At 41.9% G+C, this 115,343-nt stretch carries 90 protein-coding genes (2 of these 90 cut by a window edge); 61 read left to right on the top strand and 29 right to left on the bottom strand.

The window, feature by feature from the left end; genetic code table 11:
* On the top strand, positions 1 to 2,290 hold the 3' portion of the coding sequence (locus BP74_RS02630; RefSeq protein ID WP_496370789.1) for a TonB-dependent receptor. It extends 179 nt beyond the left edge of the window; the window shows 2,290 of its 2,469 coding nt (coding positions 180-2,469); the start codon falls outside the window, past its left edge; its stop codon occupies positions 2,288 to 2,290.
* 334 nt (positions 2,291 to 2,624) lie between these two features.
* On the top strand, positions 2,625 to 3,107 hold the full coding sequence (locus BP74_RS02625; protein WP_496370787.1) for a nuclear transport factor 2-like protein: 483 nt from the start codon (positions 2,625 to 2,627) through the stop codon (positions 3,105 to 3,107).
* A gap of 253 nt (positions 3,108 to 3,360) precedes the next feature.
* Here BP74_RS02625 and BP74_RS02620 read toward each other — a convergent pair whose 3' ends face one another.
* Positions 3,361 to 3,645, bottom strand: a complete 285-nt coding sequence (locus tag BP74_RS02620) for a hypothetical protein (protein WP_496370785.1) — start codon at positions 3,643 to 3,645, stop codon at positions 3,361 to 3,363.
* Between the two features lie 529 nt (positions 3,646 to 4,174).
* On the opposite strand from BP74_RS02620, the gene BP74_RS02615 reads away from it, so the two are divergent.
* The 5 genes from BP74_RS02615 to BP74_RS02595 all read left to right on the top strand — a co-directional run bounded on the left by BP74_RS02615 (position 4,175) and on the right by BP74_RS02595 (position 9,534).
* Positions 4,175 to 4,936: an alpha/beta hydrolase gene (locus tag BP74_RS02615; protein ID WP_496370783.1), complete on the top strand. Its 762-nt coding sequence runs from the start codon at positions 4,175 to 4,177 to the stop codon at positions 4,934 to 4,936.
* A 117-nt stretch (positions 4,937 to 5,053) separates the two neighbouring features.
* The gene (locus BP74_RS02610) at positions 5,054 to 5,587 is read left to right on the top strand and encodes a hypothetical protein (protein WP_496370781.1); all 534 of its coding nucleotides are present in this window, start codon (positions 5,054 to 5,056) and stop codon (positions 5,585 to 5,587) included.
* Between the two features lie 187 nt (positions 5,588 to 5,774).
* The gene (locus BP74_RS02605) at positions 5,775 to 7,523 is read left to right on the top strand and encodes a tetratricopeptide repeat protein (protein WP_496370779.1); all 1,749 of its coding nucleotides are present in this window, start codon (positions 5,775 to 5,777) and stop codon (positions 7,521 to 7,523) included.
* Between the two features lie 260 nt (positions 7,524 to 7,783).
* Positions 7,784 to 8,011 (top strand): hypothetical protein, encoded by a 228-nt coding sequence (locus BP74_RS02600; RefSeq protein ID WP_496370777.1) that lies wholly within the window; start codon positions 7,784 to 7,786, stop codon positions 8,009 to 8,011.
* A gap of 473 nt (positions 8,012 to 8,484) precedes the next feature.
* Positions 8,485 to 9,534, top strand: a complete 1,050-nt coding sequence (locus BP74_RS02595; protein ID WP_496370775.1) for a glutamine synthetase beta-grasp domain-containing protein — start codon at positions 8,485 to 8,487, stop codon at positions 9,532 to 9,534.
* Positions 9,535 to 9,970: 436 nt separating this feature from the next.
* Here BP74_RS02595 and BP74_RS02590 read toward each other — a convergent pair whose 3' ends face one another.
* The gene (locus BP74_RS02590) at positions 9,971 to 10,405 is read right to left on the bottom strand and encodes a hypothetical protein (RefSeq protein WP_496370773.1); all 435 of its coding nucleotides are present in this window, start codon (positions 10,403 to 10,405) and stop codon (positions 9,971 to 9,973) included.
* A gap of 347 nt (positions 10,406 to 10,752) precedes the next feature.
* Between BP74_RS02590 and BP74_RS02585 the strand changes: the two genes are divergently transcribed.
* Both BP74_RS02585 and BP74_RS02580 read left to right on the top strand, forming a co-directional pair.
* On the top strand, positions 10,753 to 12,108 hold the full coding sequence (locus tag BP74_RS02585; protein ID WP_496370771.1) for a 3-keto-disaccharide hydrolase: 1,356 nt from the start codon (positions 10,753 to 10,755) through the stop codon (positions 12,106 to 12,108).
* Between the two features lie 53 nt (positions 12,109 to 12,161).
* Complete coding sequence (locus BP74_RS02580) at positions 12,162 to 13,520, top strand: Gfo/Idh/MocA family protein (RefSeq protein ID WP_496370769.1); 1,359 nt, start codon at positions 12,162 to 12,164, stop codon at positions 13,518 to 13,520.
* Between the two features lie 75 nt (positions 13,521 to 13,595).
* Here BP74_RS02580 and BP74_RS02575 read toward each other — a convergent pair whose 3' ends face one another.
* The 3 genes from BP74_RS02575 to BP74_RS02565 form a co-directional block, all read right to left on the bottom strand.
* Complete coding sequence (locus BP74_RS02575; protein ID WP_496370767.1) at positions 13,596 to 14,513, bottom strand: PepSY-like domain-containing protein; 918 nt, start codon at positions 14,511 to 14,513, stop codon at positions 13,596 to 13,598.
* Between the two features lie 157 nt (positions 14,514 to 14,670).
* Complete coding sequence (locus BP74_RS02570) at positions 14,671 to 15,378, bottom strand: LytR/AlgR family response regulator transcription factor (RefSeq protein ID WP_496370765.1); 708 nt, start codon at positions 15,376 to 15,378, stop codon at positions 14,671 to 14,673.
* 11 nt (positions 15,379 to 15,389) lie between these two features.
* On the bottom strand, positions 15,390 to 16,451 hold the full coding sequence (locus BP74_RS02565; protein ID WP_496370763.1) for a sensor histidine kinase: 1,062 nt from the start codon (positions 16,449 to 16,451) through the stop codon (positions 15,390 to 15,392).
* Between the two features lie 596 nt (positions 16,452 to 17,047).
* Here BP74_RS02565 and tnpA point away from each other — a divergent pair.
* Positions 17,048 to 17,419, top strand: coding sequence for an IS200/IS605 family transposase (tnpA, locus tag BP74_RS02560; RefSeq protein ID WP_496370761.1), 372 nt, complete (start codon positions 17,048 to 17,050; stop codon positions 17,417 to 17,419).
* Positions 17,420 to 18,316: 897 nt separating this feature from the next.
* The gene (locus BP74_RS02555; protein WP_496370759.1) at positions 18,317 to 18,667 is read left to right on the top strand and encodes a VOC family protein; all 351 of its coding nucleotides are present in this window, start codon (positions 18,317 to 18,319) and stop codon (positions 18,665 to 18,667) included.
* A gap of 55 nt (positions 18,668 to 18,722) precedes the next feature.
* Here the strand turns inward: BP74_RS02555 and BP74_RS02550 are convergent, their stop codons facing one another.
* Positions 18,723 to 19,607: an SdiA-regulated domain-containing protein gene (locus BP74_RS02550; protein WP_496370757.1), complete on the bottom strand. Its 885-nt coding sequence runs from the start codon at positions 19,605 to 19,607 to the stop codon at positions 18,723 to 18,725.
* Positions 19,608 to 19,976: 369 nt separating this feature from the next.
* Between BP74_RS02550 and BP74_RS02545 the strand changes: the two genes are divergently transcribed.
* From BP74_RS02545 to BP74_RS02530, 4 genes are all read left to right on the top strand, one after another.
* A complete protein-coding gene (locus BP74_RS02545; RefSeq protein WP_496370755.1) occupies positions 19,977 to 21,998 on the top strand; it encodes a cache domain-containing sensor histidine kinase in 2,022 nt (673 codons plus the stop codon).
* Positions 21,999 to 22,203: 205 nt separating this feature from the next.
* Positions 22,204 to 24,351 carry a prolyl oligopeptidase family serine peptidase gene (locus BP74_RS02540; protein WP_496370753.1) on the top strand — a complete coding sequence of 716 codons (2,148 nt, stop codon included), beginning with the start codon at positions 22,204 to 22,206 and terminating at the stop codon, positions 24,349 to 24,351.
* A gap of 327 nt (positions 24,352 to 24,678) precedes the next feature.
* Positions 24,679 to 25,776 carry a VIT1/CCC1 transporter family protein gene (locus tag BP74_RS02535; protein WP_496370751.1) on the top strand — a complete coding sequence of 366 codons (1,098 nt, stop codon included), beginning with the start codon at positions 24,679 to 24,681 and terminating at the stop codon, positions 25,774 to 25,776.
* 199 nt (positions 25,777 to 25,975) lie between these two features.
* Positions 25,976 to 27,652: a formate--tetrahydrofolate ligase gene (locus tag BP74_RS02530; protein WP_496370749.1), complete on the top strand. Its 1,677-nt coding sequence runs from the start codon at positions 25,976 to 25,978 to the stop codon at positions 27,650 to 27,652.
* 201 nt (positions 27,653 to 27,853) lie between these two features.
* Here the strand turns inward: BP74_RS02530 and BP74_RS02525 are convergent, their stop codons facing one another.
* Positions 27,854 to 28,144: a hypothetical protein gene (locus tag BP74_RS02525; RefSeq protein ID WP_496370747.1), complete on the bottom strand. Its 291-nt coding sequence runs from the start codon at positions 28,142 to 28,144 to the stop codon at positions 27,854 to 27,856.
* Between the two features lie 11 nt (positions 28,145 to 28,155).
* Positions 28,156 to 29,430, bottom strand: a complete 1,275-nt coding sequence (gene mtaB, locus BP74_RS02520) for a tRNA (N(6)-L-threonylcarbamoyladenosine(37)-C(2))-methylthiotransferase MtaB (RefSeq protein ID WP_496370745.1) — start codon at positions 29,428 to 29,430, stop codon at positions 28,156 to 28,158.
* A gap of 151 nt (positions 29,431 to 29,581) precedes the next feature.
* Between mtaB and BP74_RS02515 the strand changes: the two genes are divergently transcribed.
* Positions 29,582 to 29,974 carry a DUF4258 domain-containing protein gene (locus BP74_RS02515; RefSeq protein ID WP_496370743.1) on the top strand — a complete coding sequence of 131 codons (393 nt, stop codon included), beginning with the start codon at positions 29,582 to 29,584 and terminating at the stop codon, positions 29,972 to 29,974.
* A 27-nt stretch (positions 29,975 to 30,001) separates the two neighbouring features.
* Here the strand turns inward: BP74_RS02515 and BP74_RS02510 are convergent, their stop codons facing one another.
* A complete protein-coding gene (locus BP74_RS02510; RefSeq protein ID WP_496370741.1) occupies positions 30,002 to 32,197 on the bottom strand; it encodes a PAS domain-containing sensor histidine kinase in 2,196 nt (731 codons plus the stop codon).
* Between the two features lie 176 nt (positions 32,198 to 32,373).
* On the opposite strand from BP74_RS02510, the gene BP74_RS02505 reads away from it, so the two are divergent.
* From BP74_RS02505 to cysM, 17 genes are all read left to right on the top strand, one after another.
* Positions 32,374 to 32,832, top strand: coding sequence for a DUF4258 domain-containing protein (locus tag BP74_RS02505; RefSeq protein ID WP_496370739.1), 459 nt, complete (start codon positions 32,374 to 32,376; stop codon positions 32,830 to 32,832).
* Positions 32,832 to 33,614, top strand: a complete 783-nt coding sequence (locus tag BP74_RS02500; protein WP_496370737.1) for a lysophospholipid acyltransferase family protein — start codon at positions 32,832 to 32,834, stop codon at positions 33,612 to 33,614. The genes BP74_RS02505 and BP74_RS02500 overlap by 1 nt, the downstream gene beginning before the upstream one ends.
* A 93-nt stretch (positions 33,615 to 33,707) precedes the next feature.
* Positions 33,708 to 36,149: a replication restart helicase PriA gene (priA, locus tag BP74_RS02495; RefSeq protein WP_496370735.1), complete on the top strand. Its 2,442-nt coding sequence runs from the start codon at positions 33,708 to 33,710 to the stop codon at positions 36,147 to 36,149.
* 29 nt (positions 36,150 to 36,178) lie between these two features.
* Positions 36,179 to 37,198: a UDP-N-acetylmuramate dehydrogenase gene (murB, locus tag BP74_RS02490; RefSeq protein WP_496370734.1), complete on the top strand. Its 1,020-nt coding sequence runs from the start codon at positions 36,179 to 36,181 to the stop codon at positions 37,196 to 37,198.
* 289 nt (positions 37,199 to 37,487) lie between these two features.
* Entirely contained in the window at positions 37,488 to 38,660 is a 1,173-nt protein-coding gene (locus tag BP74_RS02485) for a hypothetical protein (protein WP_496370733.1), read from the top strand.
* Positions 38,661 to 38,682: 22 nt separating this feature from the next.
* The gene (pstS, locus tag BP74_RS02480) at positions 38,683 to 39,792 is read left to right on the top strand and encodes a phosphate ABC transporter substrate-binding protein PstS (RefSeq protein ID WP_496370731.1); all 1,110 of its coding nucleotides are present in this window, start codon (positions 38,683 to 38,685) and stop codon (positions 39,790 to 39,792) included.
* A gap of 63 nt (positions 39,793 to 39,855) precedes the next feature.
* Positions 39,856 to 40,758 (top strand): phosphate ABC transporter permease subunit PstC, encoded by a 903-nt coding sequence (gene pstC / locus BP74_RS02475; protein WP_496370729.1) that lies wholly within the window; start codon positions 39,856 to 39,858, stop codon positions 40,756 to 40,758.
* Entirely contained in the window at positions 40,751 to 41,611 is an 861-nt protein-coding gene (gene pstA / locus BP74_RS02470; protein WP_496370727.1) for a phosphate ABC transporter permease PstA, read from the top strand. Before pstC ends, pstA begins: the two co-directional genes overlap by 8 nt.
* On the top strand, positions 41,593 to 42,351 hold the full coding sequence (gene pstB / locus BP74_RS02465; protein ID WP_496370725.1) for a phosphate ABC transporter ATP-binding protein PstB: 759 nt from the start codon (positions 41,593 to 41,595) through the stop codon (positions 42,349 to 42,351). Before pstA ends, pstB begins: the two co-directional genes overlap by 19 nt.
* A 25-nt stretch (positions 42,352 to 42,376) precedes the next feature.
* Positions 42,377 to 43,051 (top strand): phosphate signaling complex protein PhoU, encoded by a 675-nt coding sequence (gene phoU / locus BP74_RS02460; protein ID WP_496370723.1) that lies wholly within the window; start codon positions 42,377 to 42,379, stop codon positions 43,049 to 43,051.
* A 244-nt stretch (positions 43,052 to 43,295) separates the two neighbouring features.
* The gene (locus tag BP74_RS02455) at positions 43,296 to 44,273 is read left to right on the top strand and encodes a ligand-gated ion channel (protein WP_496370721.1); all 978 of its coding nucleotides are present in this window, start codon (positions 43,296 to 43,298) and stop codon (positions 44,271 to 44,273) included.
* Positions 44,274 to 44,370: 97 nt separating this feature from the next.
* Positions 44,371 to 44,823 (top strand): hypothetical protein, encoded by a 453-nt coding sequence (locus BP74_RS02450; RefSeq protein ID WP_496370719.1) that lies wholly within the window; start codon positions 44,371 to 44,373, stop codon positions 44,821 to 44,823.
* A gap of 138 nt (positions 44,824 to 44,961) precedes the next feature.
* Positions 44,962 to 45,744 (top strand): NIPSNAP family protein, encoded by a 783-nt coding sequence (locus BP74_RS02445; RefSeq protein WP_496370717.1) that lies wholly within the window; start codon positions 44,962 to 44,964, stop codon positions 45,742 to 45,744.
* 200 nt (positions 45,745 to 45,944) lie between these two features.
* Complete coding sequence (locus tag BP74_RS02440) at positions 45,945 to 46,739, top strand: phosphosulfolactate synthase (RefSeq protein WP_496370715.1); 795 nt, start codon at positions 45,945 to 45,947, stop codon at positions 46,737 to 46,739.
* 69 nt (positions 46,740 to 46,808) lie between these two features.
* A complete protein-coding gene (locus BP74_RS02435) occupies positions 46,809 to 47,237 on the top strand; it encodes an OsmC family protein (RefSeq protein ID WP_496370713.1) in 429 nt (142 codons plus the stop codon).
* Between the two features lie 33 nt (positions 47,238 to 47,270).
* Positions 47,271 to 48,086: a serine O-acetyltransferase EpsC gene (gene epsC, locus BP74_RS02430; protein ID WP_496370711.1), complete on the top strand. Its 816-nt coding sequence runs from the start codon at positions 47,271 to 47,273 to the stop codon at positions 48,084 to 48,086.
* Between the two features lie 9 nt (positions 48,087 to 48,095).
* A complete protein-coding gene (gene cysM, locus BP74_RS02425; protein ID WP_496370709.1) occupies positions 48,096 to 48,968 on the top strand; it encodes a cysteine synthase CysM in 873 nt (290 codons plus the stop codon).
* A 92-nt stretch (positions 48,969 to 49,060) separates the two neighbouring features.
* Here the strand turns inward: cysM and BP74_RS02420 are convergent, their stop codons facing one another.
* From BP74_RS02420 to BP74_RS02395, 6 genes are all read right to left on the bottom strand, one after another.
* Positions 49,061 to 50,593: a magnesium chelatase gene (locus BP74_RS02420; protein WP_496370707.1), complete on the bottom strand. Its 1,533-nt coding sequence runs from the start codon at positions 50,591 to 50,593 to the stop codon at positions 49,061 to 49,063.
* 278 nt (positions 50,594 to 50,871) lie between these two features.
* Positions 50,872 to 51,969 carry a vWA domain-containing protein gene (locus tag BP74_RS02415; RefSeq protein ID WP_496370705.1) on the bottom strand — a complete coding sequence of 366 codons (1,098 nt, stop codon included), beginning with the start codon at positions 51,967 to 51,969 and terminating at the stop codon, positions 50,872 to 50,874.
* Positions 51,970 to 52,071: 102 nt separating this feature from the next.
* The gene (locus tag BP74_RS02410) at positions 52,072 to 55,425 is read right to left on the bottom strand and encodes a protein O-mannosyl-transferase family (protein ID WP_496370703.1); all 3,354 of its coding nucleotides are present in this window, start codon (positions 55,423 to 55,425) and stop codon (positions 52,072 to 52,074) included.
* Positions 55,426 to 55,630: 205 nt separating this feature from the next.
* Positions 55,631 to 55,924, bottom strand: coding sequence for a putative quinol monooxygenase (locus BP74_RS02405; protein WP_496370701.1), 294 nt, complete (start codon positions 55,922 to 55,924; stop codon positions 55,631 to 55,633).
* A complete protein-coding gene (locus BP74_RS02400; protein ID WP_496370699.1) occupies positions 55,921 to 56,748 on the bottom strand; it encodes an SAM hydrolase/SAM-dependent halogenase family protein in 828 nt (275 codons plus the stop codon). The genes BP74_RS02405 and BP74_RS02400 overlap by 4 nt, the downstream gene beginning before the upstream one ends.
* Positions 56,749 to 56,814: 66 nt before the next feature.
* Positions 56,815 to 57,624, bottom strand: a complete 810-nt coding sequence (locus BP74_RS02395) for an SDR family oxidoreductase (RefSeq protein WP_496370697.1) — start codon at positions 57,622 to 57,624, stop codon at positions 56,815 to 56,817.
* Between the two features lie 753 nt (positions 57,625 to 58,377).
* Here BP74_RS02395 and metX point away from each other — a divergent pair.
* The 6 genes from metX to BP74_RS02365 all read left to right on the top strand — a co-directional run bounded on the left by metX (position 58,378) and on the right by BP74_RS02365 (position 69,572).
* Positions 58,378 to 59,415, top strand: a complete 1,038-nt coding sequence (metX, locus tag BP74_RS02390) for a homoserine O-acetyltransferase MetX (RefSeq protein WP_496370695.1) — start codon at positions 58,378 to 58,380, stop codon at positions 59,413 to 59,415.
* A 74-nt stretch (positions 59,416 to 59,489) separates the two neighbouring features.
* Complete coding sequence (locus tag BP74_RS02385) at positions 59,490 to 60,653, top strand: trans-sulfuration enzyme family protein (RefSeq protein WP_496370693.1); 1,164 nt, start codon at positions 59,490 to 59,492, stop codon at positions 60,651 to 60,653.
* 430 nt (positions 60,654 to 61,083) lie between these two features.
* On the top strand, positions 61,084 to 64,176 hold the full coding sequence (locus tag BP74_RS02380; protein WP_496370691.1) for a SusC/RagA family TonB-linked outer membrane protein: 3,093 nt from the start codon (positions 61,084 to 61,086) through the stop codon (positions 64,174 to 64,176).
* A gap of 11 nt (positions 64,177 to 64,187) precedes the next feature.
* Entirely contained in the window at positions 64,188 to 65,858 is a 1,671-nt protein-coding gene (locus BP74_RS02375) for a RagB/SusD family nutrient uptake outer membrane protein (protein ID WP_496370689.1), read from the top strand.
* Positions 65,859 to 65,935: 77 nt separating this feature from the next.
* Positions 65,936 to 67,759 carry a DUF4091 domain-containing protein gene (locus tag BP74_RS02370; protein WP_496370687.1) on the top strand — a complete coding sequence of 608 codons (1,824 nt, stop codon included), beginning with the start codon at positions 65,936 to 65,938 and terminating at the stop codon, positions 67,757 to 67,759.
* A gap of 4 nt (positions 67,760 to 67,763) precedes the next feature.
* The gene (locus tag BP74_RS02365) at positions 67,764 to 69,572 is read left to right on the top strand and encodes a DUF5107 domain-containing protein (protein ID WP_496370685.1); all 1,809 of its coding nucleotides are present in this window, start codon (positions 67,764 to 67,766) and stop codon (positions 69,570 to 69,572) included.
* A 16-nt stretch (positions 69,573 to 69,588) separates the two neighbouring features.
* On the opposite strand, the gene BP74_RS02360 is transcribed toward BP74_RS02365, so the two are convergent.
* From BP74_RS02360 to BP74_RS02340, 5 genes are all read right to left on the bottom strand, one after another.
* On the bottom strand, positions 69,589 to 72,459 hold the full coding sequence (locus tag BP74_RS02360; protein ID WP_496370683.1) for a CHAT domain-containing protein: 2,871 nt from the start codon (positions 72,457 to 72,459) through the stop codon (positions 69,589 to 69,591).
* A gap of 40 nt (positions 72,460 to 72,499) precedes the next feature.
* Complete coding sequence (locus BP74_RS02355; RefSeq protein WP_496370681.1) at positions 72,500 to 73,939, bottom strand: S8 family serine peptidase; 1,440 nt, start codon at positions 73,937 to 73,939, stop codon at positions 72,500 to 72,502.
* Between the two features lie 72 nt (positions 73,940 to 74,011).
* Positions 74,012 to 74,413 (bottom strand): hypothetical protein, encoded by a 402-nt coding sequence (locus BP74_RS02350; RefSeq protein WP_496370679.1) that lies wholly within the window; start codon positions 74,411 to 74,413, stop codon positions 74,012 to 74,014.
* Positions 74,414 to 74,442: 29 nt separating this feature from the next.
* A complete protein-coding gene (locus tag BP74_RS02345; RefSeq protein WP_496370677.1) occupies positions 74,443 to 75,183 on the bottom strand; it encodes a tetratricopeptide repeat protein in 741 nt (246 codons plus the stop codon).
* Positions 75,184 to 75,192: 9 nt separating this feature from the next.
* Entirely contained in the window at positions 75,193 to 75,789 is a 597-nt protein-coding gene (locus tag BP74_RS02340) for an RNA polymerase sigma factor (RefSeq protein WP_496370675.1), read from the bottom strand.
* Between the two features lie 176 nt (positions 75,790 to 75,965).
* Here BP74_RS02340 and BP74_RS02335 point away from each other — a divergent pair, with 176 nt between their 5' ends.
* From BP74_RS02335 to BP74_RS02325, 3 genes are all read left to right on the top strand, one after another.
* The gene (locus tag BP74_RS02335; RefSeq protein WP_496370673.1) at positions 75,966 to 76,295 is read left to right on the top strand and encodes a hypothetical protein; all 330 of its coding nucleotides are present in this window, start codon (positions 75,966 to 75,968) and stop codon (positions 76,293 to 76,295) included.
* Positions 76,296 to 76,331: 36 nt separating this feature from the next.
* On the top strand, positions 76,332 to 76,856 hold the full coding sequence (locus tag BP74_RS02330) for a hypothetical protein (protein ID WP_496370671.1): 525 nt from the start codon (positions 76,332 to 76,334) through the stop codon (positions 76,854 to 76,856).
* 135 nt (positions 76,857 to 76,991) lie between these two features.
* Positions 76,992 to 78,971: a glycoside hydrolase family 97 protein gene (locus BP74_RS02325; protein ID WP_496370669.1), complete on the top strand. Its 1,980-nt coding sequence runs from the start codon at positions 76,992 to 76,994 to the stop codon at positions 78,969 to 78,971.
* Between the two features lie 24 nt (positions 78,972 to 78,995).
* Here BP74_RS02325 and BP74_RS02320 read toward each other — a convergent pair whose 3' ends face one another.
* The 3 genes from BP74_RS02320 to BP74_RS02310 are packed head-to-tail and all read right to left on the bottom strand — an operon-like array spanning position 78,996 to position 81,689.
* The gene (locus BP74_RS02320) at positions 78,996 to 79,850 is read right to left on the bottom strand and encodes an ROK family protein (RefSeq protein WP_496370667.1); all 855 of its coding nucleotides are present in this window, start codon (positions 79,848 to 79,850) and stop codon (positions 78,996 to 78,998) included.
* Positions 79,847 to 80,584 (bottom strand): glucosamine-6-phosphate deaminase, encoded by a 738-nt coding sequence (locus BP74_RS02315; protein WP_496370665.1) that lies wholly within the window; start codon positions 80,582 to 80,584, stop codon positions 79,847 to 79,849. Before BP74_RS02315 ends, BP74_RS02320 begins: the two co-directional genes overlap by 4 nt.
* A gap of 13 nt (positions 80,585 to 80,597) precedes the next feature.
* Positions 80,598 to 81,689 (bottom strand): Gfo/Idh/MocA family protein, encoded by a 1,092-nt coding sequence (locus BP74_RS02310; protein ID WP_496370663.1) that lies wholly within the window; start codon positions 81,687 to 81,689, stop codon positions 80,598 to 80,600.
* Between the two features lie 121 nt (positions 81,690 to 81,810).
* Here BP74_RS02310 and BP74_RS02305 point away from each other — a divergent pair, with 121 nt between their 5' ends.
* Genes BP74_RS02305 through BP74_RS02295 form a run of 3 tightly spaced genes read left to right on the top strand, consistent with a single transcriptional unit; the run spans position 81,811 to position 86,548 of the window.
* Positions 81,811 to 83,544 carry a GMC oxidoreductase gene (locus tag BP74_RS02305; protein ID WP_496370661.1) on the top strand — a complete coding sequence of 578 codons (1,734 nt, stop codon included), beginning with the start codon at positions 81,811 to 81,813 and terminating at the stop codon, positions 83,542 to 83,544.
* A 15-nt stretch (positions 83,545 to 83,559) separates the two neighbouring features.
* A complete protein-coding gene (locus BP74_RS02300) occupies positions 83,560 to 84,303 on the top strand; it encodes a 3-keto-disaccharide hydrolase (protein ID WP_496370659.1) in 744 nt (247 codons plus the stop codon).
* The gene (locus tag BP74_RS02295; RefSeq protein WP_496370657.1) at positions 84,218 to 86,548 is read left to right on the top strand and encodes a glycoside hydrolase family 3 N-terminal domain-containing protein; all 2,331 of its coding nucleotides are present in this window, start codon (positions 84,218 to 84,220) and stop codon (positions 86,546 to 86,548) included. The genes BP74_RS02300 and BP74_RS02295 overlap by 86 nt, the downstream gene beginning before the upstream one ends.
* Positions 86,549 to 86,617: 69 nt before the next feature.
* On the opposite strand, the gene BP74_RS02290 is transcribed toward BP74_RS02295, so the two are convergent.
* The 4 genes from BP74_RS02290 to BP74_RS02275 all read right to left on the bottom strand — a co-directional run bounded on the left by BP74_RS02290 (position 86,618) and on the right by BP74_RS02275 (position 89,903).
* Entirely contained in the window at positions 86,618 to 87,031 is a 414-nt protein-coding gene (locus BP74_RS02290; RefSeq protein WP_496370655.1) for an EamA family transporter, read from the bottom strand.
* Positions 87,032 to 87,076: 45 nt separating this feature from the next.
* The gene (locus BP74_RS02285) at positions 87,077 to 87,763 is read right to left on the bottom strand and encodes a phosphatase PAP2 family protein (protein ID WP_496370653.1); all 687 of its coding nucleotides are present in this window, start codon (positions 87,761 to 87,763) and stop codon (positions 87,077 to 87,079) included.
* Position 87,764: 1 nt separating this feature from the next.
* On the bottom strand, positions 87,765 to 88,730 hold the full coding sequence (locus tag BP74_RS02280) for a phosphatase PAP2 family protein (RefSeq protein ID WP_496370651.1): 966 nt from the start codon (positions 88,728 to 88,730) through the stop codon (positions 87,765 to 87,767).
* A gap of 288 nt (positions 88,731 to 89,018) precedes the next feature.
* Positions 89,019 to 89,903: an AraC family transcriptional regulator gene (locus BP74_RS02275; protein WP_496370649.1), complete on the bottom strand. Its 885-nt coding sequence runs from the start codon at positions 89,901 to 89,903 to the stop codon at positions 89,019 to 89,021.
* Positions 89,904 to 90,133: 230 nt separating this feature from the next.
* Here BP74_RS02275 and BP74_RS02270 point away from each other — a divergent pair, with 230 nt between their 5' ends.
* The 11 genes from BP74_RS02270 to BP74_RS02220 all read left to right on the top strand — a co-directional run bounded on the left by BP74_RS02270 (position 90,134) and on the right by BP74_RS02220 (position 109,176).
* Positions 90,134 to 93,292: a SusC/RagA family TonB-linked outer membrane protein gene (locus BP74_RS02270; protein WP_496370647.1), complete on the top strand. Its 3,159-nt coding sequence runs from the start codon at positions 90,134 to 90,136 to the stop codon at positions 93,290 to 93,292.
* Between the two features lie 19 nt (positions 93,293 to 93,311).
* On the top strand, positions 93,312 to 94,910 hold the full coding sequence (locus BP74_RS02265; RefSeq protein ID WP_496370645.1) for a RagB/SusD family nutrient uptake outer membrane protein: 1,599 nt from the start codon (positions 93,312 to 93,314) through the stop codon (positions 94,908 to 94,910).
* Between the two features lie 32 nt (positions 94,911 to 94,942).
* The gene (locus BP74_RS02260; RefSeq protein ID WP_496370643.1) at positions 94,943 to 96,004 is read left to right on the top strand and encodes an IPT/TIG domain-containing protein; all 1,062 of its coding nucleotides are present in this window, start codon (positions 94,943 to 94,945) and stop codon (positions 96,002 to 96,004) included.
* A 179-nt stretch (positions 96,005 to 96,183) separates the two neighbouring features.
* Positions 96,184 to 98,490 (top strand): glycosyl hydrolase, encoded by a 2,307-nt coding sequence (locus BP74_RS02255; protein WP_496370641.1) that lies wholly within the window; start codon positions 96,184 to 96,186, stop codon positions 98,488 to 98,490.
* A 14-nt stretch (positions 98,491 to 98,504) separates the two neighbouring features.
* A complete protein-coding gene (locus BP74_RS02250) occupies positions 98,505 to 99,737 on the top strand; it encodes a glycoside hydrolase family 26 protein (RefSeq protein ID WP_496370639.1) in 1,233 nt (410 codons plus the stop codon).
* 36 nt (positions 99,738 to 99,773) lie between these two features.
* Entirely contained in the window at positions 99,774 to 101,603 is a 1,830-nt protein-coding gene (locus BP74_RS02245) for a sodium:solute symporter family protein (RefSeq protein ID WP_496370637.1), read from the top strand.
* 42 nt (positions 101,604 to 101,645) lie between these two features.
* A complete protein-coding gene (locus BP74_RS02240) occupies positions 101,646 to 102,860 on the top strand; it encodes a glycoside hydrolase family 130 protein (protein ID WP_496370635.1) in 1,215 nt (404 codons plus the stop codon).
* 40 nt (positions 102,861 to 102,900) lie between these two features.
* A complete protein-coding gene (locus BP74_RS02235; protein ID WP_496370633.1) occupies positions 102,901 to 104,100 on the top strand; it encodes an AGE family epimerase/isomerase in 1,200 nt (399 codons plus the stop codon).
* A gap of 119 nt (positions 104,101 to 104,219) precedes the next feature.
* Complete coding sequence (locus BP74_RS02230; protein ID WP_496370631.1) at positions 104,220 to 106,499, top strand: glycoside hydrolase family 3 N-terminal domain-containing protein; 2,280 nt, start codon at positions 104,220 to 104,222, stop codon at positions 106,497 to 106,499.
* A 35-nt stretch (positions 106,500 to 106,534) separates the two neighbouring features.
* Positions 106,535 to 107,740, top strand: coding sequence for a glycoside hydrolase family 27 protein (locus tag BP74_RS02225; protein ID WP_496370629.1), 1,206 nt, complete (start codon positions 106,535 to 106,537; stop codon positions 107,738 to 107,740).
* Between the two features lie 35 nt (positions 107,741 to 107,775).
* Positions 107,776 to 109,176, top strand: coding sequence for a sialate O-acetylesterase (locus BP74_RS02220; RefSeq protein WP_496370627.1), 1,401 nt, complete (start codon positions 107,776 to 107,778; stop codon positions 109,174 to 109,176).
* A gap of 69 nt (positions 109,177 to 109,245) precedes the next feature.
* Here BP74_RS02220 and BP74_RS02215 read toward each other — a convergent pair whose 3' ends face one another.
* Complete coding sequence (locus BP74_RS02215) at positions 109,246 to 110,574, bottom strand: sugar MFS transporter (RefSeq protein WP_496370625.1); 1,329 nt, start codon at positions 110,572 to 110,574, stop codon at positions 109,246 to 109,248.
* Between the two features lie 241 nt (positions 110,575 to 110,815).
* Here BP74_RS02215 and BP74_RS02210 point away from each other — a divergent pair, with 241 nt between their 5' ends.
* The 3 genes from BP74_RS02210 (at position 110,816) to BP74_RS02200 (ending at position 113,744) form a co-directional block, all read left to right on the top strand.
* Positions 110,816 to 111,490, top strand: coding sequence for a carbohydrate-binding family 9-like protein (locus BP74_RS02210; RefSeq protein WP_496370623.1), 675 nt, complete (start codon positions 110,816 to 110,818; stop codon positions 111,488 to 111,490).
* 59 nt (positions 111,491 to 111,549) lie between these two features.
* The gene (locus BP74_RS02205) at positions 111,550 to 112,581 is read left to right on the top strand and encodes a LacI family DNA-binding transcriptional regulator (RefSeq protein ID WP_496370621.1); all 1,032 of its coding nucleotides are present in this window, start codon (positions 111,550 to 111,552) and stop codon (positions 112,579 to 112,581) included.
* Between the two features lie 116 nt (positions 112,582 to 112,697).
* Positions 112,698 to 113,744 carry a phosphotransferase enzyme family protein gene (locus BP74_RS02200; RefSeq protein ID WP_496370619.1) on the top strand — a complete coding sequence of 349 codons (1,047 nt, stop codon included), beginning with the start codon at positions 112,698 to 112,700 and terminating at the stop codon, positions 113,742 to 113,744.
* A 110-nt stretch (positions 113,745 to 113,854) separates the two neighbouring features.
* On the opposite strand, the gene BP74_RS02195 is transcribed toward BP74_RS02200, so the two are convergent.
* Positions 113,855 to 114,292, bottom strand: coding sequence for a hypothetical protein (locus BP74_RS02195; RefSeq protein WP_496370617.1), 438 nt, complete (start codon positions 114,290 to 114,292; stop codon positions 113,855 to 113,857).
* 215 nt (positions 114,293 to 114,507) lie between these two features.
* Between BP74_RS02195 and BP74_RS02190 the strand changes: the two genes are divergently transcribed.
* Together BP74_RS02190 and BP74_RS02185 are read left to right on the top strand one after the other, a co-directional pair.
* The gene (locus BP74_RS02190; RefSeq protein WP_496370615.1) at positions 114,508 to 115,197 is read left to right on the top strand and encodes a Crp/Fnr family transcriptional regulator; all 690 of its coding nucleotides are present in this window, start codon (positions 114,508 to 114,510) and stop codon (positions 115,195 to 115,197) included.
* Between the two features lie 33 nt (positions 115,198 to 115,230).
* Positions 115,231 to 115,343 carry the 5' end (the start) of a chloride channel protein gene (locus tag BP74_RS02185; protein WP_496370613.1) on the top strand. 1,774 nt of this gene lie beyond the right edge of the window, so 113 of the gene's 1,887 nt are visible here — the first part of the coding sequence; the start codon lies at positions 115,231 to 115,233; the stop codon falls past the right edge of the window.

Raw genomic sequence — 115,343 nt, 5'->3', positions numbered from 1 at the left:
AACGGATACGGCAGGTAGTTTTCGATTTACAGACCTGGATATGAAAACCTATAACCTGTTGTTTACAGGAGTTGGTTACAAGCCGCAAACCTATTACAACCTGGTTATCAGCGCAGGTAACGAAATATCCCTGGCTATCGAAATGGAACCTGATGTTACATCACTTTCTGAAGTGGTGATCCGTTCCACCCGGCGCACAGCGGTTTCAGCTACTATTGAGTCGCCTTTAATCGTGCAACGGCTAACTACAGAAGAGATCAGGAGCAACCCTGGTGGCAACTTCGATATAAGTAAGGTCATACAAACATTGCCGGGAGTGGGAGGCGGAATAGGTGGGGGTGGCTTTCGCAACGATATTATTATCAGGGGTGGTGCACCCAATGAAAATGTATTTTATCTGGATGGTATCGAGATCCCAGTGATCAACCATTTTCAAACGCAGGGAAGTTCAGGTGGACCGCAAGGCATATTGAACGTATCATTCATCGAAGATGTAAAACTCAGTTCTTCTGCTTTTGAAGCACGTTATGATAATGCACTGAGTTCGGTATTCCAGTTTCGGCAACGCACGGGTAATCCAAATAGGGTACAAGGCAATGTGCGCCTGAGTGCTACTGATCTTTCGGCTACACTGGAAGGCCCCTTGTCACACAATAAAAAAACAACCTTCCTGGCATCTGCAAGACGCTCTTACCTACAGTTGTTATTTTCCGTTATTGACCTGCCCATCCGGCCCAACTATTGGGATTTCCAAACCAAGGTAACGCACCAGCTAAACGACAAAACCACGCTTTCGTTTATCGGCCTTGGAGCTATTGATGAATTTAGTTTTGCCAAAATAAAGGATGCCACGCCTGAAAAATTATATGTACTGAATTCTAATCCTTTTATCAACCAGTGGAACTATACGGCAGGCTTTAATTTGAGAAGATTATTGAAAGATGGATTTCTGAATATAGCCCTGAGCCGTAATACATTCAACAACGATATACAGCAATACCAGGACAATGAAACCAGGTTGGCGGACGAACAAACCCTGGCTTACCTGTCGCAGGAAACAGAAAATAAGTTGCGCATTGATGTCAACAAATACCGCAATGGATGGAAGTGGGCCTATGGGGCATCGGCGCAATTGGCGGAATATAGCAACAACACCTTTAATGTGATCCGTCGTGAACTGAAAGACCAGAATGGCACCGTCATACAACCTGGGGAAAGTTTGATCTTTGATAGCCCACTTAAAAGTTTCTGGCGCCTTGGTGGCTTTGCGCAGGTCAGCCGCCGTTTTTTTGACTCACGGATGGGCATAAGCGCAGGTATTCGTACTGATATGAATACCTTCACATCCGGTGGCGACAATCCTTTTCAGACACTATCACCCCGTGTGGCTTTTAGTTATGTGCTGGCTGAAAAATGGACCGCCAATGCCTCCATAGGCCGCTATTATAAATTACCGCCCTATACGATCTTAGGTTTTGCTGATAACAATGGTGTACTGGTTAATAAATCCAGCAATTACCTGCGCAGTGAACACTATGTTGCGGGTTTGGAGTTTTTGCCTTCCAGTGCTCTTCGCTTTACAGCAGAAGCTTTTTATAAGAAATACGACCATGTGCCGGTATCCGTTCGCAACGGGATTTCGCTTTCCAACCTGGGATCTGATTTTGATGTGCTAGGCAATGAAGCAGTTACCACCAATGGCAGGGGACGTGCCTACGGCTTTGAATTGTTTGCCCAACAAAAGCTAACCAGCCGGTTTTTTGGTATTCTTTCCTATACTTTTTACCGCTCGGAATACAGTGGCAGCAGTCATAGTTTTATTCCCAGCAGTTGGGATAACCGGCATCTCCTGAGTGCCACTATGGGATACAAGCTGCCGCGCAATTGGGAATTAGGGTTAAAGTTCCGTTACCAGGGTGGTGCGCCCTATACGCCTTTTGATGAACAGGTATCGAAGCTAAATTACCTATCACGCGGGCAGGGTATTTTGGATTATTCCAAACTGAATACTTTGAGACTCACCAGCTTCAATTCAAGTGATATCCGCATAGATAAGAAATGGAACTTTAGCCGGGCAACCATCGACCTGTTTTTAGATGTGACCAACTGGTACCTGGCCAAAAGCCCGCAACCAGATAGTTATACATTTAAGCGCAATGAAGATAACACGGCTTTTGTAACCACCGATGGCCAGGCTATTAAGGTCGATGGCAGTAATGCTATACCAGTACGCCTGGATAACAGCGATGCATCTGTTACACCTTCCATTGGCTTTATTATTGAATTCTAAAAAGAAAGGGTATTTGTAACTGACGCCAGGATAAAGAAAAAAGAGCTGCAAAATTCTTTTTGTAGGCATGTATCATAAAAACTTATTCCCGATTGCTGGAGAAACAGTTAAAATTGATTTTCCACTTTACAGTTTAATTGCGTATTTTCAATAAGACACAATTTTTATTGTTTGCTTTCTTGCTTTGAACCTGATACCCTTCTATTTTTTTATTGACAGCTATTATAGTTTTTAAGGAGAAATCAACGCCGTTTATTACTCTTTACCCACTCATGTTTTCCGTCCTACTGGAGCGTATATTAAAGTAATTATCACCTACTAAATACTAACAATTATGAGAAAGCTTAGCTTAATGATCATTCTTTCCATTATCGGGACGGTGGGGTTTTCACAATCACCGAAAGAAAATGGAATCATTTACATTACACATCCCTACATTGACGTTGTCAATAAATCAGTAAAAGCTTACCTGGTCAAAGATGTTACCACCATTACAGGCCTTTATTCAGATACGGCTAAATTTTGGGTATCAGGAATGGAAAAGCCTATTCCAATAGCTGAGGCTTTTAAAGAATGGATGACTGATTTTGATTACTATTCAGACATTAAGTTAACGACGGTTGGCTACCCGGATTATTTGCATTATAAAGATAAGGATCAAAAATATGTTCAATCATGGTGGCAGTGGTCTGGAACTTCAAAGAAAACCGGAGCTGTTGTAAAGATTGATTTTGTTCAGTTCGATAGCTTTAACAGTGCAGGAAAAATTATCGATGAAGGTCTTTATGGAGATTTTTCCAAGATGGTAAAAAATTAGCCACTGAAGGCTGCTAAGTTTGAATAATAGCAGTTGAATAAATACTTAGAATCTAAAGGCGCCGATTAATGGCGCCTTTTTTTCAACAGAGCAAATTAAAAGAGCCAGTATTCCATACTGGTCAAAGGCAATTCGTTATAAAAATATTCACAGTGGGAAAATGCCGGGAATAAAATGGTTCAGCGGTTTGATAGCATAATAAAAAAGCAGGCATAATAGGTACAATGCCTGCTACTTCAGAAGCTTCAAGGTTTTAACTGGTATGAACTTCTTCTAATTGAATCTTGGGCAGGCCCATTGATTTCTCCACATCCAATTCATAACAGAAGTTTGTAGCATATTGACCTGCATACTCATCAAGAAATTGTTGCACTTCCTGGGCATTATCGGCTTCCCAGAGGCAGGTACCCGTTTTGGCATCCTTAGAAGGAAAAACTCCAACCACTTTTAAGTTTGCAGGCAAATTTTTTGTTACTTCCTGAGCTTTGGACCAGAAACCTTCAGGGTCGCTGATGTTGTGATGTGCAATGACTAACATCGGTTTAAATTTTTAGATGAAAAAATAAATTGCTCTAAGTAAAGCGGGTAAGTTTAAACGAAATTGCTTCAGGAAAGGGTAAGACTGTAGGAGGGTAGATAGAATCAGGAAGCTACATTAAAGCCAATGACTTTCCAAATCTTTCTTTCCAGGGATGCGAGTATATAGGGGCCATTTTTAAAGCCAATAGCTGCTTAAACAGTATGATCATTAAAGTTAGAATATATGAAGTGCCGGAAAGAGATGCTTCTTGTGAAATGACTTATCCTTTTAACAATAATTCCCTATTTTGTTGAATTCACTTCCTGTTAATTTTGGAAAAAAGCATGGTTGTATCAGTAAACTACTGGAAGAGGTTAATAGTAGGATATAATTTATGCTGGTAACACCAACAACAAAAAACACAATGAAGACCCTGACATTTATTTTCTTAACTTTTTTCACAATCCAGCTTTTTGCCCAGGATAAAAAACCTGCCCAAAATAAACACACTGTACCACAAGATGGCCTCAAACCATTTGTTCTCGGCATGATTGACAAACTCCAATCGCAGATTCTGGGGGAGGAGAGAATCATAAACATTTATCTGCCACCAGGGTTTAATAAAAACGATACAACTACATACGCAGTCACCTATTTACTGGATGGATCTGCAGACGAAGACTTTATTCATATAGCAGGCCTCTACCAGTTCAATAGTTTTGAATGGATCAACAGGGTGCCTAAATCGATTATTGTAGGTATTGCCACAGTGGACAGGAGGAGGGATTTCACGTATCCCACAACTATTGAAAAGGATCAAAAGAAATATCCAACCACGGGACATTCAGATAAGTTCATTGCTTTCATTGAAAAGGAATTGCAGCCTTATATAGAGAGCCGGTATAAGGTTAACTCGTCCAAAACCATTATTGGGCAATCACTGGGTGGCTTGCTGGCAACGGAAATTTTATTGAAGAAGCCGGCCCTGTTCAGTAAATACATTATTGTAAGCCCCAGCTTATGGTGGGACAATGGCTCCTTATTGAACCTGCAGTCTGCAGTATTGCAGGAAGCATATTCCCATACTACTGATGTTTATATAGGCGTAGGAAAAGAGGGATTAACGTATACAGACCCGCCCCGCGTGATGGAAGTAGATGCCAATCTCCTGGCTGAAAAAATAAGGGCCTCAAAAAGTAAATCTATAAATGTTTATTTCGATTATTTACCTCAGGAAGATCATGCAACGATCATGCACCAGGCTGTATATAATGCCTTAAGAATGTTATACCCGGCAAAAGGCAAATAATGAATCTAATAATAAAAGAACAGGAATAGTATATTCTGTAAACTTTTAATCACTGTCATTTATTATAAAGGTGAATAAGCTATTAGGATTCATATTAGCTTTTAATTATTTTATTACATGACTGAAGATACAATTGACTACATAACTCTTAATCATAAATGGCCTTTCTCCTGGGCTGACTTTTGGGATCGTTACTTTATCATGGCAGCTCCATTATTCTTTATTCTGGTTCCTATAATTGTAGTTGCTAAAGGAATGATACATCCATATGAATTATATGCAAAGGATATATTTAGCGCAATTCCTCTGTTTATTATAATGTTGATCTTCGGCTTATTTTTGGGTTACTATAGCATTAAAAGAATTGAAAAAGAAAAGCTATTCTATAGTATTCCTTTTCATGACAAACAAAAAGAAAAGCTATTATATTATTTGGAAAACCTGGGGTGGGCAGTTAAGGAAACAGGTGAGCATTTTATTACTGCTAATACAAGCTTATCCTTAACATCATGGGGAGAAATAATTACAATTGTTTTTTCAGACCATGAAATTTTATTCAATTCGCGAACTGATGGAAATGCGAATCAACCATTTAGTTTCAACCGGGATAAGGTAAACCTTAAAAAGTTTTTATCCATAATTTACAATTAGCAAGGAGGTAATTCTTTGATGTCTAATCATTAGTTATGCTCAATATCGTAGCCTTTACTAATGCCCACAATTAATCTTTCTTTACAATATAGATAATCGATTAACTTTAGTTATCATTCTGCAGTACAGGCTAATTTTTGTGAGCCTGTTTTAATTCTCCCCTTGGAATAGACATCAAATTTTTATCATGAAGGTCATCTTTCTATTTATTCTAGGCATATCCATTGCGGCCGGCTACGCATATTTATATAATAACACATCTCAGAAATTGAGTGATGAAACACAAAATAGGCTGTTGGCTTATAAGAAACAGTTTTCGATAGGCTGCAGTGTCAACCGGGATGGGATAGATCTCCAGGATAGCGCTAACACCATACCATTATTGGATGGCTGGGGCAAGTATTACATGCCTGTTACAACTTCAAATGATAGTTCAGGAATTTACTTTGAACAGGGCATTAATATGTACTATGGTTTTCACATCATAGAAGCTTTGGCATCCTTTGAAAAATCAACCCGGTTCGACAGCAATTTTGCCATGGGTTATTGGGGAAAGGCTTTGGCATATGGACCCAACATTAATGATTTTGGTTATAGTGCGTCTCCTGGTGCCATATCTGCCATACAGAATGCAAAAAACCTTAGCACTGCCTGTACGGATGTAGAAAAGGCATTAATCAATGCCATGCTGGTACGTTATTCTTTGGACTCTACTGATACCAGGGAACATTTAAACCAATTATACGCCAATGCAATGAAAGAGGTATACCAAAGCTTTCCGAAAAGTGCAGATGCAGCTGCCCTATATGTGGATGCTTTGATGGTCCAGCATCCCTGGGATCTTTACGGAAAAGACTATCAACCAAAACCCTGGACGCCGGAAATTGTAAATGCTCTCGAAAAGCTCTTAAGAAAATACCCCAACCATCCCGGGGCTTCGCATTACTATATTCATGCTATTGAAGCTTCTGCACATCCCCAAAAGGGTATTGCTATAGCCAGGAAACTGCCTGGTCTAATGCCTGGAGTTTCGCATGTAGTACATATGCCTTCGCATATTTATATACGTTCAGGTTATTATAGCCAGGGTGAAAATGTGAACAAACAAGCAGTAAAAAGCTATTACGATTACGCGGGCAAATTTGCGTTGGTTACCAATAACGCCGCCCTATACCTGGTGCATAACCTTCATATGCAGGCTACATGTTCCAACATGAGCGGGAAATATAAGGAAGCCCTAACCGCTTCTATTGACTGCAGAAATAGTTTTGATAGCAGTTGGCAGGGATTGCCTGATTTTACAGGGATCTACATGCAATATATTTATATGACACCCTACTTAACGCTCATTCGTTTTGGAAAATGGAATGAAATATTGAACACTGCCAGGGTACCTTCAACTCATGTTTATGCCAGCTTGCTCTGGCATTATGGTAGAGGATTGGCTTATGCCCGGAAGCACGATTTTGTCAATGCAAGAAAGGAAATGTCAGCTATGGAAACATATATAAAGAATGACCAAATGAAGGCACCTGCTCCTTCCTATTCCAATTCCGGGATTGTCGGGGGTTCATTAGCTTTAAGCATTTTACAGGGCGTAATAGCAGAAGAGCAACATAGTTATCCGGAAGCAGTTAGGTTTTTAAGGAATGCAGTGGTGCAGGAAGATAGTATGCAATACAATGAGCCAAAAGATTGGGTGCATCCGGCAAGGCAATACCTGGGTAATGTGCTTTTAAAAGCGGGAAGGTATGCCGAGGCAGAAAAAGAATATACAGAAGATCTGAAAATAAATCCAAAAAATGGATGGTCACTTACGGGGTTGGCTACTGCTTTGTCAAAACAAGGGAAATCTAAAGTCAAGCTTCTTGTGCAACAACAAAGATCAAAAGCATTCGCAGATTCCGATGTTCAAATAATCACTTCTGTGTTTTAAAATTTGATATTGTTTTTTGCTTATTTGTAAAACTCAAGTACAAAAAAATAATGCAGTAAGTTCCAGATCAATACCCGATTTTTTTATCTTGAATGTTCCGATCCTATACTGTTCAACCTGACGAAGATGGAAGGATAGGAGGGTTCGACTCTACAGTTAACGTAGATAATGGCTTTACAATTTTCTTCCCACAGCCCGGTGTTTCCGTTTACCTTTAGAGTGCCAGGATCAATACAAAAAAATAAGCAACCTTTATATTTATGGCGATTTTGATCGGGGTTTTTGCCCTGGTACATTCGATCGGCTATATAAAAAAGAACACAGAAAAAAGAATTACTCCTGCCGCGCTTGCTGCCCTGGCCCTGATAACCTTAGGAATTTTTTTGGGTGATATCAAAATGATCGGATACAGTATGATAGGTGCTGGAATGATCCTATTCATTTTTGAAATGATCAGGGAATATAAAAAGAAGCACCCCCTGCATTAATCTCGTTTTTTAAAACCTTTCTTTTTTTCCTCCTCGTATTGTAAAAATTATAGTTTACACCGGTGAGATTTTCATAATACGGTATTAGGATTTTGGCCCTATTAAAACGTATAATAACAATTATAATATGTTATATATAGAATGATTAATTATTTACAATCGTATTTCTAATGATTAAACTGGATTTCGAGTCCGCATTTATTTAAAAACATTGCATTTATCACCACAATACACACATATTATTTAAAAATATGTTTGCATTAGTTCTGAATTTACCTATTTTTAATCCTGAAGTGACATTCAAAAAAGGTATTGCTTGCTTTTCTTGTCAAAGGGAAATTTATGGCAATACCTTTTTTATGAATGGGTAAGAAGCATTGGCAATCAGCTTAGTCCCAATGTGTATAGATAGGGCAAGAGGTACGGCACTTCATTCCGTCCAAAATTCATTTTTTAATATAAAATCATAGAAAATGGCAACTGCTAAATTAGAGTACATATGGCTGGATGGCTACAAACCTGTTCAAAGCCTTCGCAGCAAAACTAAGATTGAAAAAGATTTTTCAGGTAAGCTGGAAGATTGTCCGCTCTGGTGTTTTGATGGTTCTTCCACAGAGCAGGCGCCTGGTGGCTCATCTGATTGTTTACTACAACCTGTATTTATAGCTAAGGATCCCCAGCGAAAAAATGGATACCTGGTCATGTGCGAGGTATTGAATCCTGATGGAACGGCACATATCAGTAATGGCAGGGCTTTGATCAACGATGATGATAATGATTTCTGGTTTGGTTTTGAGCAGGAATATTTTCTCTGGAATGTGAACACAGATAAGCCTGTTGGTTTCCCTGAAGGTGGTTTCCCTCGTCCCCAGGGCCCTTATTATTGTTCAGTAGGTGCACAAAATGCCTATGGACGTCCCATGGTAGAGGAGCACCTGGATGCCTGCCTGGAAGCAGGATTGAATGTGGAAGGTATCAATGCCGAAGTTGCAACCGGTCAGTGGGAGTTCCAGATCTTCGCAAAGGGAGCAAAAGAGGCAGGAGACCAGGTTTGGGTGGCTCGGTATTTACTGGAAAGGATTGGTGAAAAATATGGCATTGCCATCAACTGGCATTGTAAGCCATTGGGCAACCTGGACTGGAATGGTAGCGGCATGCATGCCAACTTTTCTAATTCTGTGCTTAGAACCTGTGGCAAACGCGAAGTGTTTGAACAGATCTGTGAAGCCTTCCGCCCGGTGGTGGAAGAACATATTGCTGTGTATGGCCATGACAACCATTTGCGACTGACGGGTAAACATGAAACTGCCGCCATCAATGAATTTAAATATGGTATCTCCGACAGGGGAGCCTCTATCCGTATTCCTATTGGCTCTGTTGAGCGGGGATGGAAGGGATGGCTGGAAGACCGCCGCCCTAATAGTTCGGCAGATCCTTATAAAGTGGCTGCACAAATAGTGAAAACGGTGAAATCGGCACAGGTGGAAATGCCCGCAACTGCCCAGGAGATGAAAGTAGCTTAAATTAATACGATAGGGTAGGTCAATGGCTTACCCTTTTTTTATCTATCTCCCACAATGATAATTCGGTCATGCCGGACCGCTAGTTCGGCGCTTCATTGATTACTTGCCTATTTTCCTGGTAATAAATCCGCGCTATAGTAATACCACTGGCAGGTCAAACGTAACATTTATATTCCGGGTGTAAACTTAACTCTGTAATCTTTTTGCATTAAGTAACATCGGAACGACAGATCATTATTCGTTGTACCTGCATGCCTGCCCTGGCGTAAGCAGTATTTTTTGTTCAGTTATCAATTTCCGTTCAGTATAAGTGAAACTTTGTTTAGGTGAAATAAAGCAGCCAGTGATCAATGATCACCGGCTACTTGTTCTCTCATGTGCGTGTAATAATTTTTAAGAGGGCATTTAGCAGAAATTCATACAACTGTAAAACTGGTTACAGTTTAGAAATAAATACGTCTTCTTTTACATAGTTCTTTTTACTGATCTCTATTACCTGGGCATGTTTTATTTTACCACTTGAGAAGGTAAAGGTCAGTTTCATATCACCGGGTTCTTCCTGTGCTACCTGGAATAATCTGGTAAAATTCCGGTTACTGAACCTGTCTGAATAAATCACCGTTCCTTCCGGGTCTTTAATGTCAAGGTCGTAAGATTGCCCCTGCTGGTTCTCAAACATTACTTTCAAAACAGGTTGACCGTTTATCTTACCCAGGTAATGGACAACAGGTTCGTTGGCCAAACTGGTTTGGGTTTGAGCTTTAACGCCTTGTGTACCTATTAATAAAAGAACTGCAACAGCCAAAGGGCGCAAGCGAAAGCGTGAAAAGTTGAAGGCTTTCGTGGTTAGAGGCATCGATTGCTTTTTCATATTGAATAGTTATTAGTGAAAAAATACTGATCAATAAAGCAAGCAATGCTTGCAAGCAATGATGTCAAAATGAGCAGGTGCTGATCATTTTCTTTGTATAGTAAAACTAATCCATCAAAATTCCTCCTTCCATACATGTTTACCTGTTTTTTACCATGGCAAAAAAGGTTTTATGCTTTAAAATCCTTTGCTGTAGCGCATTCTGGGCTGTTGGCTGGTTTATTTCCAAGTTCTTTTTTTAAGCCTTCTTTTTTTCCCATGCCTATTATTTTTCCGCTGAAACAAAATGGTTTACCTTAAAATGCTGATCCTGATCTTTTTTAATGACTATCAACTCCGGTAACCGTATGTATAAAAACTTATTACTTATTGCTGCTTTATATGCAAGCTTACAAGGCACAGCACAATCTCCATCATTATGGAAAAATTTATTCAATGGTAAAGATCTGTCCGGATGGAGACAGTTAAATGGTAAAGCAAAGTATGCTGTTCAAAATGGTGAGATCATAGGAACCACCGTTATGAATGAACCCAATTCATTCCTGGCCACTGAAAAGGAATATGGTGATTTTATTCTGGAGTTTGAATTCCTTGTCGATAGCAGTATGAATTCAGGCGTACAATTCAGAAGCGCCAGCAAGGCAGACTATAAAGAGGGAAGGGTGTATGGTTACCAGTATGAGATCGATCCTTCCCAACGAAGTTGGACGGGTGGTATCTATGATGAATCTGGTAGAGATTGGTTGTATCCCCTTGATCTGAATCCTTCCGCAAAAACAGCTTTCAAGCAAGGACACTGGAATAAGGCGCGTATAGAATGTAATGGGACATCAATACGCACGTGGATCAACGGTGTACCTGCAGCCTACGTCATTGATGATCTGAGACCCAAAGGTTTTATTGCATTGCAGGTTCATGCCATCAACAAGAAAGAAGAAAAAGGAAAACAGATCCGGTGGCGCAACTTGCGCATCCAGGAAGCCGTTGCAAAAGTTGTGGCCAACCCCCATCAATTTATAGTCAACCTTATACCCAACAATGTATCTGCGGCTGAGAAAAAAAATGGCGTGTCCCTGTTATGGGATGGGCAAACCACCCATGGTTGGAGAGGAGCGTACAAAGACAGGTTCCCGGAAAAGGGATGGCAAATAAAAGATGGCATATTAAGTGTCCTTCCTTCGGGGGGCGCTGAGTCTTCGAATGGAGGTGATATAGTTACAGAAAAGGAGTATAGTGCCTTCATTTTGCAATTCGATTTTAAACTAACTGAAGGTGCCAACAGTGGTATTAAATATTTTGTAACGGAGAAAGAAAATAATGCAGGATCAGCCATAGGGTTAGAGTACCAGATCCTGGATGATGCCAGGCATCCTGATGCCAAACTGGGTGTGGTAGGTAACAGGACACTGGCTTCTTTATATGACCTGATCCCTTCTTTAAAGGAACCCAGGGCGCGACGCCCCATAGGTGAGTGGAACCGGGGGATGATCGTGGTGTATCCGGACAACAGGGTAGAGCATTGGCTGAATGGATGGAAAGTATTGGAATACCAGCGCGGTGCTCCCTATTATTATGCATTGGTGGCCAGGAGCAAGTATGAAAAATGGCCGGAGTTTGGTATGGCGCCAAAAGGACATATTCTTATCCAGGATCATGGCGATGCCGTTTCTTACAGGAGTATCAGGATACAGGAATTGAAATAACAACACTTAGATCATAATTACCCAAATGATCTGTAATCATTAAACTTCATTGTATGTCAGTCAACAGGCGAAAATTTATTGTCCATTCTTCTAAGGCTGCTGCTGGAATGTATTTAGGGACCATGGGTCTTAGTGCGAAGAGCTATGCCCGCATTATTGGTGCGAATGACAGGGTAAATGTGGGGGTAATAGGATTTTCCGACCGCTTCAGGTTTTCGCATTTACCCTGCTTTTTAAATCACTACAAAGAATTGAATTTCGATATAATGGCTGTTTCCGATATATGGAAATTTCGAAGGGAAGAAGGCTGTGACCTTTTACAACAAAAATTCGGGCATGAGGTGAAAGCTCATAACAATAATGAATCCTTATATGAAAATAAAGACATTGATGCAGTGATTATCAGCACTGCCGATTTTCAACATGCACTTCATACCATTGAAGCAGTGAAAGCAGGTCGGGATGTGTATGTGGAAAAGCCATTTGCCGAAACAATGGATGATGCCAATGCAGCATTGAAAGCGGTAAAAGCATCCGGGAAAATAGTACAGGTGGGCTCGCAAAGAAGAAGTGGCGCCAATTATATGGCCGCAGCAGATTTTATCCGTGAAGGGAAATTTGGGCCCATCACCATGGTCGAATTAAGCTGGAATGTCAATCAGCCGGGACGTTGGCGCCGACCGGCACTGGTGGCTAAAATAAAACAGCAGGATACTGACTGGAAGCGTTTTTTGATGAACAGGCCCTATGAGGCATGGGATCCAAGGAAGTATTTGGAATACCGCTTGTTCTGGCCTTATTCTTCCGGTATGCCTGGTCAATGGATGTCGCACCAGATAGATACAGTGCATTGGTTTTCTGGTTTGTCACACCCAAGAACGGTGGTGGCCAATGGCGGCATTTATATGTGGAAAGATGGGCGTCGCAATTGGGATACCATGACAGCGGTATTTGATTATGGCCCAAAGGAAGATCTTACAACGGGGTTCCAGGTGGTGTTTTCATCGCGCATGCATAATGGGGATGAACATCCCTCGGAGATCTATTATTCCAACGGGGGAGAGCTGAACCTGATCACCAATAAAATATCACCTGCGGGAGGGCTGCAAAAGAATTTCGCTGATGAAATGAAGATGGTACCGAACCTGCTGCCAGAAATGGAGCTGGTGAACAAGAATATGCCAGTTATTGCCTCTGCCAATACAGGCGGTGATGCCCTGACTAATGCGCATATGCGAAACTGGATGGAATGCATCCGCAGTCGCAAACAGCCCAATGCACCTGTTGAAGCAGGGTACAATCATTCTATAGCCTGCATCATGACCAATGCGGCAGTGCATACAGGACAAAAAGCAAGCTTTGATGAGAAAACCAGGCAGGTGATGGCAGGCGGCAAAGTATTTAAATATTGATAGCATGTAGCAAACTATGCAACAAGTCAAACACAAAAGCCCCGGAATAACACGGGGCTTTTGTGTTTTAATAAATTAATGAATGGTGATGGCCCGGACAAAAGTTCCTGATGCATCAAATTCCACGGCATACTTAGTATTGTTGGCGTCAATAATAACCACATAGCCTTTGACGGTACCATTTTCTGTCAGTGAAAAGGCCTTATCAAAAACATAGTTAGGATAGGTTTGCGCAAGATAGGCAGCAGCTGCTGAGGGAAGTTGAGACAATTCTATGGATTGACATTTGCCTCTTGTATGTTCGACCGTGCTTCTTTGAACAAAGCCGCCAGTTGCATTGAAAACGGTGACATAAATACCATTGTTCCGGGATAATACCACTATGCTGCTATCCCGGTTGCGAAATGCTTTTACCAGTGTGTCAGCAGGATAGTTGGCAGAAAAATAGGAAGTAATGGAAGCATCGAGGGCAACCAGTGCAATAGTATCTCTTTGCTGGCCATCTCTATGTTCGAAGCGACCGCCCCTGTGGTGGCCATCTCCTTCAAGGTCTCCTTTTTCACGCTGTTCCAATACCCGCACAAAGTTACCTGCGCTGTCAAATTCCACGCCTACCGGTTTGTCATTGAAATAAATAATAGTGACATAACCTGTAAGCGTACCTGTACTGTTTTTAATGGCAAAGGCCTTATTAAATGTATAGCCAGCATAGTTAGCAGAAAGGTATGTTTCAATAGTGGCAGGAAGTGTTGTTGCTGCCACTGAGTCACGGTGTCCGCCGCGTCCACAGTTTTGCATCACATACACGCTGTCTGTTACGCCGGAACCGGAAGCAGCACCCGAAATAGATGATAAACTGGCAGGTACTGCAATGGCGGTGGAAGTAGTGTCCTGCTGGCTGTTGCCCAGGTCATTTTTCTGGCAGGATGATAAAATCAATAGGGCAGTTGCAATAACGGGTAATGTCCTTAAAGGGATAATAGTCTTCTTCATAAATAATTGTTTTTGTAAATAATAGAGCAGGTAAAACTTTATTATAGGCAAACATTGGTTGGTTCAACGGGTGTAGATGCTTCTGAAGTATTTTGGTTTAATGATCAGGAAAAGTCTATCGATGAAGAGGAAGAATGTACCGGAGTTCGCGATTTACTTATTTGCGCATCCATTCCTGAAGCAGGCTGATATAGCTGTCACCCACAGGTAATTCGGTTTTGGTTAGCCTTACTTTTCTGTTCACAACAGATTGAATTCTCGAAAGTGGTATTATATAGCTCCGGTGTATGCGTTTGAACTGATCGGAGGGTAATTTCTCGAGTATGGATTTCAGGGTCATAAGGGTCATAACAGGTCTTCCTTCGCGTAGGTGGATCTTGAGATAATCATCCACACTTTCGATAAATTCAATGGCATCAAAATAGATCTTTACCAGCTGGTATTCCGACCGGACAAAAAAGGATTCAGTTTCTTTTTTATTAATGCTGTTTCTGTACCTGTACTGTTCAATGGCTTTTTGAACCGCCCTGGTAAATCGTTCGGGCTCAATTGGTTTTAGCAGGTAATCTATTGCGTCCAGATCATAACTGTCAACGGCAAATTTTTTATAAGCCGTTGTGAAAATAACCATAGGCTTCACGGGCAGGGCCTGAACCAGTTCAAGTCCATTGAGATCCGGCATATTGATATCGATGAATAACAGATCAGGTATATGGCTTCGCAAAAATTCCAGCCCCGCAACAGCGTCTGTAAAACTTTGCACCCACTCAAGTTCGGGGTATTTACTTACGTAGGTTTTAAGCAACTCCAGGGCCAGTGGCTCGTCATCGATTGCAATACATTTTATGGAATTTTTAGGAGCCAAAAGATGATATATTATAAATGCATTTCTAAGTGAACGATGTATTGATCATGATCCGTTTGTATCTGCAAAGTATGCATACCGGGATATAAATATTGTAAACGTTTTTTAGTATTTTCAATACCTATTCCAGGCCGCCCAGTTGAGTTGCCAGTCTGAAATATCCTGTTCTGGCAAAAAAAATCAAGCAGGTGATCCTTTACGGATATCCTGATTGTAATAACGGAAGTTTCATGGCTGCTGATGCCATACTTAAAAATATTTTCTACAAAGGTCATTAAGACCAGTGGCGCTATTTGCAATTGCTCCATTGAGCCTTCTACGGCATAATCAACGGTCACTTTTTCATTCAACCGGAGTTGTTGCAGGTCTATATAATTCCTGACGCATTCCACTTCCAGGGAAAGAGGCATTTTATCCTGCGCCACTTCATCTGTTACATAGCGCATGATACCCGATAGTTTCAATATAGCCTGGGGTGTAGCTTCTGCCTTCATAACGGCAAGTGAATAAATATTATTGAGTGTATTGAACAAAAAATGGGGATTGATCTGTGCTTTCAGGAAAGAAAGTTCTGCCTGTGTTTTATCAGCTTCCGCCTGTGCGGCTCTCTTTTCAGTTTGCCGCCATTGATTGATGATAACAAGGGAAGTGCTTACGGCCCACACCATCAGGAACAGTATGACGCTTATAATATCAATGCGCGGGTGTGGGTGATGTTCAGGGGGCCTGTTAAAAGGAGCACCAGGTGGGAAACGCAGATCACGGTGATGGGAATGGGGGCCGTTAAAATGGTCAAAAGGCTTCAGTAAGAACACAAGAAATAACAGGAAGAGCAATACGGCAAAATAAGCCAGGTGGCGCTTTGACAAATAGAGTCGAGGAACCAATACCTGTCCATTGAGGTAATACAAGGCCATATAGCTGGCACTGAAAATTAAAAAAGGTAGAGAGAATAACTGGTGAAACAGGCTATTGTTTCCTTCAAAAGAGGCTGTAAATCCCAATATAAGGCTGAAAAACAATATCCAACTCCCAATATGGGTAAGTATGATCATGAACCTGGAGGAAGGCATCAGTAAAGAAAGTAAAAAATGAGAGAATTATAAACAGGAATCGGTTATCCCTTAAAATGTATAGATCAATATTGTCCTGGGAGCACTATTGGTTTCCGCAACTGGTGACCTTTTATTCCGGCAGGCTTCATTTTTAGCAGAACCTGTTTCCCTGGATTATAAAAAAAGTCCACTGTAGAAACAGCGGACGCTAACGATTGCTTGCTATACGAAAGAGTTATAAGAAGTTGTAACGGGTATTAAACTATTGAACAAAGCTATGCCGCAAGTAAAGGAGGTTGGGAACATGTTTGTATGATAAACAGCATGTCAAAGGAAGGGGTAGTGCCATGAAAGTTAATAGGAGTAAGGCCTGGAACAAATTTTTGGGTTGACAGCCAAAGTATTTCTCCCTGTAAAATTCTTTGTAAGCAGTGGCAGATTATGAGTTAAATCCTGCAGGTCTGCATTAAAATAATAGTATTCTTATTTATTGAGTTTTTAACTGTTAAGTTGGCAAGGAGCATTTGGAAAATAATCTTTATTGATTAAACTTGTAATTGTTAGGCAAGAATTGTATACGTTTTTGGAAATAATAAGTATCAAATAATCTTACGATGGCAGGTAGTTTTTCCCAGATTTACATTCAGGTTATATTCGCTGTTAAAAGTAGGGAAAGCCAGGTGCAATCTTTATGGGAAGAAGAATTATATAGGTATATCACAGGCATTGTTCAAAATAAGGAACAAAAGATGCTAGCTATTAATGGGATGCCTGATCACATACATTTTCTAATAGGTATGCGTCCTTCTTGTTGTTTAGCAGATTTGGTAAGAGAAGTAAAAAAGGCATCAAATATTTTTATAAATGACAAGCGTTTAGTTCCGGGTCATTTTCAATGGCAGGAAGGATATGGTGCGTTTTCTTACAGTCATTCATCATTGGATCATGTTATCGCCTATATCGGGCGACAAAAAGAGCATCATTGAAAGAAAACATTCAGGGAAGAATATATAGAGTTTCTAGACAAATTTGCTATTGAGCATAAGCCAGAATATTTATTTGATTGGTTAGAACAATAATCATCCAGGTGTTGACGGCATATGTTGTTCATAGAATGCGACCCCGATGGGGTCGAGTTCCTATAGGTACAATTAAACTATAAACATTTAATCCCTTCGGGATTGAAAAGGTAAAAGACTGGAGCTGAAGTCATCAATTGTTTTTTATCCAATTAAGAAGTTAATGTGCGACACTGACTGTGTCGGGATTCATGTATTCAACTAAAACTATAAACATATAATCCCCTTAGGAATAAAAAACAAAGAGCTGATGCTGAAAGCATCACATGTTTATAGCTCATATATTAAAACATCATACGACCCCGATGGGGTCGAATATCCTAGATGCATATATTGCTATAAACATATATCCTTTCGGGATAATAAAGAGAGAGAAATGATGTTGAAGACATCAAATCTTATGGTACCAAAAGCTAAATTAGAAGGCGACCCCGATGGAGTCGAATGAATACATTTGACACGGGTCTATAAATTTAATCTATTACGGATAGTCTTATTTTTTATAAGCTTATTTACCTACATCCATTTTTTAATTACGATAAGACACAACCTGCCTATGGTCAGTTATCAACGCATAGATATTTAAATTCCAATTTTTATAAGTATTCATTACAACACCCTAAAAGCCAGGTTTGTAAACCTGGCTTTTTTCTGACTGCAAGGACGGAAACTGGTACGTTGAGGAGAGTCCAAAGAAACAACGATTCGCCATAAATACGGCAGGATCTATTTTTACTTATTGTTACATAATTGTTACCGTAAGGTTACTGCTTATTAACTAACTTGAAATTTAAAATAGACCTCATGAAGCTTCTGTCCTTAGAGCCATTTATTCCCTCCGGGAAGGAACACGGATCATCCAAACAACTGTTCCAGGAATTGGGATTTACGATCAATTGGGATGCCGGTGATTATGTAGGGTTTGAGAGGGATGGATGTAAATTTATTTTGCAGCATTACGATAACAAGGAATTTGCAGAAAATCTTATGATCAATGTAAGGGTGGATAACGTAGAGCAATTCCGGCAAATGGTCATTGAAAAGCAACTGGCTGAAAGATTTGGAATCAGGGTTGGTGCAGTAACAATGCAACCCTATGGAAAGGAAGTAAACATTATTGACCTGGCAGGCGTATGCTGGCACTTTGTTGAATAATTTGTAAGTAATTACAAACTCACTGATTTTCCAGGTGGCATTAAGCCCGGAACAGTTATTTTGAAGTTTTATTGCCTGGTGTTTTATAAGGGAAAAATAGCAGGGTGGGACTTCCAAATTTACCTTCATTTGAAATATACATATCTCCATTAGGTGCGAACGCAATTCCTTCTGCCTGGGGAAAGAGGTCTGGGTTAAGTTTATAAGCTTCCATGATCTTTCCCCTGGTGTCAGCGATCACCAGCAAATGACTGGCAGCTGAAAGAATATATAATCGTTTATTGATAGGGTGAATAGCAGCAGCAGATGGGTCGAATTGTACATCATCATCTTTCAATATGCGTTGAACTTCATCTTTACTGAAAGTAAAAAAAGCTAAACTGTCGAATGTCCTTGTTTGTAGATCGAAGCGAAACGCTGTACGGATATTTTTACCTTTCTCATGAGCACAGGTCTTACAAATTAAAATCAAACCATTTGCTGTTGGATCAAAATACAAGGTTTCAAAATCATTTTGACCTGGTAAATTGAGATCAAAAGTTCGATTGGTAGTACTGTCTGTAGCTTTTACCGGAACTTCAACGATCTCGCCCCAACTGGATAAAAGGTAGTAAGCAGTATCTGATGCTACAATATCTTCTATATCACTATCCGGACCAACAATATGTTCTTTCAGATCCTTAAGTTTTTTCGTTTTAAGTCCAATCTGGATGATCTTGTCCTTGCTATCTGAAATGGCTATTAATGAGGGTCCCACAGGATCGTATGCAAGTCCCGAGATTTCATTCATTACTTTTCCTAATTGCTGCACCTGGGGTTTTTTGAGATCATATCCTACGGGGAAATCATAATTTATATTGCTGCAACCAGAGAAAAGCCAACAGGTTGAAATGGTGATTATTAAGGGTACGAGGTTTGAAGCAAAAAGTTTCTTCTTCATTAGTGGTTGTGTAATAGTGTTAATGCTATAAAAATTATACCCTTATTTGCTGATTAGGATATAAATGCTGTTTGTGTAAATTACTTAAAAGGAAGTTTCTTCTAATTATAACTCATCATTTCTATGATTAGCCACCAATAAACTATTATAAAAATTTATTCATTAAGCAAAGGCAAACCAATTTTCAATTGGGTATACGATTTTTTATAAGGGAATACGCTTACAGGGTATGATTTTTCTCATAAGTATAAAAAAATATGTATTTTTTTGCTATGCATTAAGAACCAATACTATGAACCATCTCAAATCCCTGGCAACCTGCCGTTTTTATGAAGTGTTTATTATCTGCTCCGGGGTTTACTGCCAGCCATGAATAAACTATATGTTAAGACCAGGATGTTGATTCTCATCCTGGCTGCCTTTTGCGTGCTTCTCGTTTTTCTTATCTGGAACCAGATACTGCAACAAATAGAACGGGACAGAAACCATACTGTAACAACAGCGATACAGCGTAATGCTAACCTTGTTGTTTCTTTAGAGCAGTATGCCATCCGTACCATAAAAAATGCAGATGCCGTTTTGCTGCTGGTGAAAATGGAATATGAAAAGAGTGGCGGACGAATAGATTTCAATTCCCTTTTTAAGCATGGAGTGATTGACAATAAATATTTTAAAGGAATTGCCATAATAAATGAAAAGGGAAACCTTGTATTGAATGATTTTAATTTCTATCCTAATGCTCAAACCAACCTGGCAGACAGGGAGCATTTTAAATACCATATAACACACCAGAATGATCTGTATATAAGCAGGCCCCTGTTGTCAAGGACTATCAATAAAACCGTGGTAGTTTTTAGCAGGAGGATCAATAAGCCTGATGGAAGCTTTGGTGGCACAGTCGCTGTTCAAATAGAGCCTTCTGCATTTACCCAATTTTATTCCAACGCTAATCTTAAAGATCATGATATACTTTCATTGATTGCTACAGATGGGATTACTTACGCCAGGAGAAAAGGGAAAAAGGAAAGCTCAGGTGAAAATATCCGTAAAAGTCCATTGTTTCAACATGTTGCCCAACAGCCAGTAGGAAATTATTTTGCCAGGGATGCCATATATGGTATCCCAAGTTTTTTTAGTTACAGGAAACTGGAAGGCTACCCGGTAATTGCAACCGTTGGCAGTGCCAGGGAAGATGTGCTTTCCAATTTCTATGAACGGGCAAAAAGAGATTACCTGTATGCGGCGATTGTAACCATAATGCTCGTTCTTTTTACGGTATTGATCAGCGCAGTATTGATTTGGCAAAGGAAAAGCGACAAGAAGATCAAGGATAGTGAGGCCCGATATCGCTCTATATTTGAGAATAGCCATGATGGCATTATTCTTTTAGCACCTTGCGGACATATTGAAGCTATCAACGAAGCAGCCTTCCATCTATTTAAAGTAGGGGTAGCTGATAGTGGACAGGTATTATTCAGGCAATTATTTCTTCATTCAACGCCTGAAATTGACCTGGGAAAATTTACCTGTTCGGATAAAACAGAATTGGAAAAAGAGGTATGTTTTACCTGCCTTGATGAAACCAGCTTTATCGGTGAAATTGCCTGCAGCATATTCCGTGACTCTACAAATAAAGATCACCTGGTGATCAACATTCGTGATATCACACTGCGTAAGGAAATGGAGCAACATTTATTGAAGGAGCAAAAGCGTTTTCAGCGGAAGCTGACAAAGCAGATCATTTTAGCGCAGGAAAGGGAAAGAGAATCAATTGGTCATGAACTGCATGATAATGTAAGCCAGATTTTGACAACTGTTAAACTATACCTGGATATGGCTATTGGAAATCCTGATATGCGGGACCAGTTATTGCCAAAATCCATTCACCACATCATGAACTGCATTACTGAAATAAGAAATCTGTCTCATGCCTTATCTGCTCCCACATTGGGAACACATTCGCTGGTAGATTCCCTTAAGGTGTTAATAGAAACAGTAGCGAGTTCATCCAGGATCTTTATACATTTTGAATATGAGCGTTATAAAATATCCCTGGTAAAAGATCAGAAGCTGGCTATTTACCGGATTATGCAGGAACAATTGAATAATATTGTGAAACACGCCGGAGCTACAGAAGTTTTCATTAGCCTATCCCAGGAAGAACATAAAACAACATTACAAATAAAGGATAATGGAAAGGGTTTTGATGTACACGCTCAAAGAAGTGGCATTGGTCTCAATAATATTTTAAGCCGTACAAAAGTTTTGGGTGGTGAATTAAAAATTGAATCCTCAGAAGGCAAAGGTTGTTTATTGACCGTCAGGCTGCCCATCCGATCATCGGAAGAAAATACTGAAAAGGCCCTTCAATCCCATGGACATAATTCCTGAAAGCAAAGGATGTAATTTCCTCCTGCTTATTCCTGGACATTTACAATATATCCCGGTTAATTCTTCCCGGTAATTTGGTTGTTTGTAAATCGGGAAGATTAAAAGTATTTAAAATTATATATTAGCCATCAATAAAAGTTTAGGGTTCAACAATATGGCCATTAGCCACCTTAAGCTTGAATATTTTAACTGAAAATGATCGCACATGAAAGGAATGCTTTTGATTTGCAGCTTTTTTAGCCTCACCACTATGGCCCAGCAAGGAATTACAAAAGATCAGTACCCCAAACCCAGGATGAGCGACCAGGAAGATGTGTTTTTCGGGACAACTGTAAAGGATCCCTATCGCTGGATGGAAAATGACAGGAGTGAAGAAACAGCGGCATGGGTAAAAGAGGAAAATAGAGTAACCGATAATTACCTCACAAAGATTCCCTTTCGTAATGCCATCAAAGACCGTCTGACGGAGTTATGGAATTATGAAAAGTATTCTGTTCCATTCAGGGAGGGTGGCTACACTTATTTCTATAAAAATGATGGTTTGCAAAACCAGTTCATATTGTATCGGCAGAAGCAAGGTGGCAAGGCTGAAATTTTCCTGGATCCAAACAAGTTTTCAGTGGATGGAACCACTTCTCTATCCAGCACTCATTTTACAAGGGATGGGTCCTTATGCGCTTATATCATCTCTGAAGGGGGATCGGACTGGGGTAAAATCATAGTAATTAATGCTGCATCCAAAGAGCGGGTAGGCGATACGCTACAGAATATTAAGTTCAGCAACATTTCATGGAAAGGAAATGAGGGATTTTTTTACAGCACATATGATGTGCCGAAGGATGGCAGCCAGTTATCTGCTAAAACCGATCAGCACAAATTATATTTTCATAAGCTTAACACGCCACAAAGCAATGACGTGTTGGTCTTTGGGGGTGCGCAGACCCCAAGGCGATATGTGCAGGCCTATGTTACCGAAGATCAGAATTTCCTTGTTATCCAGGCTGCTGTTGCTACTACAGGTAATGAATTGTATATCCAGGACCTGACAAAGAAGGAAGCTTCTATTGTTCCTGTAGTAACAGGGTTTGAAACAACCCAGAATGTGGTCTATGCCAACAGGGGCAAGCTCTATATACTAACCAATAAAAACGCTCCCAACAATCGTTTGATAGTAACAGATGCAATCACGCCTACAGCGGAGCACTGGAAGGACATTATTCCTGAAACAAAATTTCCATTGAATGTTTCCACTGGTGGACAAAAGTTCTTTGCTGCGTATGTAAAGGATGCAGTTTCGCAGGTAGTTCAATATGATCTGTCAGGCAAAAAAGAAAAAGAGATCCAACTTCCCGGACTGGGCAGCGCAAGAGGGTTTGGGGCAAAAAAGGATGAGCAGGATGTATATTATTCTTTTAGCTCCTATATATATCCGGCTATCATTTTTAAATATAGCCTGGCTACAGGCAAATCAACTGTTTTTAAAAAATCCAATGTATCATTTGATCCGTCTCAATATGAAAGCAGGCAGGTGTTTTATCCTTCTAAGGATGGTACCAGGATCCCAATGATCATTACCCATAAGAAAGGCATTGCTTTAAATGGGAAGAATCCCACGCTTTTGTATGGTTATGGTGGTTTCAATGTGAATGTTATGCCTGCATTTAGCGTTTCCAATATTGTATTTATGGAAAATGGCGGAGTGTACGCTGTCCCTAATTTAAGAGGAGGCGGTGAATATGGAGATCAATGGCATCTGGCTGGTACTAAAATGAATAAGCAAAATGTTTTTGATGATTATATAGCTGCTGCTGAATACCTGGTAAAAGAGAAGATCACCAGTCCTCAATTCCTGGCCATCAGCGGCGCTTCCAACGGAGGCTTATTAGTAGGGGCCTGCATGACACAGCGACCAGAGCTTTTCCGGGTGGCATTGCCTGCCGTTGGGGTTATGGATATGCTGCGCTATCATAAATTTACAGCCGGCGCGGGATGGGCCTATGATTATGGCACTGCTGATGATAATGCAGAAATGTTTGGCTACCTGCTAAAGTATTCACCTGTTCATAATGTAAGGAAGGGAGTATGTTATCCATCAACCCTGATCACTACGGGAGACCATGATGATCGCGTGGTGCCTGCACATTCTTTCAAGTTTGCAGCTGAATTACAGGCTGCGCAACAATGCACCAACCCTGTTGTTATAAGAATTGAGACAAAGGCGGGGCATGGTTCAGGAAAACCTACCTCCATGGTCATAGATGAAATTGCAGACCGTTTTGCTTTCCTTTTTAATGAGATGGGCGTATCTTATAAAAATTCCCATGCAGCATCCCAAAAGGTGAAAGCCTTTTGATAACAACTTATATATTGAAGAGCCCTGGCACTGCCGGGGCTTTTTTTGTCATATTATTTATACATAGAATCGTATATAGGGCCGATTTGTCCCTTTTATATCCTTTCTCTTATAGGATTATAATTGATAGTGCATCTTACAATGAATGCATCCACAATATATTTATAGATCATTACCGGGCATGACTACCGTTATTGTTGCGGAAGTTTAATTACTCTACATTTAAGGATCCACCCCCTGTTTATAGTTTGACAGCATGCTAATACAATGAAAAATGGTGGATGTTGATCCAGTCAATAATCAAAAAGTAGATTAAAAAGCATCGAAGTGAAAAATAATAAAGCTATCCAAACAGAAATTGATGCCCATTACCTGTATGAGCAGTTGGCAACGCACGAAGAAGATCCTACGATCGCCTATGTATACCGTCAAATGAGTGGTATAGAAAAAGGTCATGCGGAAGCATTTGCTGTAAAGCAAAACCTAGACCTGGGTCAATTACTAAAACCCTCCTGGCGGGCAAAGACCCTTAATATCATTGGAAAAGTTTTTGGCTATGACTATGTTTTGGGCTCATTGATGGATACAGAAAAAAGCATTTCCAATGCAGTGGTCACTAGTATGGAAAAGAACAGGCAGAAACTAAAAGGAACAGAAGCTACTCATGTTAATATTCTACGTTCCATATTGGAGAAACAACAAAAGGTAACGGGGACACAGCTATCTAAATTTGAAAGCAGGCACCGCTCGGTAGGTGGGAATGCGATCCGCGCTGCTGTGCTGGGCGGGAATGATGGATTGGTGTCAAACTTTAGCCTGGTTATGGGAGTAGCAGGTGCTACTGCTGGCGGAAGTGAAGTGTTGCTGGCAGGAGTGGCCGGGCTATTGGCCGGTGCCTTGTCTATGGCTTTGGGAGAGTGGATATCTGTAAAAAGCTCACAGGAATTGTATGAAAACCAGATGGCCATAGAACTGGAAGAGTTGGAAACGAATCCGGAAGGAGAGATGAAAGAGATAGCACTGATATATATCGCTAAGGGCATTCCAGAGAACCAGGCTTACCAGATGGCAGCAGACATCATGAAAGATACAGGTTCAGCACATGAGATACTCGTAAGAGAAGAGTTAGGGATCAATACGGAGGAATTAAAAGGTTCGGCATTACAGGCAGCTGTTTATTCCTTTATTTTATTTTCAGTAGGCGCAATAATTCCGCTATGTCCTTTCATTTTCACAGCCGGCATGAAAGCTATCATACTAAGCGTCATTTTCAGTGCAATAGGGCTATTCCTCATAGGGAGTGCCATTACATTATTTACAGGTAAGAACCTTTGGTTTTCCGGATTCAGGCAGGTGCTATTTGGTCTTATAGCAGCAGCTATAACATTTGGAATTGGAAAACTGATCGGGGTATCTGTTAGTTAAATCCTTTTCCTGTAATTGAAGAAATAAAGAGTTGATTGTATGAATTGATTATCAACTTCTAAACCTAACAGATAACTGTAATTGAAATATTTAATTATTTCAAGGAATATCATATGATAATGGTAAGTATAGCTGTTGATTCTGCTCATCCTGTTGGTAATGTTCTTTTACTAAGTTGCTGTGATCAAAATGTTAAGCAATGGTCACCTTTCCTTCTGACATCGAAATTGCCCAAAGAGCACCAATAACGCATATAAAGAAAATAGCTTCCCAGGTTGGTATTGATGAAGAATTGCTTGAATATTATGGAAAGTATAAAGCCAAACTTCCCCTTTCACTGATAGATGAAGATAAGATCAGGCAACACCATTTAATATTGGTAACAGCCATGACACCTACGCCTGCGGGTGAAGGTAAGACTACCATGAGCATTGGCCTGGCTGATGGAATGATCAGGATTGGCAAAAAAGCAATGGCGGTATTGAGGGAGCCTTCTTTAGGTCCCGTGTTTGGCATGAAGGGGGGAGCAGCAGGAGGTGGTTATGCACAGGTCATTCCCATGGAAGACATCAACCTGCATTTTACAGGCGATTTTACGGCAGTGGAAAGGGCCAATAATTTGTTGGCCGCGCTGATTGATAATCATTTGCAACATCCTAATGGCTTAAATATAGATCCCCGGACCATCGTATGGAAACGGGTGATGGATATGAATGATCGCGCCCTGCGTAAGATTATAGTAGGCCTTGGCGGAACGGCCAATGGAGTGCCAAGGGAAGATGGTTTTAATATAACACCTGCTTCAGAGATAATGGCCATACTTTGCCTGGCGAGAGATTTTAATCATCTGAAAGAAAAGCTGGGTAATATCTATATAGGTCTTACCTACGAGGGTGGACCTGTTTTCGCCAGGGACCTGAAAGCTGTAGGTGCTATGGCCGTTTTATTAAAAGATGCCATTAAACCCAACCTGGTGCAATCACTGGAAGGCACACCTGTTATCCTGCATGGTGGCCCCTTTGCTTCCATTGCGCAAGGTACCAATTCAATTATCGCAACCAGGATGGGACTATCCTTGTCGGATTATGTGATCACAGAAGCAGGATTTGCAGCTGACCTGGGCGCTGAGAAGTTTTTCAATATTAAATGTGTGACCGGTGGGCTAAAACCAGAGGCAGTAGTAATTGTTGCTACCATCAGGGCTTTAAGGCATCATGGCGGTGTAAAAAAAGATGCTTTACAATATCCTGATCTTGAAGCAGTACAAAAAGGCATAGCCAACCTGCAGAAACATATAGAGAACATCCAGAAGTATGGATTGCAACCTTTAATAGCTCTGAATGCTTTCCCGGGCGACAGTACAGAAGAAATAGAGTTTACGCAACAATGTTGTGAAAAAATGGGGACCACGGCGGTGATATCAACAGCATTTGCCGATGGTGGTGAAGGGTCTGTAGAACTGGCCAATGAAGTGGTTAAAAGTATTGAAGTTAGTAAAAATCATTTTCAGCCTTTATACAATTGGAATATTTCTGTTGAAGAAAAAATTCATTGTATTGCCACCGAAATGTATGGGGCAAAGGGAGTGGAGTATTCGCAAAAGGCCAAGCAGGGCCTGAAGGAGATCAAGAAACTGGGCTTCGACCAGATGCCGGTATGTATGGCTAAAACTCCCAAGAGCCTCAGTGATGATGAAAAGAAATTATCAAGACCCCATGATTTTGTTGTTACTGTAAGAGAATTTGAATGGGCCACTGGTGCCGGCTTTATTGTTCCTATTTTAGGAGATATTATGCGCATGCCTGGTCTTCCTTCTTACCCCGCGGCTGAGTTGATGGACATAGATGAGGATGGTAAGATTGTTGGTTTATCCTGATGTAGATCCATATGCGCTAATTTTTGGAAATAGTGATTGTAAGCCATTTTAAAATGCTTATTTTATTTCATCCTACTTTTTGTTATTCCTACCTTTAAGCTATGAAAAATGATCCCAAAAAACTGGCATTGGCCGGAGCATCCTTATTTTTAGCGCTGGCGCTTGCCATTGGTCAGTGGATAAGAAAAGGCTAATACCTTATCAATTTAACTGAACGATGGGCAAGCGATAATTCTGGCCATCCCATATGATCAGTTCGTGGATTTGCAGTTTCCAGAATTTCTTAAAAGGTGATTTATTGAGGATCTTTCGGGCAGACATTTTATTCTGTGCATTGATAGTGACCCATACTGTTTGAATTTCCATACTGACTGCGTAATGTTCAATCACCTGTTCATCTATAAGGTTATTGATGTACTCGCGGTGTTCCTGGATGATCTTCATCGCTTCTTCGTTCCAGACAAATTCTATTATGGCCAGGTATTTATTCATTTCTGGGTGCCTTAAATTTTCCAATCAACTATTTTATTGGCCCATTCCGCACGGTAGGGGGTATTGATCCGGATGTAATTATCTGTATAACCTTCCATCATTCCTGCTTTTTCATGTCCTTCAAATAGGACTTTCCGGGTTTCTCCCCTGTGCTGTTCGGTAAAATATTGCATCTTCATATAACTCAGGTTGCGCAATATTTTATTTCTTTCATGCCGGACAGCCATAGGAACAACCGGTTTTATTTCAAGTGCCCTGGTATTGTCTCTTTCTGAATACGTAAAAACATGCAGGTAGGATACATCCAGGCTATGTAAAAACTGGTAAGTATCATTAAAATGTTCATCAGACTCAGTTGGAAAACCAACGATTACATCTACTCCAATGGCACAGTCGGGCATCAATTCTTTGATCAGTTGCACCCTTTCTGCGTATAATTCTCTTTTATACCTCCGGCGCATTAGTGCCAGTATCTCATTACTCCCGCTTTGGAGCGGTATATGAAAATGAGGCATGAACTTTTTGCTGGTTGCTACAAACTGTATGATTTCTTCATTCAACAGGTTGGGTTCGATGGAAGAGATGCGGTAACGTTCAATTCCATCCACATGTTCCAATTCCCTGACAAGACCGTAAAAGTCTTCAGCATGCTTCCTGGCTCCGTCTGCTCCCTTTCCAAAATCTCCCAGGTTTACCCCGGTCAATACAATCTCTTTAACTCCATTTTGAGCCAGTTCCCGGGCATTATGGATGACATTGGCAATGGTATCACTGCGGCTTTTACCTCTTGCCATTGGTATAGTACAAAAAGCACAAGTGTAGTCACAACCATCCTGCACCTTTAAAAAAGTGCGGGTGCGGTCATTAAGTGAATAAGAAGCATTAAATCCCGAAACTTCGTCTATATCACAACTGCTTATGCGGGCAGAATCGCCTTTTGTGAGCTCCTTTAAGTGCTGGGCTATATTAAATTTTTCGGCGGCTCCCAATACAAGGTCCACCCCGGGAATGCCAGATATTTCTTTGGGCTTAAGCTGGGCATAACAACCCGTTATGACCACCAGGCTTTCAGGAGCTTTCCGTTGAATGCGTCTCACCAGTTGCCGGCATTCCTTGTCAGCATTATCTGTAACAGAACAAGTGTTGATCACATATACGTCAGCCTTTTCTTCAAACTCTTTTTTCAGAAAACCTTCCGCCTCCAGTGTCCTGGAAAGAGTGGATGTCTCTGAAAAATTCAGCTTACAACCAAGAGTATGAAAGGCAACTGAACGCTGTTTTTCCATGAGGCGGCAAAGTTAGGCAAAAGGGTGGGGATGGCTGAAATCATCAAAAGGTATTATGAAAATGTTAAGAGGGGTATTTTACCCTAAACCTTCCAGCTTAAAGAGGAAACGGTAGATTGTAGCTTGAAGAATAATTATATTGCTGCAACCAATGAAAGAGAAGAATGTCATTTTTTCACTTTGCCTGGTGCTTACTGTATTAGCCATTGTTGTTTCACGTATTCAACATGAGCCCAGAAAGACAGAATTATTCAACAGGAAACCCGGGATCATTGTATATACTGCGGAGGCAATATGTCAAAAGCAATGTTATGGGGTACAGGAAAAAGATATCGAAAGGGTGATCACTAAAGGCATTATTAATTTTAGCCGGAGTGACCGCAACCATAGGCCCTGCCCCAAAATTGTATTACAGGGGTTGATTTCAGGGGGGCAAACCTTGCAGGTCAGTTTTATGCAATGCAGCGAGAAAACCAGTGTTTTATCCTGCTATGTAAAAAGGCTGGTTAAAGATTGTCCCTGCACGGAAAATGATGGACAATAACCAGGTTGCGTACCTACAACATCCGGTTCAATCAGCAGCTTCTTCATATAAAGGAAAGCAGATCTCAATCTGGCAACCCCGCCCGGGAGCGCTGGTTAGCCGGAAAGATGCATTCAGATTCTCGGCTCTTGTCTTCATATTGGTAATGCCTATACCACCTCTTTTTGTAGAAGTATCAAATCCCTTTCCATTGTCACAGATCTTTAGGATCAGTGAGCCTTCCTGCCGAATGATCTCTACACTGGCTACCTGGGCATCCGAATATTTTATGATGTTGTTCAGGCTTTCCTGGACGATCCTGTACAGGGATAAATGAAGGTCCTCTGAAGCTGCGTATTGGTCAATGCCATGCGGCAGGTAAATGATCTCTAATCGTTTTGTAAGATTGATGGAATTGATCAATTCTTTGATCGAATCCTTAATAGATATTTTTCCAAGCGTAGGTGCTGAAAGTCTTTTAGAAATATTCCTGATCTCATTGATGCAATCCTGTGTGTACTGTGTGGATTTGACCAACAATTCCTTATCCTGCAAATAACCGGTCAGGTACATTTCATTATATAGTTTCACCGTGGTCAGTATCTGGTTGACATTATCATGAAGTTCCAGGCCAAGTTGTGAGCGCTCTGCTTCCTGTGTCTTTATTACTGCAGAAGTTATCTCTTTCTGCTTATTCATCAATTCCTGGTTCAGCCGTTCCTGCAGCCTTACCCTGTCATCAATGTTTCGCGAGTTAACCAAAATTCCTTTTAATGTTTCATTGTTTAAATGATTGCTTCCCTTTGATTCCATCCATACCCATTGGTCATTTTTGTTTCTAAATCGGTGCTGTACTCCTTTCGGAGTTTTATTCCCATGTAAAAGTGTTTGGATCTCGAAAGACGCTTTTTCAATATCCTCAGGATGTATGAACTCAAGTGCGTTTTTTCCTAACATTTCCTCAGGAATATAGCCTAATACCGATTTTACATTATCGCTGATATAATTAAAGCTGCCTTTATCGTCAATGATTACAATCAGGTCCGATCCATTATGCACCAGTGCTTTGAACCGTTGTTCACTTAACCTGAGTTCATCATCTTTTAATTTTTTTTCTGTAATATCCTTTGAGTTGGTGACCAATCCTCCAATAACCGGGTTATCCAGGTGGTTGGAAATGGTAGTTTCTACCCAACGGTATTCGCCTTTACTATTGATGAATCGAAAAGGGGGAATATTGATAGTTTGTGCATTATTAATTTGGTGCAGGATATCAGTAATGGCACCGACATCATCGGGATGAATGAATTCTAAAGCATTTTTGCCAACCATATCTTCAGCTTCATATCCCAAATGGATATTAACATTCATGCCGACAAATATGTATTTCCCTGTTATATCTATTATACCCACCAGGTCATTACCATTTTCAACCAGGGATCTAAAGCGCACCTCACTTTGCTGCACAGCCAGTTCACCTTTCTTTTGAATGGTAATATCCTGTAAAGTGCCTATGGTTTTTAAAGGATTACCTTCTTCATCCCTGATTACCTCGCGATGCCTGCTGATGTATACCACTTTGCCATCGGGACGGATGATACGATATTCATGCTGCGAATTGATAAAAAGATCTGGCTGCAATATCGTTTGCCTGACAAATGAAAGATCTTCAGGGTGAACCATACTCCAAAAAAGCTCTGATGTAAACTCAGGGTAAATTGACCTGTCGAGCCCAAAGATCTCAAACAAGGTATCGGAGGTATAGGTATAGGAGTTGTTTATCACATCGAATTCATAATTCGCCACCCTTGCCATCTGCTGTGCTTTTTGAAGCCTGTGTTCCACTTCATATTTTTCTGAACCATCCCTGGCAGTACAATACAGCATCCTTTCATTTTCATCCCATCTTCCCGACCAGATAATAGGTATTACTGTGCCATCCTTATGGAGATACCTGTTCTCAAAATTAGAGGTTCGGGAATCAGGCGTAGCCTGTCTGGCCATGCGTAATGTTTTATCAATATCGTCCGGGTGGATAAACTTTATAAATGATTCGCCTGTTAATTCAGTGTGCTCATATCCCAACAACTGGTAGCATGAAGGACTAACATATTGGAAATATCCTTTTTCGTCTATTACGAAAATAACATCCACAATTGACTGGAGTAATTTAAGTGGATCGATTGGCGACAAATAGGATGCTGTCCTGTTTACTGTTTTGGCAGCCAGGGATTGGTCTTTCATTGGTTCTAAGGTCGCATAATACTAATATATATACATTAAAACTCTCATAAATAAATAGTAATTAATTGATTACACTTAGAGGTAGGGGTCCGGGCATGTAATCAAAATAGAAAGCTGTTTCTATTCATTTCCTGCCTCAGCTTTATAATTATTATATTGGCATTTTAAAGCCATTCATGAAAAAAGCTGCACCATACCTGGTATTGATCCTGCTGGCGGTACTAGTTATTTTTATTAAACGCTGTAAAGGAGAAGACCCTAATCCAAAACATGCGGACAGGGAAACAAAGGCGGGCCAACGAAACCGGGGGTTTGATCGGACATTGTCCTATATCGAATATACAGCCCATGCCAAATGCAGGATGAAATGCCGTCATATCAGCCAGGAAGATATTGAAGATATCATGCGCAGTGGTGAGATCAATTATTCCAAAAGTGAAGTGAATGAGTCTCCCTGTCCTGTATATGCTGTCCAGGGATATACGCATGACAGGGAACACCTGCGTGTAATATTTGGTCAGTGTGATCAAAAGACTAAAGTGATCACCTGCTATAACCTGGACCAGGACTTTGAATGCCATTGCCCCGGAGATCCCGGATCACCCTATGAAAAAGCGCAGAAAAACTACAACTGATGCGAGCTATCCTCAAGCCTTTTCAATGGCTGTACGTGATCTATGCTTTTGTTCTTTTCGTGGCGCTGATGATCCCTGTTTTTATCCTCGCTTTAGCTGTTTTACCACTGGGAAGGATCAGGGCTGGTAATATAATTTATTATGGTTGTGTTGTATGGGCAGATATTTGGTTCTTCCTGCTATGCATCCGCCATCAAAATATCTACCTTGAAAAACCTGAGAAAGACCGTTCTTACATTTATGTAGCCAATCATATTTCCTACCTGGATTCTGCCATCATTCCAAAGGCCTTTCGACATCCGGTAAGACCATTGGGCAAAGTGGAGATGGCAAGGATCCCCATCTTTGGATTTATATACAGGAATGTAATAGTTACCGTTGACAGAAGCAGTTCGGCTAACAGGTCAAAAAGTGTACAGGTACTGAAATCAGTGTTGCGAAAAGGCATTTCAGTGCTGGTTTTCCCGGAGGGAACATTCAATTTGAGTCATGAACCGCTAAAAGAGTTTTATGATGGTGCATTCCGGATTGCCATTGAAACAGGCACACCGATCAAACCTGTATTGTTATTGGACGCCTATTCGCGCATGCACTATGCTTCCATTTTTTCTTTAAATCCCGGTAGGAGCCGTGCCCTCTTTTTGCCTGAAGTTCCTGTTGATGGCCTGACAACGAAGGATGTTTCACAATTAAAAGAAAAAGTATTTGCCATAATGAAGGCAGAACTAATAAAACGGGATGCAGCATGGATCACCTTTACCCCGCAGACATCAAGCGTTTGATTGCTTCTGATCTTGGTCTTTATTTTATTCAGGAAGCCAGATTTTTATAAATCCTGATTAATCTTTGTTCTCCATTATTTTTACAGGCAGGAAATGTTTGCGGAAGTCATCATACCACTCGCCCTACCCAGGAATTACACATGGAAGATCCCTGATAGTATGCTGGATGGTATCCAGGTGGGATGCAGGGTGGAAGTGAACCTGGGTAAGAATAAAAAATATGCAGGTGTTGTCAAACGAATTCACTCAGAAGAACCCCTGAGTTTTGAGGCCAAGGAGATCATTAATATCCTGGATCCGGAACCTGTCATACAGCGCTACCAGTTACAGTTTTGGGAATGGATGGCAGAATACTATATGTGCAGTGAAGGCGAAGTAATGGCAGCCGCACTGCCTTCCCATTTCAAATTGTCAAGTGAAACCATCCTGATCTATAATGAAGAATTTGGAGATGATTTTTCCGAGCTGGATAACGAGGAATACCTGGTAGCTGAAGCATTATTGCTGAAGCATGAATTACGTTTATCAGAAGTGCAGCAGATCCTCGATGTCACGCATGTTTATCCAATCGTCAACCGCCTGATCGGAAAGAAGGTTTGTTTTGTTTGGGAATCATTGAAGCAAACGTTTAATGCTAAAAAGGAAAGCTTTGTTCTGTTGGAACATGAGTATGATAACGAGGACCGTTTGTCTGAATTATTAAATAATTGGGGACGGGCACCTAAGCAAATGGAATTGCTGCTGGCCTACCTGCACCTGATGAAAACGCAGGGAGAAGTAACAAAAACAGAATTGCTTAAAAAAAGCAATGCTACAGATGCCCAGGTGAAAGGTCTGATAGAAAAAGGTGTTCTGAGGATAGAGAAAAGAAGCGTTGACAGGTTGCATTATGCACCCAAAGATATCTTTGTTGATTTTGAACTCACGCCATCCCAACAGGATGCCTATCATAAAGTACAGCTGTGTTTTGATTCCAGGCAGGTTTGCCTGTTACATGGCATCACCTCTAGTGGAAAAACGCATGTGTACATTAAACTTATAGAACAATACATTCGAAAGGGTCAGCAGGTCCTTTATATGTTACCTGAAATAGCGCTTACTTCCCAGATCATCAGGAGGCTTCAAAGACATTTCGGTGGATACATAGGGATATATCATTCAAAATTCAGTCAGAATGAACGAGTAGAGATCTGGAATAAGGTTAAGACAGGAGAACTAAAAATAGTACTGGGAGCCCGGTCTTCCTTATTTCTTCCTTACCACGACCTTGGCCTTATCATTTGTGACGAAGAACATGATTCTTCTTACAAACAGCAGGACCCTGCACCTCGTTATCATGGTCGGGATGCAGCGATTTATATGGCTTCTTTGACGCATTCGAAAGTATTGTTGGGAAGCGCCACGCCTTCGCTTGAAACCTATTACAATGCCAGGCAGGAAAAATATGGTTTGGTTGAATTACCGGAGCGTTTCGGAGATGTAAAACTTCCCGCCATGGAGATTGTTGATACAAGAACCATTGCTAAAAAAACAGGAGAAAAGATCATGCTTTCCCCCCGGTTATTGGAGGAAATAAAAGCAACAGCAGCTAAAGGAAAGCAAAGCATACTTTTTCAAAACCGCAGGGGCTATGCGCCTTACCAGGTTTGTACTGTATGTGGGTGGATAGCAGAATGCAGAAACTGCGACGTATCTCTTACTTACCATAAATTCTCCAACAAATTAAAATGTCACTATTGTGGCAGCATTTACCCCATAACGGCTACCTGCCAGGCATGCGGAAGCGATAAGTTGGTACAGCGAAGCTTTGGAACAGAGAAAATAGAAGAAGTGTTGGCAACAGAACTGGAGGGTGTAAAAATTGGGCGTATGGATATTGATACTGTTCGGAATAAAAATGCTCATGATATATTGATTCAGCAGTTTGAACAAAAGAAGATCGATGTACTGGTGGGAACACAAATGGTGGTAAAAGGACTTGATTTTGATAACGTGGACCTCGTGGGTATTTTAGATGCAGATGCATTGGTTCATTTTGCAGATTTCCGTGTAAATGAACGGGCGTTCCAACTCATGGAACAGGTGAGCGGCAGGGCAGGAAGAAGGGATAGCGCCGGAAGGGTGTTGATCCAAACCATTAATCCAAAGCATCCCGTGCTATTGCATGTGTTGCAACATGATTTCGTTGGCATGTATAATGAAGAAATTGAAAAACGAAAACAATTCTTTTATCCGCCATTTTCAAGGATCATACAGGTTCAGTTCAGGCACAAGGAAAGAGATGTGGTCACTGATGCTGCGCATGTGTTTGCACGGGCATTGGAAGTACCATATGGTAAATACCTTGTTGGACCGGCAGAACCTGTGGTAAACAGGGTAAGAAATATGTTCCTGATGGAATTGCTGGTAAAGCTTCCAAGAGACAGCCAGTTGATCGCCAGGTGTAAAAAAGATATACTCAATGAGAGCAGCCAGCTGCATAGTGAAACCCGTTTTAAAAAAGTGGTCATTGTTCCGGATGTAGACGCTATATAATTTTATCAACTGAGAAGTTTAAAAAATCAATGGTACAGATCCGGCAAAATATTTCACTCAAAGCCTATAATACATTTGGTATTGATGCCAATGCACGATTGTATGCTTCATTTTCTTCATTAACTGAGTTGGAAAGCCTTTTGGCATACAGGAATTCCAATAAAGTCGATCTTCTTGTACTGGGTGGAGGAAGCAACATTTTATTGACTAAAGATTATGATGGACTCGTTTTAAAAAATGAGTTGAAAGGTATTGAAATGGTTCATGAAGACCAGGATCATATGTATGTAAAAGCAGGGGCTGGAGAAAACTGGCACCAGTTTGTTTTGTATTGTGTGTCTAAAGGATATGCCGGTGTGGAAAACCTTTCTTTGATACCCGGAAATATTGGTGCTTCTCCAATGCAAAACATAGGAGCATATGGGGTAGAGATAAAAGATGTATTTCATGAACTGGAAGCCTATCATTTACAAGAGCAACAACTTACCCGCTTTTCATTACAGGATTGTGCATTTGGATACCGTGAGAGCGTATTTAAAAATAAATACAAGGGACAATTTGTAATCACATCGGTTACTTACCGTTTGAATAAGATTCCCGCTTTCAATACAAAGTATGGGGCCATCAGGCAGGAACTTGATGCAATGGGTGCCCGGGACCTGAGTATTCAAACTATTTCAGAAGCGGTTATACGCATACGCTCATCAAAATTGCCCGATCCAAAAATGATTGGCAATGCTGGTAGTTTTTTTAAAAACCCAATAGTGGAACAGGCAAAATTCAGCGTATTGGAAAAAAAATACCCTGGTATTCCTTCCTTTCCTGCAGATGAAGGATTTATTAAAGTACCGGCAGGTTGGCTTATTGAACAATGTGGCTGGAAAGGATTCCGAAAAGGAGATGCGGGCTGCTATTCCAAACAAGCCCTGGTCCTTGTCAACTATGGAAACGCTTCCGGGAGTGAAATCTTTGCGTTGAGCACAGATATTATCCGGTCAGTGGAAGATAAATTCGGAATAACACTCGAAAGGGAAGTAAATATTTTTTAACCTGTATACTTTTTATTTTTCCTTTAGGTTAATTTATCCAATCGATTAACAATAAGTAAATTATATTTTGTTTTAAGTTAAGACAACTGTCCTGGTTCAATATTAATTCTCCAAACATCTCTTCAATCTGCCTTTAATACCTGGGTTTCTGCTATAGTCTATCAGCAGGAATAACATTATCGTAATACTGGCTTAACAATTTGGTAATATAGTCTTCCTCTTTTTGCAGTGGGAAAATTAAATCAATATGCGGGTAAAATATTTAATGTATTTGACTTTATTGGCGTGCATGGATCTATGTTTAGCATCCAGTGCCAACGCACAAGACCAGGCAGACTCCAGTTTTAAGCCCAGCGGTAAGCTTTGGGGCTATTCATTCGGAGATTACTATTACAAAGGGCATAGTGATTCGCTCAGCAGGGGTGGAGCTAATCAGTATACGGGTATTGAACAGGGAAGAAATGCTTTTCAATTTCGCCGTATTTACCTGGGGTATAATTATGATATTCATCCAAAATTTTCTGCAGAATTGTTGCTGGCTGCAGAGGATAATGCAGGTGCCCCCACGGGTGCCATCGGTGGTGACCTTACAGCAAACGGTAAGTTTACTTTCTATATTAAATATGCCAATCTGCGATGGAAAAATATCTGGAAAGGCACTGATCTGGTAATAGGGCAGGCCGCTACACCTGTATTTTCGCTGGTAGAAGAACCTGTGTGGGGATACCGTTCTATAGAACGCACCATAACAGATATCCGCCGCATGCCATCATTTGACCTGGGGCTTTCATTACAAGGTAAGTTCGATCCGGCAACGGGCAACTTTGGTTATAACCTGATGGTGGGGAACGGGTCAGGCGCAAGGCCCGAAACCAATAAGTTTAAACATTTTTACGGTGATGTATATGCTAAGTTTTTAGATAAAAAACTGGTGTTAAGTTTGTTTGCAGATTATGAACGACTGAACTGGACGCCGGGTTTTCATCATGCCCGGAACATGCTCAAAGGATTTGCAGCGTACAATACCCCCAATCTCACCCTGGGTGTGGAAGCATTTAAAAGTCATGGGCAGGAAGATGTGGTAGGATTAAGGCCTATTGTGGGTGGTACTGCCAGGGATACTTTAAATGCAGATGCTACAGGCATTTCCGGTTTTTTACGTGGATCCATTGTAAAAGATAAACTCGGCTTTTTTGCCAGGTATGATTGGTATAATCCTGACACAAAATATAATGCAGCTTATTACCAGGTGTATAACCCGCTCTCTTCCAATTTTGAACCCAACAATAAAGAACAGTTCATGACGGCGGGTTTGGATTTCACCCCCATTAAAAATGTACACCTTATGCCCAATATATGGTATAACCGGTATGAAAGTGAACGCAGTGATGTAACAGGAAAAGCCAGGAAGGACTATGACCTGGTATACAGGGCAACTTTTTATTTTGTTTTTGGTAGATAAATGATTCAACAAAATCTTCAATATGCAATTACACAGATCTAATTTAAGAAGCGTAATATTTTTTAGCCTTTCAGTTATAGCCATGACATTAATGGCCTGTAATGGAGGAGATAATGCTACACCTGGTCAAATGGCTGGCAAAGGGTCAGGGGATGACAACACCATTTTAGGCGCAGGCAGTACTTTTATTTACCCGCTATTTTCCAAGCTTTTTTCTGAATACCATAAGGCCAATGGATTACAGGTGAATTACCAGTCTATAGGTTCTGGTGGTGGTATCCTGCAACTGACCAATAAAACAGTTGATTTTGGTGCTTCCGATGCACCTCTCAATGAAGAACAGGAGCAAAAGATGGGTGTGGCAGCCTTGCATATTCCTATGTGTTCAGGAGCTGTAGTACTAAGCTATAACCTGGCAGATTTAAAGGATACGGTGAAGCTGACCCCGGAGATTATTGCCAATATATTTTTAGGTAAGATAAAAGCCTGGAATGATCCGCAAATTGCTGCAGTAAATACAGGTGTCAGGTTGCCTTCCACACCAATTGTTGTGGTCCATCGTTCGGATGGTAGTGGTACAACAAACATTTTCACAACTTATTTATCCAAAGTAAATGCACAATGGAACACCAAGCCCGGTAAAGGATCCTCAATCAACTGGCCGATTGGACTTGGTGGTAAAGGAAATGAAGGTGTGGCAGGGTTGGTAAAACAAACGCCCGGAGCCATAGGCTATATTGAGCTTGCATACGCCATCCAGAATAAAATGGCTTTTGCCAGCGTTCAAAACAAGGCCGGCAAGTACATTACACCATCTGTTGCTTCTACCAGTGCCGCCGGCAATATTCAATTGCCAGCGGATGCTAAAGTTTCCCTGACCAATACTGAAGCTGCTGATGGTTACCCGATCAGTGGATTTTCATGGGCGCTTATTTATAAGGAGCAGTCTTATAACAACCGTTCGCAGGAAAAGGCAACTAAATTACTCAACCTGTTATGGTGGAATATTCACGAGGGACAGGAATATTGTGAAGGATTAAATTATGCACGTCTTTCACCTGCAGCAATTACAGTAGCTGAGAATATTTTAAAATCAGCAACATTCAATGGCCAGCCCATTTTAAAGAAATAGTTTTTTCCCTGGTGGCATTACCAACAAAGCATCGTGCGGGTAATGTCACCATTATATATTCACATGCAAAGAGTTTCCAAGATCTTTTCGTACGGGAAAATAAGAACTGAAACGGCATTTAAAAGGACACTGGTTCTAACAGCACTGATCATGGTGGTGATTACCCTGGGAATTTTTATTACCCTGGTGTTGCATGCCATGCCTTCCATCAAGGCCCTGGGCATTTCCTATTTCTGGGGAAAGACCTGGGACCCTGTAAGTAATGTATACGGTGCACTGCCATTCCTTGTAGGAACGCTGCTCACATCTTTCCTGGCCCTGGTCATTTCAATTCCATTTTCGTATGCCATAGCCATATACCTGGGGGAATATAAACCCACAGGTTGGATATCCGGCCTGTTGAAAAATATTGTGGAACTGGTTGCAGCTGTTCCATCAGTTATATACGGTTTTTGGGCGCTGGTCGTGCTGGTTCCCATTGTACGGGCGCTGGAAGCAAAATTGGGTGTGGCCACCTATGGTGTTGGCATATTTACCTCATCGCTGGTGTTGGCTGTAATGATCATTCCTTATGCAGCATCTCTGGGCCGGGAACTGATCCGCATGGTACCTTCTGCTTTAAAGGAGGGTGCTTATTCGCTGGGTGCTACCCGTTATGAAGTTCTGAAGCATGTTATTTTACCTTATACCAAATCGGGTTTGTATGCAGGCATGCTCTTGTCATTGGGAAGAGCATTGGGTGAAACTATGGCTGTAACAATGGTCATAGGAAATACAAGCATTATGCCCACGAGTATTTTTGCTCCAGGCAATACCATGGCCAGTGTGATCGCTAATGAATTTACGGAAGCCGACAGGTCTGTTTACCTGGCAGCATTGATTGAACTGGCCCTGGTGCTTTTCCTGGTTACTGTGGTAGTGAATATCCTGGGCAAAATGATCATCAAACGGTTTTCAAATGAATAGAAGGAATATACACAACCAGATAAAATACCGTATCGCCAAGAACAAAGCCTCAGAAGTGGTTATTTCCATTTATTCATTTCTGATCACCATACCGCTAATTGCAATCATATTTTATGTGTTGAAAACCGGCCTTTCCAAACTAAGCTGGCAATTCTTAACGAATATTCCCCAGCCGGTAGGTGAGATGGGCGGTGGTATCGCCAATGCGCTGGTAGGTAGCATACTCATTGTTTTATTGGCAACAATTATTGCTGTTCCTTTTGGAATCCTCTGCGGTGTTTACCTGAGCGAGAATAAAAATGCAAAGCTTTCCTACTGGAGCCGGCTGGCCGTTGATGTTTTACAGGGAACACCTTCAATTGTAATTGGTATTGTCATTTATTTCTGGGTGGTAAAACCAAGAGGTGGCTTTTCTGCATTTTCAGGCAGTATCGCACTCGCCTTAATGATGTTGCCCATCGTGATAAGGTCCACAGAAGAGACTTTGAAATTATTGCCAGACACATTAAAGGAGGCCGGGCTTGCCCTGGGATTGCCCTACCATAAGGTGATACTAAAAGTGATCATTCCCTGTGGCATGTCTGGGATACTGTCAGGGGTAATGTTGTCGGTAGCAAGGATCGCCGGAGAAACAGCTCCTCTTTTATTCACAGCCTTTGGTAATCCTTACCTGACAACAAATGTTTTAAAGCCTATGCAAACACTTCCATTGCTCATATTTAATTATGCTACCAGCCCCTATGATGAATGGCACGACCTGGCATGGGGTGCTTCCCTTATATTATTGATCTGGGTGCTGTCAATGAACTTAATAACAAAGCTGATAACTAGAAGATGGAAAGTACAATTGTAAGTAGCCGGAATTTTAATGCATATTTTGGTGCCAATCATGTGGTTAAGAATGTATCCATGGACATTCCGAAGAATCATATCATTGCGGTCATGGGCCCTTCTGGTTGTGGCAAGACAACCTACCTGCGGTGTATCAATCGTATGCATGAACTGATCCCGGGTGCGAGTGTGCAGGGAGAAATGCTTCTTCATGAAGAAGATATTTACAGCCTGAATCCAATATTGGTACGCTTAAAGATTGGTATGGTCTTTCAACGTCCTAATCCTTTTCCGAACCTTAGTATTTATGATAATGTAATAGCAGGATATAAGCTCAATGGCTTCAAACTTTCCAAAAAAGAGCGTGATGAGATCGTTGAGCATTCCCTGCAAAAGGCAGCCCTATGGAATGAAGTAAAGGATACCTTGCATAAGAAAGGCACATTTTTATCGGGCGGTCAGCAGCAAAGGTTATGTATTGCACGTGCCATTGCTATGGAGCCTGAAATTCTGTTGATGGATGAACCTACTTCGGCCCTTGATCCAATATCAACTTCAAGTATCGAGGAGCTGATGCATGAATTAAAAAAGAATTATACGCTGGTGATCGTTACACATAATATGCAACAGGCTGCAAGGGTTAGTGATAAAACTGCCTTTTTCTTCCTTGGAGAACTGGTAGAATACAATGATACAAGGGAAATGTTTATTAATCCAAAGGACAGCAGAACACAGAATTATATTACAGGACGATTTAGTTGATCCTGGATTCCTTTAAAACTGTATTATGACACAATTTCAAACAGAGATCAAACAATTAAAAGAGCAGGTTATCGAGATGTGGCAACTGGTACATTCCCAGCTTACCAAAGGCTTGTCGGCCCTGCTTAATTTTGATAAAGACCTGGCACGGGAGATCGTGATGATAGAAAAAAGGGTGAATGCTGCAGAATTACAGATCGATAAAAACTCCGAAAATATTTTAGCAATTTATTCTCCTGTAGCTGTAGACCTGCGGTTTGTGTTGGCCGTATTAAAGATCAATACGAACCTGGAGCGGGTAGGGGATATAGCCGAAGGAATAGCTAAATTGATCATAGATACGGATAAGCCATTTAAGCAGGCTTTGCTTGACCATACCAAGGTAGTGGAGATGTATGGAGAAGCCGTGAAATTAGTTGAGGAGATCCTTTTGGCTTTTGAGAATGAAAAGACAACAGACGCCCGGGGAATATTTAAAAGAGATGAATTTTTAGACGAGATCAATAAAAAGGCAAATAATTTATTGATCACGTATCTGAAAGATCATCCTGAAGATCTGCAACAGGCTTTAAATGTTTTATCGATAATCAGAAGACTGGAAAGAGTGGGTGACCAGGCGGAAAATATTGCTGAAGAGATCATTTTTTACCTGGAAGCCAAGGTGATCAAACATACCCAAAGAAAAGGCAATGGCAAATAAGGCTTAACATTTACATAATGTAAAGGCAACATTAAAGAAACATTTCAATGATAAGTTCGCAGATCTCGTATTGAGATTTAATTTCCCAATGTAACGCCCTGTCTCTACAGGGCGTTACGCTTGTACATAATGATGGATAAATGCTGCAGTTAGTCAGTTTCTTTGATTATGCACTCAAATAATTAACTTGGCAGTTGAAAAGCTCCCTGAGTAAATTTATATTTCTCTAAAGTGATCCGGTATCATGAAACATAAACCAATCAAATCCCTGCTGATTTTATCCCTCATCCTTTGCAGTGTTTCTCTAAGTTTTAGATCCCTTGCGCAGGAAACACATCCCGATAAGGTTAAAGTGGGCATTTATATTACCAGCATCCACGATATTGATTTTAAACAAAAAGAATATGCTATCAATTTCTGGCTTTGGTTAAAATACAGGAACAGGCATTTTGATTTCCTCCAAAACCTTGAAGTTCCACAGGCAAAATCTGTCACCAGGTCTTTTGCCACTGTTGATAGTTCAGGACCGGTAGTAACTATGCAAATGAAGCTGCAATGCATAATGAAGGATTCCTGGAAGATCTCCAAATTCCCTTTTGACAGGCAAACGCTTCGTCTTTCTCTTGAAAATTCACAATTTGATTCCAGGTCCCTGGTCTTTATACCCGATACTGTAGGGAAACATTTTGATCCACGCTTTACGCTAAGCGGGTGGTCAATTGATAGTTGTATAATTACTAATGGTATTAAAAAGTACGAAACGGCCTTTGGGGACGAAACGATGGCTACCCCTCACACAGAATATAGTTCTTTCAAAGTTAGATTGGGAATAAAGAGAGATGCATCAGGATTATTCTGGAAAATGTTCCTGGGAATGTATATCGCCTTCCTGATAGCCTATGTTTGTTTTTATATTCACTCCGATGGAATGGATTCCAGGTTTGGCCTCAGTGTGGGTTCATTGTTTGCGGTAATAGGTAATAAATACATCATTGATTCCTCCTTGCCTGAATCCACAAGTTTCACATTGGTAGATACACTGCATGGATTAACCCTGTTCTTTATTTTTGCCATTATTACTGCCACTGCTTATTCATTGCTGCTTGTCAAACAAAACAAGTTGCGTAAGGCTTTTAAATTTGATATGATAGCTGCGCAGGTTGTACTCGTAACTTATTTGCTATTGAATATCTATTTTATTTCCAAAGCTATTTCAGGGTAAACATTTCAGTATCATCCTTCCATAATCAATAATTTCTATGGTAACCTCTTTAGTTTGTAGCACTTAATTGTATGTTTGGACCCTGAAAAATTACCTTATGAAGAAAATCGTATCGCTTTTTATTTTCACGCTCCTGGTTACAGTTGCGTATTCCCAGGCTAGATCTATGTATGCAGAATTAGGTGGTCCGGGGTTGGCATCTATTAATTTTGATACCCGTTTCAGCAATAAGGAAGATGGTTTAGGTGGGCGTATTGGTATTGGTGGCTTTAGCTTAAATGATGGTGCAGGCGTTGTTTTTGTACCTATTGGTTTAAACTATATTCTTGGTAAGGATAGCAAGAATTATTTTGAAATGGGTGCCGGCATAACACCGGTAATTGGCACTGGAACAGGCGATTTTGCCGATACATTCGGACATATACTTTTTGGATATCGTATGCAACCTAAAGATGGTGGTTTTACTTTCAGGGCATTCATCAATCCTGTATTTGGAAATGGCTTTTTTGTTCCCTATTATGGTGGGGTATCTTTTGGGTATAAATTCTAAAAAGCTCAATAAACTACTATGTAGAGATAGGGCTGTGAAATGCATCACGGCCCTATATTATTTAAATGATGAAGCCCCGTGGCTGTTTACATATTTTAAAAACCGCACTGGTTTATATTTACACAAATTTCGTAGGATATGAACACAAAGATGTCAGCCATGCTCCTGGTAATTTTAGCCTTTAGTTGTACATCTTTTAATGTCCATGCACAAGATCGTCAATATATCCAACTTCGTGTTTACCATGCCAGGGATTCGGTTCAATTGAAAGAGGTCAACAAATATCTTCAGGAGGCCTATGTTCCTGCCTTGCATAAAGCCGGTCATAAAATGATAGGGGTCTTTACCAATATGGCCAATGATACAGCCCTGGATAAAAGGATCTATTTGATCATTCCGTTTGCTTCCATTCAACAATTAGATCGGTTAAATCAGCAATTGGAAAAAGATAAAAGTCTGGAGGCAAAGGGTAGTGATTATGTTGTGGCCGGTCACGATAAAGCACCCTATGTGAGATTTGAAAACATTATGCTAAGATGTTTTGAGTTAATGCCACAGGTTTCAAAAACGCAATTAAATGGCAATATCAAAGAGAGGGTATATGAGTTGCGCAGCTATGAGAGTCCCACAGAAAACTATTTCAAAAGCAAAGTAAAAATGTTCAACCAGGGTGGTGAGATCGCCTTATTTAAACGCCTGGGCTTTAACGCACTGTTTTATTCAGAAGTAGTTTTTGGAAGCCACATGCCCAATTTGATGTATATGACCTCTTTTGAAAATATGGAGGCAAGAGAAAAACACTGGCAAATATTTGGGAATGACCCGGTATGGAAAAAATTATCTTCAATGCCTGAATATCAAAACAATGTGTCTCATATTAATATAGATTTCTTACGCACTACAGCTTATTCGGATCTGTAATTTTCTCCCCAGCCGCACCGGCCCTTCCATTATTTGGTCATTTTTGTTCTTATGACTTCAACACCAATTGAAGAACAATTATCTCCTTGCCAATTACTTTAAGGAACTCGGGGATATAAGCCTTTGGATCGTGTGTATCCAGGTTTCTATTATTGGAAATGAACCTGGGTCAATGCTCATTTATCAACTAATTTTGTCTCATGAATTATAATCTTTCAAACATCCCTGAACGCACTTCTCAACCGCGGTCTTTTGGTCTGACGGTAATAAGTGATAAAGGAATGAGTTTGGCTGAGACCGAAAACCTGTTATCAGTCAGTAAGCCCTATGTTGATATGGTGAAGCTTGTTTTCGGAACAGCATTGATAACACCCAACATCAGGGAAAAAGTAAAGATCTATCAGTCCCACAATATACCTGTGTTTTTTGGTGGCCTGCTTTTCGAAGCTTATGTAATCAGGGACCAATACAACGATTATTTACAACTAGTGGAGGAATTTGGTCTTTCCTATATAGAAGTTTCCGATGGAGCCATATCTATCAGCCATGAAGAAAAATGCCGTTATATTAAAACGCTTTCACAATATGGCACTGTCATTAGCGAGGTGGGTTCCAAAGACAAGGACAAGGTAAAAGTTACGCCTCCCTATCAATGGATCAATATGATGCAGGCGGAACTGGATGCAGGATCTACTTATCTTATAGCTGAAGCCAAAGAAACAGGTACTGAAGGGGTTTATAGGAATTCAGGGGAAGTAAGAGAAGGTCTTGTGGAAGAAATATTGACAAAAATACCATCGGAAAAGATCATTTGGGAAGCGCCGGAAAAAGAGCAGCAATTGTACTTTATCCGCCAGCTTGGCTGCAATGCCAATCTTGGAAATATAGAGCCGAAGGAAGTGATCGCCCTGGAAACTATGCGTGTTGGTTTAAGAGGCGATAGTTTTGACCTGTTCCTGAAGCAAAGCTCCGGTCGCAATATTGGTATTGGATAAATAGTCCTGCTTCTCATGGACAGCGACAAGAATCACAATAATAAAAAAACCTACATAAAAAATTGATGGATGGCCAGGGTTGAAATGAAAAGAATTAACGGTGATTTTGGATTTGAGGTAAAGGATGAAAAAGGGCATATTTTGGCAACTGACAGTAGCATGGAAAATGGTGGCCTGGAATCCGGTTTTCGACCTATGCAGTTAATATTATGTGCTTTGGGCAGTTGCAGCGCTATTGACATGGTAAGTATATTGAAAAAGCAAAGGCAGGAGATCGATGATCTTTCTATAATTATTGATGGTGAAAGGGAAAAAGATAAGATACCTTCACTATGGCAATCGATTAAGGTTTCGTTTCTGTTGATAGGAAATATTGAAAAAGAAAAAGCTGAAAAAGCTGCAACGCTTTCCATGGAAAAATACTGCTCTGTGGCAGAAACCTTGCGCAGGGGTGGCACAGCAATATCATGGACTGTTAGCGTTTCCCGGTCCATCTAAAGCCCTTTCATTTATTAAAGGCGTGAACCAAACATGAATAAGCATTTATTCCATGAAATATTCAATAAGCAGCAGCACAAGGAGGTAGTTCCGTCCAACGAGGTCATTGCTGCCTGGGCAACGCATTTGATCTGCCTGTTATATCCTGAACTGTCTAAAAGCACCTATGCATCTGCATTGGAGATTGAAGAAGGCTTTCTTAAGCTGGAAACTGATCTTGTCAGGTTATTAAACGCCACCAAGGCCTGTTATGATTGCAATAATGAAGCGGTAGCGCATGAGTTTATTGGTAGCATACCTTCCATTTATCGTTTACTGAATACCGATATACACGCCATCCTGCATGGCGATCCGGCGGCCAGAAATGAATTTGAGGTCATAAGAGCTTACCCTGGATTTTATGCCCTGTGCTTTTACCGCATTGCGCATGTATTGTTGAAATTAAATGTGCCCTTACTGCCCAGGATACTTACAGAGTATGCACACTCTAAAACAGGTATTGATATTCACCCCGCAGCGGAGATCGGCGAATATTTTATGATCGACCATGGTACAGGAGTTGTCATTGGAGAAACGACACGGATTGGAGATCATGTAAAATTATACCAGGGTGTCACACTCGGGGCACTAAGCGTGAACAAGCAAATGGCTTTTACCAAGAGGCATCCTACCGTTGAGGATAAGGTGATCATCTATTCAGGTGCCACCATCCTGGGAGGTGAAACAATTATTGGCAGGCATTCAGTTATTGGAGGGAACGTATGGTTAACGAAAAGCGTTCCTCCCGGATCTTTGGTTTACCATAATGTTGAAATAACGGTTGTGGAAAATAAGTTTAATCACTATTAATTACTTCCTATGGAAGGCATTCTGGACACCGTGGGTAATACGCCAATGGTTGAATTGCAAAAAATGAATTCTAACCCCCTTGTGAAGATCTATGCCAAACTGGAAGGTAACAACCCGGGTGGTAGCGTAAAGGACAGGCCTGCGCTTAATATGATCAAAACTGCGCTGGAGCGTGGCGATATAAATAAGGAAACCAAACTGATAGAAGCAACAAGCGGGAATACCGGTATAGCAATGGCCCTCATGGCAAAACTCTTTGGCCTGGAGATCGAATTGGTAATGCCTGCATCATCTACGCGGGAAAGAGTGCTTACCATGGAAGCATTTGGTGCTAAGGTCACCTTGCTGGATTCGATTGAGATATGCAGGGATTATGCCGAAGAGAAAGGAGTAAAAAAAGGTTTCTTTCTGCTCAACCAGTTTGCCAATCCTGATAATTACAAGGCTCATTATCTTACCACCGGCCCGGAAATATGGAAAGACAGCCAGGGACAAATAACCCATTTTGTAAGTGCCATGGGAACCACCGGTACTATCATGGGTTGCAGCAGGTTTCTCAAAGAGCAAAATGAGGCTATCCAGATCATAGGTTGCCAGCCCACAGAAGAAGCTTCGATACCAGGTATCAGGCGTTGGCCTGAGGCTTACCTGCCAAAGATATTTGAACCGGCAAGGGTGGATAGGATCATGGATATTTCCCAGCAAGATGCTGTTGATACAACACGCAGGCTGGCAAAGGAAGAAGGAATCTTTGCCGGGATGAGCAGCGGTGGCGCCGCCTCTGCCGCTATAAGGTTGGCCAATGAATTAGAAACTGGTTTTATCGTGTTCATTGCCTGTGACAGGGGAGACCGTTACCTGAGCAGTGATTTGTTTGGATAACTATTATTTTAGGTTCCCTGGCAAGTGATCATACAGCTGATCGCATAAAAAAAGCTTCCTGCAAGGAAGCTTTTTAATTGCTGACATTTTAACTAGCCAAAATCTTCTTCATCTGTTTCATCGTATAATGAGGAAGACTGAATATTCAACATACTGCCCATCAGGTCCTTGAACTCTACTGATGTTTCCAATATTTTTTTGCTGATCAGTGAGTAGGATGATAATCCATGCAATACAAATTCCATCAGCAAGGCTGCCTCCTGTTCGTTAGCGCCTGGAAAAGTCTTTTTAACCAGTGCATGCAGGCCATCAACTTTGTATAGTTCGTTGATCTTCTCCCTGTCGGTAGTTCCAAAAAGCAAATTGATATGATTGCCTTTGTCAAACCAGGATATGATCGACTTATAGGGATTATCAACTGGCTGTGGTGTTTCGCCTTTTCGTGGTGCCCGTTTTTTTAATGTGTCGGGGTTGGGAAAGTATTGAATGAATTGTGACCTGATTGATTTGTCAAGCAGGTTCATGGCTACCTGGTAAGGTCCTTCCTGTTCCCCTTCATAGACCAGCTCTATCTTTCCAGTAATAGAAGGAATGATGCCTACAAGGTCACTTACCCAAACCTGCGTACTCTTTTCCTTGTTAATGATAGATCTTCTTTCAGCAGCACTGACAGCATTTTCAAACGCTGAAATAGTAAGCCTTGCACTAACCCCGCTTTTCTTATCCACGAACTCACTGCCTCTTGCTTCAAAAGCCACCTGCTCTATCAGGCGTTTAACCAGGTCACTGATATCGATCTTATCCTTTTGTTCATCGCTGACATCTGCTTCCTGCTCTGTAATAGCCAATGCATTTTCCAGTGATTTGGGATAATGGGTCAATATCTGGCTTTCAATTCGGTCCTTCAGAGGTGTGACAATAGATCCCCTGTTGGTATAATCTTCAGGGTTTGCGGTAAATACAAACAATATATCCAATGGGAGACGAAGCTTAAATCCGCGGATCTGCACATCACCCTCCTCCAGGATGTTGAATAGTGCCACCTGTATCCGTGCCTGCAGGTCAGGCAATTCATTTATGACAAAAATGCTCCTGTTGGTCTTGGGAATGATACCATAATGTATAACCCTTTCATCAGCAAAGCTCAGCCTGAGATTAGCCGCTTTAATGGGATCGATATCTCCAATCAGATCTGCAACACTTACATCCGGTGTCGCCAGTTTTTCTCCATAACGCTGGCTGCGGTGAATCCATTCTATAGGTGTATCATCACCTTTTTCGTGGATCAGTTCCCGGGCATATTTTGAAATGGGTTTTAAAGGATCATCGTTGATCTCACTGCCTGTAATGATTGGCACATATTCATCCAGCAATTCTGTCATCTGGCGGGCCATCCTGGTCTTGGCCTGTCCTCTCAACCCGAGAAACAAGATGTTGTGTTTACTAAGCAATGCTCTTTCCACATCTGGAATTACCGTGTCTTCATAGCCTATGATACCTGTAAAGGTTTCTTCTTTTTGTTGAAGCTTTTTGATAAGGTTTTCACGGATCTCCTCTTTAATACTTTTCGACCTGTATCCTGCCTCTTTTAATTCCCTGATCGTGTTAATGTGTTTTATATCCATACTGGTTGGGTGAATTTAATTTGTAAAACTGTCCTATAAGTTTTGATGATAATTATTCCCTGGTTTCTTACCAGCTTCCATCCTGGTTTATTACCTGAAGTTAAGCTGCATTTTATAAGGGTAACTTTGAGTTTTTGTTGCTGAGGTATTGTTGAAGTCCCTGTTGCTTTTACATGAGCTTTTCAATTCCTCGGATCTTATTTTGTTTTCCGGGAAAACAATTGCTGTTAACTTTTTTCATTCAATATGCACCCGGTAAAATGCAATCACTACTTTATTTAATAGACCGTTTTTCGCTTCCCACTTTCAAAATCCCGGAATATAAAGGCGCCAAGCCGGTCAAGGCTGGCAAAATAAGCCTTACCATTATTGGTTTCAGTAAACTCCTGAACAAACCGTTGTAAATACGGATCTGTAGCAATCATGAATGTGGTGATAGGGATCTTTAGTTTTTTACATTGAGCTGCCAGGTTCAGGCACCTGCTTGTCACTTTCCGGTCAAGACCGAAGCTGTTTTTATAATACCGGCGACCAATTTTCAGGCAGGTAGGTTTGCCATCAGTGATCATAAAGATCTGCTTGTTCGGATTTTTTCTCCTGCGCAGAATATCCATAGCCAGTTCCAGTCCTGCCACAGTATTGGTGTGATAGGGGCCAACCTGCAAATAAGGCAGGTCTTTGATCTCCACAGGCCAGGCATCATTACCAAATACCACAATGTCCAGCGTGTCCTTGGGATATTTAGTGGTAATCAGTTCACTGAGCGCCATAGCAACTTTCTTGGCAGGCGTTATCCTGTCTTCACCATATAAAATCATGGAATGGGATATATCGATCATCAACACCGTGGAGGTTTGAGATTTAAAATCCGTTTCCCTTATTTGCAGGTCATCTTCCTGCATGGTGAATGAATCAAGCCCATGATTGATCTGGGCATTCCTGATAGACTCGGTAAAGTCTATCTGCTCCAGCATGTCTCCAAACTGGAAAGGGCGTGAGTCAGGACTGATCTCATCTCCCTGCCCCGGCTTATAGGTTTGGTGATCACCGCTCTTTGTTTTCTTGAGCTTTCCAAAAATCTCTTCCAGGCTACGCTTACGGATACCTTGTTCAGTCTTGGGCGTGATCTTTATTTCAGACTTGCCTTCATCATCAGTTATATAACCTTTGTCTTTCAGGTCATCAATAAAATCACCCATGCCGTATTCCTCGTTGGTCAGTTCGTATTGCCTGTCCAACTGGTTGAGCCATTGCAAGGCCTCCCCAACATCCCCACTGGTATAGGTAAGCAATTGCATGAAAAGCTCCAGCAGTTTTTCAAAATTGCTTTTGTTGTCCTCATTGGGATCAAAACCTGTAAAATGAAATCCTTTCATATCCAATACAATCTACAATAATTATGCATGGTTTGTTCATGGCAGTTCGTTAAAGAAAAAACCCCGGTTTTAGCCGGGGTTTTAAGGATCTGTTGAGGTTTTTTATTTTTTGATTGAGTCAGAAGAGTCCTTTTGTCCGGGATGTTCGGTCACAATGTTGCCTAATGGATTATAAGTTTTTTCCATGCTTTCCAGGTATCGTAGGTACTGGTCGCAATCCTGTTCATCATTTTGAAAAGCAGGATAATAATCAGGCTTTTCACTTTTTAGGTAATTGTAATAGTTCTTCTGGTCCGTCAGGTCTTTCTTCAATGCTGCCTTAACCTTATTTGCCAGTGTAGAGTGGCCAGCTTTATATGCAGCTTCCAGGTACAGCATCGAAATCTGGTTATGCGACTGGAAACGGCTCACCATTGCATAAGGCAGGTCCGTTGTCAGTATACCTTTTTCAGCTTTTTCCAACAGGTTCACTGCTTCCTGTTTGCGACCCTGGTCGGCCAGGTTGGCAGCTGCCAGAGCATATGTTTGACGTATGGTCAATAAATGCCTCCTGTTCTCCTCATCAAAGTAAACGCCTGGTTGGCTTGCGCCTCCAAAACGGAAAACATTCATTAATAAACTATCAGTTTTATTCACATCCATAGAACGTTGCTGCGGCTGGCGAACAGGTGTTAAACGGAAGACCATTCCTTCCTGGCGCAGGTAAGGGCCGAAGCCAATTTCCTGGTAAGGCGATGTAAAGCATATAGGTCGCTTCCAGTTATTGGAAGCCAGTATATTCAGCATGGTCAGTTGGTCTAATGACATGTAGCTTTTATTTTCAGGAATATCCAGTTGTATCTGGTTACCGACTGAATCGGTTGCATTAGCCAAACCAGATTGCCTTACCGCTGCCGGATCCACAGGAACCGTAAAATGTTTAACGGGGAATGAGGCAATAGGGTTTTGTTTACCCACAACATTTTTCATTACATCCAGCAGGTCATAATATTTATTCTGATCACCACTTGGTTCAAATGTAATATACGGCACTCCTCTTATCTGGTCGGCAGACCAGATCACATCAATAGGTGCACTTTCATTAACCTTGTAACGCAGCTGGTTAACATACCAGTCTATACCAAGCAAACTGGTATTCAGAATGCGTATATCAGGACGCACACCTTCCACTTCCTGGGCATACCAAAGGGGATAGGTGTCATTATCACCAAAAGTGAAGAGGATCGCATTGGGAGGACAACTATTCAGGTAGTCCCTGGCTACATCCGGTGCCAGTGTTTTTTTGCTGCGGTCATGGTCATTCCATTCCTGGAAGCCCATAATTACCGGTGCCACTACGCAAAGAAGAGTGGCTGATAGTGCTGCCACTCTAAGGTTGGTTTTTCCTGCAGCTCGAACCGCGTAGGTGATAGCTGCAGCCAGTGCAACGAAAAACAACCCGCCCAAAATAGAAGCAAAAACATTGCCCCCGCTCATGTGATTCAGGTCGCTCAGCAACAGGATGATAAAAGTTGTAATGCCTCCATATAACAAGACATTCATAAAGTTTTTCTTATCCTGTACTTCTCTTGCCATTCTAACAACGGCCACTACTGCAAGTCCGATCCAAATAGCAAAAGCATAAAACGATCCGGCATAGGCATAGTCCCTTTCACGGGGCTGATTACCCGGCTGGTTCAGGTATAGCACAATGGCGATACCAGTAAAGAAGAAAAGTAAAAAGGTCACGATCCAATCCCTGCGGTCCCTGAAATAATGGTAAACACAACCCAATACACCTAACAGGAAGGGGAGCAGGAATAATTTATTGGTAGCCTTATTGTCTTGTATGCTGTCTGGCAGTTTGGATTGGTCGCCTAAACGCATGTCATCCATGAATTTTATACCGGATATCCAGTTCCCGTCACGAATATTGCCACTGCCCTGAATATCATTCTGGCGACCTGCAAAATTCCACATAAAATAACGCCAGTACATAAAGCCCATCTGGTAAGTAAAGAACCAGTTCAGGTTCTCGCCAAAAGAAGGGATCTTGACTGCCAATGGAGTTCCAGGTTGCAATACCTGGCCTCTCTGTACCCTTGGTGCAAAATTATCAGGAATATCATAGCTGTCAGGTTTGCCTGACTGATCCTGCGTTTGAATCACGCCATCGGCAACTGCTGTTACAATACTTAATTGCTTGGCAGTGACTACTGGTAAATTCAACCATGACATATAGTAGTCCGCATGACCCTGTTCGTTGGTGCCATCCCAAACCCTTGGAAATACCTGTACATCTTTTGAATCATATTCGGGCTCACGGTCACGGCCAATCTCTACGTATTCATGATCTCCTTTTGCATAACGCATTTTCCCTTCTTTGATGCCTGTAGGCTGCGCCAGGAAATGTGGTCCAAAAAGGATAGGCTGAGATCCATATTGTTCACGACCCAGGTAATAAACCAGGTTCATTGGATTATCCACGTTATTCATATCAATGGAAGGATTCGCATTGGAACGTTCCATCGTAGTGATATAGGCTGAGTATCCCAGCATCATAAATGAAAAGCACCATAACCCCAGGCGCAGGTATGACCAACCTTTGCGGTTGGCATATCGAAGTCCGAGCCAAACCAAAAATCCTACTAATACAAAGAAGAAGATGAAACCGGAAAAGAAAGGAAGGTGGAAGCTGTTGACAAACAGGATATCAAACTGCCCGGCAAGCTTTACGGTCCATTGTATGACCACTACCTGCACAATTCCTACAATGATGCATCCAATAAGAAAGGCCCAGATAGCGCCATTGCGGGTATAATTATAACGCTTATAATAATAGATCATCACAGCTGCAGGGATCACTAAAAGTCCGAGCAGGTGAATGCCAATGGAAAGACCAAGTGCAAAAAAGAGAAATACGATCCAGCGGTCAGCGCGGTTTTTCAATGCCAGGTTATTGCCTGCAGCATCGTCTGCCCTTTCCCATTTCAACATGGCCCAGAAAGCAAGTGCGGTAAAAAAGGAAGAAAGCGCATATACTTCACCTTCAACGGCACTGAACCAGAATGATTCGGTGAAAGTATAGGCAAGAGCACCTACAATACCCGCACCCATGATGGTATAGGTTTGCTGGCCATCGGGTTCTTCACGGAATCCTGTCACCAGTTTGCGGGCAAAATGTGTGATTGTCCAGAAAAGAAACAAAATGGTGAATCCGCTGGCAAGGGCATTCATGATGTTCACCGCCTTTGCTGCACTGGCAGGGTTATCGCCAAAAAGAATGATGAAGAACCTTCCCAGCAAAACAAATAATGGTGCACCGGGAGGATGCGGCATCTGTACTTTGTAACAGGCGGATACAAACTCACCGCAATCCCATAAGCTTCCGGATTTTTCAGCAGTAAGTATGTAAGTAAGAGAGGCGATGACAAACACTACCCAGCCGGTAATGTTATTGACTTTTCTGAAATTCATACTAAGATGGTTGGTTCTTTATTGTTTCCCTTATTGTACATCTATAGGCAGGGGACGTGCAAAAATAGGGAAGGAGCTAAATTAAAGGGAAAACAATAAGGAAAAGGTTAAAACACTGTGTTGGGAAAATATGACTTGCTGCCGGTAGTTAGATACATTACAAGTGCCACATTTGATCAATGTTATCACTATCAGCGGTTCATTATTATATGCTGGCTAATGATTGCACAGTCCATGCCTCTGGTTTTTGAGCAAACTTTTCTTTGGTCTGTTTCCAGGTATCATCAAAAAAATGAGAGCTGCGGTAATGATCCAGGTGTTCTTCGGAATCCCACCAGCTATAGGTGAAAAAAGTGCCTTTATGACTGGCATCCTGCCAGAGTTCTAAATGAGTACAACCTTCAAAATGGCGTATCAATGATTGCCGTTCTGCAAATAACCGCTGAAAGGAGGCTATTTCTTCTTCTAGAAATACCATTTTTACTATACGGATGATCATTCGAAATATACTTTGACAGTCTGGTAAAATAAACGGTTCTGCACCATAACAGAAACCTGCTGGCTGCTTTCATTGTATCCTTTCAGTCCGAACAATCCTGCTGCATTGCCCTTATTGATGGCTATCTCCATATACCCGGCACTGTTGAATAAAACCAGTTTCTCACCCTGTGGCACATCGGCATAACTACCGCTGATTCTTTCAATGACCTCATCTCTTTTAAATACGATTTTAAAACGCCTGCCTTTTCGTTGTTCTTCAAACTGGTCCTGGGTGATATTGACAATGACATTCTCAAAATGATCTATAAATATGATCTGCCCTTCTATCCAGTCCTCGCCTGAAGTGGGCCGTAGGGGATTCTTTTCAAGATAGGGCGCATCGGGTATGCCTATGTTCAATAATGGCTCTCCATTCATTAATTGAGTGATAGCTCTTGCAGCAACATCAATGCAGTATAGGGTATTTTTTATGGCCGATTTGCCTAAAGGGATGCCTAGCACCATTTCTGGTTTTTCTTCCAGGATCATTTCTATTAAACCATTATCCGCACAAACAAGGTATTGGTCCTTGTGGAATGCAAATAATAACTGTTCTGGTTTTGATTCAAATAAATTCACCAGGACAATATGGTAAGTGAACTCCGGGAAATTTTTTATGGCATTACGGCAAACATAGGCTGCCTGCGGATAATTGAAAGGTGAAAGCTTATGGGTGATATCTATGATCTTAAATTCGGGATTGATACGTAATAACCGGCCCTTTACAGCTCCCACCAGGTAGTCCTGTTCTCCAATATCTGATGTAAGTGTTATAAAGGGCATTGATGCGCGTGAATTAAAAGGATGATAAAGTTGTCAAGTTGTTTGGTTGATTGATTCCAGGCTGCATCATTTTATTAATTTCCCCTCTTTAAAGAAAAAATTCTTTACCAGCTTATCTGCCAGTCCAGGGAAAAATTTGTTCATAAAAATTGTTCTCTTACCTGTAAAAGTCAGCACCAGTGTGCGTTTTTTATGTTCGATAGCATTTAAAATGTGATCAGCGCATTCTTCAGCAGTCATCAGTGAACTTTCATCCAGCGGCGTTTCTCCCTGTGCTTCACCTTTCTTATTCAAAGCGGCATTCCTGATATTGGAAGCCGTAAAGCCCGGGCAAACCCACATCACGTGTACGCCATCATCAACCAATTCGGTACGAATGGCTTCCAGCCATCCCTGCAGAGCGAATTTGGAAGCTGAGTAGCCGCTGCGACCGGGAAGGCCCCGGTACCCGGCAATGGATGACACACCCACAATGGTGCCTTTTCTCTCTATTATAGAATCCAGGGCATACTTGGTGCAGTAAACCGCCCCGAAGAAATTGACGTCCATCACTCTCCGTATCACATCTACGGAAGTTTCCTTCAGTAATGCCCGCATGGAGATACCTGCATTGTTGATCAAAATATCAATACCACCGAAAACCTTGATGGTCGATTCGATAAAATGCCGGCAGTCATTCTCATTGCTGACATCCGCCACTACTGTATGAAGATGATAGGAAGGATATTCAGACTGAAGGCTATATAATTTATCATGATTGCGTCCGCAGGTTGATACTTTCGCGCCCTGGGATAATAAAAGGTCCACCAATGCTTTTCCTATACCATCAGTTCCGCCAGTAACCACAACAACCTTATTGGAAAAATAACCAGCCATTATTCGATACGTTTTAGCGGCAAACCTAACAGAAAATATACATTGTTGAAAGAGGAAGTTTACAAATAACAAAACTTGGAACAGGCAGAAACAATTACCATGACGCTAAATCCATATGATTGGAAAGGATTGTAAGGCTATACCAATTCCAATTTCAAAACCTGTAATGTTTTTTTCTTTCCTGGAAGAAACCAAATGGCGTGCACCTGGCCTGACATCTTTTCTTGTAATACTTTAGAATGCGAACCTATTTTGGAATAGCACCGTGTAAACCAAAAATGGTGTGCCTGCTAAAATGACAACCTATTTTGGAAATACACAAACTCCCGATTACCAGCTAGTATGTGCCGCCTTTGAGCCGTGTATGAGCCGCCTTTGAACCGCCTTTGAGCCGCCTCTTATAAGAGACGGCTCAAAGGTGATAGATATACAGGAAACAGATGGGATGCAGGTGGGTTTACCTGGCCCTAGGGTGCAGGAAGCCAATTTGGCTCCTTACAACTTGTAAGGTTTATACGGAGGGGATGTTCTAAATGTTATAAAAAAATCTATTGGAGTCCGGCACCGTTTAGTATTTTAAGGCTTACATGAGGCCTGGCATTTATATTTATTACAAACTTATTAACCCGCAAAGTCAAGCTTCCCTATTTTTGGGAATTAATAATTGTATAACGATTGTATTGCAAACCCGGTAACTCCGGTTAATTGAATGAATGAAAACTGATGCCCTTTTGGCATCAATGAAGTTGTACAATGAAACCACAATTTTATCATCATAATTTACCTTTTGCCCTGGAAGCTGGGGGATCCCTGCCAGTTATTACTATAGCCTATCACACTTGGGGAAAGCTCAATGAACAAAAAGACAATGTCATTTGGGTATGCCATGCATTGACTGCCAATTCCAATGTGGCCGACTGGTGGAAGGGAATGGTAGGCCCCGGACTGGCCTTTGATACGGACCACTATTTTGTTATATGTGCCAATATCCTGGGATCAGCCTATGGAACCACAGGCCCCCTGGATACCAACCCCGAAACGGGCAGGCCTTATTACCATGACTTTCCTTTGATCACCATACGGGATATGGTGAATGCACATGAATTGTTGCGGAAACATCTCGATATCCGGAAGATCCGGCTGCTGGCCGGCGGCAGCATGGGTGGATACCAGGTGCTTGAATGGGTATTGATGCAACCACAACTGATCGAAAGCCAGTTCCTGATTGCTACTTCTGCAAGGGAAACTCCCTGGGGAATAGCCATACACACGGCACAGCGCCTGGCTATTGAAGGAGATGGTACCTGGGAGAAAGGTGGCGCCGGAGCTGGAACCCGGGGCCTTGCTGCTGCAAGAGCCATTGGAATGATCACCTACAGAAGTTATACTTCTTTCATGTCCACTCAATTGGAACCAGGCAATGATAAGCTGGAAGATTTTAAAGCATCATCGTATATTAAATACCAGGGTGACAAACTGACGCGAAGATTTAACGCCTATAGTTACTGGATACTTTCAAGGGCACTGGATACGCATAACATCGCCCGTGGAAGAACTGGCAGCCTTGAAGCGGTTCTGCAGTCCATAAACCAGCCATCCCTGGTCATGGGAATCACCAGTGACCTGCTCTGTCCTGTAGATGAACAGCTATTGATAGCTCAAAATATTCCCAATTCCCAATACCTGGAATTTGATTCACGGTTTGGACATGATGGGTTTCTGGTGGAAACCTCCATAATAAGCGCACAATTAAAAGACTGGATGGAAATGAAAAAGGAAATGCAGGATTGATGACTACTCATTAATGCATACTTGAGTCTGAATTAGGATCTCCATTCCTTTATTATTGATTTAATTTCGAACCTATGGACCGTATTTCAAAAGCTATACGCACACAAATAGAACGAACAGGAGAAATGGAACACTCAACTCCATTATACCTGACGAGTAGTTTTTGTTTTGATGATGCTGAAGAGATGCGTGCAGCCTTTGCAGATGAAAATGATAATAATATCTACAGTCGCTTTTCCAATCCAAATGTTCAGGAGTTTGTAGATAAGATGTGCATACTGGAGGGAGCGGAGGCCGGGTATGCAACCTCCTCGGGTATGAGCGCCGTGTTTGCAAGTTTCATGACCTTCCTGAAGGCAGGCGATCATATATTATGCTGCAAAGCCATTTTTGGAAGCACACATACAATCATCACTAAGTATTTACCTAAGTATGGCATTGAGTATACCTATGTTCCCGCTGATAAACCAGCCGAATGGGAAAGGGAAGTCAGGCCAAATACCAAAATGATATTTTTGGAAACACCAACAAACCCCGGGCTTGATATCATTGACCTGGAGGTGGCAGGTAAGTTATCAAAAAAACATAATCTCATCCTTAATGTTGACAATTGTTTTGCTACACCTATTGCGCAGCTGCCGGTAAAGTATGGAGCAGACCTTGTCATTCACTCTGCTACAAAATGGATCGATGGGCAGGGAAGGGTTTTGGGTGGTATTGTACTGGGCCGTAAGGATCTCATAAAGGATATTTATTTGTTCTGCCGGAGTACAGGACCTGCACTTTCTCCTTTTAATGCCTGGGTTTTAAGTAAGAGTCTTGATACCCTGGAAGTAAGAATGGAAAGGCATGCTTCCAATGCCTGCTTCCTGGCCGATAACCTGAAAGCACATGAAAAGATCAGCTGGTTGAAATATCCTTTCCTTGATACTCATCCTCAATATGCCATTGCAAAGAAGCAAATGGTCAACGGAGGTGGTATTATTTGTTTTGAGTTGAAAGGAGGACTGGAAGCTGGCCGTAAATTCCTGGACAATTTAAAAATGCTTTCACTTACCGCCAATCTTGGTGATACCCGCAGCATCGCTTCACATCCTGCCAGTACCACGCATGCTAAATTGAGCGAAGCCGAACGCCAGGATGTAAACATCACACCTGGCCTGATTCGCATTTCTGCAGGCCTGGAAAAGAAGGAGGATATTTTGCAAGACATTCTTAACGCGCTCAAATCTGTTTGATTACCTGCTGTAACCTGTCGTACATTGTAAAGAACCTGGATTCAATTCACTAATCAGGGATCTATTTGTCTTTTATTGACTGGATCAACACCTCATTCCTGCTCCTACTGCATTTACAGGTAACAACGCGATCTTGTGACAGGCACTGCATTGCGCAAACGATTGTATTTTCTTCATTCAATTTTGCGCAAACGTTTGACCGCCCAAAATGAATTTTTCAATTATCCTTTAATACTATATTGCTCTATATGTTATAATCCTATTACTATAATATAACATACTGCTGCTGATAGATATTACGATTGCTGCATTCTGATTGGAATGAGAAAGCTGATTAGGTTCATCATGCAACCGTTTTAATTTCTTCAACAGCACAAGGGAAATAGCTTTTAATCACTAATAATAATTTATAAAAACCAAACAGTCTGATATGAAAAAAGCAGTTACTGCATTTCTATTCCTGCTATTACTTTATGGTCATTCTGCATTTGCGCAGAGTGAAATAAAAGGAACGGTCAGGGATGAGAAAGGACCCTTGCATGGTGTGTCCGTGATTCTCAAGCATACAACAAAAGGAGTTACCACAGATGTTCTGGGAAACTTCAGTATTCGCGCCAATTCCAGGGATACACTTGTATTTAGTTATACAGGGTTTGCTGAACAGGAACTGGTGATCGGGGACCAGTCCGAATATTCCATTACACTAAGCCCAAATGCCAAGGCGCTTGATGATGTAGTGGTTGTTGGTTATGGAACAAGAAGAAAGACCTCTTTGACAGGTGCCGTTTCTACAGTTAATGCTGAAGTCTTTCAATCCAGGCCAATCACCAATGCTTTTGCAGCCTTGCAGGGCGAAGTACCCGGTACCTATATACAAAGGTATTCCGGGCAACCTGGTTCTGAAGATTTCAACCTGAATGTAAGAGGTCCTTCATCCATCAACGGCGCAGCATCACCGCTTGTGTTAATAGATGGAATAGAAGGCAATTTGGCGTTGTTGAATCCTTCAGATATTGAATCCATATCAGTGTTAAAAGATGCCCAGGCCTCTATATATGGTGCCCGTGGTGCGGGTGGTGTTTTCCTGGTGACGACAAAAAAAGGAAAAAGCGGCAGCCCGAAGATCACATACAACAACAACTTCGCGATGACCAAAATGACGGGTATGATGCAAAGTCCCACTACCTATCAATTTGCGATAATGGAAAATGAGGCCAATATTCATAATGGAGCGGCACCGATGTACACACCGGACATGCTGCAAAAGATCCTGAATAATGATCCCAATCCAATTCCACATCCATTGTACGGAGGCTGGATGTTATTCTTTACTACTACAGACTGGATAAAAGAATTGCTGGAGAATGGCAAGCAGCAAAGACACGCTATAAGCGTTTCCGGAAGCAGCCCTAATTCAAGCTACTATTTATCCGGAAGCTATAGTGATCAGCATGGCGTTGTGAAATATGCCAATGATAATAACAAGCTATATAACCTCAGGCTTAACTACGATTATAACCTGATGAAAGGTTTAAGGCTTGAATCAAAGCTTTCATTTGATCACCAGCACAGATCTGATATAGCCGGTGTAGGCAACTGGGTAATTGGTGAAGCCATCTTCGGCATGCCAAATCATCCGGCGTATACTCCGGATGGTAAGTTCTTTGCACAAGGTGGTTGGAGCAATGCCGTTGCTTTTGCAAAGGAAGCTCCGACTTCTTCTTACAATACACGTAATATCAATGCAAACTTTAAACTGATAGCCGATCTTGCCCGTGGTTTGAAACTGAACCTGCAGGCAGGTACCAACTATACCGGAAAGAACAGTACAGATATGGGTAAACCAGTTCCATTATACCAGTGGGATGGTTCTTTAGCGTATTACAGCATTGCTAGCCCTGGTCAAAGCTGGGTGGAAGAACAAAATGCACAGGTAAATTATCAAAACTATACTGGTTACTTACAGTATAATAAGCAACTGGCCGGCCGTCACAATTTTGATTTGATGGTAGGTAGTTCCTATGAAAAGAGTGAGTTGAAGAATGTCACTGCCGGCAGGTACAATATTGTAAGCGATCAATTATGGGATCTGAACCTGGGCGTTGGTGATATGTATTCAAAGGGTGGTGCCAATCATTGGGCCATCGGGTCTTATTTTTCCAGGCTGGCTTATTCCTTTGATGATAAATACCTGGTTGAAGGCAATTTAAGGTATGATGGAACTTCCAAGTTCCAGTTAGCCGACAAGCAATGGGGTTTATTTCCCGGCGTATCTGTAGGCTGGCGTCTTTCCAGGGAAGCATTTTTACAAGATGTTAGCTGGATCAATGAACTGAAATTAAGAGCATCTTATGGAAAGGTAGGTAACCAGGAGAGTAATTCAAATGGACAGGGTATAGGGTATTATGACTTTATTCAGAAAATCAATATTGGTGGATCGTATCCATTTGGAGCTGGCAGACAGGATCCGGCAGCTACTTTGGATGGAATGGTTGCCTACAACCGTACATGGGAAACCCTGGTGAATAAGAATATTGGTTTGGATGCAACTATACTTTCCAACAGGCTGAATTTCACATTTGATTATTTCAACAAGACCAACAAAGACATGTTGATCAAGGTGGCCTATCCAAGCCTGTTGGGTGCAACGCCTCCTACCTCTAATGCAGGAGAATTGAAAACATGGGGTTTTGAAACTTCATTGGGATGGACAGATAAAGTGGGTGCCTTCCAATATTCTGCAAGAGTGATATTAAGCGATGCCAATAACAAACTGGTGAACCTTGGTGGCGCCAATACCTATACACTTGGTATGAACAACCTTAGGGAAGGTTATCCTATCAACAGTTATTTCGCTTATGTTTTTGATGGTTTGATCAGAAATCAAAAAGAGCTGGATGATTATAAAAAGCTTGAAGGTGTTCCATCCGGAATTGGCATTGGAGATGCCAGGTTCAAAGACCTTAACAATGATGGTAAGATAAGCTTGTACAGCGATCAGCCAGGCAGCGATGGTGATGTTACCTATGTTGGTAATACAGCACCTCGGTATAGCTATGGCATCAACCTGAGTGCTAAATACAAAGGATTTGACCTGGGTGCATTCTTCCAGGGTGTTGGCAAACGCACGCTGTTCAGGGTAGGTGAATATTCCATGCCATGGAGTGATTGGTGGAGACAACCACCAGCGTTTTACTATGGTAAGACCTGGAATGAAGACCGTCCGGATGCGCAATATCCTCGTTTATCCTTTGGTGATATCCGCTACTGGAACTACCAGCCATCAACCATGCAGCAGATCAATGCTGCCTATATCAGGTTGAAGAATTTGCAAATAGGTTATTCATTGCCTGAGAACCTGATTCGTAAGGTATCCATTACAAATGCCAGGATCTACGTTAGCGGACAGGATATTTGGGAAAAGCACCATGTACTGGGTGGCTGGGATCCTGAATCAGCTGATTGGGGTGGAAACTATCCTTTCCAGCGTTACTATTCTTTTGGTATTGATATAACCTTCTAAAAATTATGAAAATGATTCGCATTAAAAATATTTCATTTTACCTTTTGCTGATTGCAGCAACCGTAGGATGTAAAAAGAACCTGGATCTGAATCCACTGGATAAGGTCTCGGATGCATCTTACTGGAAAACCCCGGATGATTTTAAATTATTCGCCAACGATTTTTACAACGGTCTGCAGGGCGCGCATAACTATACGGACAACAATGCTGATATAGCATTTGGAGCAGGTACCGATGCGGCAGGCGTAGATAACCGAAGTAAAAGCAATGGATCCTATTTGCCCCAGGCTAATACACCATTGTGGGATAATTCCTATAAATACATCAGGGCCACCAATTACCTGCTGGAAAAAGCCGAGACATCTACATTGGGTGCAGGCATTGACAGATGGAAAGGTGAAGCCTTATTTTTCAGGGCTTACAATTACTGGAACCTGGTGAAAACATACGGAGGTGTTCCCAAGATCGAAAAAGTTCTGGACGTTACTTCGCCTGAATTGTTTACGTCAAAATCTTCACAGGCAGAGATCATTGACTTTATTATCAGCGATCTTGACAATGCCATCAGCAAGCTTCCTTTACAAAGCCAGCTTACCGGCGATGAACTGGGCAGGGTAACAAAAGGAGCAGCACTGGCATTGAAAGCACGCGCTTCATTATACCTGGGAACCTGGGCTAAATACCATGGACAGGGTGATGCTGCAAAATACCTTACAGCTGCAATTGATGCTTCTGAAAAAATGATAGCATCAAACGAATATGCTTTGTATACCGATAAGGGTGCAGACAGCTATAAATACCTTTTTATTTTGCAAGGTGATGACAGTAAGGAAGTGATACTTGCCAAAAGGTATTATGCCAACCGTGCAACGCACAATTGGACAAGGGAACTGTGGTTTAATTTCATGGTCCCCACCAAGAACCTGGCCGACCTATACCTGGCAAAGGATGGTCTGCCTATTACCAAATCACCATTATTCCAGGGTTATAATACATTGACCAGTGAATTCAAAGACAGGGATCCAAGAATGTCAATGACATTTATTGAGCCTGGCACTTCGATATTCTTTGAAGGAGGTATCTGGCAGCCTACTTTCCCTGGATTTAATGGAAGTAATGCTACCCGTACGGGTTATATGTTGCGCAAGTTCCTTGATGAAACTTTGGATGCTGCGCAATTTAAGGGCGAATATGATTTCAAGGAATTCAGGTATGCCGAAACATTGCTGATACTGGCTGAAGCCCTGTATGAAAAAAATGGATCTATCTCTGATGCTGATCTTAACCGAACGATTAACGTGATAAGGGCCAGGGTAAATATGCCTGCTTTGACCAATGCGCAGGTAACTACCAATGGCTTGAATATGCTTGATGAGATCAGGAGAGAGCGGACTGTGGAGCTGGCCTTCGAAGGATTCAGGCGCGATGACCTTCGCCGCTGGAAGCTGGCTGAATCAGTTTTGCCCCAGGCTTTGAGAGGTGTTAAATTTGTGGGAACAGAATACCAGTCGAAATATCCTGACCTCAAGGTGGGAACGGATATCCAGGTTGATGCCAATGGATTTATTATTGCGGAACCGGCATCTGCCCGTAGTTTTCTTCCCAAGCATTACCTTGACCCTATTCCATTGCAGCAAATTCAATTGTCGCATGGAACCCTGGTTCAAAATGCAGGTTGGTAAACAGGTTTAATGATGTAGTTTATATAATTAAGGATAGGCTATACCAGCCTATCCTTATTCCTTTTAAAGAATATATTATGAAAAGAGCCTTTGTTGTAATTGGATTATTGAACCTGGCTTCGGTATCCTTTGGACAGGTGTACCGTGGACAGATAGATTTTTCTAAAGTTCCCGTACCACCGGCGCATTACCAGGAAGAATATCATGCTGATACTACCGTGAACAGTGCCGCATGGACGACCCAGGAAAAAGGGATGCACGTTGCTTTTGGATCAACGGATCAATTGTATTTCAGAAGTGAAGTGCCGGAGCTGGCAACTGAATCCAAAACCTTCCAGGCTACTGCATGGAAAGGTGAGCGTATCAACTCACAAGTACTGGTATGGTCAGCAGATACTTTAAACCAGGTGCGCCTGGTAATAAAAGACCTGAAGACCAGCAGTGGACAAACCTTATCTAAGAATAACTTCCAGGTTCATATGGTACGTTATGTGGTAGGTAATTATCCATACGGAGCCAAAGATGTCACCTGTGGCGCCAGTTCTTATAAAGACCTGTACCTGATGCCTGACAGGTTTGAATCTTTTGACCGCTTTGATCTCCCTGGTAAAACAACAAGGCCTGTATGGCTTTCAATAGATATTCCTGCCGGCACTACTCCTGGCGTTTATACCGGTACTCTGGAGGTTAAATCTGAAAATTACACATCTACACTTAACCTTAATTTGAATGTCCAGGGCCAGTTGTTACCTAAACCAACAGAATGGAAGCACAGGCTGGATCTTTGGCAAAATCCATGGGTTGTAGCCTGGAAGAACAATGTAAAGCCATGGTCTGAAGAGCACAAGCAGCTTCTGAAGAAGCATTTGAAATTATATGCAGATGCCGGTGGTAAATTCATCACCACTTATGCGGTTCATTCTCCCTGGGCAGATAATTCGTACATGATCGAAGGTTCTATGATAGAATGGACCAAGAAAACCAATGGAGCCTGGAAATTTGATTACAATATTTTTGATGAGTATGTTCAAATGGCCATGGACCTTGGTATAGATAAAGCTATAACCATCTATACGCCGGTTCCCTGGGGTTTCAGGTTCCGTTATATGGATGAAAAGACAGGCAATTATGTGTATGTTTCCTGGGCGCCTGAATCCAAAGAATTCAAATCTTTCTGGAACATCTTCCTGACAGACTTGAAAAAACACCTGGAACAGAAGGGATGGTTTGAAAAAACCTATATAGGCATCAATGAAAATGCCATGGAACAAACGCTTGCAGCAATAAAGGTTGTTAAAGCGCATTCCAGTAAATGGAAGATTACTTATGCCGGTGACTGGCATAAGGAACTGGATACCTTATTGGATGATTATTGTTATCTCTATGGTAAGGAATCCAATGTAGATGTGGTGAATCAAAGATCAAAAAGAGGACAAACCACTACCTATTATGTTTGCTGCAATCCCCCGGTGCCAAACAACTTTGTTTTTTCTCCTCCTGTTGAAGGCAGGTGGATAAGCTGGTACACTGCGGCGCATAATTATGATGGATTTTTAAGATGGGCGTATGATGCATGGCCAAACGATCCGATGAGAGATGCAAGGCATGAGCTTTGGCCTGCCGGAGATTGTTACCTGGTTTATCCTGGTGGTAATAGTTGTATACGGTTTGAGAAGTTAAGAGAAGGAATTGTAGATTTTGAGAAGATCCGCATATTGAGAGAGAAAGCCGCACTTTCAAAAGACCCTGCCGTTAAAAGTTTGGTAGCCCGGTTAAATGAACATCTCCAAACCTTGCTGGCAGAAAAAGATTTTGACACTAAAAAAATCACAGCAGATGTTCAAAAGGGTCGCGATTTACTGAATCAATTAACTGATAAGCTGGTTTCAAAACCTTTATAACCCTATGTATTCTTTCAAGAGAAATTTTTTAGTGATTCTCTGTGCTTTGATTGCGCAGGAATTAATGGCCGGACCTGTACCCAAACCTGTTAGTTCAAGGGTTTACGATCTGTATGTGTTGACACACCTTTTGACACCGGCAGGTCCTGTACCTACCGCCTTCGATCCCAATGGTGTGTATCCCTACCAGAGTTTTTCAGAGACTTCCAACAGGCCGGTGCCAAAAAAGTACCGGTTCATTGAATTGGAAAACGAACATATGAAGGTCACTATCTGTCCTGACCTTGGTGGAAAGGTTTTTTCCATGATCCACAAGCCATCAGGTAAGGAAGTGTTATATGTCCCTGATGTGATCAGGTACACCAGGATATTGCCAAGATTTTATTTTGTTGCTGGAGGTATTGAGGTCAGTTTTCCTATTTCCCATTCTCCTTCTCAAAATGAGAAGGTAGATTATAGGGTTGACAAGGTTAAAGACCGCACTTATGTCACCTGCGGTGAAAGAGAATTACGGTTTGGTATGCAGTGGTCAGTTGAATATTCATTGGGACCGAATGATAAATACCTGACTGAAAGAGTGGTATTCCATAATCCCGGTAAGAATGCCTATCCCTGGATGTCGTGGTCCAATGCCGCAATGCCTTCTGCTCCTGATACCCGTTTTGATTTTCCCAAAGGAAGGGTTTTATCGCATTCTTCACATGTTGATACTATTGACTGGGTAAAACAAGGACCCAGGGTAGAAGGAGACATTAAGGAAATGACAGGGTATTTCTGGAAAACAAAAGATGTTAATGCTTTTGGTGCTTACACCCCTTCCAATGGGACAGGTTTATACCATATTGCCGATGATAAGATCGCTTCCGGAATAAAGCTATGGAGCTATGGAGTGGGGAGTGACAGTGCCTGGTCTGTTTTGAGTACGGCCAAACACCAGACCTACCTGGAGATCCAGGGTGGTCCCATTGGTGATCAGTCTATCAAGCTTCAAATGGAACCTGGTCAAACAAGATGGCATGTTGAATACTGGATGCCTTCGAATGTACCTGAAAATATCTATGAGCTCAATGTTCCTGTGCAGGAGTTAAGGCCCTTAAACCAGGTACCTCTATTTGGATGGGCAAGGAGCCAGGAAGTAACTGTATGGAACGCATTGCGCTCCGCTTCGCAGAAAAGGTCGGCATTGCCTTTACCTCCTCCTGTTGATCAAAACCTTTGGGCTCCTTCTGGGATGGAAGACCTGGGGAATGCTTTTGAATATGGTATCACAAAAACAAGCGGCGAAACTTCCGACCTCTGGAAATATTATTATGGTGCATGGTTGGCCGGCAGGGGGCAAAACGATGCAGCCATTCAACAATTGAGTTTATCCAGGCAAGGTGTTGCCAAAGTGCTGCTGGCACGTCTTCTAAAAATTAAGGGGGACCTGGCGGGTGCACAAAAGGCATTTGAAAGCATTAATGAAAAATGGTTGCAGATACATCCCCAGGTGATAGTGGAGAGGGACAAATTATTAAGAGCTATTGGTCAGAAAACCATACCGGAAAGGGAAAAATGGTTATCGGATGTAGCAGCTTTAAAAGATGAATGGATCATTGAAAGAAGGGTGCAGTTAATGATAGATAAGGGTGACTATGAGGTTGCGAAAAACCTGTTGCTGTCAACTGATTTCCAAAAAGTGCACCAGACTTATACCCGGACCGGACTGTGGTTGCAGCTTTGTAAAAAACTGAACCTGGATTGCGATAATATACCTGCTCAACTGGGAGAGGACAAGCTGGCTACGTTTGGTGCTTACCGTGAGTATGAGTAAACAAAATAATTCTGCCTTATTGTTCACCTGGTGGAAATATAAATTTCAAAGGTTTAAGCATTTTTTGCTGAGGAGTCAATTTGTATTTTTTGATCCGATGGCTAATAACTATGATACAAATAATTGAAAGCATAATAATCCCTGCAAGCCATTTCCATGTTGTTGCTTTTTGAGTAATTATAGCATTTGATTGTCCTGTTAATACTGTAGCTGCCCAATAATAGGGCAGCTTTTTTTCTTTGGTAGCAGCTTCCATAAACTCCTGTTTAGCTTTTTGTAAAGCTATATCCATGGGTAGCCCTTTGCCAAGCCATTGGTAGAATAATTCCGTGAGTTGATAGATAGATTCATTATCAACCTGCCATAGATTGGTGATAGTAGATGGTACACCCAGAGCTGCAAAACCACGGTTAAAACTAAAAACCCCTTCTCCCTGGTACAATTTTCCAATTCCTGTTTGACAGGCAGAAAGAACAATGAGGTTGGTGTTGGTTTTGTTTTCATACGCCAGGTCAGATAATAGTAAAGCTGAATCCCTGAAATAGATCACAGGATCACCATTGTATCCACTATCCGTTGCATGGGTATATAATTGAATAATGTTGTACTTGTAATAGTTTTCCAAAAACTTATTTCTTGACGCCTTGTTGCCAATTAGTATTTTTCCCTGGCTGAATTGATTCTTCAATCTTAGCAAAGATTCGCTGCTACCGGGCAATTCAGGAAGATCCAGAGTTGGTATATAGGCTACAGGGGCCATACCCATAAAGTCTGCAGCGTTTGTAGTGGAGCGATGAATAAATTGATTGGTAAGGTAACGGGCAGAATAGGTATAACTCACAGCATATTTTTCAATTAAATAAACAGGCTTTTGATCCTTTTTACCTGTTATCATTGCTTCAAAAGGTAAATTTCTGGCATCAGGGGAAATGATAATGCGACCTTCAGGTAAAGAAACATGCTGAAAAATAAGGTCATACAATTGTTGGGATTTTTTTACGAACTCTTCATAGTTAGCATTTATGTTGGCAGGGTCAGATAAGTAGTGCAGGAAAGAATTTGATAAACTATCAAAAACTGATCTATCTATTTTATGGAGTTGGATTTTCTTAATTGTAATAATCAGGGTGTATACCGAACTATCTCCTGTAAATAATTCTATTAAGGCCTGGTGGTCATTAAGTATGTTTTTTTGAACATCTTTCAAAGTTATGAATGCTGTGTCCAGGAAACTTTGATAGTAAAGTGGATTCCCGGTCCTGATAGTTTGCCGGATCTTGTCCATTTCAATTTTTTTGGCAAATATTTCAGCCTGCAGGTCTTTATTATGTTCAGATGAAGTATCATTTTTTTGTAATTCTCTTTCAAGGAACTGTATATTTTTTTTGAGCCGTGTTTGCCTTAGGATATCTGTTTGCTTTTCATAATGTTGTTCATTTAACTGGTCAGCCAACAGCACTGCCTTGCTCTTTTCAAAAAAATAAAAAGCATCTTCAGGCTTCCCGGCCAGGTGGCAGGCTTCAATTGCATATTCATACAAACGGCGACTGTCACTTCTCCAGGATAGTTTAGAAATAGGATCTTTTTGTTCAAGCCTGATACGGTCCAGGAATACGTCTGTTGCCTTAAAAACCGCAAGCGCCTTATTAATATCCTGAATTTGACTTTGGTCCTTGTATTTTCTTAATAAAGTGTACCCCTTATCCAAAAGTAACCTCGTGAGGTAATAGATCTTTTTATATTGTAAAATCTCACCTGGCGAACTCTTTACGATGTAGGTTTCATCAATACCTTGTTTGATTTGATCAAAGGCTTTTTGAAAGTAATGTAAGGCAGAGTCGTATGATTGCTCACGGGCATAAATGTTTGCAATTTTAGCATAGATATCCAGGGATTCAAAGGCGTCTTCGAGTTTGAGGGATTTGTCCTTGTTTACCAGCCCTAATGCTTTTTTATATTCGGACATGGCAGTTTTGTTATCGTGGTAATGGGTGAAATAAATGGAATACCCTATATCTTTGAATGTTTGCCTGCAATTAAATACATATCCCGAGCTTCTGTCAGCTCTTAAAGCCCTTTCATAAAAAGATTGAGCTTTTAGGAATTCTCCTTTATTCATTTGTACTTCTGCGAGCTGTGAATAAGTGGTCCCTAAATAATTAGTAAGCCCTTTCTTTTTCAATGCAGCTACTCTGTTGTTCAACAACGTTTCTGCTTCTGCAAAATTTTTGAGTTTCATAAGCGCAATTACCTGCCAGCCAAAACTGCTGGATATATAACTCTCAGCTACTAATTGCTCTTGCGGTATATTATTGATTTTATATTGACTGGCCAATGCCTGGCAGCGAATGGCATAATCTATACATCTTCGATAGTCTCCCAGGTCAAAGTAGTAAAGAAGATAGGTGAAAATGGCTGTGAGTGACGCCCGGTCAACATAGTTTAACCGAATAGCTATGGTAAAACAACTATCCAGGGCTTTCATCTTTTCAGGGAAGTTGTTTAGAGAATCATATGCCACAGATAGCCAGTAATAATGCATGGGCAATGTATTTGGCTTAACCGATACATTATTTTCATGAATAGATATGATCTCAATTGCCCTTCGCCGGTACTGTATTGATTGTATATAATTTCCCTCCCGGGCATAAAGGCCTGCAATGAGGCTGAGAAGGGAGGCATGCGTTGAATCATATTTATAGGGACATGTTTCCAACCTTGAAAGATATCCCTGCAATTCATCCAACTTTACTGTGTCAGAAATAGTTGAAGTGGCCCGGAACAATGCCATACGTTTTTCCACCAGGTCTTTTGCCGGGCATTGTGCAAATACTATGACACGGATAAACAAAATACATACGATCCAACTATATGAGTATTTGTGCATAGCCTTGGTATGGTTGGGTGCAATAATTATTTACATAGCATTAAATTAATCGTGCTTCTTTTACACCACGCTTATTTGGTGCCCTTGTTCCAGGATGTATTTTTAATGTCCTGTGAATTATCTTCTTTAGGTCAGGCATCACCCCGATTTTATCAATTAAGTGGCCCTTTGCCGAGGTAGTGCCATTCAACGGATCACTCAAAACTTCGCGCATTTTTAACGGGCTCAATTTTCCGGTCGTAGAAGCTTCAGCCATACTTTGGACGGCAATAGCAGCACCAGTGATAATAGCAGCAGCACCTGAAGTGCCACCGAAACTGGAAGTGTAGGTATTCGTTGCTAACCCTGAAGACCCTGGATAATTGCCGGCAGTAACAATGTTCTCTCCCCAGGCATAACAATCTACCCGGCTCCCATAATTGGCAAAGGGTATTTTTTTGTAGGGGTATGTGCTGGAACAAGCAGAAACCATAATGGCACCTGAATCGCTCATACCTGAGGTCAAACGATCGAATAAGCGACGTTGGTAATTGCCCGTAAAAGAGTCAAGGTCATTCCCTATTACATGATTACCATTTCCTGCAGGTTCTATCACTGTGATGCCCAGGGCAGTGGCAAGGCGTATAAGTTGATGATTTACTTCGTAAACTTCTACCGGCCATGCTTTATTTTCAATAAAGGCCTGTGCCTGGAGTAGTAAAATATCTCCATAATGAAGATTGCTGATCGCATATAAGATGGCATCTGCCGTATTAAAGCTTCCATCCGGTCTCCATTGGGATACAATATACCCGGTAGCACGGGGAGTAATACCTTTAAGGCCCAGGTCCTTATTATCCAACAAAATAGTTCCCATAACTGCAGTGCCGTGTTCCTGGAAACGGTAATGATTAGTACCCGTAAATGGAAGTTTAGTAGGTACAATATCCTGGTGATGTTCCAGCCATCCTTGTTCAATGTCTATGAATGTAATATTACCAGTTCCATCGCCACCTTTAAATTTCCAGGCATAGTATGCATCAATGCCCGAAGGTGCTGTATGTAAATATGGCTGTTTACTTGTTAGATATTTTTGGATGGCAGGAACAGAAGGTGGATTTGCTGGAATGGACTCCATATATGCAATCTCAATGACATCTTGATCATTTAAAAGATGGATAACTTCCCCTGCTGTTGATTTATCACTACAGGTTATTGTATAATAGTTATTGAAATGGGGAGGTTCATATGTTTTATCCAAAGCTTTCGCATGCTTGACCAGGAAATGGATATCAACCGGAGCCATGGGCTGAAACAGTCTTTTGATTGAAAGTCCTGGTATTAGCCGCATTAGTTTGTTTATAGGAAGGATCGAATTTTTAAAATAATCAACTGATGTTGATATATTATCAACAGGTAACTGTATATGTTCCTTAAATTTTAAAATGATCCTATACCATAAAGTAGCTTGTTGACCATTATCTGTTAGATTGTCTTCCATGATCTGGCTATATGAGTGGAAAGATGAGTTTTTGTGCTTTCCATACCCTATGTTTATTTACTGCCGCCTTTCTTAATAGGAAGAAGGCGGAGGAGGAGGCGGAGGTTTTGGTGGATCTGAAGTAGCTGCACCCGGTGGAATAATATTGATTTCGATGTCTCTTTTTTTAGGTGGGGGATAGAGATACATTTTTATTTCTGTTCCTTTTTCACACCAAACGAAATAAATGGTATGGTCTGTTAATCCTCCCCTGACAATTTCATCGTAAAAGGCCAGGAAACCACAACAAAAGTCTTCATATCTCTGCCTTTGAACTTTTCCGAAACTATTGGCCAGGGTATGTACTGCCCATAAGTTATCATCATTTTCCAATGTTTTTTTTAATTCATCTTGTGAGGAGAATTCTTTAAAACACTTAGATTTTTCCTCTTTAGGCAAATGTTTGACCTCGGAAGATACTACCGCTACTTTCATATATTACCAGTTAATGGTGATGAAAATTGTTACATCTTTGTCAACCAGAGTTCTGCAGTTTCTTTTCCTTCCAGATCGTTTTGTACCACTTGATTCAACAGTACTATGGCTTTTTGTTTATCACCAGGCAGATTGCGTTTTAAAAGGGTAGTAGCCTGTAAAAAAGCACCGGGGTTTGCATAAAGATTTGGCTGATCTTCTAAAAGTTTAAAGTAGTGTATGGCTTTATCGTACTGTTGCAGGCGGAGAGACGTTATGCCTGCATATTTTTTTGCTGTAAAATTGCTACTATCTAAGATAATCATTTTTTCAAATATTTGTAAAGCTTGTTTCAGCTTTCCCTCGTTATAGTAGCTTAAACCCCTTTGAAGATCATCTTTGGAACCACCCATGTTGACGCCAAGCTTTCCTAAGTTTTCTGTGATATAATTTTGGGCTAATTGTTGGGTGGATGGTGGTTTGATAAATACATTCCAGCAAATGATAAGGCCAGTGACCAAAGCCGCAACTGCGATATAGGGCCATAAGGTCCTTATCAATGTTGGTTTTGACATGGTTCCAGCCGGTGTATTCAATGCATAGACCTCTTTGAATCTTGATTTTTTCTGATCAACTGATTGTTGCTTAATCGCTTGTTTTGTAGCAAGGTAAAAGGCTACATCATTGGCAAATTCAGGATCTTCTGATACACGCTTTTCAAATTCCCTGGTTGCACCAGGTAGAGGAATGCCCTGAAAGTACTCATCAATATATTCCAGGTTGTTTTGCATTTTTTTGTATTAGACTTGATTTTTATACAATTGCTTTAATTTCTCTAAACATCTTAACCGGCTGGTTTTTACCACTTCAGCAGTTTTATACCCAAGCTGTGTTGCTATTTCCTTGTCCGTAAAGCCCTCTGCCCATTGTTGCAACATCTGGTTACAATTTTCACCCAGTTGCTTTAGTTTTTGTTTCAAAATCTCAAAATCAGTTGTATCAATCAGTTTTTGAATGATAGATTTTACAGGATCCTGGATTTGAATATTGGTATCGTCAATCCCGGCAGTTCGATGAATACTACTCTTATTAGTCGTTTTTTTTCGTATCAGGTCAACACATTTATTATGAAAGATCTGGAACAGCCAGGTTTTTAAAGAAGCTTTTCCCTGGTAACTGCCATTGGAGATTTTTTCGATACCTGATAATATGGTGTCTGCATAAGCATCAAATGCTTCCTCCTCCGGGAGTGAATATTTGTGCATGCCTTCGGGAATAAAATAAGAATAACAGTTAAATAGCCTTTCCTCAGCCTTGATTCTTTCTGATCCATCACTTTTCAGGCTACTTATCAACTCAAAGTCAGAAGCATGAACAAATGATCTGGAAAAGTTCACAAACAGTCTTTACTCCTAAATTACAAAAATAAGAATGTAAAAAAGTTGCAATCGTGTTTCCTTTTTCACTGGCGTTGCGACTAATGATACAGAAAGCGTTCCTAAGCCTTTCGTCAGATCCCTTCCCCCTCAAAATTTCTCCCGCCCTCTAAGTAATAATCTTTTAAATCAAGCATATGAAAAAGATGTTTACCATATTTCCTGCACTGTTTGTATTAACACCAGTGAAAATAATTGAACCAGCCTGCAACACTCAAAATTATAATCGGGGCAAAAGAATCAACTATGATTCTAATGATGATATGCTTTTTAACGGTCGTCCCCAGGTGTATAGGGGAGACTGCCGGGTAAATGCAGATCGGTCAATGATCTCCATTTGCTTTAAGAGTTTTGAAATTCACGGATCATGCCATATGAATTTAAAGGATGTGTTTTATACCAGTCTTCATCCTGTAATTACTACCGGGAAGAGTTTCACTATTACCTATTTACCTGTCTGCAATTAAAACTCAATCTATAATTCACTTTTAAAATTTAAAGCCATGAACAGAAATTCATTTTACAGTGTTGCCTTCCTGGCACTATGCTTGTCCGGAAGTGCAGTTGTTTATTCCCAGGTGATCAATAACGAAATCGCATCCCTGGGCTCCAGTCACAAATTCAAATCCGGCAGTGCTGTATCAGCTGAAGCAGCAGGCCCTAATGAAAAATCAGTCATGATTTTTAATAAAATGTTTGGTAATGCCACGAATGTATTATGGTCCACAGAAGGGAAAGGACTTCCCATTGCTTATTTTGATTTGCCAGGTAGAAAGAACCGGGCAGGCTTTGATAAAAAAGGGAACCTTGTTTATACCATAAGTTATTATAAAGAAGACCAATTGCCCAGGCCTGTTTTGCTAAAAGTAAAGGAAACTTACTTTGGCAAGAACATCTATTGTGTTACTGAAGTTAATTACGATGGCAAGACCGCTTATTTGATTGTACTGGAAGATAAAACCTCCTGGCTGCATATTAAAATAGTTGGTGATGAAATGGTAGAAGAAAGAGTAATGATCAAAGGGTAAAATTTTTCTCCCCTGGATATCTGAAGCGGGTCATATCCCTCCCATAACCGGGAGGGATTTTTATGTGATACTTTATTTCTCTCCATATGTGAGCCAACGGTAAGAAGTAATAAAATGAATTGTATAAATTAGAGCATGAAGGTTTTGTTGCTTCTGGTGTTTTCTTTTTTTGCAGGGCAGGCCTGGGCTGCCGATTCTCTTATTGTTTCATCTCCGGATGGGAAAATAGAAGCTATCATTCATCATTCCGGGAAACTGCAATATTCCGTTAACTATGAGGGCAGCAATATAATCCAGCCATCATCCATTAATTTATTACTGGAAAATAAAAAGGACCTTATAAAAGACCTCCGCATCAGCAGGTCTACATTGCATTCTGTCAATGACCTGGTCATTTCGCCTGTGCCCGAGAAAAGAAAAGAGATACCCAATCATTATAACGAATTATGGATTGATTTTAAACAACCTTTCAGCCTTGTATTCAGGGTTTATAACGATGGCGTTGCCTACCGATGGATCACCAGGTTCAATGATTCTGTCATAGTTCAAAATGAAATAGCAGAATTTGTTTTTCCTGCCGGGAAAAAGGTGCTGCTCCCATTGGTGCAACTGAGGGAAGGGGCAGATAAATTCCATACCAGTTTTGAAGAGTTGTACCAGTTAAGAGCTATTGATAGCCTGGGTGATACAGCCATTGCTTATTCGCCTGTTCTTACCGGTGCCGGTGATGAAATCAAAATAGGTATCACCGAGTCTGACCTGGTAGATTACCCAGGCATGTTTATTAGTGGTAGTGGAAGTAATGCGCTCAATGGATTGTTTGCGCCATTTCCCCTGGAAGAGAAAATGACTGAAGGAGAATTTCCACAGGCTGTGGTAACCAAAAGGGCCGGTTATATTGCACGCACCACTGGAAAGCGATCTTTTCCCTGGAGGGTATTGATCATTGCAAAAGAGGATAAGGACTTACCTGGCAATGACCTTGTTTACAGCCTTGCATCTCCTTCACTGTTAAAAGATTTCTCATGGATCCATCCGGGCAAAGGAACAGATGAATGGATCATTGGTATAAATCTCTTTAATGTTCCATTTAAATCTGGTGTCAATACAGGCACTTACAAGTTCTATATTGATTTTGCAAAACGGTTTGGTTTTGACCGTATCATGATGGATGCAGGCTGGAGTAATTACAGGAACCTTTTTGCGGTCAATCCTTCAATAAATATGGACACCCTATCAAACTATGCCAAAAACAGAGGCATTAAAATCAGTATGTGGACATTGTGTTCAACGCTTGACCGCCAACTGGATAGTGCCCTGGACCAGTTTAATAAATGGGGTGTTGATTTTATCATGACTGATTTTATGGACAGGGATGACCAGCTAATGGTGAATTTTTATCATCGCATAGCAAAGGCCTGTGCTGCACATAAAATCATGATCATGTTCCATGGAGCATTTCCTCCAAAGGGTTTCAACCGTACCTGGCCCAATGCCATTACCAGGGAGGGGGTGTTGGGTTCGGAATATAATATCTGGAGTGATAAACCAACACCGGAACATGATGTCACTTTACCTTTCACCAGAATGCTGGCGGGTCCTTTGGATTATGAACCGGGCATATTGGATAATGCCACACGGCAACAGTTCAGACCAATTGGCCAAAAAGTTATGAGCCAGGGAACGCGCTGCCATCAATTGTCTATGTTTATTATCTATGACAGTCCCATGCAGATTTTTTCAGGCAATCCTTCCCAGGGTTTAATGGAACCGGAATTCATGCAATTCCTTGGAATCTTTCCGACCACCTGGGATGAAACAAGGATACTGCAGGCAAAAGTATCAGACTATATAATTACTGCCAGGAGAAAGGGTAATGATTGGTATGTTGCAGGAATGACAGATTGGTCACCCCGAAGCATGGAGCTGAATATGGACTTTATTGGAAATGGAAAATACAAGGTTGTAATATGTAAAGACGGAATCAACGCAGACAAATACCCATCAGATTACTATATGGAAGAATTGAACTGGCAAAGAGGTAAGACCTTGCAGGTATCCATGGCACCGGGAGGCGGATTTGTTTTGAAGCTATCAAAGATGGCCGAGAAATAATCAGGGTTAAGCAAATAATACAAATTATGCATGATTAAGGTCATAATGCAATGCCGCTGCCCCCAGAATGCCACTGTTCTCCAATTCAGAAACTTCGACCTTTAGGTCATGAGCAGTTGCCTGGAATGGAAATTCCCTGATAGAGGACCACATAGTTTTTTCGAAGAAAGTAAATGCCTTGCTAACCGATCCTCCCAAAATGATCAGTTCCACATCCAAAGCATACAAGATGGTTTTAATAGCATCGCCCAGGTGCACGCCTAATTGTGCGTACATTTCAAGGGATTTGGTATCGCCCATAATGGCTTTTTGATATACTTCTTCACCATCCCTTCCATAAACATTTTTGAAAAATTGACCGCTGGCGTAATATTCCAGGCATTGCTCTTTGTAAGGAATCATGCCAAATTCTCCGGCACCACAATGCCTTCCTGTATATAGTCGTTTATTAAGGACCAGGCCCGAGCCAAGACCAGTGCCAATGGTAAGGCCTACCAACGAGTTAGCCCCCTGGCCATTACCAAAATAATATTCACCCAATGCAAAACAATTCGCATCATTGTTAATGGCCACGGGTATTTTATACCTGTCCTGCATGATCTGTTGCAATGGGATCTTCTTCCAGGATGGTATATTGACCACATCAAATACAGTCCCGGTTTGCTGGTCTACTAGCCCTGGTACGCCAATGCCTAAGGCTGTTACTGAAGGCGTAATAAGTGCATCCGTAAGCTGGAAAACCTGTTGCAGCACTTCTTCAGCTGCATGATGTGCGGTAAGTTTTCTTGACAATACACCTTTCAATACATTCTCTTCTACACATCCCCCGCGGATATTAGTACCACCAAGGTCTATTCCAATGATAGTTCCTTTGCTCATCTGGCAGTGGTATTACTCAAAAGTTGAGCAGCTGCCTTGTCAAGATAGACAGCCAGGGAAGGATGGGAGCGTAACATGCTTGCTGGTACATTTTCGTTGGCTTCTCCTTCAATGATGCGTTTTACGATATTGGCTTTATGCGCACCACTTACCAATAGTACCACATGCCTTGACTCCATTATGTTGCCAAGACCTAAAGTGATGCCCCGGGAAAGGTCATGAGGTGAGGTGAAGTATTTTTGTCCCACCCGTTGCGTTTCTTCATCTATTGCAGCTACATGTGAGTGCTCCTGTATCGAGGCGCCGGGCTCATTCATGCCAACATGGCCATTCAAACCTAAGCCAAGTATCACTACATCTATTCCCTTATTTTCTTTTATAAAATCCTCTGTCCGCCTGCATTCACTTTCCAGGTCGGCACGTCCATCAAAGAAGCAGATATTGCTTGCTGCGATTTGAAGTGGCGTAAAAAATTGTTTATTGATATGGTACCTGCAGCTGCCTTCGTCAGCTCCATTCATGCCTCCCCATTCATCAAGTCCAACAAACTTCCACTGGCTTACATCTATAATACCGTTATTCTGCATGTTCACCAGTTCTTCAAATAATCCGGAAGGCGTATCCCCTGAAGCCAGGCAAACCAGTTTTGACTCAGAGCGATCCATTAATTCAACCAGGTCATTGGCTGCCTGTTCAGACATGGTTTTATAGCTATCATTGATGACGATCTTCATTTCATTAATGTTTTTATTGTGGTGCAGTTCCCAGCCAGAGGTCAATGGGTTTTACCACTTCAGGTGAAAAAGGAATTGATATTTTTTTTCCTTGTGCTGCAGAAGCATAAGCTGCATAGATGATCTCCAGCACAGCCCTTCCATCTTCACCGGTAATATGAGGTTCCTTATCGTTTTGTATGCAGTCAATAAAATGTTTTAATTCCTGTGGGTAACCCTGGTTGAAGGCTTCCTCAAAAATGGTAAAGGTCCAGCCTACCGTGGTATCAGCTTTTTCCATGGCATATCCATAGCCATTTTTGCTGTAAGCTATTGCCGCGTTACCCATGAAAAGATCTGCGTAAACCACACCACCTGTACCATACACTTCACTACGGTCATCCATACCTCCATGCTTGGCCCAACTATTCTCTACCACGCCGGTTACACCATTCTCAAATTCTATGATCACTACGGAATTGTCTTCAGCCCTTGTCCGTTGTTTGTGGTATACTGTTGACATTGTGGCGTACACGCTTTTTGCTTTTGCATTTTTCAGCATCCACCTGAACCATGCAATACCATGGCAACCCATATCCATTAATACACCGCCACCTGAAAGATTGATATCATAGAACCAGTCAGAGTGAGGTCCGGAATGCTTTTCCGATTGCTTCAACATGTAAATATCACCGATAGCGCCTTCATTTACCATTTGTCTCACCCTTTCATACTTAGGTGCAAAACACAGCTCTTCGGCATACATTAATTTAACGCCAGCTTTTTTACAGGCGCTGATCATGGCATCGGCTTCTTCCAATGTCACCGCCAATGGCTTTTCTATAATTATATGTTTGCCTGCGGCCGCTGCTTTCAGTGTGGCCTCAGCATGTAAGAAGTTAGGCAGGCAAATATCAATGACATCAGCACCCGATAGTTGTATGATGGCATCCAGGTCATCATACCATTGAGAAATGCCATGTTTTTGTGCAAACGATTGCGCCTTTTCTGCATTGCGTGTATAAACAGCAATCACTTCAGCACCAGGAACAAAGCGATGATAGCTTTCGCAGTGGATTTCGCTGATAAAACCTGCGCCCAGGATAGCAATTTTGATTGGTGGCATAGTAATAATTTCTGTGAGTAGATAAAATAAACGCATTTCGCCTTAATAGAAAAATCAGCCCTTGCACAATCAAAAATGTTTACCTTCCAAAACCAATGTAAATCATTAAAATCTCTTCCTTATGCCCGGGGATTCTTTACCAGTTAATATCTCATCAAAAGGTATACAGCAAAATAGTTACGATGCCATAGTTATTGGTTCCGGTATCAGCGGTGGTTGGGCCGCAAAGGAATTGTGCGACCATGGATTAAAAACACTGGTCCTTGAAAGGGGCAGAAATGTTGAACATAATAAGGATTATCCAACGGCCACAAAAGCACCGTGGGAATTTGTTCATCGGGGACGCATGACAAAGGAATTCTTACTGGAAAATCCTTTGATCAGTAAGGCTGCAGGTTTCGGTGAAGAAACAGCCCATTTTTTTATTAAGGATAAAGATCACCCCTACATCCAGGAAAAGCCTTTTGACTGGATAAGGGGGTACCAGGTGGGTGGAAAATCATTGACATGGGGTAGGGCTTGCCAGCGCTGGAGTGAAAATGAATTCACTTCGGGTGCCCGTTTGGGTTATGGCATTGAATGGCCCATCAATTACCAGGAGATAGCACCCTGGTACGCGCATGTGGAAAAGTTCATCGGCGTGTGTGGTACAAAAGATGGAATAGAAGCCATGCCTGACGGTGAATTTATGCCTCCCTTTGATTTTAACTGTGCGGAAGATCAGATTCAAAAAGCCATTAACACCAATTATAAAGACAGGCACCTGGTACATGCACGCTGGGCACACCTTACTGCACCTACTGAAGTTCATTTCAAACAGGGCAGGGCCAAATGCCAGGCCAGGAACCTATGTATGCGTGGTTGCCCTTTCGGAGGGTATTTCAGTTCGGTATCCTCCACCATACCATGGGCCAAAGCCACGGGTAAATTAACAGTGCGGCCTTTTTCTGTTGTTCATTCCATCATTTATGACGAGAAAAAGCAGAAAGCTGTTGGTGTAAGGGTCATTGACAGTAATACTAAAGAGTCAACCGATTTCTATGCCCGGGTAATCTTTGTAAATGCATCTGCTTTAAACAGCAACCTGGTACTTCTGAATTCCACATCCTCCCGGTTTCCCAATGGCCTGGGCAATGATAGTGGCCTTTTAGGCAAATATGTGGCTCATCACAATTACAGGGCTTCAGTAAATGGACAACTGGATGGCATGGAGGATAAATATTTCTACGGTAAGAACCCAACTGAACCTATCCTTGCCAATTACCGTAACCTTTACAAGCATGACATGGATTATGTAGGAGGCTTTACAACCTTTATGGGTGCCTACAGGGGATCTGTGAACGAAGAAACATTGCCGGAAACCATTGGAGCGGCATACAAGGATGCCATGTCTGAGCCCGGTGGCTGGGGTGCCTATATGTACATGCAGGGTGAAACGATTCCAAGAGAAAGCAATCATGTCAGGCTGAGTACAGATCAGAAAGACCAGTGGGGCATTCCTTTATTGGTGATGTCGGTAGATTATGATGATAATGACGAAAAGATGATCAAAGATTTTCTGCAGCAAAGTGCAGAGATGCTGGAGAAAGCAGGTGTTAAGAATATCAATCAATATGATAATCACCAGGCACCCGGCCTAGATATCCATGAAATGGGAGGTTGCCGTATGGGTAAGGATCCCAAAACATCTTTGTTAAATAAGAATAACCAGATGCATCATTGCCAGAATGTATTTGTAACAGATGGTGCCTGTATGACAAGCACAGGCAACCAAAGCCCATCGTTATTATATATGGCCCTGACAGCCAGGGCTGCCAATTTCGCCGTGAGCGAAATGAAGAAAGGAAATTTATAATCTACATTAATAAATATGATCAAGAGAATTTTAATTCCACTGTCAGTTACTTTGATTGTGTTATCCGCATGTAATTCTTCAGATACGGTTCAGAAGGATGCTAAATCAACAGCCATAACACAAAAAGATGCGGAATGGGAATCGTTGTTTGACGGCGTTTCCTCAAAAGGATGGCATAGCTACGGAAAGGATAGTCTGGGAAAAGCATGGAAAGCCGAAGACAGCGCTTTGCACCTGGATGCATCTGTAAAAAGCGACTGGCAGACAAAAGATGGGGGAGATATTGTTACAGATAAAGAATATGAAAACTTTCATCTAAAACTGGAATGGAAGATATCCAAAGGTGGTAACAGTGGCATCATGTTCTATGTAAAGGAAGATACCTCTAAATACAAATACCCCTGGGAAACAGGTCCTGAAATGCAGGTGGTAGACAACGTGGGTCATCCCGATGGGAAATCCCCATTGACAAGTGCAGGATCATTATACGATCTTATTCCTGTCAATAAAAATTCCGTAAAACCAGCTGGTGAATGGAATGCCGTTGAGATCATTGCGGATCATGGCAAGCTAGATCTTTACCTGAATAGTGAGCATATTATATCAACAACACTATGGGATGAAGCATGGAAAAAATTAATCGCGGGAACCAAGTTTGCTACCATGCCTGATTTTGGAACATTTAAAAAAGGCCGGATCTCCTTACAGGACCATGGTGCAGATGTATGGTACAGGAATATTAAAATCAAAAGATTGTAGCATGTTATTCGGAAAGAAAAGATGGGTATGCCTATCACTTATAAGTTTATTATTGGTAACAACTTCTCCTTCTGTTGCGCAAAAGAAAACAATAGAGCAAAAAGTGGATTCATTACTTAAACTAATGACCCTTGATGAGAAAGTGGGCCAGATGAACCAGTATTCTGGTATGTGGGAACATACGGGACCTATAACGGAAGAGAATAATTTATTAGGACAGATAAAGGAAGGCAAGGTTGGGTCCATGTTAAATATCAATGGGGTGGCGCACACAAGGCAATTGCAGGAATTGGCCTTACAAACAAGGTTAAAGATCCCTTTGTTGTTCGGCCAGGATGTGATTCATGGTTATCGTACCACCTTTCCTATACCATTAGCGGAAGCAGCAAGCTGGGACATGGCCGCAATAGAACGCTCAGCACGCATTGCTGCCACTGAAGCTTCTGCGGCAGGCATCCACTGGACCTTTGCACCCATGGTAGACATTGCAAGAGATCCCAGGTGGGGCAGGGTAATGGAAGGAGCAGGAGAAGATCCGTACCTGGGTTCTTTGATCGCTACTGCCAGGGTTAAAGGCTTCCAGGGCAAAGGCCTGGGCAACCTGGATGCGGTGATGGCCTGTGCCAAGCATTTTGCTGCCTACGGTGCGGCTATTGGTGGTCGTGACTACAATTCTGTTGATATGAGTGACAGGATGTTGTGGGAAGTTTACCTGCCTCCATTCAGGGCTGCTGCAGCAGCAGGTGCCGCCACATTTATGAATTCATTTAATGACATCAATGGCATCCCGGCTTCAGCCAGTTATGTGCTGCAAAGGGATATTCTGAAAGGTAAATGGAAATTCCAGGGATTTGTAGTGAGTGACTGGGGTTCAATTGGTGAAATGATCCCACATGGTTTTGTAAAGGATAATTATGAAGCCGCCTGGAAATCATCTCTGGCAGGAAGTGATATGGATATGGAAAGCCGCAGCTATATCAATAACCTCGCAAGGCTGGTAAAAGAAGGAAAAGTACCTCTTGCTGTAGTGAACGATGCTGTAAGAAGAATACTAAGGAAGAAATTTGAGCTCGGTTTATTTGATGATCCTTTCAGGTTCAGCAATGCTGAAAGAGAGCAGCAAAACATGAATGATCCCTCACATGCTGCAGCTGCCCGCGACATGGCAAAGAAAAGTATTGTATTACTAAAGAATGAAGGCAACCTGCTTCCCCTGAAAAAAAATATCAAAACCATTGCTGTGATAGGACCTATAGGTCAAAGAGTGCGGGAGAACCTGGGCTTCTGGTCAATAGAATTTCCTGATTCCAATTATATTGTTTCACAATGGCAAGGCATACAAAATAAACTGGGTTCTTCCACAAAATTGCTCTATGCGCAAGGCTGTGGAATAGAAGATTCCAACCGCGCAGGATTTGCGGAAGCAGTAGCTACTGCCCAACAGGCAGATGTGGTGATCATGAGTATTGGGGAAAGAAGAGATATGACTGGTGAAGCCAAAAGCCGGTCAAACATTCATTTGCCTGGTGTACAGGAAGAACTGGTCAAGGCTATCCAGGCCACGGGCAAACCAGTTGTTGTCATGATCAATGCAGGAAGGCCTTTGGTATTTAACTGGATATCAGAACATGTACCTACCATTCTCTATACATGGTGGTTGGGAAGTGAGGCAGGAAACGCCATCGCAGATGTATTGTTTGGTGATTACAATCCATCAGCTAAACTACCTATCAGTTTTCCAAGAACGGAAGGCCAGATACCTATCTATTACAGTCACTTCAATACCGGCCGCCCTGCATTGAATGACATTGACAGGTTCTATCGTTCTGCCTATAATGATCTGTCCATTTATCCACAATATGAGTTCGGATATGGGTTAAGCTATACCAGTTTTACCTATTCAGGGTTAAAGTTGAGTGCCAAAACAATGCAGACTTCCGGCAAGATCATGGTGAATTGTTCTGTTACCAATTCCGGAAAGCTAGCAGGGGAAGAAGTGGTGCAGTTATACCTGAGAGATAAAGTGGCGCAGCCGGTAAGGCCGGTAAAAGAATTAAAGGATTTTAAAAAGATCATGCTTCAGCCGGGAGAAACAAAAGTGTTACAGTTTGTCATTGATAAGGAGAAGCTTTCTTTTTACAATGAAAAGCTGCAATGGATCACGCAACCAGGTCAATTTGAACTAATGATAGGGTCTTCATCTTCGGATATTCGTTTGAAAGATGTTTTTGATCTTATTCCTTAGATGATTAAATGTTTTATTACACAAGAAAATGCCTGGCAAAAAGCCGGGCATTTTCTTGTTGAGATCTATTCACAGTATCAATACAATAGTGCCTGAAATGATGAGTAAAGCGCCAATGCCAGTTTTCCAGGTCAAAGCTTCTCCAAGAAAGAGAATGGATAGGATGATGGCCAGTGCAACACTTAGCTTATCAACAGGTGCCACCTGGGAGACTTTTCCTAATTGTAAGGCTTTAAAGTAAAAGATCCAGGATAAACCAGTTGCTATACCCGAAAGGCAGAGAAACAAAATATTTTGTTTGGATAGAGTTGAAATCGTAGTCACACCACCATGGGCAAAAGCTATGGCCCAGGCAATGACAAGGATCACAACCGTTCTTATGGCTGTGGCCAGGTCTGTGTCTACTCCTTTTATTCCAACCTTAGCAAAAATGGCTGTAAGTGCAGCAAAGAATGCAGAAAGTAAGGCATAGATCCACCACATAGTTTTGATTTAAAAAAGTTAGTGATTGTATTGGTTCAAATGGAATCATGTTGGGATATTTTCATGTTCTTTCTTTCCATATTTTTTCAGCAACCATAATGAAGCTGCCAGCCAGACAATGCACAGGCAAAGTCCCGCAATAACATCGCTGGCAAAATGAACATGCAAATAAACCCTGCTGAAGGCAATAGCACAGGCTATGAAGAAAAATAATAGGGTGAATATCCATCTTACCAGGGGATTCATCTCATGATTCCATAAAATATAGATGAGCAGTCCGAAAAAAGTAAAGGAAGAAAAAGAATGACCGCTGGGAAAACTGAATCCATTGACATTTTGAACCAGGGGGTCCAGTGGACGGTGACGGTGAAAAATAGCTTTCAGGGAAAAGAGGATAATACCACTGGTAATACCAACAGAAGCAACATCCAATGATAATTTGCGGTTCTTTTTAAATACAAGAAAATAAAGGATCAATAAACTATAGGCAGGCAACAGGAAATACGAGGATCCAAAGAACGTAATAAAGGTCATCCAATAAGTGGTGGTAGGATTGGTGATGGATCTTAATGCATTGAATACAACCAGGTCAAGTCGGTTCTCGTTTTCGAGTACCATTTCATTGGCAATAAAAATAAAAATGAACAGGGCTGCCAGGAATATGCCTGCTACAATAAGAAACCTGATGGATAATCCTTTTGCTTTCTGGGTAACGGATGCTGAACTGTTCATATTAAAACTTATAGACCAGTCCTGGCATGATATGGCCAAAATTGTATTGGAGGTTCACTGAAAGGGATTTTTGTTGCTTAGGTGCCTTCAATTGAGCGTAACGATGGTAATTATTCACTACCTGTCGTCCTGTAAGGTATCCTAATGCGGCGCCAACTACTACGTCAGTGGTCCAATGCCTGTTCTCCGTAATGCGGCTAAGGCCTATCAAACTGGCGGCACTATACGCAAATATGGGTATCCAGGGCCGGTTCCTGTATTCCATAGCGAAAACAGTAGCTGCTGCAAAGGCAACAGTAGTATGGCCCGAAGGAAAAGAACTCGTAGTTTTTCCTCCACCATAGGTGGTATTGATCTTCGAAAATGGGCCCTGGAATGTTGGTTGGGCTATAGTATTAGGGTCATAGGAAGATGGCCTTGTTCGCCCTGAGAGTAATTTCATAAAGCTTTGAACAGCTGCACCTGTGATGTAGGCTTGTGAGGCCAGCAGTGTGGTGGTCTTCATTTTTTCATTTTTAAAAATAAAGCCGTAAGCTCCAAATGCAGACAGAGTATATAATTCGTACAATCCTCCAAAATTGGTGATATACTTACTGACCCCTTGCATACCCGGGTGATCATTTCTATACCGGAGGGCGAATTGCTGAACAGGTTTATCAGCAAACAATAATCCTCCCGTCACAACTGCGGCTGCCCCCAGGTATTTCCAGTCCCTGCTCTTCATATGAAAGGGTTTGGTAAATGCCTGTTTGAGGTCACTTCCCAGGAGGACAAAATAAGTTTTTGGATTTAACTGTGTTTGTTCAGTATAGGCTGCAGGATTGGTAACATTCTTCTGCCCCCCTGCTGAATCAGTTTTTTTGCTGAGGCTATCCAGCTTTTTTACCAATGTATCCGTTTTCTGGGCATAGCTGGTTATGGTCATTACACTAATAATAATAGAAAGAATCCCAATCCTGGTTTTCATTGTTTATCTGTTTTACCGTTGTTCTTTAATTCAACAATTGATTTGATGATGATTTCCTTACAGTAGAGTACAGCAAAAAAGTATGCCTGAATTTAATGTCCATTCAGGCCTGTAAGTCAGGGTAGAAGAAATGATTACCATTAATGAAACGATTCAAGTGTGGAAAAACTGCTTCAAAATGCAGGATTTTAGAAAGAAATAACTTATCAATAATAAGTTGAATGCAAATGTTCTTTGTTGTGATAACCAGTTTTTGGCATTCGTTACGAATGCTATTGTAAAATAGTTTTAAATGAAAGTGCGCACACCAGATGAGGTATAGGCATGGCGAAATTCTTTTGGTGTGCAATCCTTTTTCTTTTTAAAGGTCCTGTTGAAATTGGACATATTATTAAATCCGCATTTATAAGCTACTTCATTGATGCTCTGGGTGGTTTCAATAAGCATCCTGGATGCATGGCCGAGCCTTACTTCATTTAATGTATCCACAAATGTTTTGCCCGTTCTTAATTTAAAAAAGCGGCTGAATGCTACTTCCGACATGGCTACCAGCCTGGCAGCTTCGCTCAGGGATACGTTTTTTTCAAAATTCTTATTCAGGTAATCCATCACTGCTGTCACCCTACGGCTATTGTAGGAAATGGTTTCAGCGTTACTAAAAGAAGAGTCTGAAAGAGTCTTCATGTTGCGTGAAGTGGAAAGATCGTGTAGTATGGATAATAGTTCCAAAACAGAATCAAACCCCCTTTTTTGAGGTAGTTGAATCAGGCGGGGCATAATTGCGGTTATGGTTTCCTGTGAGAATAATATTCCCCTTAATGAATGCTCAAACATGCTTCTTACGAAACTCATTTGATTCCGTTCCAGGAATTTATCATCAATAAGATCGCGGTGAAACTGAATGGTTATCTCCTTTACTTCCTTTCCTTTTAATTTATGGGTAAACCAGCCGTGCTGCAGGTTGGGACCTACCAATACCAGCTCCAGGTCATCGATCTCTTCCATATGATCGCCTATAACTCTTTTGGCGCCTTTAGCATTTTGAATGAAGTTGAGTTCAAACTCTTCATGGTAATGTAGTGGGAAGTCAAACTCTGTTTTTACCCTGGAGAAAACAGTAAAGCAATCACTCTGGGTTAAGGGGGTGATCTCCCTTAAAAGCTTCGATTTCATGTTGTTTCAGTTCAAATTGCATTACAAAGTATAAAAAAAATACTAGATCAAAATAATATAGTATCAGTGTACTTCTAACAGGTTAAATAGTTGAAATGCAGTACTGTAAAGTGTTTCAGAGAATCTTGTTGATTGGAATTATGCATTAATGCGAAAAAATATATTTAATAGATAAAATAGTATTAAGGTTGAGGTGTTTTTAGGGATACTTTTGGACAAACACTTGCTATATGAGGAAATACAAATTCTTCCGGGCAGTAGTACTACTCCTTTGTACACTATCCTTCTCCGTTTTATTTGCGCAAAACAAACAAATCTCAGGTTCAGTTACCGATGAGAATGGGCTTCCATTGACCGGGGCAACCATTACGGTAAAAAGTACGCGCCTGGCCACCACCACAGGTGCCAAAGGCCAGTTTTCTTTTACCGTGCCGGCAGATGCCAACACCCTGGTGGTTTCTTATATAGGAATGGATCCTAAAGAGGTGGCTATAATGGGTAGAAGCCAGGTAGATGTAAGTTTAAAGGCTAACAGTTCTACCCTTGGAGAGGTCGTGGTCATCGGTTATGGTACTGCCCGCCGGTCAAATGTCACCACATCTATTTCCTCGGTAAATGAAAAAGATATTAAAAACCTGCCTGTCGCTGGTGCCGACCAGGCCATACAGGGCAAGGTGGCGGGAGTTACTGTTACTAATAATGGTGGTCAGCCGGGTGGGGGCGTTTCAGTGCGTATTCGTGGTATCACTAATGCTACTGGTAGCAACGAACCCTTATATGTAATTGATGGCGTACAGATGGGTGGTGAAAATAGCTCCCTGCAGCAAAATGCATTGGGTGGAGGTTCAGGATCAACCACTCAAAGTGCACTGGCCATGATCAATCCTTCAGATATTGCTTCCATAGACATCCTGAAAGATGCCTCTGCACAGGCTATCTATGGATCCAAAGGTGCCAACGGAGTAATACTCATCACTACAAAGCGTGGTCGTGGAGGTGAAGGAAAGATCGCCTATGACACCTATTTCGGATGGCAGCAGATTCCAAAGAAACTGGATGTAATGAACCTGAGCCAGTATGCCACCTATTTAAATTCATTGGTAGGCGAAGTAAGAGCAGCCGGTAGTGGTATGGATAGCGTGGGTGAATTCAAAAATCCTGCTTTTCTTGGTCCTGGTACCGACTGGCAGGATGAGATCTATCAAACCGGGTTGATGCAGAACCACCAGTTATCTTTTTCCGGTGGACAGGGAAAAACAAATTACTATTTCTCAGGCAACTATTTCAACCAGGTTGGTACACTGGTAGAAACTAAATTCAGAAGGTACAACCTGAAATTCAATCTTGACCACCAGGTAAAGAGCTGGTTCAAAACCGGAATTAGTGCCAACCTTTCCCGCAGCAACCAGAAGATCGGCCTATCAGATGGTTTTGATGCCGTAACCAGTGTGGTTTTATACAATAGCCCGGCTACGCCTGTTAAGGATATTTATGGCAATTATATTTCCACTATTAATGTTGCAGGAAACCAGTTTGGTAATCCTAACAACCCGGTTGCTCTTGCCCGTTTAAGGGATGTAAGGGCAGTCAGCACCAGGGCTTTTGGTGCCTTATATGGTGAGATCGGGTTCTTTAAAGGATTGACCCTGCGCAACGAATTCAACTTCAACTTTAACCTGGGCGATAACAAGGCATTCCAGCCATTTGTTCAAAATGACAGTACCAAGGCCATTATCTTAAGTCCAAGCCGTTTAAGAGAAGAAAGAAATAACAGTCTTTACTGGGCTGTCAATAATTATTTCAATTATAGCGGAGGATTTGGCAGGCATTGGTTCAATGCAACAGTTGGTCATGAGACACAATCCTCTCATTATGATTATGTGCAACTGACAAGGGATAATTTAACACTGAACCTGCCTTCGATCAATGCAGGACAGGCTGGCTCTGACAACGGTGAAGGAACGGCTGCCGGTGCAGGGGACTGGAGAATGGAATCTTATTTCGGCCGTGTCAATTACTCTTTTGATAACAGGTATGCTTTAAGTGGATCAATCAGGGCTGATGGATCAAGTACATTCGGACCTGGTAAAAGATGGGGCTATTTTCCCGCAGCTTCCGCTTCATGGACTATTACGAATGAATCATTTGCCAAAAGCATTAAAAACCTGAGTTACCTGAAATTACGTGTAGGTGTGGGTGAAGTTGGTGCTCAAAATGCCAATGGGGCCAATCTCTATAGTTCCAACATTGTATTATATGGACAGGCGCCGTTCGGCCCTGGTGGTTTACCACGCAATGTGGAAAACCCTAACCTTGCCTGGTCGCGTACCATTACATATAATGCAGGTATAGACGCCTCCGTATTGAATAAAAGACTGGATATATCCATTGATTATTTTAAAAAGATCTCTTCTGATTTTATACTGCCCAACCAGTTAGGTAACTATTCTGGTTTGGGAACTGAATGGAATGATATCCAGACCCCAGTTACCAATGCGGGCCAGATGACCAATAAAGGAATTGATATTTCCCTGACTAGCTATAATATCCAGGGTAAAGATTTAAGCTGGAAGACCACAGCTACATTCAGTCATTATAAAAATAACCTGGATAGGCTCAATGATGATAAGGCGACACTGAAAGGTGAAGTGAATGAATATGGTGCCATCAACCTTGTTACCCTGACACAGCCGGGAAGGGCCATGGGTACATTTTATGGATATGTAACAGATGGCTTGTTCAGGTCACCCGATGAATTGAACAATGGTATCAACTACGGCTTACCGGTAGATCCAAGGAAATTGTGGCTGGGTGATGTACGTTTCAAAGACCTGAACGGTGACAAGATCATTGATGATAAAGATGTTACCGTGATCGGTGATCCTAATCCAAAGTTTACGTATGGCATGACCAATACCGTGAATTATCAAAACTTTGATTTCTCCGTATTTGTTTATGGCAGCTATGGCGCAGACATCTTTAACTATACAAGGATGTATACAGAAAGGCTTAGCAGCCCTTACAATAACCAGTTGGTTACAGTATTGGACAGGTACACCGATGCAAATCCCAATGGAACATTACCAAGATTTAATCAATGGCATGGCAACAACTACAGGATCTCAGACCGCTTTATAGAGGATGGTTCCTTCTTTAGGATTCAAAATGTTTCCCTTGGTTATAATCTTCCTAAAGCCCTTATCAGTAAAGCAAAGCTGACCAATGCAAGGATCTATGCTTCAGTACAGAACCTGAAGACCTTCACCGGGTATTCTGGATACGATCCTGAACTGGGAGCCTATAACAACCAGGCCACCTTTGTGAATGTTGATATGGGTCACTATCCCAATCCACGTACGTATACCATTGGTGCCAATATAGAATTTTGATCACTGCAAAAACAAGACAATGAAACTCAGAAATATATTATTGATTTGTGCAACTCTAACCGCGGGTGTTTCCTGTAAGAAGGATTTTTTAGATACACCTTCACAAACTACTCCCACCGTTGATAATTATTACACCAATACAGCCCAGGTAAATGGGGCCACCGGGCTTTTGTACAATGCTGTCTGGAGCGACTGGTTTGATAAAGCATTTATATCCATTGGAGATGTATTGGGTGGAACGGTAACGGGTGTGGCTGGTAATGACCAGTATAATTCCTTTTACAATTTCAATATTCAGAGTACTGATGGACTGATAGCACAAACCTGGAAGTCCTGTTACAAGGCTGCAGGTAATGCTGCCGTGTTGATACAGGCTTTTGAAAAAAAGAAGACGCAGTTAGGCGACCAGCCATTCCTGAACCTGGGTATTGCTGAAGCCAGGTTTATCCGTGGGTTTGCCTATTTCTATATTGGACGCACTTTTGGTGACGCTCCAATCGTAGACAATCCATTAAAGCTGACAGAGCCAGGCGGTGCACTAGTGCCTAAGTATTTTCAAAAAGATGTGCTTCGTTTTGCCATTGAAGATCTGAAGTTTGCCGAAGCCAATCTGCCGGACGATTCCTACCAGCCTGGAAGGGTTACACGGTATGCTGCCAAGGGACTCATGGCCAAGATCTACCTCTACCTGAAGGATTATGATAATGCCAAAGCAAAGGCAAAAGAAGTGATCGACTATGCCAATGCCAAAGGATCTATTGGTTTAGATCCAGACTACGGAAAATTGTTTACAAGCAGCACCAGGGCCATAGGCAATAAAGAATCATTATTCGCGCTGCAGTGGCTAACTGCCATGGGATGGAACGGCGGAAATCGTTACCAGTTATATGTAGGGCCACAGCCATTGCTCAAACCCGGGCCAACATTCGGCAACGGTTACTCTGCTGCTGTTCCTTCTATCGATATGCTGGATCCTGCTACAGGTTATGCTACCGGGGATAAAAGAAGAGAATGGTCGGTAATGGAACAAGGATTTCACAGGGCTGATTGGATCAATATTAATTTCCCCAATGGATTTACTTATGATACTACGGCAAATACGGATGATTTCCATATCAAAACCGGAACAAGGTCCAGTATCTTAAAATACGTGGTTGGACCTAACAGGGCAGAAGAACCTGTTAATACCAGCTCACATACCAGCATGCCAACATTCATTCTTCGTTATGCGGATGTATTATTGATCTATGCCGAAGCAGTGATGGGAAATAGTTCTTCTACCAGCGATGCAGGGGCTGTAGCTGCTTTCAACCAGGTGCATACCCGTGCAGGATTGGATGCCGTTTCATCCATTACCAAAGATGAAATGCTGCATGAACGCAAAGTGGAATTTGCTTTTGAAGGAGATTACTGGTTTGATATTCAGCGCCAGGGTTTTGAAAAGGCCAAACAAATGATCGCTGCTCAGGAGAGAGGTACCTATAGTGGTAATAAGCAATTGGCAAGTTTTAAAGCCACACTGACTTCGCCTGACCAATTGTATTTACCCATTCCACAGGCGGAAACGGTAATCAACCCTAAATTATTAAAATCAGAACCTGCAGTATCATATTATTAATCTGGAATGCTAAATCATTCAAAAAAAAGATTATGAAAAATATTTCAACCTTATTGTTCTTAATAATGATTCTTTCTACAGGAATATTTACTTCCTGTACCAAGGAAAACAACAACAGGCCGGAGGCTTCTTCCAGTCCTAAAGCAGATGCGATAGATCCAGGCGCTGGGCCGGGTAATGCTGTCCTGACGGTTACGGGTAGCGGGCTGGGACAGATCACAAGAATTGTATTTGATAAGGGAAATGTCCCGGTTACATTCAACCCTAATTTCAACACAGATAAGGCCATTGTTTTCCGTGTGCCTGATACAGCCAACGGAGGTCCGCAGAACATCGTATTTACCAATAGCCTCGGCAAGGAGTTTTCTGTTCCTTTCAGTGTGATAGCACTGGCAACCATCTCTGATGTATCCAACTACAACTTTACCCAGGGCACTGAGATCACCATTACTGGTAATAACCTGGGTGATGTGTCCAAAGTTGTTTTGACCGGGACAACTACTGAAGCAACCATTGTTTCCAAATCCAAAAAGTCCCTGGTCATTTCAATGCCAGCCACAACGGTAAACAGTTCAAAGCTTGATATCACCAATGCATCAGGCACTATTACCACTACACAGGAGTTTGTGAATATGGATAATGCCTATGCTATCTTCACAGAAGGATATATGAATGGATTTGACAATGGCTCATGGGGACCTGCAAGTATCTCAAGCACGGTATCAAAATCCGGAACAAAGTCTTTCGCAGCTACTTACAATAAAGGCAATTGGTCTGCTGATGGTTTTGCCAATTGGTGGCCGGGAATGGATTATTCACCTGATTACAAATACCTGTCATTCTGGGTAAAGGGTGGTTCCCAGGCTTATACCCTATACATTACCGGTGATTCACGTGCAGGAGGATATGGAAATTCTGACCAATCTGCCCCGATTACCATCCCAGCCAATGTATGGACCTATTTCAAGATCCCGCTTTCTTCACTTGACCTCTGGAGCAAGGATACAAAATTCAAACAGTTAGGTTGGTGGATCAAGGGTCCTGATACCCAAAACGAAACCTTTTATTTTGACGATGTCATATTCATTAAATAGTTTTTTCTCATAAGCAGTGTTCAGTATACTGGTTCATTTCAATAGTAATTGTAAATGAACCAGTTTTTTTTAAACCATAGGTTTTCATTGATCCGTTCAGGTGAATTAACAAGTAGCTGATGCGACTCTTCAAACATATTCTTACTCTGGTCCTTTGCTGGATTTCGTATTCAAACATAATGGGGCAGAGCTTCGTGAAACGCCAGGGATCACAGTTTTATTTAAATGGACAACCCTACTATTATATAGGTGCCAACTACTGGTATGGTGGATTATTGGGTATAAATGCCAATAAACAAAAGGGTATTGAAAGGCTGCGTACCGAACTGGATTTCTTAAGATCCAAAGGCATCACCAATGTCAGGGTAATGGCTGCAGCTGAAGGCAGCGGCCAGATAAATGGTGTGCCCAGGGTGAGCCCTCCGCTACAAACTGAAAAGGGAAAGTTTGATGCCAGTGTGCTAAAGGGTCTTGATATTTTACTATCTGAACTGGACAAGCGAAAGATGAAAGCTGTTTTATTCCTCAGTAATAACTGGGAGTGGACGGGAGGCTTTTTGCAATACTTGAACTGGAATGGACTTTTACCTGATACTATACTAAGAAGAAGATTGAGCTGGGACGAACAGCGGGATTATGTCAGCCGTTTTTACAGCTGCACGCCCTGCAAGGAGGATTATGTAAAGCAGGTCAGTTATATATTAGACCATGTTAATAGCATTACCGGAATAAAATATAGTAATGAACCTGCTATCATGGCCTGGGAACTGGCCAATGAACCCAGGCCAATGCGCCCTGCTGCTAACCTGGAATATGCAAAATGGATAGCTGGCGTTGCCGCATTCATCAAGGCAAAGGACAGGAACCACCTGGTAACAACAGGTCATGAAGGGGAAATTGGTACTGAAAGCATGCCGCTCTTTAAATCGGTGCATTCAGATAAAAATATCGATTACCTGACCATACATATCTGGCCAAAGAACTGGGCCTGGTTCAGTGAAAACAATATGGTAGCTGATTTTCCGGGAGTTGTCAACAAAACAAAAGATTATATCAATAAACATATTTCTGTTGCCCAGCAATTGCAAAAGCCATTAGTCATAGAAGAATTCGGACTACCGCGGGATGGACATTCGTTTGACGTAAATAGCAGCACCGGATTAAGGGATGAATACTATCATACCATATTTTCCTATTTAAAAAACAGCGCAGACACCGGCGGAGTAATAGCTGGCCTCAATTTCTGGGCCTTCTCCGGAATTGCCAGGCCTATTAAAGGACAGGTGTTCTGGAAAACTGGTGATGATTTTATGGGTGATCCTCCTATGGAGGAGCAGGGGCTGAATGGTGTATTTGACAGGGACACTACCACCTGGAATATTATATACGAGTATGGTAGTTCCTTTTTACATGGGTCGAATACAAACAATGCTCCTGCTGATAGCAGGGCAACCCGGGAAACTAAAAACCTGTATGCTAACCTTAAAAAACTCGTAAAAAAAGGAATCATCTTCGGGCACCAGGATGACCTTGCCTATGGCGTAGGCTGGAGATATGTTGATGGCAAAAGCGATATCAAAGAAGTTACGGGGGATTATCCTGGCGTATATGGCTGGGAGTTAGGAAATATTGAACATGAGCTGCCTTATAATTTGGACAGCGTTCCCTTTGATAAGATGCGTGGTTTCATCAGGCAGGGATATGAGAAGGGTGGTGTGATTACCATCAGCTGGCACGGAGATAATCCGGTCAATGGTGAATCGGCTTGGGATACAACCCATGGTGCCGTTCAGTCAATATTGCCTGGCGGGAAGCAACACGCCCTGTATCAACACTGGCTGGACAGGATCGCTGACTTTATGCTCTCTCTTAAAGGGAAGAACGGGGAATTAATACCGGTTTTATTCAGGCCTTTTCATGAATTGAGCGGCAACTGGTTCTGGTGGTGCAGGAATACCTGCACACCTTCAGAGTATAAACTCCTTTGGCGGTTTACCGTGGATTACCTGCGCGATACGAGGAATGTACACAACCTGCTGTATGTATATAATACAGCTGATTTTGGCTCAAGGGATAATTTTTTGGAAAGATATCCCGGTGATGACCTGGTGGATGTAGTAAGCTTTGATTCGTATCAATATGGCGATCCTCAGAAAGATTCTTCTTTCTTACAAAATGTGGACAGGCGACTCTCTATATTGGAAGAAATAGCAAAGGAAAAAAATAAGTTACCTGCTCTGGCCGAAACGGGGTATGAGGCCATCCCTTATGCCAGCTGGTGGACGAACACATTGTGGAAAGCCATTGGCAACCACCGGATCTCCTATGTACTGGCATGGCGTAACCATGGTTTGCAGCCTGGTGGCCATATGCACTATTACGCTCCTTATAAAGGACAGGCATCAGCCAAAGACTTCCTGCAATTTTATCAACTGGACAGAACTCTATTTCAATCAGACATAACCGGGGAAAACCTCTATAAATAATGCAGGCTATGAAAATGAGATCACAATTATATTACCGGGGTACACTGAGCCTGCTTGTAATTTGCCTGGCTGCCTTTTCATGTAAAAAAAGCAAGGGTGTATTTACAGATCCGGCACCAGTTCAGCAACCGCCTGTAGTTATTGTTCCTGAACCACTACCCTCACTATCAGCTGTTAAAGATATGATGGCAGATAAACAGGCTACTAATGAAACAGCCGCATTGTTTTATAACCTAAAGAAAATATCTAAGTCAAATATTCTCTTTGGTCACCAGGATGATACTAAAAGAGGTTATGGCTGGGCTAATGAACAACAGTATACCGGTGTTTCCAGGGAAAGGTCAGATGTGAAAGAAGTGACAGGTGCCTATCCGGCAGTTTATGGACACGACTTCCTGCATATTGCCAATTTTGCCGATGGCGCCTGGTATGACTATGAAAAACAAATTGCCCACGATCTTACTGTAGATGCCTACAACAGGGGAGGGGTAAATACCTATGCCTGGCACTATGCCAACCCTGTATCAAAAGGCAGTTTTTACTGGAGCGATTCCCCTGTTGAAGCAGTCAGCCAGATCATACCCGGCGGGAGTTACAATGCTGTGTATAAAAACTCCCTTAAAGAAGTGGCTGATTTTGCTAAAGGATTAATTGGAGCTGATGGTAAGCAGGTACCTGTCATTTTCCGTCCCTTTCATGAATTTGATGGTGATTGGTTCTGGTGGGGGGCTTCTCATTGCACGGCAGAACAATATAAAACATTATACCAGTTTACGGTTACCTATCTGCGTGACAGCCTTGGGGTGCATAATTTTTTGTATGCCTGGTCACCCGATAAAAATTTTACTACTGAAGGACAATACCTGCAGCGATATCCTGGAGATGCATATGTGGATGTGGTAGGCACGGATAATTATGGTGATGTTACCAGTGGATCGGATCCCTCCATAGCGGCTAATAAATTAAAACTGGTATCAGATTATGCATTGGCCAGGAAGAAAGTGGCTGCCTTAACCGAAACAGGATTGCAAAACCTGCCAATGGCTAACTGGTACACCCAGAAACTATTGAAGATTCTCCAGTACCAAAGTATTGACCTTGCCTATGTATTGGTATGGGCCAATACAACCAATGCTTTCTGGACACCATATCCCGGCCATACAGCGGCGGCAGATTTTCAACAGTTCAAATCCAATCCTTACGTCTTATTCAATGATAAACTTCCCAACGTTTATAAGATTCAATAGGACACAAACTAAAGATGAACCAACCGGATTAATGAAATGAAACTACAACTGATAGATATAGCAATTATTGTTTCGTACCTGGTGTTGATGGTAATGATCGGCTGGTTCCTTCGAAAGAAAGCCAGGCAGAACCAGGAAAGTTATTTATTAGGGGGAAAGAAACTGCCCTGGTATCTCCTGGGACTAAGCGATGCCTCAGATATGTTCGATATCAGCGGAACGATGTGGATGGTCTCACTCTGTTTTGTATATGGAATGAAAAGCATCTGGATACCCTGGCTATGGCCGGTATTTAACCAGGTATTCAATATGATGTTCCTGGCCAAATGGCTTCGGCGTTCCAATGCCAATACAGGTGCAGAATGGCTGGCCACCCGGTTTGGAATTAAAGGTAAAGGTGTACAGGGATCCTATAAGATCGTTGTGGCTTTCGCACTGATCGGGTGCCTGGGTTTCCTGGCTTATGGTTTTGTAGGCCTGGGTAAGTTCATCGAGATCTTTGTTCCCTGGAACCTGGTGCAACCGTATGTGCCATTTCATATAGCGCCTGAATATGTGGCCCATTTCTACGGGATCATCTTTACGCTTTTTGCCATGTTCTATTCCATCCTGGGAGGGATGCACAGTATTGTGTTGGGTGATTTGATCAAATACCTGATCATGACTGTAGGTTGTATTGCTATAGCTATTATCGCAGTCATTCATTTGCAGGGAAAGGCCCTGAATGTACCTCATGGTTGGGGCGACCCATTCTTTGGCTGGAACCTTAAAATGGATTGGCGCGGAATAATTAATGACGCCAATAAAAAGATTGCAGATGATGGCTATGGGGTATTTGGATTGTTCTTTATGATGATGCTCTTTAAAGGCGTATTTGCTTCATTGGCAGGGCCGGCACCTAATTACGATATGCAAAAGATCCTGTCAACAAAATCCCCAAAGGAAGCTTCCAAAATGACAGGCTTTGTATCCATTGTTCTGTTACCAGTCAGGTATTCCATGGTCATTGGTTTAACGGTGCTTGGCTTATTGTATTACCAGCAATTGAATGTATCAAATGGAACAGGCGGAGTGGATTTTGAAAGAGTGCTGCCTGCCACGATCAATAATTTTTTACCGGTAGGCATCCTGGGGCTTGTGCTCACAGGACTACTGGGTGCATTTATGGGTACTTTTTCAGGCACCCTGAACGCAGCCCAGGCCTATATTGTCAACGATATCTATTTGAAATATGTAAACCCTGGCGCTTCCAATAAGAAGATCATGACCATGAACTATATCACGGGCATCATCGTGGTAAGCATCGGTGTAACACTGGGATTCTTTGCAAAAGATGTAAACAGCATATTGCAATGGATCGTATCAGGATTATATGGTGGCTACATTGCTGCCAATGTATTAAAATGGTACTGGTGGCGCTTCAATGCCAATGGCTTCTTTTATGGCATGCTCAGTGGAATCGCAGGGGCACTCGTGTTCTCCCGGTTTTTCTCAGGGGTTGAATTTCTATATTACTTCCCTGTTTTATTCCTTTTGTCCATAGCGGGCTGCCTGGTGGGGACCTATACTGCACCTCCAACAGATGCTGAAGTTTTAAAGCGATTTTACAGTACCGTGAAACCATGGGGATTCTGGAAACCCATTCATAATCAGGTGGTGCAGGACGACCCTTCATTTGAACCCAATAAACGCTTTAAACTGGACATGTTCAATGTGGTTCTTGGTATAATTGCCCAATTATGCCTGACCATCCTTCCCATGTACCTGGTATTATGGATGAAACTTCCGCTTATGATAACCGTCCTGGTTCTTTTGGTGATCATTCTCATTTTAAAAAGAACCTGGTGGAATAAACTGGAAAATTAACTATGAATTCGAAACAGCCGCAGGCTGAAAAAAAATAAGCATATGAGTACACAATTTGAAAAGAGATGGAAGACCCTTGAAAAAGCTCATGAAGAGTTGCTACATAGGAAAAACACCAGGCAGGAAAATAGCAATGGTATTTATGACCGTTATAATTACCCGGTTTTAACCGCCCGGCATACACCATTGTTCTGGAGATACGATCTTAACCCGAAAACCAACCCGCATTTGATGGAGCGTTTTGGTATTAACGCCGTATTCAATTCAGGTGCTATCAAATTCCGGGGTAAATATATTGTAGTGGGGAGGGTAGAAGGTTGGGACAGGAAATCTTTTTTTGCAGTTGCAGAAAGTGAGAATGGAGTGGATAATTTTAAGTTCTGGGATCACCCGATTACAATGCCTGAAACATCCGAACCGGATGGGAATATCTATGACATGCGGCTGGTACAGCACCAGGATGGATGGATCTATGGTATATTTTGTACAGAACGTAAGGATCCTGCTGCACCTGAAGGAGATCAGTCATCTGCCATTGCTCAATGCGGCATTGCCCGCACCAGGGATCTTCAACAATGGGAGCGATTGCCGGACCTGAAAACACCTTCTCCGCAACAACGCAACGTAGTGCTGCATCCCGAGTTTGTGAATGGCCAGTATGCCTTTTACACACGTCCGCAGGATGGTTTCATCAATACGGGTAAAGGCGGAGGCATTGGCTATGGCGTTTGCGATGCCATTGAAAATGCTGTAATAGATAAGGAGATCGTAATCGATCCCAAAAAATACCATACGGTATACGAGGCAAAGAATGGATTGGGTCCTGCACCCATTAAAACCAATAAAGGTTGGCTGCACCTGGCCCATGGGGTGCGCAACACGGCTGCGGGATTGAGGTATGTATTGTATATGTTCATGACGGACCTCAATGACCTCACCCTGATCACCCATAAACCTGCGGGTTATTTTATGGCCCCTGAAGGTGATGAAAGAATTGGCGATGTGTCCAATGTGTTATTCAGTAATGGATGGATTGCAGACGAAGATGGAAAGGTGTTCATTTATTATGCTTCCTCTGATACAAGGCAGCATGTGGCAACCACAACTATTGAAAAATTGTTGGATTATGTCATGAATACTCCTGAAGATGGCTATTCTTCTGCATCCTCTGTACAGGTATTGAATACTATCATTGAGTCCAATTTATCATCGGGTGCTGTATTGAATGGTCATTCCTTTTCTCATATGAATTCTTAGCGGTAGTTTCAGGCATTGGTAAGGCGGTGCCATTTTATTTATGGAAACAATATTGATGGAATATCAGCGGGAAATGCGCCGCGAGCTGGATAACATTCTTACTTACTGGAAGGAATATACGCCTGACCTGGTTAATGGGGGATTTATAGGTAAGATAGATCATCATAATAAAGTATATCCTGACGCTCCAAAAGGTTCTGTACTCAACAGCCGCATTCTGTGGGCTTTTTCTTCCGCCTACCAGCTTACTCATAACAGGGAGCATCTTAAGATAGCTTCAAGAGCTTATCATTACATTAGCCGTTTTTTCCTTGACCCAACTTACGGTGGTGTTTACTGGACGGTGGACCATAAAGGAACACCGCTGGACACAAAAAAACAGGTATATTCACTGGCTTTTGCGGTTTATGGTATTTCAGAATTTTATAAGGCATCTCCTGGTGATGCAGTAAGGCAGGCAGCCATAGAACTGTATCGGGATATAGTAGCGCATAGCTATGATACAATTAACGGTGGTTATGTTGAAGCCCTCACCCGCGATTGGAAGGAACTGGGCGATCTCAGGCTTAGTGCCAAAGATGCTAATGAAAGGAAGTCCATGAATACCCACCTCCATGTATTGGAAGCCTTTGCCAATTTGTACAGCATTTGGCCGGATGAGAAACTAAAACAGCAGTTGGAAGAGCTCATAGCATTATTTCTTGACCATATCATTTCTCCGGATACACATCACCTTGTTCTTTTCTTTGATGATAAATGGAACGAGAGGTCTGAAGTGATCTCTTACGGGCATGATATTGAAGCTGCCTGGCTGGTGCAGGAGGCTGCTGAACTCGTTGGCAATAAAGCCTTGCTGGAGAAAGTAAAACACTACTCCATCCTGTTGACAGAAGCAGCCGCAAAAGGTTTGGATGCTGATGGAGGGCTCTGGTACGAATATGATCCTGCCGGGGATCACTGGATCCGGCAAAAACATTCCTGGCCACAGGCGGAAGCCATGGTAGGATTTCTCAATGCCTGGCAGATATCGGGTAATGAAAGTTATCTGAAACAGTCCTGGAAAAGCTGGCAATTCGTTAAGGAACACATGCTGGATAAAAAAGGCGGTGAATGGTATTGGGGAGTAGAAGCGGATAATGTTCCTATGAGCAGCGAGGATAAGGTTGGCATATGGAAATGTCCTTATCATAATAGCCGCGCCTGTATAGAAGTGATCAGGCGCATTACTTCTTCAAAATAAAAAAATGAAACGGGTCACCACGATCCTCATAGCTTTCAGTTTTTATTGCTTTAATGCAGGTGACTGTTTCTTCGGAAATATCCTGCGCAATTCCGAATCAATACTAAAAATTAAATAACATGTCTTATCCTTATTCACAGCAAATAAAAGCGGTTGGGATTATTGTATTGATGGCAATGAATATGCATGCCATTGGACAACTCCATCCATCCATCGAAGCAAAGGTTGACAGGTTGCTGAAGCAAATGACCCTTGAAGAGAAGGTAGGCCAGATGGCGCAGGTTTCTATAGAATCATTGGGCGGATCCAAAAATGGGGTGTTCAGCTTTTCAGATAAAATGACCGAAGCCGTAGTGAATTACAAGGTGGGGTCCGTATTGAATACGCCCGGCCTTCAATCCGTTCAGGATTGGAACAGGATGATAGCAGAGATACAGGCGCAGGCACAAAAAACCCGGCTGAAGATCCCTGTTCTATATGGACTTGATAATGTACATGGTGTGAACTATGTCAATGGCACCACTTTGTTTCCGCAGGAAATTGGGCAGGCAGCCACCTGGAATCGCCAGTTGATTTATGATGGTGCTGTCATTACTGCTTATGAGTCAAGAGCCGCAGGTGTACCCTGGACATTTTCTCCTGTTCTGGATTTAGGCACCAACCCCCAATGGCCGCGTATATGGGAAGGTTATGGTGAAGACCCTTACCTTATCTCTGAAATGGGTGTACAATTTGTCAAAGGCATACAGGATCCATTAGGAAGCAAGGAAAAATTAGCTGTGAGCCTCAAACACTATATGGCTTATTCTGATCCCAAATCAGGAAAGGACCGTACCGACGCCTGGATACCGGAGCATTACCTGCGGGAGTATCATTTACCTCCCTTTGCTGCAGCTGTGAAAGCCGGTGCAAGAAATGTCATGGTTAACTCTGCCCTGATCAACGGTATTCCCACGCATATCAACAAAGATATCCTAACAGATATTCTGAAAAATGAATTAGGCTTTACGGGCTTTATTGTTACCGACTGGCAGGACATTGAAAATATTTACCGCCGCGACAGGATCACAAAGAATATGAAGGAAGCTATTATGCTTTCTATCAATGCCGGTATTGACATGTCCATGATTCCTTATGATTACAAAGGTTTCACCCGCGACCTTATAGCCCTGGTAAAAGAAGGTAAGGTGAGCCAGGCAAGAATTGACGATGCCGTACGCCGTATTTTAAGAGTAAAATATGAACTGGACCTTTTTACTACACCGGTTACTTACGTAAAGGACTATCCTAAATTCGGAAGCCCGGAATTTCAAAAAGCCGCTTACAACACGGCTGCCGAATCCATCACACTCTTAAAAAACAGCAACAACATTTTGCCACTGCGCAAAGGATCCAAACTCCTGGTGGCAGGGCCTAACGCCAATTCCATGCGTACATTGAACGGCGGATGGAGCTATACCTGGCAGGGAGAAAGAACGGATGAATATGCAGGCAACTATAATACTATTTTGGAAGCAGTGCAAAAAGAATTCGGGGTAGGCAATGTGCAATACACTGAGGGAGTGGTATATAAAATGAAAGGGCAATACTATGAGGATTCTGTAACCAGTATAGATTCCGCCGTGCAGGCGGCAATGAATGCTGACTATATATTGTTATGCCTGGGTGAGAATAGCTATACCGAAACGCCAGGTAATTTGAATGAGCTGGGTCTTTCCAACAACCAGGTGCAACTGGCAGAGGCCCTTTATAAAACCGGAAAGCCTGTTGTGCTGATCTTAAATGAAGGCCGCCCGCGCATCATCAACAAAATTGAGGGAGGTGCCGCGGCAATACTGGACATCTACCTGCCTTCCAACTTTGGCGGCGATGCCCTTGCTGACATCCTTTCCGGTGATGTAAATCCAAGTGGCAAATTACCGGTTACCTATCCACGTTATTCCAACGACCTTGCCGGGTATATTCATAAACCTTCTGAGGGTGCTGACAATCCCCAGGGTGGTACCACCAATCCTCAATATCCTTTTGGCTTTGGATTATCATATACCAGCTTCACTTATAGTAACCTTTCATTAAATAAAACCAGTTACAAACCTGATGAAACGGCTACGGTTACGGTGACGGTCACCAATACCGGCAGCAGGGAAGGAAAGGAGACCATCCAGGTTTTCATATCCGATCTTATTGCATCCTTTACACCTGATGTGAAACGCTTGAGAGGGTTTGAAAAGATTGCCCTGGCACCGGGTGTATCCAAAACTGTTTCGATAAAGATCCCAATAAAAGATTTGGCATTTGTGAATCCTCAAAATAAAAAACTGGTGGAAGAAGGTGAGTTCAGGCTGCAGGTCGCCAACCTATCAACTAACTTCACTGTTTCCAATTCAAAGACATTTTAATAACTATTATTTGAACTTGATAAATGATGAATCATATGTTTAAGAGAATTTATTGGATCTTATTGTTGTTCATCGCAGGTGCCACGTATGCGCAAAAATTTGAGGAGCTGGCACTGACACCACCCATGGGTTGGAATAGCTGGAACAAATTTGCCTGCAATGTGGATGAGGCTATGATCAGGCAAATGGCAGATGCCATGGTATCCTCAGGTATGAAGGATGCCGGTTACACCTACATCAACATTGATGATTGCTGGCACGGCACCCGCGACAGCCTGGGCTTTATTCATCCCGATGCCAAACGTTTTCCCTCGGGCATTAAAGCCCTGGCGGACTATGTACATTCAAAAGGACTGAAGCTGGGTATTTATTCAGATGCAGGCTGGCAAACCTGTGGCGGCCGCCCGGGCAGCAGGGGCTATGAATACCAGGATGCACTGACCTATGCCGGTTGGGGTATTGATTATTTGAAATACGATTGGTGCAATACGGACGGATTGAAAGGAGAAGGTGCTTACAAAACTATTGCAGCCGCCATCAGGAAAGCTGGCAGGCCAATAGTGCTCAGCATCTGTGAATGGGGAACAGATAAGCCATGGGTTTGGGGTCCTGCAGTTGCACACCTCTGGAGAACAACAGGTGATATATCTAATTGCTTTGATTGTATGGAAGACCATGGATCATGGAAATCATTGGGAGCCATGCAGATCCTTGATATGCAGGATGGTCTCCGTGTTTACGCAGGCCCGGGGCATTGGAATGATCCTGATATGCTGGAAATCGGAAACGGGAAAATGACTCCTGGCGAAGACAGAGGGCATTTCTCCATGTGGGCTATGTTGTGTGCACCATTGATCGCGGGTAATGATCTCCGCAATATGGATAAAGAAACAGCCGGTGTATTAACCAATAAAGAGGTTATAGCTATCAACCAGGATGCTTTGGGCATCCAGGCATTGAAATACAATATGAAAGACAGTGTGCAAACCTGGATCAAACCCTTGGTGAATGGTGATTGGGTTATAGGTTTTTTGAACCGGAGTGTATCACCCAAAACCATTGACATAAAATGGAATGAACAACAGGTAACGGATACGCTATCAAAAAGAACATTTGATACCCGGAACGTCAATTATACATTGCGTGACCTATGGATGAAAAAAGATAAAGGCACAACTAAAGACCCTTTGAAGGCAGTTGTACCCGCACACGATATTTTGTTGCTGCGTCTCAGGAAATAGGCACAACTATATTATCAATAGCTAAACAACACCGGATGAAAAGAATATTTTTTGTTTTGTTGATGCTTGTACAAATGGAAGCGCAAGCTCATATTACGCTGCCGGCCGTTATCGGGAGTAATATGGTGCTGCAACAGCGGTCTTCCTCCAGGTTTTGGGGTTGGGGCAATCCGGCAGAAAAAGTATTTATTACTACTTCCTGGAATGCTCATAGGGATTCAACAATTACCGATGGAAATGGAAAATGGCAATTGAACCTGGAAACGCCACAGGCAGGAGGTCCTTTTACCATTACCATCAAAGCTGAAAATACCATAGTACTGGAAAATGTTTTAATAGGAGAAGTCTGGGTTTGCTCCGGCCAGTCCAATATGGAATTCAATTATAACTGGGGACTGGAACACCAAGACCAGGATACAGGCACTTCGGCCAACAGCAATATCCGCTTCTTTAATATTCCACGTACCACGGCATCATACCCGCAGGAAAATTGCCGGGCGCAATGGACAGTGTGCGACAGTAATTCCTGGAAGTCTTTCAGCGCCGTAGGTTATTATTTTGGCAGGCATTTGCAAACACAACTACATGTGCCCGTTGGATTGATCAGTGCCAGTTGGGGAGGCACACCCGCTGAGGCCTGGACGCCGGCACCCGTGGTGAATGCAGATAGTTTGCTCGCGAAGGCCGCATCCCTGCAAGGCCCTTCTTCCTGGTGGCCCACACTGCCTGGACTTGCCTATAATGCCATGATTGCCCCTATAACGCCCTTTACTATTGCCGGCGCCATTTGGTACCAGGGAGAAAGCAATACGTCCTCCTATGCCAGTTACAGTGCCTTATTGCAATCAATGATCATGTCCTGGCGCAAGCAGTGGAATAAAGATTTTCCATTTTACCTGGTGCAGATAGCACCCTATAAATACGAGAATAGGAATGTGGCTGCGTTGTTAAAAGAACAGCAGGCCAAAGCTACCAGCCTTGAAAATACCGGCATGGTGGTCATTGACGACCTGGTGAAGGATGTAAACGATATACATCCAAAGAATAAATTTGATGTTGGCAGGCGACTGGCAAACCTGGCACTGGAGGAGACCTATCATGAAGATGTGAAAGGCAAAACCCCGGTGTATAAATCTTTACAAATCTGGAAGGATAAAACATTCATACATTTTGCCAATATGTACAGCAGCCTGCAGGTGAAAGGAAATAAAGTAAATGAATTGTTCATTGCAGGGAGTGACGGGGTATTTTACCCTGCAGAATCCAAATTGCAGAAGGATATACTGGTAGTATGGAGTAAAAAAGTAAAGCAACCAGTGTCCGTTCGTTATGCTTTTTCCAATACAGCCATTGGAAATCTTTTTAGTAAGGAAGGCCTGCCGGTAGCCCCTTTTCGCACAGATAGTTTTCCTGTAGATACGGGAAAGGAAAAATAATTCTAGTGTATATACATAAACAGGCAGCCTCCAAAGGGAGGCTGCCTTGTATTGAGGAATTCATAGTTGTTATACAACGTCCATGGTGCGCATGGTGGCATTGGCCACTTCACCTGTAATCTTTGAAGTTTTCTTCCCAGCAGAATATCCCTTGATGGCATAGTACAGGATGTAGATATAACAGGGAACCATCAGCGCAAAAAATACTGCCTGAAAATTATAGGTTTCCTTAAGGCTGGCAAAAACCTTGGGGATGATGGCCCCACCAGCGATGCCCATGATCAACAGGGCAGAGCCTTTTTCTGTAAACCTTCCCAGGCCACTGATGGCCAGTGGAAAGATAGCAGGCCACATCAGTGCATTGGCCAGTCCCAAAGCTGCCACAAAAGCCACAGATACATATCCTTTGGTTAGAAAAGCTGCGGTAGTGAACAGGATTCCCAGGATCGCAGAAATACGCAATGCCTTTTGCTGCGAGATATATTTGGGTATGGTAGCCAGCCCGATGATATAGCCTACCAGCATAGCACCAAGTGTAAAGGAAGTAAAATATTTTGTTTCATCAGTGGGTATATGAAATCCTTTGCCATAGGTTCCAATTGCATCGCCTGCCATTACCTCCACACCTACATATACAAATATGCACAGGGCACCCAGCCATAAATGGGGAAACTGGAAGATGCTTGTTTTTTCTTTTGCCCCCTGGGCAGGTGCAGGTTGCACATTCTGTTCAGATGCCCTGATCTCAGGAAGGGAGGAACGAAGGATCCATACTGCCAGTAGCACCAGGATCACAGCCATGATCACATAGGGTACATATACCTTGGAAGCAAATTCATTCAGTATGGATTCTTTGGTAGCTACGTCAGCTGCGGATTTCACTTTATCTTCCAACTGGTTGATCCCTTTCAATACTACCAGGCTTAAAATGATTGGAGAGATTATCCCGGCTACCTTGTTGCAGATGCCCATGATGCTGATGCGTTGCGCCGCGCTTTCTATGGGCCCAAGTATGCTGACATAGGGGTTCGATGCAGTTTGTAATAAAGAAAGACCGCTTCCTATAATAAATAAACCAGTCAATGAAGCTGGATAATTGCGGTGCGTGGCAAATTGTCCGAACAGGAAGGTACCAACAGCCATAGCCAGTAATCCTATGGCCATTCCTTTTTTCATGCCTGTTCTTTCTAATATCCAAGAAGAGGGAAGCGCCAGGAAAAAATAAGCCATGTAAAAAGCTGTCGTTACCAGGAAAGCCTTTGAGTCGGTATCCAGCCCAAATGCCAGTTTTACATAGGTGATCAGTGGGCCATTAAGCCAGGTTACAAAGCCAAAAACAAAGAAAAGGATGCCTATAATAACAATTGCGGAACGGTTAGATGGCTTGATTTGATTCATAATAGCTTGTTACTGGTCTTAAATATAGTAAATGAGTAGTCCCTGACGGAGCACAAACGGTTGCGCAAACCAAATTTGCTCAATCGTTTGCATCAAAAACAAGTTGTCAATTTGATTAAGTTTGATCAGAAACTTCCCTATGGAATGGATCATTCTTATCAAACAGAGTTTTAATTTTCGAAATAAGCATTCGTTTAACGGGCTGTTGTTTTAACTACGGCCCTTTTTTTACTTTTCAGCTATGAACACAGTAACCCAATTGTCCGCTGTCATTGATACCATGCAGCCTTTGCCGGTTCCCTTCCGGGAAAATGCAAATGGGTTCACTATGGAATCAGTATCAAAACTAATGGACGGTTTGGAATCTTCCTCTTTGCATTATGCACCCTGGAACCAAGCCTATCCATACCAGCCAGGTGTTCGTTTTTCCATTGCCCATGATAACAATGCCATTTATCTAAAATACTATGTGGAAGAAAGATCGGTGAGAGCGGCAACCACAGAGATCAACGGACCGGTTTGGGAAGACTCCTGCGTAGAGTTCTTTATTTCTTTTGACGGCAAGCACTATTATAATTTTGAATTTAATTGCACCGGCACCGCATTGGTAGGATATGGTACCACCAAGGCAGAGCGGCGTTTATTGCCAACTGAACTTATTCAAACCATTGGCACCTACTGCCTGATACAAAATAAAACCTGCGATGAAAACAAATATTGGGAGCTGACAGTTTCCATTCCGTTGCAGGTGTTTTTACATTCTTCGATAGATAGTTTACAAGGCAGGCAATGCCTGGCTAATTTTTATAAATGTGGCGATATGTTGCCGGAACCTCATTTTATATCCTGGAAAAATATTGACTCTCCTGAGCCCAATTTTCACCTGCTGCATTGCTTTGGTACACTGAATTTTTAAATAGTAAAACGCAAAGCATCAGAAGCCTGTTTTCTTTTATGTAAATTGTGTTCACTGATATGGATAAAAAGCTTCCCACCATAAAAGAGATTGCCAGTCGACTGAACGTTTCCGTCTCAACTGTTTCCCGGGCTTTAAGCGATCACCCCCGTATTGGTTTGCGCACCAAGACAAGGGTACAGGAGTTGGCAAAAGAGCTGAATTATGAGCCCAATGCCCAGGCTATATTCTTCAAGCAGAAGAAGACCTTCGTCATTGGTGTGATCCTTCCTTCCATCAGGGAGGAATTCTTCTCGGAAGCCATCAGCGGCATAGAATCAGCCGCCACCGAACACAATTACACCATCCTCTTTGGACAGAGCTACGATGATCCAGAGAAAGAAAAGAACGTGGTGGAAGCTATGAAAAAACAAAGGGTAGATGGGCTGATCATTTCATTATCCAAACAAACCAATAAGTACGATCATCTATTAGCCCTTGAAAAATACAATATACCTATCGTGTATTTTGACAGGGTGCCTCCCTTTGATAATGTAAATAAAGTGTATTGCAACCTGTATAAGGGCACCGTAGATATGGTAGGATGGCTGATCAGCAGGGGCTACAAGCGTATAGCTCTCATTAATGGGCCTGATAAACTGGGCGCCAGCAAGGAACGACTGAATGGGTATATAGAAGGTCTATCTAAAAAGAAGCTCAAGGTCGATATGCAGATGGTAGAAAAAACAAATCTTTCCAGGGAGGGTACCTATGCAGCCATGAAAAACCTGCTTGCCATGAAACATCCTCCTGTAGCCATCATCACATTTAATGATTACGTGCACATGGATGCAGTGCAATATGCGCAGCAACAGGGCATTCAGGTTAATAAGGACATCATATTTGTCAGTTATGCCAACCTGCCTATAACCAATTACACAGCCTTTCCGCCACTGGTCTCTGTTGAACAATATCCATATGGGCAGGGAGAAAGAGCCATGGAGATCATGATCAAATTACTGCACGATAAAACGGAGAACAATCTTACGGATATAAATTATGTGGAAGAGATGCCCGCAACATTGGTCATGCATGGCAATGCCAGGGTTTGAGCAAGTTGCGCACTCGTTTGCATATTTCTACTTCGTTTCAATTCAATAACTTTCCTATCTGTCAATAATAGGGTCTGTGAACTTCGGAGCGACCCAAAGAAACTAACAAAGTATACATGCCTGAATTTGTTTTGCCTGCCTACGGACTGAAAGAAGAAAACGCTTTACTGGTGCCTTTTGGAACAGGATTGATCAACAGCACATGGAAGGTGACCACCCCTGACAATGCCTACATCCTGCAAAGAGTGAATGATGCCGTCTTCCTGGAACCTGAAGCGATTGCACATAATATCAGGGTGGTTGCAGCCTACCTGAAGATGCACTATCCTTCTTATCCATTTATTGCTCCACTCATTTCCACAGAAGGAAGTGAAATGGTTTATGTAAAGGATAAAGGCTTTTTCAGGATGTTTCCTTTTGTACCCGGCTCGCATTCCAAGGATGTGGTGCAAACCCCCGGGCAGGCCTATGAAGCTGCCCTTCAGTTTGGCCGGTTCACCCACCTGCTTTCTGGTATGGATGTTTCCCAGCTAAAACTTACCATACCCTCCTTCCATGACCTGGAACTGCGTTACAACCAATTCGTGCAGGCACTGGAAAAAGGAGATACCCAAAGATTGAAGGATGCCGCAGCCCTGGTAGAAAAATTACAGTCTTATTCTTTTATTGTGGAAGAATACAAAGGCATCCGCCACAACCCTGAATTTAAATTACGGGTGACCCACCACGATACCAAGATCAGTAATGTTTTGTTTGACAAGGATGACAAGGGCATCTGTGTCATTGACCTTGATACGGTAATGCCGGGATATTTTATCAGTGATGTGGGAGATATGATGCGCACTTATTTATCGCCTGTGAATGAAGAAGAAAATGATCTTGATAAAATTGAAGTGCGTGATGATTTTTATAAAGCCATCGTACAGGGTTATTACCATGATATGAAAGATGACCTGACCGCAACTGAAAAAGAATATTTCTTTTATGCAGGCGAATTCATGATCTATATGCAGGCACTTCGCTTCTTGACCGATCACCTGAACAATGATATGTATTACGGGGCCAGGTACCCGGGACATAACTACAACAGGGCACTGAACCAGGCAACGCTGCTCGATGCACTGGTCAGAAAACAACCTCAATTAGAGAACCTGTCCATGTAAGTTGGGTAGTCAATACAAATAATTGCTACATAAATACCCGGTTGAAAACCGGGTATTTATAAAACTTAATGTTATAGTTACAGTAATTAGTTATAGTTACCGTACTCAAATCACACCACGAAATTCCTGAACTTCCTGTTATTAAAAAGAAAAGGGATCATAAATGCTGCACAGATGCCCATAATGAGAACCACGCCTAGCAGCAATGTGTGAAATTCAGCATTTAATATTTTGTCAGTACTTCGTTGGGCTACTTCCCCTTTCCATGCACAGAACAATGTCAGTAAAGCAAAAACCACAGAAAAAACCAGGTCCCCTTTCGCAAACATTTTTTTAAAGGCATAATATAAGATCCCGATCACCAAAAAAATAAGGTTGACGGCAAAGATCAGGGTTGATACATTGATCAATGGGTTGAGGTTAAAATGAGTTGATTCCCTGAACAAGACATCATAAAACAGGCAGGCAAGAGTGGCAATGATCCCTGCAAAAACTGAAGTGAGCAAGGTTCTCGAAAAAATAGATTGAGGAAAATAATCGTAGTTCATATAATTGATTTATCGTTTTACAATATATACAGGTCAGTTTCCGACACAGATCCTCAGGAGGTGAAATAGAATGGTGAGCAAACTTAAGTCTTATTCTACAAAAAGCTTGCCTGCGCAATATTAAATTAGGCTTTAATACCTAAAACTTGTTGTAAAACATGAATTGAGCAAGGTTATAGATGTGCTCTTTATGTGTAAATATTGTAGTTTTGCGCATGCAGGAGGTAGTATGCAATGTCAGTAGTTGCTTTTTATGTAGTTTTTGTATCCCCGCCTGGAAGGAAGCTATAGCGCTTCATAAAAAGACCTATCAATTTAAAAAGGGAGAGGAGATATTTCGGGAAGGAGATCCTGTAAAGGGGATCTTTTTTATTTATACCGGATCTGTAAAGGTGTATAAACAATGGGGAGAGCAAAAGCAACTAATTCTAAGATTTGCCAAAGAAGGGGATATTTTGGGGCATAGGGGACTTGGCGGAGTGGTGGAATATCCTATTGGCGCCACTGCACTGGAAGATACAAGTGCCTGTTTTATTACTAATGATTTCCTGGAAGCTACCCTGAAAACAAATCATGAACTGAGCTATAAGCTCATGCATTTTTATGCCACTGAACTACAAAAGGCGGAAAAGCGCATGCGCGACCTGGCACATATGGAGGTCAAAGGAAGGGTAGCAGAGGCATTAATGGAACTGGTCAATGTTTTTGGAATAGATAAGCACGAGCATATTGCCGCTACCATCACCAGGCAGGATATTGCCTCTTATGCAGGTACCACTTACGAAACCGTGTTTAAGTTCTTTCATGAACTGGCTGAAGAAAACATTATTACTACCAACGGAAAATCCATAAAGATCAATGACAGGTCACGGTTGCAACAATTTTGCAATAGCCGGTCCTTATGACAATTGTCAACAATAGTATTATAAACAGAACAGATGAAACAAAAACCTTTAGCCCACAATGGCATTCCCATTTCCATATCATTTGATGAATCATTCGAACAGGAAAATACTTCACGTATTCCGGCAGATAAGTCAAGACTGCTGTA

The organism is Flavisolibacter ginsengiterrae DSM 18136 (assembly GCF_059568575.1).
This window is presented reverse-complemented; position numbering and strand designations above follow the sequence as displayed.

Bases quoted from the DNA above. Each gene is read 5' to 3' on its own strand.
- BP74_RS02625 (WP_496370787.1), top strand. From the start codon at position 2,625: ATGAGAAAGCTTAGCTTAATGATCATTCTTTCCATTATCGGGACGGTG.
- BP74_RS02620 (WP_496370785.1), bottom strand. From the start codon at position 3,645: ATGTTAGTCATTGCACATCACAACATCAGCGACCCTGAAGGTTTCTGG.
- BP74_RS02615 (WP_496370783.1), top strand. From the start codon at position 4,175: ATGATTGACAAACTCCAATCGCAGATTCTGGGGGAGGAGAGAATCATA.
- BP74_RS02610 (WP_496370781.1), top strand. From the start codon at position 5,054: ATGACTGAAGATACAATTGACTACATAACTCTTAATCATAAATGGCCT.
- BP74_RS02605 (WP_496370779.1), top strand. From the start codon at position 5,775: ATGAAGGTCATCTTTCTATTTATTCTAGGCATATCCATTGCGGCCGGC.
- BP74_RS02600 (WP_496370777.1), top strand. From the start codon at position 7,784: ATGGCGATTTTGATCGGGGTTTTTGCCCTGGTACATTCGATCGGCTAT.
- BP74_RS02595 (WP_496370775.1), top strand. From the start codon at position 8,485: ATGGCAACTGCTAAATTAGAGTACATATGGCTGGATGGCTACAAACCT.
- BP74_RS02590 (WP_496370773.1), bottom strand. From the start codon at position 10,405: ATGAAAAAGCAATCGATGCCTCTAACCACGAAAGCCTTCAACTTTTCA.
- BP74_RS02585 (WP_496370771.1), top strand. From the start codon at position 10,753: ATGTATAAAAACTTATTACTTATTGCTGCTTTATATGCAAGCTTACAA.
- BP74_RS02580 (WP_496370769.1), top strand. From the start codon at position 12,162: ATGTCAGTCAACAGGCGAAAATTTATTGTCCATTCTTCTAAGGCTGCT.
- BP74_RS02575 (WP_496370767.1), bottom strand. From the start codon at position 14,513: ATGAAGAAGACTATTATCCCTTTAAGGACATTACCCGTTATTGCAACT.
- BP74_RS02565 (WP_496370763.1), bottom strand. From the start codon at position 16,451: ATGCCTTCCTCCAGGTTCATGATCATACTTACCCATATTGGGAGTTGG.
- tnpA (WP_496370761.1), top strand. From the start codon at position 17,048: ATGGCAGGTAGTTTTTCCCAGATTTACATTCAGGTTATATTCGCTGTT.
- BP74_RS02555 (WP_496370759.1), top strand. From the start codon at position 18,317: ATGAAGCTTCTGTCCTTAGAGCCATTTATTCCCTCCGGGAAGGAACAC.
- BP74_RS02550 (WP_496370757.1), bottom strand. From the start codon at position 19,607: ATGAAGAAGAAACTTTTTGCTTCAAACCTCGTACCCTTAATAATCACC.
- BP74_RS02545 (WP_496370755.1), top strand. From the start codon at position 19,977: ATGAATAAACTATATGTTAAGACCAGGATGTTGATTCTCATCCTGGCT.
- BP74_RS02540 (WP_496370753.1), top strand. From the start codon at position 22,204: ATGAAAGGAATGCTTTTGATTTGCAGCTTTTTTAGCCTCACCACTATG.
- BP74_RS02530 (WP_496370749.1), top strand. From the start codon at position 25,976: ATGGTCACCTTTCCTTCTGACATCGAAATTGCCCAAAGAGCACCAATA.
- BP74_RS02525 (WP_496370747.1), bottom strand. From the start codon at position 28,144: ATGAATAAATACCTGGCCATAATAGAATTTGTCTGGAACGAAGAAGCG.
- mtaB (WP_496370745.1), bottom strand. From the start codon at position 29,430: ATGGAAAAACAGCGTTCAGTTGCCTTTCATACTCTTGGTTGTAAGCTG.
- BP74_RS02515 (WP_496370743.1), top strand. From the start codon at position 29,582: ATGAAAGAGAAGAATGTCATTTTTTCACTTTGCCTGGTGCTTACTGTA.
- BP74_RS02510 (WP_496370741.1), bottom strand. From the start codon at position 32,197: ATGAAAGACCAATCCCTGGCTGCCAAAACAGTAAACAGGACAGCATCC.
- BP74_RS02505 (WP_496370739.1), top strand. From the start codon at position 32,374: ATGAAAAAAGCTGCACCATACCTGGTATTGATCCTGCTGGCGGTACTA.
- BP74_RS02500 (WP_496370737.1), top strand. From the start codon at position 32,832: ATGCGAGCTATCCTCAAGCCTTTTCAATGGCTGTACGTGATCTATGCT.
- priA (WP_496370735.1), top strand. From the start codon at position 33,708: ATGTTTGCGGAAGTCATCATACCACTCGCCCTACCCAGGAATTACACA.
- murB (WP_496370734.1), top strand. From the start codon at position 36,179: ATGGTACAGATCCGGCAAAATATTTCACTCAAAGCCTATAATACATTT.
- BP74_RS02485 (WP_496370733.1), top strand. From the start codon at position 37,488: ATGGATCTATGTTTAGCATCCAGTGCCAACGCACAAGACCAGGCAGAC.
- pstS (WP_496370731.1), top strand. From the start codon at position 38,683: ATGCAATTACACAGATCTAATTTAAGAAGCGTAATATTTTTTAGCCTT.
- pstC (WP_496370729.1), top strand. From the start codon at position 39,856: ATGCAAAGAGTTTCCAAGATCTTTTCGTACGGGAAAATAAGAACTGAA.
- pstA (WP_496370727.1), top strand. From the start codon at position 40,751: ATGAATAGAAGGAATATACACAACCAGATAAAATACCGTATCGCCAAG.
- pstB (WP_496370725.1), top strand. From the start codon at position 41,593: ATGGAAAGTACAATTGTAAGTAGCCGGAATTTTAATGCATATTTTGGT.
- phoU (WP_496370723.1), top strand. From the start codon at position 42,377: ATGACACAATTTCAAACAGAGATCAAACAATTAAAAGAGCAGGTTATC.
- BP74_RS02455 (WP_496370721.1), top strand. From the start codon at position 43,296: ATGAAACATAAACCAATCAAATCCCTGCTGATTTTATCCCTCATCCTT.
- BP74_RS02450 (WP_496370719.1), top strand. From the start codon at position 44,371: ATGAAGAAAATCGTATCGCTTTTTATTTTCACGCTCCTGGTTACAGTT.
- BP74_RS02445 (WP_496370717.1), top strand. From the start codon at position 44,962: ATGAACACAAAGATGTCAGCCATGCTCCTGGTAATTTTAGCCTTTAGT.
- BP74_RS02440 (WP_496370715.1), top strand. From the start codon at position 45,945: ATGAATTATAATCTTTCAAACATCCCTGAACGCACTTCTCAACCGCGG.
- BP74_RS02435 (WP_496370713.1), top strand. From the start codon at position 46,809: ATGGCCAGGGTTGAAATGAAAAGAATTAACGGTGATTTTGGATTTGAG.
- epsC (WP_496370711.1), top strand. From the start codon at position 47,271: ATGAATAAGCATTTATTCCATGAAATATTCAATAAGCAGCAGCACAAG.
- cysM (WP_496370709.1), top strand. From the start codon at position 48,096: ATGGAAGGCATTCTGGACACCGTGGGTAATACGCCAATGGTTGAATTG.
- BP74_RS02420 (WP_496370707.1), bottom strand. From the start codon at position 50,593: ATGGATATAAAACACATTAACACGATCAGGGAATTAAAAGAGGCAGGA.
- BP74_RS02415 (WP_496370705.1), bottom strand. From the start codon at position 51,969: ATGAAAGGATTTCATTTTACAGGTTTTGATCCCAATGAGGACAACAAA.
- BP74_RS02410 (WP_496370703.1), bottom strand. From the start codon at position 55,425: ATGAATTTCAGAAAAGTCAATAACATTACCGGCTGGGTAGTGTTTGTC.
- BP74_RS02405 (WP_496370701.1), bottom strand. From the start codon at position 55,924: ATGATCATCCGTATAGTAAAAATGGTATTTCTAGAAGAAGAAATAGCC.
- BP74_RS02400 (WP_496370699.1), bottom strand. From the start codon at position 56,748: ATGCCCTTTATAACACTTACATCAGATATTGGAGAACAGGACTACCTG.
- BP74_RS02395 (WP_496370697.1), bottom strand. From the start codon at position 57,624: ATGGCTGGTTATTTTTCCAATAAGGTTGTTGTGGTTACTGGCGGAACT.
- metX (WP_496370695.1), top strand. From the start codon at position 58,378: ATGAAACCACAATTTTATCATCATAATTTACCTTTTGCCCTGGAAGCT.
- BP74_RS02385 (WP_496370693.1), top strand. From the start codon at position 59,490: ATGGACCGTATTTCAAAAGCTATACGCACACAAATAGAACGAACAGGA.
- BP74_RS02380 (WP_496370691.1), top strand. From the start codon at position 61,084: ATGAAAAAAGCAGTTACTGCATTTCTATTCCTGCTATTACTTTATGGT.
- BP74_RS02375 (WP_496370689.1), top strand. From the start codon at position 64,188: ATGATTCGCATTAAAAATATTTCATTTTACCTTTTGCTGATTGCAGCA.
- BP74_RS02370 (WP_496370687.1), top strand. From the start codon at position 65,936: ATGAAAAGAGCCTTTGTTGTAATTGGATTATTGAACCTGGCTTCGGTA.
- BP74_RS02365 (WP_496370685.1), top strand. From the start codon at position 67,764: ATGTATTCTTTCAAGAGAAATTTTTTAGTGATTCTCTGTGCTTTGATT.
- BP74_RS02360 (WP_496370683.1), bottom strand. From the start codon at position 72,459: ATGCACAAATACTCATATAGTTGGATCGTATGTATTTTGTTTATCCGT.
- BP74_RS02355 (WP_496370681.1), bottom strand. From the start codon at position 73,939: ATGGAAGACAATCTAACAGATAATGGTCAACAAGCTACTTTATGGTAT.
- BP74_RS02350 (WP_496370679.1), bottom strand. From the start codon at position 74,413: ATGAAAGTAGCGGTAGTATCTTCCGAGGTCAAACATTTGCCTAAAGAG.
- BP74_RS02345 (WP_496370677.1), bottom strand. From the start codon at position 75,183: ATGCAAAACAACCTGGAATATATTGATGAGTACTTTCAGGGCATTCCT.
- BP74_RS02335 (WP_496370673.1), top strand. From the start codon at position 75,966: ATGAAAAAGATGTTTACCATATTTCCTGCACTGTTTGTATTAACACCA.
- BP74_RS02330 (WP_496370671.1), top strand. From the start codon at position 76,332: ATGAACAGAAATTCATTTTACAGTGTTGCCTTCCTGGCACTATGCTTG.
- BP74_RS02325 (WP_496370669.1), top strand. From the start codon at position 76,992: ATGAAGGTTTTGTTGCTTCTGGTGTTTTCTTTTTTTGCAGGGCAGGCC.
- BP74_RS02320 (WP_496370667.1), bottom strand. From the start codon at position 79,850: ATGAGCAAAGGAACTATCATTGGAATAGACCTTGGTGGTACTAATATC.
- BP74_RS02315 (WP_496370665.1), bottom strand. From the start codon at position 80,584: ATGAAGATCGTCATCAATGATAGCTATAAAACCATGTCTGAACAGGCA.
- BP74_RS02310 (WP_496370663.1), bottom strand. From the start codon at position 81,689: ATGCCACCAATCAAAATTGCTATCCTGGGCGCAGGTTTTATCAGCGAA.
- BP74_RS02305 (WP_496370661.1), top strand. From the start codon at position 81,811: ATGCCCGGGGATTCTTTACCAGTTAATATCTCATCAAAAGGTATACAG.
- BP74_RS02300 (WP_496370659.1), top strand. From the start codon at position 83,560: ATGATCAAGAGAATTTTAATTCCACTGTCAGTTACTTTGATTGTGTTA.
- BP74_RS02290 (WP_496370655.1), bottom strand. From the start codon at position 87,031: ATGTGGTGGATCTATGCCTTACTTTCTGCATTCTTTGCTGCACTTACA.
- BP74_RS02285 (WP_496370653.1), bottom strand. From the start codon at position 87,763: ATGAACAGTTCAGCATCCGTTACCCAGAAAGCAAAAGGATTATCCATC.
- BP74_RS02280 (WP_496370651.1), bottom strand. From the start codon at position 88,730: ATGAAAACCAGGATTGGGATTCTTTCTATTATTATTAGTGTAATGACC.
- BP74_RS02275 (WP_496370649.1), bottom strand. From the start codon at position 89,903: ATGAAATCGAAGCTTTTAAGGGAGATCACCCCCTTAACCCAGAGTGAT.
- BP74_RS02270 (WP_496370647.1), top strand. From the start codon at position 90,134: ATGAGGAAATACAAATTCTTCCGGGCAGTAGTACTACTCCTTTGTACA.
- BP74_RS02265 (WP_496370645.1), top strand. From the start codon at position 93,312: ATGAAACTCAGAAATATATTATTGATTTGTGCAACTCTAACCGCGGGT.
- BP74_RS02260 (WP_496370643.1), top strand. From the start codon at position 94,943: ATGAAAAATATTTCAACCTTATTGTTCTTAATAATGATTCTTTCTACA.
- BP74_RS02255 (WP_496370641.1), top strand. From the start codon at position 96,184: ATGGGGCAGAGCTTCGTGAAACGCCAGGGATCACAGTTTTATTTAAAT.
- BP74_RS02250 (WP_496370639.1), top strand. From the start codon at position 98,505: ATGAGATCACAATTATATTACCGGGGTACACTGAGCCTGCTTGTAATT.
- BP74_RS02245 (WP_496370637.1), top strand. From the start codon at position 99,774: ATGAAACTACAACTGATAGATATAGCAATTATTGTTTCGTACCTGGTG.
- BP74_RS02240 (WP_496370635.1), top strand. From the start codon at position 101,646: ATGAGTACACAATTTGAAAAGAGATGGAAGACCCTTGAAAAAGCTCAT.
- BP74_RS02235 (WP_496370633.1), top strand. From the start codon at position 102,901: ATGGAAACAATATTGATGGAATATCAGCGGGAAATGCGCCGCGAGCTG.
- BP74_RS02230 (WP_496370631.1), top strand. From the start codon at position 104,220: ATGTCTTATCCTTATTCACAGCAAATAAAAGCGGTTGGGATTATTGTA.
- BP74_RS02225 (WP_496370629.1), top strand. From the start codon at position 106,535: ATGTTTAAGAGAATTTATTGGATCTTATTGTTGTTCATCGCAGGTGCC.
- BP74_RS02220 (WP_496370627.1), top strand. From the start codon at position 107,776: ATGAAAAGAATATTTTTTGTTTTGTTGATGCTTGTACAAATGGAAGCG.
- BP74_RS02215 (WP_496370625.1), bottom strand. From the start codon at position 110,574: ATGAATCAAATCAAGCCATCTAACCGTTCCGCAATTGTTATTATAGGC.
- BP74_RS02210 (WP_496370623.1), top strand. From the start codon at position 110,816: ATGAACACAGTAACCCAATTGTCCGCTGTCATTGATACCATGCAGCCT.
- BP74_RS02205 (WP_496370621.1), top strand. From the start codon at position 111,550: ATGGATAAAAAGCTTCCCACCATAAAAGAGATTGCCAGTCGACTGAAC.
- BP74_RS02200 (WP_496370619.1), top strand. From the start codon at position 112,698: ATGCCTGAATTTGTTTTGCCTGCCTACGGACTGAAAGAAGAAAACGCT.
- BP74_RS02195 (WP_496370617.1), bottom strand. From the start codon at position 114,292: ATGAACTACGATTATTTTCCTCAATCTATTTTTTCGAGAACCTTGCTC.
- BP74_RS02190 (WP_496370615.1), top strand. From the start codon at position 114,508: ATGCAGGAGGTAGTATGCAATGTCAGTAGTTGCTTTTTATGTAGTTTT.